Source organism: Maritimibacter sp., assembly GCF_016774595.1.
Lineage (GTDB): Bacteria > Pseudomonadota > Alphaproteobacteria > Rhodobacterales > Rhodobacteraceae > Maritimibacter > Maritimibacter alkaliphilus.
The window spans coordinates 1-113,414 of the sequence record NZ_JACBWT010000003.1 but is presented as its reverse complement, the minus strand read 5'-3'; the positions used below and the strand labels follow the sequence as shown (position 1 = coordinate 113,414).

107 protein-coding genes, 2 pseudogenes and 2 riboswitches (1 of these 111 running past the window's edge) are annotated in these 113,414 nt (G+C 61.6%); of the genes and pseudogenes, 57 read left to right on the top strand and 52 right to left on the bottom strand.

Annotated elements, in window-relative coordinates; translation table 11 throughout:
* Both HOY44_RS20545 and HOY44_RS20540 read right to left on the bottom strand, forming a co-directional pair.
* Window positions 1-83, bottom strand: partial view of an enoyl-CoA hydratase/isomerase family protein gene (locus tag HOY44_RS20545; RefSeq protein WP_100160964.1) — the beginning only. It extends 697 nt beyond the left edge of the window; the window shows 83 of its 780 coding nt (coding positions 1-83); it begins with the start codon at window positions 81-83; the stop codon falls past the left edge of the window.
* The gene (locus HOY44_RS20540; RefSeq protein ID WP_100160963.1) at window positions 80-1,261 is read right to left on the bottom strand and encodes an acyl-CoA dehydrogenase family protein; all 1,182 of its coding nucleotides are present in this window, start codon (window positions 1,259-1,261) and stop codon (window positions 80-82) included. Before HOY44_RS20540 ends, HOY44_RS20545 begins: the two co-directional genes overlap by 4 nt.
* Before the next feature lie 127 nt (window positions 1,262-1,388).
* On the opposite strand from HOY44_RS20540, the gene HOY44_RS20535 reads away from it, so the two are divergent.
* Together HOY44_RS20535 and HOY44_RS20530 are read left to right on the top strand one after the other, a co-directional pair.
* Window positions 1,389-3,389: an NADPH-dependent 2,4-dienoyl-CoA reductase gene (locus HOY44_RS20535; protein WP_138424334.1), complete on the top strand. Its 2,001-nt coding sequence runs from the start codon at window positions 1,389-1,391 to the stop codon at window positions 3,387-3,389.
* 25 nt (window positions 3,390-3,414) lie between these two features.
* Complete coding sequence (locus HOY44_RS20530) at window positions 3,415-4,935, top strand: class I adenylate-forming enzyme family protein (RefSeq protein WP_138424269.1); 1,521 nt, start codon at window positions 3,415-3,417, stop codon at window positions 4,933-4,935.
* A 462-nt stretch (window positions 4,936-5,397) separates the two neighbouring features.
* Here the strand turns inward: HOY44_RS20530 and HOY44_RS20525 are convergent, their stop codons facing one another.
* Together HOY44_RS20525 and HOY44_RS20520 are read right to left on the bottom strand one after the other, a co-directional pair.
* Window positions 5,398-6,102: a glutathione S-transferase family protein gene (locus HOY44_RS20525; protein WP_287437453.1), complete on the bottom strand. Its 705-nt coding sequence runs from the start codon at window positions 6,100-6,102 to the stop codon at window positions 5,398-5,400.
* Window positions 6,099-6,473 (bottom strand): DoxX family protein, encoded by a 375-nt coding sequence (locus HOY44_RS20520; RefSeq protein WP_229669254.1) that lies wholly within the window; start codon window positions 6,471-6,473, stop codon window positions 6,099-6,101. The genes HOY44_RS20525 and HOY44_RS20520 overlap by 4 nt, the downstream gene beginning before the upstream one ends.
* Window positions 6,474-6,630: 157 nt before the next feature.
* Between HOY44_RS20520 and HOY44_RS20515 the strand changes: the two genes are divergently transcribed.
* Window positions 6,631-7,059: a MarR family winged helix-turn-helix transcriptional regulator gene (locus HOY44_RS20515; RefSeq protein ID WP_043753647.1), complete on the top strand. Its 429-nt coding sequence runs from the start codon at window positions 6,631-6,633 to the stop codon at window positions 7,057-7,059.
* Between the two features lie 89 nt (window positions 7,060-7,148).
* On the opposite strand, the gene HOY44_RS20510 is transcribed toward HOY44_RS20515, so the two are convergent.
* From HOY44_RS20510 to HOY44_RS20485, 6 genes are all read right to left on the bottom strand, one after another.
* A complete protein-coding gene (locus HOY44_RS20510; protein WP_287437792.1) occupies window positions 7,149-7,649 on the bottom strand; it encodes a DNA-3-methyladenine glycosylase I in 501 nt (166 codons plus the stop codon).
* 305 nt (window positions 7,650-7,954) lie between these two features.
* The gene (locus HOY44_RS20505; protein ID WP_287437448.1) at window positions 7,955-8,368 is read right to left on the bottom strand and encodes a PaaI family thioesterase; all 414 of its coding nucleotides are present in this window, start codon (window positions 8,366-8,368) and stop codon (window positions 7,955-7,957) included.
* A 63-nt stretch (window positions 8,369-8,431) separates the two neighbouring features.
* Entirely contained in the window at window positions 8,432-9,157 is a 726-nt protein-coding gene (locus HOY44_RS20500; protein ID WP_287437446.1) for an AraC family transcriptional regulator, read from the bottom strand.
* Window positions 9,141-9,995, bottom strand: a complete 855-nt coding sequence (locus HOY44_RS20495; RefSeq protein ID WP_138424264.1) for an SDR family oxidoreductase — start codon at window positions 9,993-9,995, stop codon at window positions 9,141-9,143. Before HOY44_RS20495 ends, HOY44_RS20500 begins: the two co-directional genes overlap by 17 nt.
* Entirely contained in the window at window positions 9,992-11,929 is a 1,938-nt protein-coding gene (locus HOY44_RS20490) for an AMP-binding protein (RefSeq protein ID WP_138424263.1), read from the bottom strand. Before HOY44_RS20490 ends, HOY44_RS20495 begins: the two co-directional genes overlap by 4 nt.
* A gap of 113 nt (window positions 11,930-12,042) precedes the next feature.
* Window positions 12,043-12,804 carry a glucose 1-dehydrogenase gene (locus HOY44_RS20485; protein ID WP_027264415.1) on the bottom strand — a complete coding sequence of 254 codons (762 nt, stop codon included), beginning with the start codon at window positions 12,802-12,804 and terminating at the stop codon, window positions 12,043-12,045.
* A gap of 253 nt (window positions 12,805-13,057) precedes the next feature.
* On the opposite strand from HOY44_RS20485, the gene HOY44_RS20480 reads away from it, so the two are divergent.
* Window positions 13,058-14,296 (top strand): TetR-type transcription factor C-terminal domain-containing protein, encoded by a 1,239-nt coding sequence (locus HOY44_RS20480; RefSeq protein WP_502710713.1) that lies wholly within the window; start codon window positions 13,058-13,060, stop codon window positions 14,294-14,296.
* Here HOY44_RS20480 and HOY44_RS20475 read toward each other — a convergent pair.
* Genes HOY44_RS20475 through HOY44_RS20450 form a run of 6 tightly spaced genes read right to left on the bottom strand, consistent with a single transcriptional unit; the run spans window position 14,278 to window position 19,261 of the window.
* The gene (locus HOY44_RS20475) at window positions 14,278-14,679 is read right to left on the bottom strand and encodes a PaaI family thioesterase (RefSeq protein WP_028093915.1); all 402 of its coding nucleotides are present in this window, start codon (window positions 14,677-14,679) and stop codon (window positions 14,278-14,280) included. The genes HOY44_RS20480 and HOY44_RS20475 overlap by 19 nt on opposite strands.
* The gene (locus tag HOY44_RS20470; protein WP_027264417.1) at window positions 14,679-15,161 is read right to left on the bottom strand and encodes a PaaI family thioesterase; all 483 of its coding nucleotides are present in this window, start codon (window positions 15,159-15,161) and stop codon (window positions 14,679-14,681) included. The genes HOY44_RS20475 and HOY44_RS20470 overlap by 1 nt, the downstream gene beginning before the upstream one ends.
* A 12-nt stretch (window positions 15,162-15,173) precedes the next feature.
* The gene (locus HOY44_RS20465; protein ID WP_100160959.1) at window positions 15,174-15,977 is read right to left on the bottom strand and encodes an enoyl-CoA hydratase-related protein; all 804 of its coding nucleotides are present in this window, start codon (window positions 15,975-15,977) and stop codon (window positions 15,174-15,176) included.
* Entirely contained in the window at window positions 15,970-16,785 is an 816-nt protein-coding gene (locus HOY44_RS20460) for an SDR family NAD(P)-dependent oxidoreductase (RefSeq protein WP_268920936.1), read from the bottom strand. The genes HOY44_RS20465 and HOY44_RS20460 overlap by 8 nt, the downstream gene beginning before the upstream one ends.
* 48 nt (window positions 16,786-16,833) lie before the next feature.
* The gene (locus HOY44_RS20455) at window positions 16,834-18,033 is read right to left on the bottom strand and encodes an acyl-CoA dehydrogenase family protein (RefSeq protein ID WP_100160957.1); all 1,200 of its coding nucleotides are present in this window, start codon (window positions 18,031-18,033) and stop codon (window positions 16,834-16,836) included.
* 13 nt (window positions 18,034-18,046) lie between these two features.
* A complete protein-coding gene (locus tag HOY44_RS20450) occupies window positions 18,047-19,261 on the bottom strand; it encodes an acyl-CoA dehydrogenase family protein (RefSeq protein WP_138424332.1) in 1,215 nt (404 codons plus the stop codon).
* A gap of 133 nt (window positions 19,262-19,394) precedes the next feature.
* Between HOY44_RS20450 and HOY44_RS20445 the strand changes: the two genes are divergently transcribed.
* The 5 genes from HOY44_RS20445 to HOY44_RS20425 are packed head-to-tail and all read left to right on the top strand — an operon-like array spanning window position 19,395 to window position 25,596.
* Window positions 19,395-20,180 carry an enoyl-CoA hydratase-related protein gene (locus tag HOY44_RS20445; protein ID WP_100160956.1) on the top strand — a complete coding sequence of 262 codons (786 nt, stop codon included), beginning with the start codon at window positions 19,395-19,397 and terminating at the stop codon, window positions 20,178-20,180.
* A gap of 21 nt (window positions 20,181-20,201) precedes the next feature.
* Entirely contained in the window at window positions 20,202-22,001 is a 1,800-nt protein-coding gene (locus HOY44_RS20440) for an acyclic terpene utilization AtuA family protein (RefSeq protein ID WP_138424262.1), read from the top strand.
* Between the two features lie 12 nt (window positions 22,002-22,013).
* Complete coding sequence (locus HOY44_RS20435; protein WP_138424261.1) at window positions 22,014-23,483, top strand: acetyl-CoA carboxylase biotin carboxylase subunit; 1,470 nt, start codon at window positions 22,014-22,016, stop codon at window positions 23,481-23,483.
* Window positions 23,471-23,986 carry an acyl-CoA carboxylase biotin carboxyl carrier protein subunit gene (locus tag HOY44_RS20430; protein WP_028288558.1) on the top strand — a complete coding sequence of 172 codons (516 nt, stop codon included), beginning with the start codon at window positions 23,471-23,473 and terminating at the stop codon, window positions 23,984-23,986. The genes HOY44_RS20435 and HOY44_RS20430 overlap by 13 nt, the downstream gene beginning before the upstream one ends.
* Window positions 23,987-23,988: 2 nt before the next feature.
* Window positions 23,989-25,596, top strand: coding sequence for an acyl-CoA carboxylase subunit beta (locus tag HOY44_RS20425; RefSeq protein WP_138424259.1), 1,608 nt, complete (start codon window positions 23,989-23,991; stop codon window positions 25,594-25,596).
* 111 nt (window positions 25,597-25,707) lie between these two features.
* Here HOY44_RS20425 and HOY44_RS20420 read toward each other — a convergent pair whose 3' ends face one another.
* Entirely contained in the window at window positions 25,708-26,319 is a 612-nt protein-coding gene (locus tag HOY44_RS20420) for an acyltransferase (RefSeq protein WP_287437787.1), read from the bottom strand.
* Between the two features lie 253 nt (window positions 26,320-26,572).
* Between HOY44_RS20420 and HOY44_RS20415 the strand changes: the two genes are divergently transcribed.
* The 11 genes from HOY44_RS20415 to HOY44_RS20365 all read left to right on the top strand — a co-directional run bounded on the left by HOY44_RS20415 (window position 26,573) and on the right by HOY44_RS20365 (window position 37,953).
* Window positions 26,573-27,757 (top strand): lipid-transfer protein, encoded by a 1,185-nt coding sequence (locus HOY44_RS20415; RefSeq protein ID WP_138424257.1) that lies wholly within the window; start codon window positions 26,573-26,575, stop codon window positions 27,755-27,757.
* Between the two features lie 24 nt (window positions 27,758-27,781).
* Entirely contained in the window at window positions 27,782-28,612 is an 831-nt protein-coding gene (locus tag HOY44_RS20410; RefSeq protein WP_027264429.1) for an SDR family NAD(P)-dependent oxidoreductase, read from the top strand.
* Between the two features lie 179 nt (window positions 28,613-28,791).
* Complete coding sequence (locus tag HOY44_RS20405; protein ID WP_057817049.1) at window positions 28,792-29,421, top strand: TetR/AcrR family transcriptional regulator; 630 nt, start codon at window positions 28,792-28,794, stop codon at window positions 29,419-29,421.
* Between the two features lie 4 nt (window positions 29,422-29,425).
* Window positions 29,426-31,024 (top strand): acyl-CoA carboxylase subunit beta, encoded by a 1,599-nt coding sequence (locus HOY44_RS20400; protein ID WP_138424256.1) that lies wholly within the window; start codon window positions 29,426-29,428, stop codon window positions 31,022-31,024.
* A 9-nt stretch (window positions 31,025-31,033) separates the two neighbouring features.
* On the top strand, window positions 31,034-31,828 hold the full coding sequence (locus tag HOY44_RS20395) for a crotonase/enoyl-CoA hydratase family protein (protein ID WP_138424255.1): 795 nt from the start codon (window positions 31,034-31,036) through the stop codon (window positions 31,826-31,828).
* Window positions 31,813-33,828: an acetyl/propionyl/methylcrotonyl-CoA carboxylase subunit alpha gene (locus HOY44_RS20390; protein ID WP_287437425.1), complete on the top strand. Its 2,016-nt coding sequence runs from the start codon at window positions 31,813-31,815 to the stop codon at window positions 33,826-33,828. The genes HOY44_RS20395 and HOY44_RS20390 overlap by 16 nt, the downstream gene beginning before the upstream one ends.
* On the top strand, window positions 33,825-34,991 hold the full coding sequence (locus tag HOY44_RS20385; protein ID WP_287437423.1) for an acyl-CoA dehydrogenase family protein: 1,167 nt from the start codon (window positions 33,825-33,827) through the stop codon (window positions 34,989-34,991). Before HOY44_RS20390 ends, HOY44_RS20385 begins: the two co-directional genes overlap by 4 nt.
* A 48-nt stretch (window positions 34,992-35,039) precedes the next feature.
* A complete protein-coding gene (locus HOY44_RS20380; protein ID WP_287437421.1) occupies window positions 35,040-35,606 on the top strand; it encodes a biotin transporter BioY in 567 nt (188 codons plus the stop codon).
* A gap of 201 nt (window positions 35,607-35,807) precedes the next feature.
* The gene (locus HOY44_RS20375) at window positions 35,808-36,626 is read left to right on the top strand and encodes an MBL fold metallo-hydrolase (protein ID WP_138424331.1); all 819 of its coding nucleotides are present in this window, start codon (window positions 35,808-35,810) and stop codon (window positions 36,624-36,626) included.
* A 217-nt stretch (window positions 36,627-36,843) separates the two neighbouring features.
* Window positions 36,844-37,080, top strand: coding sequence for a hypothetical protein (locus tag HOY44_RS20370; protein WP_138424252.1), 237 nt, complete (start codon window positions 36,844-36,846; stop codon window positions 37,078-37,080).
* Between the two features lie 126 nt (window positions 37,081-37,206).
* Entirely contained in the window at window positions 37,207-37,953 is a 747-nt protein-coding gene (locus HOY44_RS20365; RefSeq protein ID WP_171043048.1) for a hypothetical protein, read from the top strand.
* Window positions 37,954-38,094: 141 nt separating this feature from the next.
* Here HOY44_RS20365 and HOY44_RS20360 read toward each other — a convergent pair whose 3' ends face one another.
* Window positions 38,095-38,352 (bottom strand): helix-turn-helix domain-containing protein, encoded by a 258-nt coding sequence (locus tag HOY44_RS20360; protein WP_017467344.1) that lies wholly within the window; start codon window positions 38,350-38,352, stop codon window positions 38,095-38,097.
* Window positions 38,353-38,508: 156 nt separating this feature from the next.
* Window positions 38,509-38,829, bottom strand: coding sequence for a hypothetical protein (locus HOY44_RS20355; protein WP_017467345.1), 321 nt, complete (start codon window positions 38,827-38,829; stop codon window positions 38,509-38,511).
* A 144-nt stretch (window positions 38,830-38,973) separates the two neighbouring features.
* Here HOY44_RS20355 and HOY44_RS20350 point away from each other — a divergent pair, with 144 nt between their 5' ends.
* The 16 genes from HOY44_RS20350 (at window position 38,974) to HOY44_RS20275 (ending at window position 51,728) form a co-directional block, all read left to right on the top strand.
* Window positions 38,974-39,330, top strand: a complete 357-nt coding sequence (locus HOY44_RS20350; protein WP_028093938.1) for a hypothetical protein — start codon at window positions 38,974-38,976, stop codon at window positions 39,328-39,330.
* Window positions 39,331-39,373: 43 nt separating this feature from the next.
* Window positions 39,374-39,994 (top strand): lytic transglycosylase domain-containing protein, encoded by a 621-nt coding sequence (locus tag HOY44_RS20345; RefSeq protein ID WP_071974361.1) that lies wholly within the window; start codon window positions 39,374-39,376, stop codon window positions 39,992-39,994.
* A complete protein-coding gene (locus tag HOY44_RS20340) occupies window positions 39,991-40,281 on the top strand; it encodes a TrbC/VirB2 family type IV secretion system protein (RefSeq protein WP_071974362.1) in 291 nt (96 codons plus the stop codon). Before HOY44_RS20345 ends, HOY44_RS20340 begins: the two co-directional genes overlap by 4 nt.
* Before the next feature lie 12 nt (window positions 40,282-40,293).
* Window positions 40,294-40,572: a VirB3 family type IV secretion system protein gene (locus tag HOY44_RS20335; RefSeq protein ID WP_121066923.1), complete on the top strand. Its 279-nt coding sequence runs from the start codon at window positions 40,294-40,296 to the stop codon at window positions 40,570-40,572.
* Window positions 40,562-42,937: a VirB4 family type IV secretion/conjugal transfer ATPase gene (locus tag HOY44_RS20330; protein ID WP_287437411.1), complete on the top strand. Its 2,376-nt coding sequence runs from the start codon at window positions 40,562-40,564 to the stop codon at window positions 42,935-42,937. Before HOY44_RS20335 ends, HOY44_RS20330 begins: the two co-directional genes overlap by 11 nt.
* Entirely contained in the window at window positions 42,934-43,101 is a 168-nt protein-coding gene (locus tag HOY44_RS20325) for a hypothetical protein (RefSeq protein WP_171043047.1), read from the top strand. The genes HOY44_RS20330 and HOY44_RS20325 overlap by 4 nt, the downstream gene beginning before the upstream one ends.
* A gap of 10 nt (window positions 43,102-43,111) precedes the next feature.
* A complete protein-coding gene (locus HOY44_RS20320; RefSeq protein ID WP_407943664.1) occupies window positions 43,112-44,245 on the top strand; it encodes a lytic transglycosylase domain-containing protein in 1,134 nt (377 codons plus the stop codon).
* Complete coding sequence (locus HOY44_RS20315; RefSeq protein WP_223228094.1) at window positions 44,245-45,072, top strand: type IV secretion system protein; 828 nt, start codon at window positions 44,245-44,247, stop codon at window positions 45,070-45,072. Before HOY44_RS20320 ends, HOY44_RS20315 begins: the two co-directional genes overlap by 1 nt.
* A 10-nt stretch (window positions 45,073-45,082) precedes the next feature.
* Window positions 45,083-45,739 (top strand): VirB8 family type IV secretion system protein, encoded by a 657-nt coding sequence (locus HOY44_RS20310; RefSeq protein ID WP_088626511.1) that lies wholly within the window; start codon window positions 45,083-45,085, stop codon window positions 45,737-45,739.
* A gap of 123 nt (window positions 45,740-45,862) precedes the next feature.
* A complete protein-coding gene (locus HOY44_RS20305) occupies window positions 45,863-46,531 on the top strand; it encodes a TrbG/VirB9 family P-type conjugative transfer protein (RefSeq protein ID WP_036051669.1) in 669 nt (222 codons plus the stop codon).
* Window positions 46,528-47,904 carry a TraB/TrbI/VirB10 family type IV secretion system protein gene (locus tag HOY44_RS20300; RefSeq protein ID WP_088626510.1) on the top strand — a complete coding sequence of 459 codons (1,377 nt, stop codon included), beginning with the start codon at window positions 46,528-46,530 and terminating at the stop codon, window positions 47,902-47,904. The genes HOY44_RS20305 and HOY44_RS20300 overlap by 4 nt, the downstream gene beginning before the upstream one ends.
* A gap of 1 nt (window position 47,905) precedes the next feature.
* Window positions 47,906-48,895 (top strand): ATPase, T2SS/T4P/T4SS family, encoded by a 990-nt coding sequence (locus HOY44_RS20295; protein WP_088626509.1) that lies wholly within the window; start codon window positions 47,906-47,908, stop codon window positions 48,893-48,895.
* Window positions 48,892-49,083 carry a hypothetical protein gene (locus HOY44_RS20290; RefSeq protein WP_017468583.1) on the top strand — a complete coding sequence of 64 codons (192 nt, stop codon included), beginning with the start codon at window positions 48,892-48,894 and terminating at the stop codon, window positions 49,081-49,083. The genes HOY44_RS20295 and HOY44_RS20290 overlap by 4 nt, the downstream gene beginning before the upstream one ends.
* Window positions 49,080-49,484 carry a hypothetical protein gene (locus HOY44_RS20285; protein WP_088626508.1) on the top strand — a complete coding sequence of 135 codons (405 nt, stop codon included), beginning with the start codon at window positions 49,080-49,082 and terminating at the stop codon, window positions 49,482-49,484. Before HOY44_RS20290 ends, HOY44_RS20285 begins: the two co-directional genes overlap by 4 nt.
* 6 nt (window positions 49,485-49,490) lie before the next feature.
* Entirely contained in the window at window positions 49,491-50,570 is a 1,080-nt protein-coding gene (locus tag HOY44_RS20280) for a TrbL/VirB6 family protein (RefSeq protein WP_088626507.1), read from the top strand.
* A 594-nt stretch (window positions 50,571-51,164) separates the two neighbouring features.
* Window positions 51,165-51,728: a hypothetical protein gene (locus HOY44_RS20275; RefSeq protein WP_017467933.1), complete on the top strand. Its 564-nt coding sequence runs from the start codon at window positions 51,165-51,167 to the stop codon at window positions 51,726-51,728.
* A 70-nt stretch (window positions 51,729-51,798) separates the two neighbouring features.
* Here HOY44_RS20275 and HOY44_RS20270 read toward each other — a convergent pair whose 3' ends face one another.
* From HOY44_RS20270 to HOY44_RS20235, 8 genes are all read right to left on the bottom strand, one after another.
* Window positions 51,799-53,823, bottom strand: a complete 2,025-nt coding sequence (locus tag HOY44_RS20270) for a type IV secretory system conjugative DNA transfer family protein (protein WP_287437401.1) — start codon at window positions 53,821-53,823, stop codon at window positions 51,799-51,801.
* Window positions 53,823-56,150, bottom strand: a complete 2,328-nt coding sequence (locus HOY44_RS20265; protein WP_088626504.1) for a relaxase/mobilization nuclease domain-containing protein — start codon at window positions 56,148-56,150, stop codon at window positions 53,823-53,825. The genes HOY44_RS20270 and HOY44_RS20265 overlap by 1 nt, the downstream gene beginning before the upstream one ends.
* On the bottom strand, window positions 56,137-56,730 hold the full coding sequence (locus HOY44_RS20260) for a helix-turn-helix domain-containing protein (RefSeq protein ID WP_027264455.1): 594 nt from the start codon (window positions 56,728-56,730) through the stop codon (window positions 56,137-56,139). Before HOY44_RS20260 ends, HOY44_RS20265 begins: the two co-directional genes overlap by 14 nt.
* A 565-nt stretch (window positions 56,731-57,295) precedes the next feature.
* Entirely contained in the window at window positions 57,296-57,502 is a 207-nt protein-coding gene (locus HOY44_RS20255; protein ID WP_027264456.1) for a hypothetical protein, read from the bottom strand.
* A gap of 851 nt (window positions 57,503-58,353) precedes the next feature.
* On the bottom strand, window positions 58,354-58,599 hold the full coding sequence (locus HOY44_RS20250; protein ID WP_027264457.1) for a hypothetical protein: 246 nt from the start codon (window positions 58,597-58,599) through the stop codon (window positions 58,354-58,356).
* 592 nt (window positions 58,600-59,191) lie between these two features.
* Window positions 59,192-60,121, bottom strand: coding sequence for a DUF2493 domain-containing protein (locus HOY44_RS20245; protein WP_287437391.1), 930 nt, complete (start codon window positions 60,119-60,121; stop codon window positions 59,192-59,194).
* A gap of 579 nt (window positions 60,122-60,700) precedes the next feature.
* Window positions 60,701-61,498, bottom strand: coding sequence for a hypothetical protein (locus tag HOY44_RS20240; protein WP_287437389.1), 798 nt, complete (start codon window positions 61,496-61,498; stop codon window positions 60,701-60,703).
* A gap of 4 nt (window positions 61,499-61,502) precedes the next feature.
* The gene (locus tag HOY44_RS20235; protein ID WP_088626558.1) at window positions 61,503-62,555 is read right to left on the bottom strand and encodes an endonuclease/exonuclease/phosphatase family protein; all 1,053 of its coding nucleotides are present in this window, start codon (window positions 62,553-62,555) and stop codon (window positions 61,503-61,505) included.
* Window positions 62,556-63,144: 589 nt separating this feature from the next.
* Here HOY44_RS20235 and HOY44_RS20230 point away from each other — a divergent pair.
* The 4 genes from HOY44_RS20230 to HOY44_RS20215 are packed head-to-tail and all read left to right on the top strand — an operon-like array spanning window position 63,145 to window position 66,558.
* Complete coding sequence (locus tag HOY44_RS20230) at window positions 63,145-64,182, top strand: hypothetical protein (protein ID WP_133119766.1); 1,038 nt, start codon at window positions 63,145-63,147, stop codon at window positions 64,180-64,182.
* Window positions 64,183-64,186: 4 nt separating this feature from the next.
* Window positions 64,187-65,269 (top strand): hypothetical protein, encoded by a 1,083-nt coding sequence (locus tag HOY44_RS20225; RefSeq protein WP_100160936.1) that lies wholly within the window; start codon window positions 64,187-64,189, stop codon window positions 65,267-65,269.
* On the top strand, window positions 65,262-66,248 hold the full coding sequence (locus HOY44_RS20220; protein ID WP_287437382.1) for a hypothetical protein: 987 nt from the start codon (window positions 65,262-65,264) through the stop codon (window positions 66,246-66,248). Before HOY44_RS20225 ends, HOY44_RS20220 begins: the two co-directional genes overlap by 8 nt.
* Window positions 66,241-66,558 carry a hypothetical protein gene (locus tag HOY44_RS20215; RefSeq protein WP_028288521.1) on the top strand — a complete coding sequence of 106 codons (318 nt, stop codon included), beginning with the start codon at window positions 66,241-66,243 and terminating at the stop codon, window positions 66,556-66,558. The genes HOY44_RS20220 and HOY44_RS20215 overlap by 8 nt, the downstream gene beginning before the upstream one ends.
* Before the next feature lie 186 nt (window positions 66,559-66,744).
* On the opposite strand, the gene HOY44_RS20210 is transcribed toward HOY44_RS20215, so the two are convergent.
* The 11 genes from HOY44_RS20210 to HOY44_RS20160 all read right to left on the bottom strand — a co-directional run bounded on the left by HOY44_RS20210 (window position 66,745) and on the right by HOY44_RS20160 (window position 78,376).
* Complete coding sequence (locus tag HOY44_RS20210) at window positions 66,745-67,473, bottom strand: DUF736 family protein (RefSeq protein WP_100160934.1); 729 nt, start codon at window positions 67,471-67,473, stop codon at window positions 66,745-66,747.
* Window positions 67,474-67,590: 117 nt separating this feature from the next.
* Window positions 67,591-67,869, bottom strand: a complete 279-nt coding sequence (locus tag HOY44_RS20205) for a hypothetical protein (RefSeq protein ID WP_100160985.1) — start codon at window positions 67,867-67,869, stop codon at window positions 67,591-67,593.
* 81 nt (window positions 67,870-67,950) lie between these two features.
* Window positions 67,951-68,232 (bottom strand): DUF5983 family protein, encoded by a 282-nt coding sequence (locus HOY44_RS20200; RefSeq protein WP_138424239.1) that lies wholly within the window; start codon window positions 68,230-68,232, stop codon window positions 67,951-67,953.
* Window positions 68,229-68,669: a DUF6915 family protein gene (locus tag HOY44_RS20195; protein ID WP_121066864.1), complete on the bottom strand. Its 441-nt coding sequence runs from the start codon at window positions 68,667-68,669 to the stop codon at window positions 68,229-68,231. Before HOY44_RS20195 ends, HOY44_RS20200 begins: the two co-directional genes overlap by 4 nt.
* Before the next feature lies 1 nt (window position 68,670).
* Window positions 68,671-69,057 (bottom strand): DUF6878 family protein, encoded by a 387-nt coding sequence (locus HOY44_RS20190; RefSeq protein WP_138424238.1) that lies wholly within the window; start codon window positions 69,055-69,057, stop codon window positions 68,671-68,673.
* Window positions 69,058-69,183: 126 nt separating this feature from the next.
* Window positions 69,184-73,431 (bottom strand): strawberry notch-like NTP hydrolase domain-containing protein, encoded by a 4,248-nt coding sequence (locus tag HOY44_RS20185; protein ID WP_287437374.1) that lies wholly within the window; start codon window positions 73,429-73,431, stop codon window positions 69,184-69,186.
* A gap of 112 nt (window positions 73,432-73,543) precedes the next feature.
* Window positions 73,544-74,200, bottom strand: a complete 657-nt coding sequence (locus tag HOY44_RS20180; protein ID WP_048534129.1) for a DUF6927 domain-containing protein — start codon at window positions 74,198-74,200, stop codon at window positions 73,544-73,546.
* Window positions 74,200-74,793, bottom strand: coding sequence for a hypothetical protein (locus tag HOY44_RS20175; protein WP_048534128.1), 594 nt, complete (start codon window positions 74,791-74,793; stop codon window positions 74,200-74,202). Before HOY44_RS20175 ends, HOY44_RS20180 begins: the two co-directional genes overlap by 1 nt.
* 70 nt (window positions 74,794-74,863) lie before the next feature.
* Window positions 74,864-76,822 carry a ParB/RepB/Spo0J family partition protein gene (locus HOY44_RS20170; protein WP_048534126.1) on the bottom strand — a complete coding sequence of 653 codons (1,959 nt, stop codon included), beginning with the start codon at window positions 76,820-76,822 and terminating at the stop codon, window positions 74,864-74,866.
* A 150-nt stretch (window positions 76,823-76,972) separates the two neighbouring features.
* On the bottom strand, window positions 76,973-77,362 hold the full coding sequence (locus HOY44_RS20165; RefSeq protein WP_088626561.1) for a DUF3768 domain-containing protein: 390 nt from the start codon (window positions 77,360-77,362) through the stop codon (window positions 76,973-76,975).
* Between the two features lie 90 nt (window positions 77,363-77,452).
* A complete protein-coding gene (locus HOY44_RS20160) occupies window positions 77,453-78,376 on the bottom strand; it encodes an ArdC family protein (protein WP_048534124.1) in 924 nt (307 codons plus the stop codon).
* 427 nt (window positions 78,377-78,803) lie between these two features.
* Here HOY44_RS20160 and HOY44_RS20155 point away from each other — a divergent pair, with 427 nt between their 5' ends.
* The 6 genes from HOY44_RS20155 to panC all read left to right on the top strand — a co-directional run bounded on the left by HOY44_RS20155 (window position 78,804) and on the right by panC (window position 85,106).
* Window positions 78,804-79,121, top strand: coding sequence for a Dabb family protein (locus HOY44_RS20155; protein WP_028288509.1), 318 nt, complete (start codon window positions 78,804-78,806; stop codon window positions 79,119-79,121).
* A 663-nt stretch (window positions 79,122-79,784) separates the two neighbouring features.
* Window positions 79,785-80,837: a quinolinate synthase NadA gene (gene nadA, locus HOY44_RS20150; protein ID WP_028288508.1), complete on the top strand. Its 1,053-nt coding sequence runs from the start codon at window positions 79,785-79,787 to the stop codon at window positions 80,835-80,837.
* 4 nt (window positions 80,838-80,841) lie between these two features.
* The gene (locus HOY44_RS20145; protein WP_287437362.1) at window positions 80,842-82,413 is read left to right on the top strand and encodes an L-aspartate oxidase; all 1,572 of its coding nucleotides are present in this window, start codon (window positions 80,842-80,844) and stop codon (window positions 82,411-82,413) included.
* A complete protein-coding gene (nadC, locus tag HOY44_RS20140; RefSeq protein ID WP_287437360.1) occupies window positions 82,410-83,270 on the top strand; it encodes a carboxylating nicotinate-nucleotide diphosphorylase in 861 nt (286 codons plus the stop codon). Before HOY44_RS20145 ends, nadC begins: the two co-directional genes overlap by 4 nt.
* A 124-nt stretch (window positions 83,271-83,394) precedes the next feature.
* A complete protein-coding gene (panB, locus tag HOY44_RS20135; RefSeq protein ID WP_138424234.1) occupies window positions 83,395-84,222 on the top strand; it encodes a 3-methyl-2-oxobutanoate hydroxymethyltransferase in 828 nt (275 codons plus the stop codon).
* Complete coding sequence (gene panC / locus HOY44_RS20130; protein ID WP_036562975.1) at window positions 84,219-85,106, top strand: pantoate--beta-alanine ligase; 888 nt, start codon at window positions 84,219-84,221, stop codon at window positions 85,104-85,106. Before panB ends, panC begins: the two co-directional genes overlap by 4 nt.
* A gap of 16 nt (window positions 85,107-85,122) precedes the next feature.
* On the opposite strand, the gene HOY44_RS20125 is transcribed toward panC, so the two are convergent.
* A complete protein-coding gene (locus HOY44_RS20125; protein WP_287437784.1) occupies window positions 85,123-86,274 on the bottom strand; it encodes an HPP family protein in 1,152 nt (383 codons plus the stop codon).
* 99 nt (window positions 86,275-86,373) lie between these two features.
* Window positions 86,374-86,490, top strand: a riboswitch (TPP riboswitch).
* Between the two features lie 34 nt (window positions 86,491-86,524).
* Here HOY44_RS20125 and HOY44_RS20120 point away from each other — a divergent pair.
* Window positions 86,525-86,974: an NUDIX hydrolase gene (locus HOY44_RS20120; protein WP_036562981.1), complete on the top strand. Its 450-nt coding sequence runs from the start codon at window positions 86,525-86,527 to the stop codon at window positions 86,972-86,974.
* Window positions 86,971-87,777 carry a bifunctional hydroxymethylpyrimidine kinase/phosphomethylpyrimidine kinase gene (gene thiD / locus HOY44_RS20115; RefSeq protein WP_138424232.1) on the top strand — a complete coding sequence of 269 codons (807 nt, stop codon included), beginning with the start codon at window positions 86,971-86,973 and terminating at the stop codon, window positions 87,775-87,777. Before HOY44_RS20120 ends, thiD begins: the two co-directional genes overlap by 4 nt.
* Here thiD and thiE read toward each other — a convergent pair.
* Genes thiE through thiC form a run of 3 tightly spaced genes read right to left on the bottom strand, consistent with a single transcriptional unit; the run spans window position 87,766 to window position 91,003 of the window.
* Window positions 87,766-88,404, bottom strand: coding sequence for a thiamine phosphate synthase (gene thiE, locus HOY44_RS20110; protein ID WP_287437354.1), 639 nt, complete (start codon window positions 88,402-88,404; stop codon window positions 87,766-87,768). The two genes, thiD and thiE, sit on opposite strands and share 12 nt — an antisense overlap.
* Window positions 88,401-89,204 carry a hydroxyethylthiazole kinase gene (thiM, locus tag HOY44_RS20105; RefSeq protein ID WP_287437352.1) on the bottom strand — a complete coding sequence of 268 codons (804 nt, stop codon included), beginning with the start codon at window positions 89,202-89,204 and terminating at the stop codon, window positions 88,401-88,403. The genes thiE and thiM overlap by 4 nt, the downstream gene beginning before the upstream one ends.
* Entirely contained in the window at window positions 89,201-91,003 is a 1,803-nt protein-coding gene (gene thiC, locus HOY44_RS20100; RefSeq protein WP_287437350.1) for a phosphomethylpyrimidine synthase ThiC, read from the bottom strand. Before thiC ends, thiM begins: the two co-directional genes overlap by 4 nt.
* Window positions 91,004-91,105: 102 nt before the next feature.
* Window positions 91,106-91,224: riboswitch (TPP riboswitch) on the bottom strand.
* Window positions 91,225-91,358: 134 nt separating this feature from the next.
* On the opposite strand from thiC, the gene HOY44_RS20095 reads away from it, so the two are divergent.
* The 4 genes from HOY44_RS20095 to HOY44_RS20080 all read left to right on the top strand — a co-directional run bounded on the left by HOY44_RS20095 (window position 91,359) and on the right by HOY44_RS20080 (window position 94,712).
* Window positions 91,359-92,297 carry a tyrosine-type recombinase/integrase gene (locus HOY44_RS20095; protein ID WP_287437348.1) on the top strand — a complete coding sequence of 313 codons (939 nt, stop codon included), beginning with the start codon at window positions 91,359-91,361 and terminating at the stop codon, window positions 92,295-92,297.
* Between the two features lie 230 nt (window positions 92,298-92,527).
* Window positions 92,528-93,823: a hypothetical protein gene (locus HOY44_RS20090; protein ID WP_287437346.1), complete on the top strand. Its 1,296-nt coding sequence runs from the start codon at window positions 92,528-92,530 to the stop codon at window positions 93,821-93,823.
* Window positions 93,820-94,161 (top strand): antitoxin Xre/MbcA/ParS toxin-binding domain-containing protein, encoded by a 342-nt coding sequence (locus HOY44_RS20085; RefSeq protein WP_287437344.1) that lies wholly within the window; start codon window positions 93,820-93,822, stop codon window positions 94,159-94,161. The genes HOY44_RS20090 and HOY44_RS20085 overlap by 4 nt, the downstream gene beginning before the upstream one ends.
* A gap of 8 nt (window positions 94,162-94,169) precedes the next feature.
* Entirely contained in the window at window positions 94,170-94,712 is a 543-nt protein-coding gene (locus HOY44_RS20080) for an RES family NAD+ phosphorylase (RefSeq protein WP_287437342.1), read from the top strand.
* Window positions 94,713-94,749: 37 nt separating this feature from the next.
* Here the strand turns inward: HOY44_RS20080 and HOY44_RS20075 are convergent, their stop codons facing one another.
* The 4 genes from HOY44_RS20075 to HOY44_RS20060 all read right to left on the bottom strand — a co-directional run bounded on the left by HOY44_RS20075 (window position 94,750) and on the right by HOY44_RS20060 (window position 101,250).
* On the bottom strand, window positions 94,750-96,168 hold the full coding sequence (locus HOY44_RS20075) for a UvrD-helicase domain-containing protein (RefSeq protein WP_287437340.1): 1,419 nt from the start codon (window positions 96,166-96,168) through the stop codon (window positions 94,750-94,752).
* Complete coding sequence (locus tag HOY44_RS20070) at window positions 96,161-97,894, bottom strand: ATP-dependent nuclease (protein WP_287437338.1); 1,734 nt, start codon at window positions 97,892-97,894, stop codon at window positions 96,161-96,163. Before HOY44_RS20070 ends, HOY44_RS20075 begins: the two co-directional genes overlap by 8 nt.
* Window positions 97,895-97,933: 39 nt before the next feature.
* Window positions 97,934-99,319, bottom strand: coding sequence for a hypothetical protein (locus HOY44_RS20065; RefSeq protein ID WP_287437336.1), 1,386 nt, complete (start codon window positions 99,317-99,319; stop codon window positions 97,934-97,936).
* A gap of 65 nt (window positions 99,320-99,384) precedes the next feature.
* Window positions 99,385-101,250 (bottom strand): hypothetical protein, encoded by a 1,866-nt coding sequence (locus HOY44_RS20060; RefSeq protein WP_287437334.1) that lies wholly within the window; start codon window positions 101,248-101,250, stop codon window positions 99,385-99,387.
* 601 nt (window positions 101,251-101,851) lie between these two features.
* On the opposite strand from HOY44_RS20060, the gene HOY44_RS20055 reads away from it, so the two are divergent.
* Together HOY44_RS20055 and HOY44_RS20050 are read left to right on the top strand one after the other, a co-directional pair.
* Complete coding sequence (locus HOY44_RS20055) at window positions 101,852-102,448, top strand: DUF6088 family protein (RefSeq protein ID WP_287437332.1); 597 nt, start codon at window positions 101,852-101,854, stop codon at window positions 102,446-102,448.
* 2 nt (window positions 102,449-102,450) lie between these two features.
* Window positions 102,451-103,461 carry a nucleotidyl transferase AbiEii/AbiGii toxin family protein gene (locus tag HOY44_RS20050; RefSeq protein ID WP_287437329.1) on the top strand — a complete coding sequence of 337 codons (1,011 nt, stop codon included), beginning with the start codon at window positions 102,451-102,453 and terminating at the stop codon, window positions 103,459-103,461.
* A gap of 154 nt (window positions 103,462-103,615) precedes the next feature.
* On the opposite strand, the gene scpB is transcribed toward HOY44_RS20050, so the two are convergent.
* Window positions 103,616-104,209, bottom strand: a complete 594-nt coding sequence (scpB, locus tag HOY44_RS20045; RefSeq protein WP_287437327.1) for an SMC-Scp complex subunit ScpB — start codon at window positions 104,207-104,209, stop codon at window positions 103,616-103,618.
* A gap of 3 nt (window positions 104,210-104,212) precedes the next feature.
* The gene (locus HOY44_RS20040) at window positions 104,213-105,103 is read right to left on the bottom strand and encodes a DUF1403 family protein (protein WP_287437325.1); all 891 of its coding nucleotides are present in this window, start codon (window positions 105,101-105,103) and stop codon (window positions 104,213-104,215) included.
* Between the two features lie 157 nt (window positions 105,104-105,260).
* Here HOY44_RS20040 and HOY44_RS20035 point away from each other — a divergent pair, with 157 nt between their 5' ends.
* Window positions 105,261-106,358 (top strand): tyrosine-type recombinase/integrase, encoded by a 1,098-nt coding sequence (locus HOY44_RS20035; protein ID WP_287437323.1) that lies wholly within the window; start codon window positions 105,261-105,263, stop codon window positions 106,356-106,358.
* A 13-nt stretch (window positions 106,359-106,371) separates the two neighbouring features.
* Here HOY44_RS20035 and HOY44_RS20030 read toward each other — a convergent pair.
* The 4 genes and pseudogenes from HOY44_RS20030 to repA all read right to left on the bottom strand — a co-directional run.
* Window positions 106,372-108,494 (bottom strand): annotated as a pseudogene (locus HOY44_RS20030) (ParB/RepB/Spo0J family partition protein); the annotation flags it as partial.
* Between the two features lie 106 nt (window positions 108,495-108,600).
* A complete protein-coding gene (gene repC, locus HOY44_RS20025; RefSeq protein WP_287437321.1) occupies window positions 108,601-109,686 on the bottom strand; it encodes a plasmid replication protein RepC in 1,086 nt (361 codons plus the stop codon).
* Between the two features lie 210 nt (window positions 109,687-109,896).
* Window positions 109,897-110,865 carry a plasmid partitioning protein RepB gene (repB, locus tag HOY44_RS20020; protein WP_235889232.1) on the bottom strand — a complete coding sequence of 323 codons (969 nt, stop codon included), beginning with the start codon at window positions 110,863-110,865 and terminating at the stop codon, window positions 109,897-109,899.
* Window positions 110,865-112,064 carry a plasmid partitioning protein RepA gene (gene repA, locus HOY44_RS20015; protein ID WP_028288490.1) on the bottom strand — a complete coding sequence of 400 codons (1,200 nt, stop codon included), beginning with the start codon at window positions 112,062-112,064 and terminating at the stop codon, window positions 110,865-110,867. The genes repB and repA overlap by 1 nt, the downstream gene beginning before the upstream one ends.
* A 524-nt stretch (window positions 112,065-112,588) precedes the next feature.
* Here repA and HOY44_RS20010 point away from each other — a divergent pair.
* Together HOY44_RS20010 and HOY44_RS20005 are read left to right on the top strand one after the other, a co-directional pair.
* Window positions 112,589-113,005 (top strand): annotated as a pseudogene (locus tag HOY44_RS20010) (IS5 family transposase); the annotation flags it as partial.
* 30 nt (window positions 113,006-113,035) lie between these two features.
* The coding region (locus tag HOY44_RS20005) for an MBL fold metallo-hydrolase (protein ID WP_287437318.1) at window positions 113,036-113,414 on the top strand (379 nt) is incomplete at its 3' end.

Below are 113,414 nucleotides of genomic sequence, written 5' to 3'. Positions count from 1 at the left end.
GACAGGCAATTGAATTTCTCGGGGCGGGCCAGTTCGATGATGCCGGTGTTGCCCTCGGAAGTGACGAGGATGGCGTCGCTCATTTCGAGGCTCCCTTCGCCTTCTTGTCATACTGCAGCGCCATGCGACCGACCTTCTCGCGGGCGATCACCAGCTTCTGGATCTGCGCGGTGCCGTCACCGATCTGCAGGCCGAGCACATCGTTGTAGCGCTGGTGGTGGGGCAGGTCGGTGGTGTAGCCGTAATGTCCGTGCAGGATCAGGCACTGGTGCAGGATCTCGCAGGCGGTTTTGGGCAGGTACCATTTGCACATGGCGGCCTGAGAGGTGTGGGGCAGGCCACGGTCGCGCAGGTCCAGCGTGTAATAGCAAAGCTGGCGCATCATGGTCAGTTGGGTCTCGGCCTCGGCCAGGGGAAAGCTGACACCCTGATACTGCACGATCGGAGCTCCGAATGCCTCGCGCTCCTGAACGTAGGCCCAGGTTTCATCCACCGACGCTTGCGCGGCCCCCAGGCACTCCAGCCCGATCAGTGCGCGGGAATAGTCGAAGCCTGCCATGATCGTGCCAAAGGCACGGTCCTGTTCCGCCATCATATTTTCGGCCGGCACGAAAACATCGTCAAAGAACACCGACCCGCGCCCGACAGGCTTGGTGCCGATGTCGTCAAAATGGGTGCGCTTGATGCCGCCCTGGTTCAGATCGACGAAAAAGGCGCTGACCCCGCGTGAGCCGCCGTCAGGATCGCCGGTACGGGCAAAGACGACCGCCGCATCCGCCTGACTGGCAAAACTCATGGATGTCTTTTCACCGTTCAGCCGCCAACCGTTGCCGGATTTCTCGGCTCTCAGAATCAGGTTCGCCGCATCCGAACCGCCGCGCGGCTCTGTCAGGCCCAAGCCAATGACCGCATCACCCGAAACAACCTTGGGCACCCATTCCGACGCGATGTCCTTGGAGGCATGTTTGGCAACCATTCCGCCCATGAGAGAGCCCAGAAGCTGCACGTAACTTGCGTTGAAATCGGCATAGGCGATCTCTTCGACGATCAGCCCTGACGTGACAGAGCTTTCGCCGAGTCCCCCGAATTCCTCGGGCAGATCGGCCCCGATCAGCCCCAGTGCGCCCATCTCCTTGATCAGCGCACGGTCGAATGTATGGCCGCTGGCGCGTTCTTGATATGTGGGCGCAAGCCTTTCAGTTGCGAAGCGCTTTGCGGTCTCGCGAAACGCCTTCTGATCGTCTGTAGGCTGGAATTGCATCGGTGCTCCTCCCCATGAGCGAAAATCTTCTTTCCAAAAAATCTAACAAATGTTAGAATGTAGATCAAGTGCAGTTTTGAGGAGGAGAACCAAAGTGAAAAATAGACCAGATGGAAGCTTTGAAACCATGCTCTCGCCCATCCGCGCAGGCCAGCATACGTTGCGAAATCGTGTCATCATGGGGTCGATGCACACGCGGTTGGAAACCGAGCCCGACGGCATAGCCAAACAGATCGCATTTTACGCCGAGCGTGCGCGGGGGGAGGCGGCGATTCTGGTCACCGGCGGGTTTTCGCCCAATGCCGAGGGCATATTCGATCCAGAAGGTCCGAGAATCGATGACCCGGAAGAAGCGCTTTACCTGCGCCCGATCTGCGAGGCGGTGCAGGCCGAAGGCAGCCTGATCTGCGCACAACTCCTCCACGCCGGGCGCTATGCCAAGATCGAAGGGTGTGTGGCCCCGTCGCCGATCCGCGCTCCGATCAACCGTTTCATCCCGCGTGAAATGACCGAAGCCGACATTCTCCGTACCATCGAGGATTTTGCCGTGGCGGCCGCCAATGCGCAGGCCGCAGGCTTTGATGGCGTCGAGATCATGGGGTCCGAAGGATACCTGATCAACGAATTCACCGTCACCCACACCAACAAGCGCCAAGACGACTGGGGCGGCAGCGCCGCGAACCGCCACCGATTCCCGGTCGAGATCGTGCGCGCGGTGCGCGAACGTTGCGGCCCCGACTTTCTGGTCATCTACCGGATTTCGGCGGCCGATCTGGTCGAGGGCGGCGCGCCCGCCGATGAAATTGCCGCACTGGCCCGCAAGATCGAGGCTGCGGGTGCGGATATCCTGAACACCGGCATCGGCTGGCATGAGGCCCGCGTGCCGACGATCGCCTACCCGGTGCCGCGCGGTGCCTGGCGCAAGGCGGCAGCCAACGTCAAAGCGGCGGTGTCGATCCCGGTAGTCGCCTCGAACCGGATCAACACACCCCAGCTTGCAGAAGACATACTTGACTCTGGCGATGCGGACATGATCTCGATGGCGCGCCCGTTTCTGGCCGATCCGCATTTCGTGAAAAAGACGCGCGAAGGCCGCGCAGACGAGATCAACACCTGCATTGCCTGCAACCAGGCCTGCCTGGATTTCATTTTTTCGGACCGGCCGGTCGGATGTCTGGTCAATCCAAGGGCCGGGCGTGAATCGGAATTCCGGGATACGCCAACCGACACGCCAAAGAAAGTGGCCGTCGTTGGCGGCGGTGCCGCGGGCGTGGCCACAGCCGCCGAGGCGGCGCGGCTGGGCCACGATGTCACCCTGTTCGAAGCGCAGGACAAACTGGGCGGTCAGCTGAATCTGGCCCGCGCCGCACCAGGCAAGGACGAATTCGACGAAACCCTGCGGTATTATGCCGGTCAGATGCAGAAACACGGGGTCACGCAGCGTCTGGGACAGCGGGCAGAGGCGAGCGATCTTGAGGGATTTGACCATGTGGTCATCGCCACCGGGGTCACGCCGCGCATTCCCGACCTGCCGGGTATCGACCATCCCAGCGTCGCGACCTACGCCGAAATTCTGTCCGGTGACCGCGAGGCGGGCGACCGTGTCGTGGTGATGGGGGCGGGGGGCATCGGTCATGATGTGGCCGAGTTCCTAGTGACCAAACCCGCCGAGACCGCGAATTCCGACGTCTTTTGCGAAACCTGGGGTGTGGACCCCGAATTTGTCTCCTCGGGTGCCCTGGCGGGCGACCCTCTGGCACCGAAGCCGTCGCGCCGCAAGGTCGTCATGCTGCAGCGCAAGACCGCTAAACCGGGCGCGGGGCTTGGTGTTTCGACAGGGTGGATCCTGCGCAACGCGCTGCGCAAACATGGGGTCGAGGCAATGGGCGGGGTGACCTATGAACATATCGACGATGCGGGGCTGCACATCGTCGCGGACGGAAACCCGACGGTCATCGCAGCCGATACAATTGTGCTGTGCACCGGTCAGGAACCGGAACGGGCCCTGGCCAAAGAGGTTGTAGCGCGCGGCGTCCCGGTTACGATGATCGGCGGGGCAAAGGAGGCCGCCGAACTGGATGCGCTGCGCGCCATTGATGAGGGCGTGCGTCTGGCGCAGGATCTCTGAACCGAGGCTCGGGCAAGGGGAAACTATGCTGACCGACGTCATCCGCGCGGGGCGCGCTGATCTGTATTCGATCTTTCGAACCCGCGCACATGACTGCGCCCGCGCCCTCGCCATCGAGGACGGCAGCAGGAAACTGACCTATGCAGAACTGCTGGAGCGGGTCGATCGTCTGGCGGCTGTCTTTCTGGCACGAGGCGTGGCGCCCGGAGACAGGATCGCGATCCTGTCGCATAACCGCTCAGAATACCTGGAGGTCGAACTTGCAGCAGCGGGAATCGGCGCGATCGTCGCCTGTCTGAACTGGCGGCTTGCCCCCGATGAACTGCGGCACTGCATCGATCTGGTCGAGCCGGTTCTCGCGGTTGTCGAACCGGAACTTTCAGAAGCTTACCGCGCCGTCGCGTCGACACCCTGTCTAACCGTCGGGCCAGACCTGGAAACGGCCATTGCCGGGGTCGAGCCGGACCCGCGCACCGGAACCATGGTTGACGACCCCGAGGCCGGTCTGACGATCCTCTATACCTCGGGGACCACGGGCCTGCCCAAGGGGGCGCTTATCAGCCACCGCGCGCATATCGCCCGATCCATGGTTTTTGCGGCCCAGCTGGCGCTGGATCCCGGCGACGGGTTCATCGCCTGGGCGCCGATGTTCCACATGGCCTCCACCGATCATGCGCTGGCAACGATCCTGCGGGGCGGGACCGTGGTGATGGTGGACGGGCTGCTGCCCGCCGTCATCAACGAGGCGCTGTCACGCCACAGGATCGGCTGGTTCGTGATGATGCCCGGGGCACTGGAGGCTTTTATTAACGAACGGCACGCCAACCCTTTGCCGCTGAAGGGGATCAAGGTTTGCGGCGCAATGGCTGATCTGGTGCCGCCGCATCAGATCGCGGAACTGACCGGTCTTCTGGACACGCCCTATCTGAATTCCTTCGGGGCGACCGAAACCGGCCTGCCGCCGGGAACCGCCGATCTGATCGCGCCGGGTGTGACCCCGGACCGGCTGTCCAAGCGCATCAGCGCCTTTTGCGAGGTGCGGCTGGTCGATCCCGACGACCGCGAAGTCCCCGATGGAACGCCGGGCGAAATGGCGCTTCGGGGTCCGACGCTGTTTTCCGGGTACTGGAACGCCGACGACACCAATGCCCGTGACTTTCGCAACGGCCTTTTCCACATGGGCGATCTGCTCCGGCGCAATGCGGACGGCACCGTCGACTTTGTGGATCGAGCGAAATACCTGATCAAGACCGGAGGTGAAAACGTCTATCCGGCGGAAATCGAACGTGTGCTTCTTTCTCATCCCGATGTGATCGATGCCGCCGTGGTAAGGGCCTGCGACGCGAAATGGGGGGAAAGCCCGGTGGCCTTTGTTGCCTGTGGCGATGACGGGCCGGATGCCGAGGCGCTGCTGAACTTGTGCCGCGAAAGCCTGGCTGGCTATAAGCGACCACGCGAAATTCACTTCATCGCGTTCGAGGATTTTCCCAGATCGACCAGCGGCAAGATCCAGCGGCATATCCTCGAAGCCCGGCTCGCAGATTAATTTTCGTTCTGACCCGATCGTCAGCCAGCCACGCCGGTTCGCCCCAATAGCGAAAAAAGCGTTCTTATCCTCGTTGCCACGAGCTTCTTATCCCCGCCCTTTGGAGTAACCCCCTGAAAGTGGTCCACTATCTGGGATAGATTGACCCGCGATTGAAGCGCAGCCCTCTGTCGGACTACACGGCTGCGGGTATTCCGGGGGATTGAGCTCAGGAGGATTCGTAGATCCCTGAGCCATTCATCAATGCGATCGGTGGTTTGTTCCCGGTTTCGCTGTGGGGGCAGCAGTAACCCTGCGCATCGCAAGGACGGGCATGGACTGCCGGCAATTGCCGGTTGGGGCTGCTGCGGGCCTTCAAGGGAAAGTCGGCGACTATCCGATGTGCGGGACAAAGCGGACATTCGCCAAGCGACCTCAAACGTCCGGTTCTGTACTGCGGCCCGACAAAACGATATCAAGTGATCAGCGGTCAGCCGATCGCACCTGTGTAACTGTCTTCTTCGGCCCTCCTGTCTGCATGATCTGGGACAGGTAAGAATTGCGCCGTCTGATGAAGTCACGCAGAAGGGTCGGGTAATCTTCACTGACGGCATTCTTCACAGAAACCCGACGCTCCAGTTCATGTCGCCAGGCCCTTACACGGGCAAGCCCTGTGAAGACGCCAAACTCTCCGATGGTGTCAAAAACGTCGAAATAGCGGAAGACCGGGCCGAATACGACATCGACGAGGCTGAACCGGTGGCCATCGAACCATGGTCCCTCCCCAAGCTCCGCGTCCAGCCGAAGGAACTTTGCGCGGAGCGCCGCCACTTTTTCTTCCAACGCTTTCTCGTTCGGCGCCGAGTAGAACCCCGCAATGTCGTTCAAGACACCAGATCCAAATTCAATCCAGGCACGGTGGCGGGCGCGATCAAGAGCGTCGTGCGGATGAAGCGCGTGGGGTTGTGTATCCTCAAGATATTCGAGGATAACCGCAGATTCGAAAATCGGCGTCCCGTCCACAACCAGGACAGGCGTCTTGCCCAGCGGAGATATGGCAAGAAACCAGTCGGGCTTGTTCGAAAGATCGATGTCAGTTCTCTCGAACGTGACACCTTTCTCAGTGAGCGAGATCGCCGCGCGCTGCACATATGGGCAGAGCGCATGGCTAATGAGGTGAAGGCTCATGTTGTCTCTCCCTCCATCTGCACGTTACCGGGCGCGAAGGAAGGGCTGAGGGCGAAACGGCCGTCGCCCAGAAGCCCTTGCACGATGGCAAGCAGCGTCAGATAGGCCGGGTATTCCCACCCGCCGTTCTCGTATCCGAACATCCAGCCGTTTCCGGAGTGAGCCCAGGTCGCTCCGGCCAGGATGGGCACGGTCGCCGACGCGACCCACCGCGCCTGTATGCCGAGGACCAAAAAGGCACCGGCAATCGCCTCGACTGCAAAGACCATATAAGCAAACCAGCCGGGCAGCCCGATCGAAATGAAGAACTGCGCCGTTCCGGGAAGTGTGAAAATGAAGAGCTTGAGAAACAGGCTGTGCGCCAGGAACATGATACCGAGTCTATACGGAGCAGGAATATCCCAAATTCTGTGAGGTGCGATTTTGACATGATATGATCCCATATGTCGATGCATTTGCATCTATATATAGCGCGTTACATGCGGCGTCAAGGTTGATGCACTTGCATGCACATGATAGGTGCTGGATATGAACGAGATTGACCATGCTACTGAGGCCGCCTGGACAGCCCTCATGACTAAAAGCCGCGTTTTGCTTGAGGCTGTCGAATCGTCTCTGAAATCGGCAGGATACCCGCCACTTGCATGGTATGACGCGCTTCTCGAACTCGAGAAGGCAGGCCCGGACGGACTCCGTCCATTCGAACTCAAAGACCGGATATTGTTACCCCAATACGGTACATCGCGGTTGCTGGACCGCATGGTGAAAGCAGGGCTGGTGGACCGACGGGACTGCTCGGAAGATGGGCGAGGTCAAAACATTTCTATCTCTGAAAAGGGTAAATCTGTCAGGAGGGCGATGTGGCCGATCTATGAACGGGTTCTGTCGGAAAGGATCGGCGCAAAGCTGAAACCCAAAGACGCCGCTCAATTGGCCACGCTACTCTCAAGGCTCTGAAGTCTCGGTCGACTGACGCGAAACCTGTCTGTGACTTTCCACGCTAAGTGGCCCTGAATTTTTTTTCACGTTAATTGGCCGACAGTTGCCTATGTCGGTGTGCGAAGGGTGTTTCGGGCTGTTTCGACGTCCTTTCGCATCCAACAGACTTCTGCGTGATCGTTGATAAATCCCATGGCCTGCATGAATGCATATACGGTGGTCGGTCCCACGAATTTGAAGCCAAGCTTTCGTAGGTCTTTGGAAAGGGTCTCGGACGCTGGTGATTTGGACCGCATTTGTGGCAGTGCGTCGTCCTTGGCAGGTTCATATAGCCAGATGAATGCGGCGAAGGAGCCTTCCTCTTGGACGACCTCGAAAGTACGGCGAGCGTTGTTGATCACGGCTTCGATCTTGCCTCGATAGCGAACAATTCCTTCATCGGCAAGTAGGCGCTCAATGTCGTTGTCGTCAAAGTTCGCAACTCCCCGAAAGTCGAACCCGGCGAAGGCAGCACGAAAGTCCTCGCGCTTGGCCAGAATGGTGCGCCAGCTCAGCCCTGACTGGAAACTCCGGCGTGACGGCAGCCCATCGGCACCGTGGGCGTCCATCCGTTCCAATTACGGTTGCAGCATCAGGCCGCTGCCGCATAAACTTGAACAGAAACCGAACCAGATCCTCCGTTACGATACAGTCTCAGCTCTCCGAAAAACCCTGACGACGGACAATCGGCGACCGCACTGCTAAAAGCTAACATTACCGCTTGACAGGTCTGAACCTGCTGGCGGCGATCTGGATACCGCGCGCGCCTACGGGAAACGGTTGGCCGAGGTCGCGAGCCGCTGGAACAGCTGATCCAGCTGTCTGAATAATCGGCCCGGCCGCCCGGATCGGATGTGCTGCGGCCGGGTTGCGCTCAGTCCGCGACCCCCGCCCGCCCGATCAGCGCCATGAGCGTTCCGGTCATCGTTGCGACGAGCTTTTCATCCTGGCCCTTCACGGCATAGGCACGCGCCTCGCATATGGTCAGCGTCCTGCCTGGTTTCACCACGTCAGCGACGAAGCGAAACCGTTCGCCGTCCGCCGGGTTGAGTAGGTTGATCTTGAATTCGGCCGTCAACACTGCCGCGTCCGCTGGCATCAGCGAAAAGGCCGCGTATCCGCAGGCGCTGTCCAGCGCTGTCGACACGATTCCGGCATGCAAAAACCCATGCTGCTGGGTCAGTGCAACCTGATGTGCCATTTCCAGAACGATGCGGCCGGGTAACAACTCGGCAATGCTGATCCCCAACGTGTTCATCACCTTCTGGCGATCGAAACTGTTGCGCACGCGTGCGTCATAGTCGGGGTTTTTCGGTTTGAATTGTGTCATGGCGGGTCTTCCTCTTCGATTTCATTCGTCAATGACCAATCTTAGGCGGTCTTTGAGGCGCGTATCTTGTAGCGAAAGGTCAAAACGACGCGGAATAGACAGAGCGCGCAACGCGCCGGGCGGTTTGCCGGCGAAGATCCGGCAAGCGGCGGACAAGTGAGATTGATCGTAATATCCGGCGTCCAGCGCCAGATCTCTCAGCGGCAGGGTCTTTGACGCAAGCTGCCCGAGAGCCCGGCGAAAGCGTCGCAAGGTCGCAAGCCGCCGCCGCGACACGCCGGTTTCCGCCCGCACCTTTCGACGTTTGGTCCGGTCGCTGTAAGCTCCGGGTGGTGCGGCAAAGCGCAGGTCTCTCGCAAGGCCGTCAAGCACCGCGATGAGCGCAGGCAGGTCATCGTCCCCGGTCTGAACCCGGGCCAGTTCTGAGGCCAGCATGTCCAGCCCTTTGGAGTCGGGAAATCGCTGCGGTCGTGACGACAGTCGCAGCCCGGCCACGACACCCTGGAATGGCCTTGGGCGGGGCGAAAAATAGGGGCGCGGTTCTGCCAGCGATACGCGCCCGCCGCCGCTGTCGTCGCGCGTTACCGAAAGGGTAAAGAGGTCGGTTGCGAACCGCCCGCGTCCACCACCGCTCAGCACACCGGTATCGCGGAACACGAACAAATGGTCGATCTGTTTGGCCGCTTCCTCAGGCGGCGCCAGTTCGAGATAAAGCGGCGCCGCCATCAGGTTACTTGACGAAAGCATCCCGGTTCTCGGCGACGAAATCGGCAAATCGGCGCGCCGGGCGTCCCATCACATCGCTGACCGTGGTCTCGATGCCGGCAAGGTAGCCCTTGGGCGCGATGGAAGCCAATTCGACCATGGCTCTGGCGACCTCGTCCTGCATTCCGCCAGCCACCATGCCCGCCTTGGCATTTTCGGCCGACAGGGGTGCGCAGGTGACAGTGCGCCCGGTCACCCTGGACAGGAGGGCGGCGATATCTTCTCCGGTAAGAGCTTCGGGCCCGGTCAGACCAAGAGCCTTGCCTTCGTAACCCGGAGCGGTCAGCGCCTCGGCGGCGACATCCGCGATGTCGCGGGCGTCGATCCAGGCCACGGGGCCGCCCAGATCGTCATAGTACACAGCGCCCTTTGCAATGTTACCGGCCTGCCACAGCAGGTTCTGCATGAAATAGGTCGGCTGGACAAAGGTCCAGTCAAGGCCGCTTTGCTTCAGCAGCTCCTGGGTTTCGGAATGCCACTTTCCAAAGGTCAGCCCCGCCTTGGGCGACGCGCCAAGCCCCGTGGCCACAACGATATGGCGCACGCCCGCGGCCTTGGCCGCCTCGATCACGTTCGCCTTCCACTGGCGCATGTTCAGATGGGCAGGCGTGACCAGGTATATCTTTTCTGCCCCGTCACAGGCCCGCGCCAGCGCGGCAGGGTCCGTGAAATCCGCGACGACCGCCTCGCATCCTTTGGCCTTTAGCGCGTCTAACTTTGAGAGGTCGCTGGTGACAGCGCGCACGGTCGCGCCTTTTGCCAGAAGCGTGTCGACGAGGGGCGCACCAGTCGTGCCCGTGGCTCCGAAAACAGTGATCATGACTTTTCCTTTTGCAGGTCTGCGATGGGCTGAATGGTTTCCGGGTTGCTGATCGACGACAGATCGCCTGGATCTTCACCGAGAAAGGCGGCGCGCACGACACGGCGCATGGTTTTCATGCTGCGGGTCTTGGGCAGCGCTTCGACAAAGTGGATCTCGCGCGGGCGGAAGGGTTTCGAGACGATCTCCCCGACACGATCCTTGAGCCGGTTCACGAGCTCCGCGTCCGGCGACACATTTGGTGCCGCCACGCAGACGCAGACGACAGCCACGCCCTTGATGTCATCAGGTGCCGCGATGGCCGCGGCGTCCACCACCTCTCCGGTTTCGGTCAGGGCCGCCTCGATCTCGGGCGGGCCGATGCGTTTGCCGGCGATGTTCAGCGTGTCGTCCGACCGGCCCAGGATATACCATGTCCCGTCCGGATCGCAGCGCACCCAGTCGCCGTGCCGCCAGAGGCCGGGGAAGGTGGACCAGTAGGTGTCAAGGTAGCGATCGCGGTCCCCCCTGATGGCCGGGGTCAGACCCAGAGGCGGCTGGGTCACGACCAGTTCGCCGACCTCGCCCGGTGCGGCTTCGCTGCCGTCCTGACGCAGAACCTTGGCCCCGACACCCAGGGCCTGGGCCGAAAATCCGCCGGGCTTGAGCTCGTGCAGCACGGTCGAGGTCAGGATCGCGCCAAAAAGCTCGGTCCCGCCCGAGATGTTCAGCGGCACGGCGCGGCGGCGACAGATATGATCGAGCTGCCAGAGCCAGGCATCCTCGGTCCAGGGCTCGCCGGTCGAGGCGACGATGCGCAGGGACGACAAGTCGTAGCCCGACAAAGATTCAGTATCCTGCGTCATGAACTGCCGTACCAGGGTCGGGGCCACGCCGAGATGCGTGACCTCCATCTCGGACGCAAGACGCAGCAGCCTGAAGGGATCGCCGGGCATTGATGGTGCGCCCTCGGCCAGCACCAGAGTCGAACCGGACAAGAGCACCGATAAAAGGGTGAGCGGTCCCATGACCCACCCCATGTCGGTCATCCAGAGGTGCCGGTCATCCCGTTTCATGTCGAGGCAAAGCAGGAAATCGGCCGTGGCCTTGGCCTGCACGCCCAAATGGGTATGCACGACACCCTTGGGCCGCCCGGTGGTGCCCGATGTATAGGCGATGAGAAAGGTGTCATCGGCACTGACGGGAACGGCGGCAAACTCCGGACTGGCGCGGCCCACTGATTCGGTCCAGTCCAGATCGCGGGCCGGATCGGCCACCGCATCGCCGAACCGTCGCAGGCTGATCACGGTATGAACCGATGGTACGTCGGTCAAAGCCTGGGCAAGGGTCGCTTCCATCCAGACCGGCTTGCCTCGCCGGGGTGTGGCATCCGCCGTCAACACCGCCACGGCATCCGCGTCGTTCAGGCGCGATACGATGGCATGGGGCGCAAAACCGGAAAACAGCGGCACCGCAACCGCGCCCAGCCGGGCAATACCCAGAAGCGCGGCCTCGATTTCGGGGATCATCGGCATATAGATGCCCACCGCCTGACCGGGCCTTACACCGCGCGTGGCAAGGGCCGAGGCGACGCGGGAGGCTTCGGCGGTAAGGTCGGAATAGGTCCAGCGGCGGCGGCTTCCGTCTTCGCCGACCCAGTCGATTGCGACCTTGTCGCCCAAGCCATCGGCAATTCGGGCGTCAAGACAGGTTTCCGTCAGATTCAAAGTACTCCCGACGGCCCACCGGATCGATTCGGGCCCTTCGGAGATATCTCGCAACCGGCTGTAGGGCCGCGCGAACCGTATCCCGGCATGGTCAATGATCTGGCCCCAGAACCAGTCTGGGTCTTCATTCGAACGGCGGACGAGTTCCTCGTAACTGTCAATGCCGCAGCCCTTCAGAAATGAGGTCAGCGTGCTTGTCCGCTGGATGTCAGAGCCTGGCTGAAACATTCGCAACCTTTCTAGAATGAAAAAGGGCCGCACATAAGGCGCGGCCAGTCGGGGAGGTAACTCTTGGCACGGTATGGCAGCAGCGCCTTGAGTCCGGCGCTGCTGCCAGCGTTTTAACCGTGCATGGACAGGCCGCCCGAAACCGAAATCACCTGGCCGGTAATGAACCCTGCGTCGTCCGACGACAGGAAGCAGATGATGCCAGGGTAATCCGTCGGCTGCGCAAGACGCTTCATCGGAATCGCCCGCTTGAGACCTTCGGCGATCTTTTGACCGGCCTCGCCCTCGGCAACCTGAGCGAACAGCGGCGTATCGGTCGGGCCGGGGGCGACCGCATTCAATTGAATACCTTTACGCGCCAGTTCGCGCGCTACGGTTTTGGTGAACGAGATGATGCCACCCTTGCAGGCCGAATACACGGCTTCGCCGGATGATCCGACGCGTCCGGCGTCGGACGCGATGTTGACCACACGGCCGCCGCCGTTCTTGACCATGCCCGGAAGCACCGCGTGATGCATATTCAGCGGACCGTAAAGATTTATGTCGATGACCTTTTTCCAAAGGTCGGGATCGGTGTCGAGGAACGGTTTGATCACGTCCCAGCCGGCATTGTTCACCAGCACATCGACCGGACCCCCGGCCTCGAACTCGGCTACAGCCTTGTCGACCTGGGCACGGTCGGTGATGTCCACCTTGAAGGCCTGCGCCTTACCGCCGGCCTCGGTGATCAGGCGAACCGTTTCCTTCGCCCCGTCTTCGCTCATGTCAAAGATCGCAATCTCGGCACCTTCTTCGCCGAACCGTTCGCACACCGCGCGCCCGATGCCGCTGCCGCCGCCGGTCACGATCACGCGTTTTCCACTCAACCCTCGCATATGGAGGTCCTCCTCTTCCGCTATCATCTTGGCAAAGAACTTGATTCGGAACGTTCCTTGCGTTATTCTAACATTTGTTAGATTTAATGCAATGGACAGTCTCGTGTCCCGCAAGTATCGAAATGGAATGGTACACAAGACTGACCCACCCAGGACACTGAGCGAAGACTTGAGCAAGTCTGAGAGGACACGTGAGGGTATCCTTTCGGCGGCTGCGCGACTTTTTCGGTATGAAGGCTATCACGCAACGACTATGCGCGACATCGCGCAGGAAGCTGGCATTGAGGCCGGCAGCATTTATTATCATTTTCAATCCAAGGACCAGATTCTGAGCGATGTTCTCGATCTTGGCGTCCGTCAACTATATCAGGCGGTCAGTGAAATCGTTCGGTCGGCACCGACAAGTTCGGAGGATTTTCGCAAGACTTTCAGACTGCTGATTGAAACACACCTTACCTACCTATTGACCGACAGCGACTTCACGTCAGCCAATATTCGGAACTATCCGATGTTGTCGGACGAAACACGCGCCCCGCATCGCGAATTGCGTGCATCATATGCAGGGGCCTGGGGCAAATTCCTGAATGACGCCAAACGCGCCGGCCACCTTCGAAGCGACATATCCACTGCTGTGATCCGCCAGTTCATCCTAAGTGCCATGAACTGGACCGTAGAATGGTACGATGTCGACAAGTATCCGGTGCGCATCCTCGCGGAACGAATGAGTAAGCTGATACTTGACGGAATGTGTCCACATCGCAAGGCGGGTACCGGAGGCTTGAAGCTGTGCCCCGCCAGTCCCGCCAAAACCCCGGATCCCGACGGCAAGGCGGCTAAGACCCGTGCAGAAATTCTAAAGGCCGCAGCGCGCGTTCTGAGGGACAATGGCTACAAGGCGACCACGCTGAGAAAGATCGCGGAAGAAGCGGACATGAAAGCGGGAAGCGTCTATTACCATTTCAACTCCAAGGAAGCGATCGTTGACGAAGTTCTAAACGCCGGACTGAGGGACTTGCTAGCAGGTGTCGAAGCCGCCGTACGGAAATTCGATGCCCCGTACGATCATCACGCCAGGATAGCGACTGCAATCTGGGCGCACCTGGATTTCCTCTTCAAGGCAAGCGAATTCACCTCGGCGAATATCAGAAGCTATGGAATGCTCCCCAATCATTTCAGGGAGAGGCACAGGGGTATTCGCCATGAGTATGGAAAACTCTGGGATCGGATACTCCGTGAAGCTCAGGACGACGGTGCCATACGGTCGGATATCAAGATCGTCCCCTTGCGCCAAGTGATGTTGGGTGCCTTAAACTGGACGGTGGAATGGTTCGACTCGAACAAGGCAGGAGTGGAAGGATATCTATCACTGCCTGAATTCTCCAGCATGCTCATCAATCTGCTATTGGAAGGCATTTGTAACCGGGAAGCGACCCCGTCCACAGGACAAGGTAGGCCTGAAAGCGGTTGCCCCGGTCAGACCAGAAGGAAGTGATACAGCCCTTCGGCAACCGCCTTTTCCCGATCCGTCTGCCAGCTGAGCACGCTGACGCTTGCCATCCGCTTGCCTTTGCGCGTGACGTTAGCGCGCGCAAAAAGCGGTCCCTTCACACCGGGTCTGAGGTAATCGACGGTCAGGTTGATCGGCTTGGCCGGAACGTCGGCGAAATCGGGCTGTACCGCGATGGCGGCAGTGGCCTCCATAAAACTCGCGATTATGCCGCCATGGTAGTACTCCATGATCGGGTTACCGATATGGCGGTCATCAAAGGTCATTTCCGCCTCAGCATGGAGACTGTCTAGACTTCTGACCTCAAAGTTGAGAAATCGGAAGAACGGCACCCGGGATACATTGGCATTGACAGTTTGCACGTCCATCACGAGGTTTTTCCTTTTGTCATTGCGTCAAACAGGCTGGTTTCGCCGCGCGTCAATGCAAACGAGGCGGTTCCCCTAGCTATTTCAGCATCCTCATGGCCCGCGAACCAGACGCTACCGGAATTGAAGGCGATGTGGCGGGTCTTGCGAAAACAATGCGCTTGAACGATGACATCCGCGCGCGAACGGGCCGGGCGCAGGTAATCAACTCTGAGGTCAAGAGTGGCCATGGTACTGACGCCTTCGATGGCAACAAAGTTCGCCAGTCCAAAGACACTGTCCAGAAGTGCCGTCAGGATACCACCGTGGAGCAGCGATTGTTCCGCATCGACGCAAAAGTCCGGATTGAACGGCATCCGAACCCGAACACCTTCGGTCGAGACCTCTTCGATCTCAAGCGCCATATGCGTTATCAGACCCTTGCCGCGCGCATTCCACATCTGCGCGATTTGCTCCATCTTCTTTTGGGTGATGTCTGACATGCGATCTTTCCTTTAACGCCCCGTGAAATTGGGTTTTCGTTTTTCGACGAACGCAGCAACCGCCTCGTGGTGGTCTTCGGTCTGATGCATGAGCGCCTGATAGGCCGCCGCGGAATTCAGGAAATCCGGCAGGTCCATCCGTTCGGCATTGCGCATCAGACGCTTGGCGACCCGCACCGCGCGCGGCGGTTTCGCGGCAATGACAGCGGCCCGTTCGCGGGCCCGTTCCATCAATTTTTCATGAGGCACAAGTTCAAGCACCATACCAAGCTCCAGCGCTTCCTTGGCCTCGACCATGCGCCCTGAGAAGGTCAGATCGGCGGCCTTCTGGTGGCCCAGACGACGCAACAGGAACCAGCTGCCCGCATCGCCCGGAATGATTCCGAGATTCAGAAACACCTCGCCGAACCTTGCTTTTGCCGACGCGATGCGCATGTCGCACATCATGGTCAGGTCGCACCCCGCGCCCACCGCCGGGCCGTTGACTGCGGCGATGGTCGGAATATCCATGTTGTAGAGCGCAAGCGGCAGCCGCTGCACCCCATCAACATAGCTCTGCGCCGCCGCCAGCGGCTCCTTGCGGAACACGCTGTCGGGATCGTTCATTTCCTTGATGTCGCCGCCGGCACAAAAGGCCGGGTCGGCGCCGGTCAGGATCATCACGCTGACCTGAGGATCGGCCTGCACCTTGGCGAAGGTCTCCAGAAGAGCAGCGATCATGTCGTTTCCGGTGACCGGGTTGCGCCGCTGGGGATCGTTCAGCGTAACCGTGGCGATCCTGTCGGAAATCTCCAGAAGGACTGGGTGTTTACTCATTCTTGCCATCTCCCCGTTCGCGTTTCTCGAACATCGCGGGGTTGATCATGTCCCGCGCGTCATGACCCATATGCAAGGTCTCACCGCCGTCTACATAAATGTCTTCTCCGGTGATGAAACCGCCAAGTTTCGAGGCCAGGAAAATGATCGTGCCTGCGATGTCCTCGGCCGCCCCCATCCGGTTTAGCACCGAGCGGTTCAGCTTTTTCCACTGTTCCGGCGGAATCGGATAGCGGCCAAGCGCATCGGTCTTGATCGTGCCCGGCGCGACACAGTTCAGCCGGATGCCGTACTCGCCCCATTCGGCGGCCAGCGTTTTCATCATGCCCGTCACACCGGCGCGGGCGGCGACAGTGTGGGTGAAACCGGTCAGCGCGGTGCGCGCCGAGATGGCGGTGACAAACACGACCGATCCGCCATTGTCGTACATGAAGTGATCCGCCGCTGCCCGGGTCATCTGCCAAGACCCGATCAGGTTGTTGCGGATCACGGCTTCGAAGCCCTTGTTGGTGATATCGCGGGCGGCCGCGATATACTGGCCGCCGGCATTGTTCACCAAAACATCCAACTGCCCATAGTGGTCCTTGATCCGCCCCATCGCAGCTTCGATACTGTCTTCGTCGCGGGTGTCTCCGGGCACGACAAAGGCCTCGCCCCCCGCCGCCCGGATCATTTCGGCGGTCTCTTCCAGCGGCTCTTCGCGGCGCGCGAACAGCGCAAGCCTGGCCCCGCAAGCGGCCATTTCGATCGCCGTCGCCCGGCCCATTCCAGATCCGGACCCCGTGACCAGGGCAACCTGGCCCGCCATGAGATCCGACGCGTAACACATTGATTTCGCTTCGCTCATGTTCCGCCCCTAGTTCTTCAGCAATTCGCCAGAGATGATGAGTTTGCGAACCTCCTGGGTGCCTGCGCCGACCTCAAGCACGCGACCGGTCCGGTACAGCCGGTTCACTTCTGTATCACGCATGTAACCCGAGCCGCCATGAATCTGGACAGCTTTGTCCAGCACGAAGGATGTCGCCTCAGCGGCCTTGTAGATCGCCGCAGCGGTGAGCTTGTGGATTTCGCCGCGCCCGCCTTCGCCCTCTTCGAGGCCTTCACACATGGCAGCGGTGCGCAAGGACAGGCTGCGCGCGGCCTCGATCTGCGTATACATGTCGGCCAGCATCGCCTGAACCATCTGGAAACTGGCGATCGGTTTGCCGAATTGCTGGCGTGTCTTGGCGTAGTCGATGGAAATATCCAGCGCCCGCTGCGCAATGCCCAGAGCGTTGAAACAGACGATGGCACGTTCCAGATCAAGTCCGGACATGGTCACGGCAACCCCGCCATCCAGCTTGCCGACCATGTTTCTGGCCGGAACGCGGCAGTCCTCGAATACCAGTTCGCCCGTCGGCGAGCCCCGGAATCCCATCTTGTTCAGCTTCTGCGCCACCTTGAAACCGGGCGTGTCGGTTTCCACGATGAAAGCGGAAATGCCCTTGGCCCCTTTTTCGGGCGATGTCTTGGCATAGACCAGCACCAGATCGGCAATCGGCCCATTGGTGATGTAGATCTTGGCGCCGTTCAGGATGTAGTCGTCGCCATCCTTTTTGGCCGTGGTCCGCATCGAGCCAAGCGCATCAGACCCCGCGCCGGGTTCGGTCAGACCCAGGGCACCCACCAGCGTGCCGTCGCACAGACCTGGCAGGTATTTTCGGCGCAACTCGTCATTGGCGTTGCGATAGATATTATTGACGCAGAGGTTGTCGTGCGCCACATGGGTCAGTCCGATGGCCGCCGAGGCGCGCGACATTTCCTCGGTGATGATACAGGCCGAGGTAAAATCGAGCCCGGCACCGCCGAATTCCGTCGGCACGTTCAGTCCCAGGTAGCCCATTTCGCCCAGCTTGGGGAAAACCGAAGACGGCAGGTCATCAGTATCGTCCATTTCCGCGTTCAGATGGTGGAACTCGGACATGAAGAACTTGCCGGCCTGATCGGCCAGCGCCTGCTGTTCGTCCGTCATGAAATGGGTCGGCAGAGCGGTGTCGTTGCGAAGTTGCGTGTTCATGGTTTCGTCCCCCTCAGGCGCGCAGCAGTTCTTCGGCGATGATGATCTTGCGCACCTCGCTGGTGCCCGCGCCGATTTCCAACAACTTGTTGGCGCGGAACAGCCGGTTGATTTCGGTGTCCTGCATGTAACCCGAACCGCCATGGATATGGCAGGCTTCGGTTACCGCCTTGTTGAATGCCTCGCCTGCGTACAGGCAGGCCGCCGCTGTCAGTTTGTGGATTTCGCCGCGGCCACCGGCCCCTTTCGGCAACCCGGTACAGGCGGCCAGCGCCCGATAACTGAAGGCACGCGCGGTTTCGACCTCGGTGTAGATCTCGGCCAGTTTCGACTGCATCATCTGGAAACTTGCAATCGGCTTGCCGAACTGTTCGCGAATCTTGGCGTATTCCAGCCCTAGTTCCAGCGCGCGTTCGGCCATGCCAACGCAGACTGAGGCAACCATAGCACGCTCCAGGTCCAGCCCGCTCATTACCACCGAAACGCCGGTGTTTTCCGGTCCAACCATGGCGGATGCGGGTACGCGGCAATCCTCAAACACCAGTTCTCCGGTTGGCGAGCCGCGAAAGCCCATCTTGTCAAGCTTTTGCGCCACCTTGAAACCGGGATTGTCCGTCTCGATTATGAAAGCGGAAATGCCCTTGGCGCCCTTCGATTTGTCGGTTTTGGCATAAAGCAGGATCACATCGGCAATCGGCCCGTTGGTGATGTAGATCTTCGAGCCGTTGATGACGTAGTCATCGCCGTCGCGGCGGGCGGTGGTTGCCATGGACCCAAGCGCATCGGACCCCGCGCCCGGTTCGGTCAGGCCCAAAGCACCAACCAGCTCGCCCGAGCAAAGACCCGGCACGTATTTCTTCACATGCTCTTCGGATCCATTGCGCAGCAGGTTATTCAGGCACAGGTTGTCATGCGCCCCGTGTGAGAGGCCCACAGCCGGATTCCACTTCGAAATCACCTCGGACACCAGCGCCTGGGTGAACTCGTTCTGTCCCGATCCGCCCAGCTCTTCGGGTGCGGTAATCCCCAGCAGGCCCAGCTCGCCCATCTGCTTGAACAGATCATCGGGCCACCATTCCTCGTCATTCATACGCGCTTGCAGCGGGTGTAGCACCTCGCGCGACACCCGATCCACGTGATCGACAATCTGGCGTTGCTCATCAGTCAAAGAATAGTTCGCCCTGATGGCTTCCAGATCAGCCGAGATGGCCTCACTTTGAGTGGTCATATCGTCCTCCCGAAAAATGTTGTTTGCGTTGTTGACCAAAATCAAACACATGTTAGAAAATAGATCAAGCCAAGCTTTTAACGACCTGACGTAAGAAAGCATGGTGTTCTGAATACAGGGGGGGACTTCGGAAATGACTGAGAGCATTGTTCAATCGCAGGCGCTCGGCAAAGAAGTGCGTATCACGATTCGACGACCTGAGAATCGAAATGCCCTAAACCGTGAAGTCGCAGACGGGATCATGGCCGCCATATATGCTGCCGAGAAGAACAGCGATTGCCGCGTGATCGTTCTGACCGGCGAGGGCGATCGCGCCTTCTGCGCCGGAGGCGACATCAAGGCGGGTGCGGATGGCGGCCCGTTTGTTCAGGATCCCTCGGACCCGGATCATTTTGCCGGAAAGTTATTCGAAACGATACAGGCGTGTCGAAAGCCAACGATCGCGCGCATCAACGGCGTCGCGATGGGTGCGGGGGCGGGCATCATCTGTGCATGCGACCTTGCGGTGATGGCCGATCATGCCCGCATCGGAACGCCGGAAGTAAAAGTGGGCCTGTTTCCCATGACGATCGTGCCACCGATGATGCGTGTTTTGCCTCGGCGGAGGCTGATGGAGATGTTCATCACTGGCGTTCCTCTGACGGCCGAAGAAGCCCTGCAATTCAATCTGGTCAACTACGTGACCGATGCCGCGGGGTTGGACGACAAGGTTGGAGAACTGGTTGCCCAGATTGCCGCGCAGTCGCCGAGCGCGATCCGGCTGGGAAAATACGCCTGTCACGCGATGGAGGATATGACCTATCCGCAGCAAATGCGGTTTGCAGAAACACTTTTACCGCGTGTGGCGCAGACCGAAGACGCGCGCGAAGGCTTTGATGCCTTCATTGCGAAGCGCAAACCTGAATGGACGGGCCGCTGATCAAGCGGGGAGGAGAGGAATATGTCGGAACGAAAGCTGCGCATCGGATGCGCGTCGGGCTTCTGGGGCGATACGCCGGAAGCGATCGGTCAACTGGTTTCAAAGGGCGAGATCGACTATCTGGTGTTTGACTATCTGGCAGAGGTGACAATGTCGCTGATGGCGCGGGCCCGCGCCAAAGCGCCCGAGTCGGGCTATGCGCCGGACTTCGTCAAGGCGCTGGCACCCTGGTTGCCGGATATCAAGGCAAAAGGGACCAAGGTCGTTGCCAATGCAGGGGGCGTGAACCCGCGTGGCTGCAGCGATGCGCTTGCCAAAGCCGCCGCCCAGGCCGGGATCGATCTGTCCATCGGAGTCGTGCTAGGCGATGACCTGTTGCCCAGGGCCGATGAAATTCGCAAAAACGGTCAGACGGAAATGTTCTCGGCTGTCGAATTTCCAGACGATATCTGGAGCATGAATGCCTATCTGGGTGCCCGGCCCATCGCGACCGCGCTGGATGCCGGGGCCGACATCGTGATCACGGGGCGCTGCGCCGACAGCGCGGTGGCGCTTGGCCCCTTGATGCACGAATTCGGCTGGGGCGATGACGACTGGGACAAGCTCAGTCAGGGATCGCTGGCTGGCCATCTGATCGAGTGCGGTCCCCAGGGAACGGGTGGTAATTTCACCGATTGGCGGGACGTGCCGGGCTGGGATGATATGGGAATGCCTATTGTCGAAGTGTCGGAAGACGGCAGTTTCGTCATGACCAAGACACCGGACACAGGCGGGCTGGTCGTACCCGGGTCAGTCGGAGAGCAGATGCTCTATGAAATCGGGGATCCGCGCGCCTACCTGTTGCCCGACGTGATCTGCGACTGGTCCGGGGTCACCCTGGAGCAGGTCGGACCCGATCAGGTGCTGGTCAAGGGCGGCAGGGGGCTTGGGCGCACCGACAGCTACAAGGTGTCGGCGACCCATGCCGATGGCTGGCGCGCGGTCTCTACCCTGACACTGGCCGCGATTGATGCACCCGCCAAGGCCGAACGTGTGGCCGAGGCGATCCTGACCCGCTGTTGCCGGATTTTCCGCGACCGCAACATGGGCGATTTTCGGCAGGTCAGCGTCGAGGTGCTGGGTGCCGAGGCGGCCTATGGCGCAAATGCGCGCGCCCGGACCCGCGAGGTGGTGCTCAAGATCGGCGCGGTCCATGACGATCGCGCTGCGCTGAACATCTTTGCCGGCGAAATCGCACCGATGGCGATTTCGACCGCGCAGGGTCTGACCGGGTTCTTCGCCGGACGGCCCAAGGTGCAGCCGGTGGTCCGTCTATTTTCCTTCCTTCAGAGCAAGGCCGAGACCCCCGTCGCGGTCGAGGTCGACGGCAAGGATGTGCCCGTGAGCGTGGCCGCCACGCCAGTCCACCTTGATCCGCCTGCCGCACCGCCCGCAGATAGCCGCGAGCCCGGTCCGGACGTTGTCAAGGTCCGCCTCGTCGATCTGGCCTGGGGCCGCTCGGGCGACAAGGGGGACATCGCCAATATCGGCATCCTCGCGCGCAAGCCGGACTACCTGCCATATATCCGCTCGGCTCTCAGCGAAGAGGTGGTGAAGGACTATTTCGCCCATGTCTGCGAAGGCAAGGTCGAACGGTTCGACCTGCCCGGAAGCCATTCGCTGAATTTCCTGCTGCATGAATCGCTGGGCGGGGGGGGCATCGCTTCGGTCCGCATAGACCCGCAGGGCAAAGGGTTCGCGCAGATGCTTCTTGATATCGAAATTCCCGTTCCCGCCGATCTGGCCGCACGTGACGGACTGAATGCCGCGAACCCGAACTAAGAGGACGACTCCATGACCATTTCGAAACTTCTGGTCGCAAATAGGGGCGAGATCGCGGCGCGCGTGTTGCGCACCGCCAAGGCCCGCGGGCTTGCGACGGCCGTGTTGCGCCACGCCACGGAACAAGAGGGGCCTGCCCATCTGATCGCGGATGAGGTTGTTACCATCGACGGCCCGACACCGGTGGCAGCCTATCTCGATATTTCGCAGATCGTCGAAGCCGCCAAAAGGATCAGCGCGGACGCGGTGCATCCCGGCTATGGCTTTCTGTCAGAGAATGCCGGTTTTGTCGCGGCCCTGGAAAAAGCCGGTGTGACCTTCGTCGGCCCGACGCCCGAGGTCATCGACCTGATGGGGGACAAGGTCCGAGCCCGCGCCTTTGTGGAGGAACGCGGGTTTCCCGTCGCCCCCTCGGCGATCGAGGATGACGATCCGGCGAGCTTTGTAGAACGCGCCCGCGCTGTTGGCTATCCGCTGCTGATCAAACCGTCAGCCGGCGGTGGCGGTAAGGGCATGCGCGTTGTGCGCGAGGACAGCACGCTGGAAACCGAAATCGAAACCGCGCGCCGCGAAGGCGAACGGTATTTCGGTGACGGTCGTCTGTTTGTCGAACGCTATATCGAACGCCCGCGCCATATCGAGGTGCAGGTGATGGGCGACGGGCAGGGCAACGTGGTCCATTTCTGGGAACGCGAATGTTCGATCCAGCGCCGGTTCCAGAAGATTATCGAGGAAACGCCCTCACCAGCGCTGACCCCCGAGCAACGAGATGAGATCTGCGAGACCGCTGCCGGAATTGCCCGCGCCGTCAAATACCGCGGGGCGGGGACGGTCGAATTCATCTATGCGCAGGATGGGGCCTTTTATTTCCTGGAAATGAACACCCGCCTTCAGGTCGAACATCCGGTGACCGAACTGGTGACCGGCTTCGATCTGGTTGCCGAGCAGCTGCGTGTCGCGGCGGGCGACGGGCTGAGCGCCGTGCAGGCGGATATTCCCCAAACCGGACACTCGATCGAACTGCGCATCTGTGCCGAGGATGCGACGGCCGATTTTCGCCCCGCGATCGGCAATATCCTGCTGCTGGACGAACCCCAGGGCGAGGGGGTCCGCGTAGACAGCGGCATTCTGGATGGCGGCAAGGTAACGACCGACTTCGACCCAATGTTGTCCAAGCTGATCGTGCATGGCCCGAATCGCGCGCAGGCCATCGCCCGTGCCCGGAGCGCGGTGCAAAACTATGTGATTCTCGGGCTAACGACCAACACCGGTTACCTGGATGCAATCCTTGCACATCCGGATTTCGCCTCTGGTGACGTTTCAACTGGCTTCCTGGCTGAACAATCCGAAACGCTGACCGCGCCGGGCGAAGATGTCTCTGACTTGCTGATGGCGGCGGCGGCCCTATCGGACGAGCGCCTGGTGAGTGACGTAATGCAGATACCGGAAATGTACCGCAAGATGGGTGGGTGGAGAAACTGATGCAACGGATTTTTCAGATGGACGGAGAAGAGACTGATTGCTGGCTGGGTCATGATGGCAGCCGGTTCGTGCTCAATACCCCCACTGGCGCTGTTGCCTGCCAATTGGACCCGACGGGTCTGCCGGGCGGTTACAAGCTGAGGGCCAAGGGTGTTGTGCGCGAATTGCGACTGGCCGTGGGGCCGGAAGCAACTTTTGTGCACATGGACGGGCGAACCTACGAAGTCGGGCGGGTTGATCCCGCCGAACGCCTGGCCGGAAGCGACGGTGGCGCGAGCGACGACCGATTGGTGGCGCCCATGCCGGGTGTCGTGGTGTCGGTTGCGGTTAAACCCGGCGATGCGGTTGAAGAAGGCCAGCCGCTTCTGGTGATCGAAAGCATGAAGTTGGAAACCACACTGACGGCCCCGCGCGACGGGGTCGTTGCCGAAATGCCATTCGCCGAAGGCGACAGTTTTGGTCTGAAAGACATCCTGGCCCAATTGGCCCCGGAGGAGGAGTGACAATGCGCAGGATTGAAAGTCTGATCGACACCAATGCCGCCGACTACAAGGCAAACTATGCCGCCATGTCTGAACGGCTGAAGGAATTCCACGCCCGCCAGCACGCGGCGCGTTTCGAACGCCCGCAACGCGATATCGACCGCCTTGCCCGCCAGAACAAACTGGGCGTGCGCGAGCGGTTGAAACTGCTGCTGGACCCCGGCACTCCGTTTTTGGAGTTTTCCACACTTGCCGCCTGTCGCGAATACGATGGCACCGTGCCTGGCGCCGCTGTGGTGACGGGCATCGGTATTGTGCAGGGTCGGGAGGTCGCCATCCACGCCAACGACGCTAGCGTCAAGGGCGGGGCTTGGTATCCACATACGGTCAAAAAGGTCGTGCGTCTTCTGGATGTCGCGCTGGAAAACCGCCTGCCGGTCATCCATATCTGTGACAGCGCGGGCGGTTTCCTGCCGCTGCAGCACGGGGTGTTTCCCGACCGGTATCTGGGCGGGCGGGTGTTCCGCAACCAGGTCAAGCTGAGCCAGGCCAATATCCCGCAGATTGCCGTGGTCGGCGGTCACTGCACGGCTGGCGGCGCCTATGTGCCGACGCTGAGCGACTACAACATCATCATCGAAGGCACAGGGGCGATTTTCCTTGGCGGTCCCCCGCTGGTCAAGGCGGCTACCGGCGAAGAGGTCGGTGTTCAGGAGCTTGGCGGCGCGGTCATGCACACCTCGGTATCGGGCACCGGCGACTATCGCGCCGCGACCGAAAAACACGCCTTTTCACTGGCCCGCGAGATTGTCGGCCAGTGGAAGCGCACGCCGAAAACGATCATCGAAACCGCGGCCTATGAAGAGCCTTACTATGACCCCAAAGAACTCTACGGGATCATTCCAAAAGACCGGAAAACCCAGTTCGACATGCGCGAGGTTCTGGCCCGGATCGTGGACGGCTCACGCTTTCACGAATACCAGCCAGACTATGGCACCACGATGGTGTGCGGCTTTGCCCATATCTGGGGTTACAAGGTCGGCATCCTTGCCAACAACGGGGTGCTGTTCAACGACAGTTCGCTCAAGGCAGCGCATTTCATGCAGTTGTGCAACCAGAACCGCACGCCTCTGGTCTTTTTCCAGAACATCACCGGCTATATGGTGGGCCGCGAATACGAAGAACGAGGCATCGCCAAGGATGGCGCCAAGATGCTGATGGCGCAGGGCGGCTCGGTCGTGCCGAAGTTCACAGTAATCGCCAATGCGTCTTACGGGGCCGGCAACTACGGGATGTGCGGACGGGCCTGGGACGCGCGCACGCTGTTCATGTGGCCCCAGGCCGAGATCGGCGTGATGGGGGCGGATCAGGCCGCAAATACCATGGCGGACGTCAAGATTCGGCAGCTTCAGCGCGAAGGCAAAGAGCTGACCGAAGAAGAAATCGCCGCGATCCGCGAACCGGTGCTGGAAAAATACAAGCGCGATGTCGAGGCTTATACCTCGACCTCGGAATTGTGGGACGACGGCATCCTCGACCCGGCGGACACACGCAACGCGCTTGGCATGTCGATTTCTGCCTCGCTCAATGCACCGATCGACGATCCGCACTACGGGATCTTCCGTCTGTAAAGGCTTGAGGGACGGCACACCGGGTCGGGGGGTGCCGTTCCGCGTCAAGGCGCTTGCATCTGGCGCTTTCGGAATCTGAAGTAGTCCTGACCGGTCCGGTTCCCGGACAGGTCAGGACGATGTCCGCCGCGCCTCCTGAATGGAGACGACGTCAGAGGCCGCCATGCCAGGCCGGTCTGCCTCGACCGCCTTCAGCGGCTCGACCGGCCTCAATCCGGCCAGACAATCGCGCGCAAGTTGCTGGTATTCCGCGGTGCCGCGCGTTTTCCACGCGATTTCTTTCTCGCTGACCTCGCGGATCACCTTTGCCGGCGATCCCACCACCATCGAACGCGGCGGAATCACGGTTTCGCCACGCACAAACGCCTGCGCGCCGACAATCGATTCCGCCCCAAGCTCTACACCATCCATAATGACGGAATTCATTCCGACCAGAGCGTTCCGGCCCACTGTGCAACCGTGCAGGATCGCGCCATGGCCGATGTGGCCGTCGCTGTCCACCACGGCGTCGCGGCCGGGAAAGGAATGGATGATGCAATTGTCCTGAACATTGGCTCCATCCCCGATCACGATCCTGCCGAAATCGCCCCGCAAGCTTGCTCCGGGGCCGATGTAGCATCCATGACCCAAGATGACATTTCCGATCAGAACGGCCTGGGGGTGGACATATGTACCCTCGGGCACGACGGGTATAAAACCCTTGAACTCATAACAGTATGCCATTCCGACCACCTTTCGTAAGCTGAGTGCTAAACGCTTGTCAGCGGTTGCGCCGGGACCAGAATCCCTCAATTGTGCCGCCGATCAGGGCGTGTGGCCCGAAAACAAACACAAGTTAGAAAATAGCGCAAGCTCCCTACGTCACAGCTTGGCGATATTGACACTTCCCAAGGTTGGGATTTAAAATCTAACAAATGGTAGAAAATAAGCTGGCGGACCGATTAGGGTGGCCTGACCGAACTAGGGAGAGAGAGAAATGACAGACAAAGCCTATGTTGCAGGCGTTGGGATGGTCCCGTTCCAGAAGCCGGGAAAATCCGAAAGCTACGATGTGATGGCGACCGCTGCGACCCGGTCCGCTCTGGCAGACGCGGGGTTGGATTATGATAAAGTCCAACAGGCCTATGTGGGCTATGTCTATGGCGACAGCACCTGCGGTCAGCGCGCCTTGTACCATGTCGGAATGACAGGCATCCCGGTTCTGAATGTGAACAACAACTGCTCGACCGGATCGTCCGCCCTGTTCCTGGCCAGGCAGGCAGTTGAAAGCGGCGCGGTCGAATGTGCTCTGGCACTTGGGTTCGAACAGATGCAGCCTGGCGCAATCGGTGCGATGTTCCATGACCGGGTCAGCCCGTTTGCGGCATTCGACAATGAAACCGACGAACTGGTTGGCAGTGCCGAGATCCCGCTGGCGCTGCGGTACTTCGGCGGTGCGGGCAAGGCGCATATGGACGAGTTCGGCACCCCCCTAGAAACCTTCGCAAAAATCCGCGCCAAGGCCAGCCGACATGCTGCGAAGAATCCGGTTGCCCTGTTCCGGCAGGAGGTGACGGCGGAAGACGTCATGGCCGCCCAGGTCGTCTGGCCCGGCGTCATGACCAAGCTCATGGCCTGTCCGCCAACCTGTGGCGCGGCCGCCGCGATCATTTGTTCCAAGGAATTCGCCGACAAGCACGGACTGGACAGTTCGGTTCGGATCGCGGCGCAGGCCATGACGACGGACGGCCCGGAAACTTTCGAAGCCCATGACATGCGCGAAGTGGTCGGCTTTTCGATGGCCAAGCGCGCCGCCGATCAGGTTTACGAGGACGCGGGCATCGGGCCCGAGGACGTGGATGTGGTCGAACTGCACGACTGTTTCGCCCACAACGAGCTTATCACCTATGAGGCGCTTGGCCTTTGCGGTCGCGGCGAAGCGGCGAAATTCGTTGATGATGGCGACAACACCTACGGCGGAAAATACGTGACCAACCCGTCGGGCGGTCTTTTGTCCAAAGGCCATCCGCTTGGGGCGACCGGCCTAGCGCAATGTACCGAGCTCGTTCAGCAGCTTCGCGGCCAGGCAGATGCGCGCCAGGTTGATGGCGCACGTCTGGCGCTTCAGCACAATCTGGGCCTCGGCGGGGCCTGCGTCACCACGCTTTATGAAAAAGCCTGATAGCGCCTTTCGGGAGGAATCAATATGACTGGAAAACTCGACGGGCGCGTGGCGCTGGTCTCGGGCTCGGGCCGGGGCATTGGCCGCGAAATCGCTCTCAAACTGGCCTCGGAAGGGGCCCGGCTGGTGATCAACGATCTGGATGCGGATCCGGCCAATGAAACCGCCGAGGCGGTGCGCGCAATGGGAGCTGAGGCCGTGGTCTGTGCCGGCAGCGTTACCGAAGACGGTTTTGCCGAACGGTTCATCAAGACCGGCGTGGACAGCTTTGGCGGGTTAGACATCATCGTGAACAACGCAGGCTACACTTGGGATAGCGTCGTTCAGAAGATGTCCGACGAACAGTGGCAGGCGATCATCGACGTCCACCTGACGGCACCTTTCAAGATCCTGCGCGCTGCCCAGCCGGTGATCAGCGCCAAGGCCAAGGAAGAGGCCGCCGCCGGGCAAGAGGTGTTCCGCAAGGTAGTCAACATCTCGTCCATCGCAGGGACCGGCGGCAATGCTGGCCAGATCAACTATTCCGCCGCTAAGGCCGGTATCCTAGGGGTCACCCGGACGATGGCCAAGGAATGGGGCCGCTATAAGGTCAACGTCAACGCCGTCGCCTTCGGCCCGATTCGCACCCGCTTGACCGAAGGCAGCGCGGATGGCGACAGCACGATCAAGGTCGAAGAAAAAGAGATCAAGGTCGGCGTGAATCCCGATCTCCTGTCCCAGATGGAGCGCATGATCCCGCTGGGCCGGGTCGGCACTCCGGAAGAAGCTGCCGGTGCCGTCTATCTGTTCTGTGCGCCGGAATCGAACTTCATTTCAGGCCAGCACGTCATCTGCGGTGGCGGTTTCGTGATCTAAGGCAGTTGCTCGGACCCGATGACGTGGTCCGGGCAAGCACATTAATGTCTGGGCGGCCTCTTGGCGGTCGCCAATGCGGAATTTTCCGCAAACTCTAGTCTGGCACGATCACGACGATTGACTCACTTGAGTTATTAACCTAACAGGCGTTAGTTAGGCGTTGGGGGATACGAAAGTCTATGGCACAAAACACGGCAATCAAAGTCAACGAGACATCGCGCAGCGCGGTTGGACGGGACGGGGTGCTGGACATTGCCGCGCGGCTTTTCCGCGAACAAGGCTACGGGTCCGTTTCGCTCCGAAAAATTGCCGAGGCCGCCGGGATCAAGGCGGGTAGCATATACTATCATTTCGGTTCCAAGGACGAGATCGTCGCGGCCGTTCTTGATGCAGGGATTCGAGTCGTTCACGCGAGCATGAGAGACGCCATCACCGACCTGCGGGCCGATACCGACGGCGAAACGGTACTGCGCGCCGCGATCCGGGCGCATCTGCGCGCACTTCTTGATGTGAGCGATTATACATCGGCGAATGTGCGTATTTTCGGGCAGGTGCCGCAATCCGTCCGGGATGCCAACTTGCCTACGCGAAGGGCCTATGAGGCAGAGTGGGACAGTCTTCTGTCCCAGCTTAAGAAAGACGGCACGCTGAAGCAAGACGTCGATATCCGTCGCCTGCGCCTGATGCTGATCGGTACATTGAACGCCACGCTCGATTGGTTCGACCCGGACCGCGGTAGCGCCGATGCGTTGTCACGCACCTATGCCGATGTGTTCCTCAACGGGATACTCCAAAGACAGGATACCTGACTTCATGGCACGTCTTGAAACAGCGGTGCCGACCGCATCAGAGACCTACACCCGCAACCACGCCGCACTAAGCGAGCGCGTCGAAACGCTGCGCGCGCGGATCGCCGAAGCAACGGCTGGCGGCCGCCCCGATATGGTCGCGCGGCATCGCAAGCGCAGCAAGCTGTTGGTCCGCGAACGGATCGACCTGCTGGTGGATCCGGGCACTGCGTTTCTTGAGCTGTCGTCGCTTGCCGCCTACGGTCAATACGGGGGCGAGGTGCCCGGTGCGGGGATCGTGACCGGTATCGGGATCGTCCACGGGCTGCCCTGCGTTGTGATCGCCAACGATGCGACAGTGAAGGGTGGGTCTTTCTATCACGAAACCGTGCAGAAACACATCCGCGCCCAGGAAATCGCAGCCGAGAACCGGCTGCCCTGCCTCTATCTGGTGGATTGCGGCGGTGCCTATCTGCCAGAGCAGGACCGGGTTTTCCCCGATGCCCGCCATTTCGGCAATTCCTTTTATCGTCAAACCAACATGTCCGCGAGCGGCCTGCCGCAGATCTCGGCGGTCTTTGGAGGCTGCACGGCCGGTGGGGCCTATATCCCGGCCCTGTCGGACGAAGTCATCATGGTACGCGGCAACGCACGCATCCATCTGGGCGGCCCCTCGATCGTCAAGGTGGCGATCAACGAAGAGGTTGATGGAGAAACATTGGGGGGGGCCGAGATGCATTCGCGCGTCTCCGGTGTGTCTGACCATCTGGCCGAGGACGAGTATCATGCGCTTGCTCTGATGCGCGACATCGTATCCGAACTGGGCCTGTCGCGCCCGATGGGTCCCGATGCAACCTGCGCGCCGCCGGCGCGCAACCCAGAGGAACTGCTTGGCGTCATCAGCGCCGATCGCAAACAGCCCTATGACATGCGCGAGGTTCTGCTGCGCATGATCGACGCCGGCGAATTCCGCGAATTCAAGCCCGGATGGGGTGAGACGCTGGTCTGCGGCACCGCGCGGATTCACGGCTATCGAGTGGGCATTCTCGCAAATAATGGGGCGCTTGTGTCCGACAGTTCGCTCAAGGGCGCGCAATTCGTGTCGATGTGCGATCAACGCAACATCCCGCTTTTGTTCCTCCACAACATCTCGGGCTTCATGGTCGGCACCGAAGCCGAGCGCGGCGGCATTGCCAAAGACAGCGCCAAGCTGGTCTATGCCATGTCGGTTGCCAAGGTGCCGCGCCTGTCGGTCCTCTTGGGCGGCTCATACGGGGCAGGCAACTACGGCATGTGCGGACGTGGTTTCGCCCCGAATTTTCTCTTCGCCTGGCCCACGGCGGAACTGGCCACCATGTCTGCCGACATCGCCACAAATGTGATGCTGGAACTGCGCCGCCAGAAAGGGGGCGACCCGGGCAAGATGGAGGCCGACATGAAGCTAATCGAGGAGCAGGTTCGGGCCCAGTACGGTGAACAGTCCGATCCCTATTATGCCACCTCGCGGCTTTGGGATGACGGGCTGATCGAACCCGCGCAAACCCGCGATATCCTTGGCCTGTGTCTGGCCATCGTGACATCGGTGCCCGAAGCCGGTCGCCATACGCCTGTATTCAGAATGTGAGGCTTCAAGTTGACCAATACCTACAACACGATCCTTATCGAAACCGATGCGCGTGGCGTCGCCAGGCTGACGCTCAACCGCCCCGACAAACACAATGCGCTGAATGGCGAATTGATCGCAGAGCTATACGATGCCGCCGAAAAGCTGGCTGCAGATGACGATGTGCGTATTGTGGTCCTGACCGGCGCGGGCAAGAGCTTCTGCGCGGGCGGCGATTTCAACTGGTTCGCCTCTAATGTCGAGAAAACCCGTAGTGAAAGGGTCGCACAAAGCGCCACGCTGGCGCGGCTGTTGCGCCGCCTTGACACGCTGCCCAAGCCCTTGATCGGGCGGATCAACGGCCCGGCCTACGGTGGCGGTGTCGGCATGATCTCCGTCTGCGACTACACCATCGGCGCCGAAGGCGCGCGCTTCGGTCTGACCGAGGTCAAACTGGGCCTTCTGCCCGCGAATATATCGCCTTATGTGGTGGCCCGCATCGGCAAGGTGCATTCGCGTGAAACCATGCTGTCGGGGGCGTTGTTCGACACGGCCCGCGCCGAGCGGATCGGTCTGTTGACCGAGGTTGTCGCGCCGGGCGACTTGGACGCCACGGTGAACCGGGTGGTGCATGATCACCTTCAGGCCGCGCCGGGTGCCGTGGCCGATACCAAGGCGCTGATCGCCTATGTCGCGTCCCACGATCTGGAGACCAACATGATCTACACCGCCGACCGGCTGGCCGATGCGTGGGAGACGGAGGAAGGTATCGAAGGCATCAACAGCTTCATCAACAAGGGCGTTCCGTCATGGCGGGTGAAATGAGCTTCACCCGCGTTCTGATCGCCAACCGGGGCGAGATTGCCCGGCGCATCCAGCGCGGGTGCCGCAAACTGGGGCTGGAAAGCGTAGCGGTGTTTTCGGACGCGGACCGCGACGCGCCCTTCGTGGCCGAGGCCGATCATGCCGTCTGCATCGGTGGGGCCGCCCCGTCAGACAGTTATTTGAACGTCGAGGCCATCCTTGAGGCCGCGCGGGCGACGGGCGCGGGTGCGGTGCACCCGGGATATGGTTTTCTGTCTGAGAATGCCGGTTTCGCGGCGGCGGTCGAGGCGGCGGGCCTTGTGTTCATCGGGCCGGAACCCGACGCTATCGCGCGGATGGGCTCCAAGATCGAGGCCAAGGCTGCCGCCGAAGCCGCAGGCGTGCCCGTCCTGCCCGGCTATCGCGGCGAGGATCAGTCCGACGCGCGCCTGCTACAAGAGGCCGAGGCGCTTGGCACCCCCTTTCTGGTCAAGGCCAGCGCCGGCGGCGGCGGACGCGGGATGCGGCTTGTCTCCGATCTGGGCGACGCATCCGAAGCGATTGCATCTGCCCGGGCCGAAGCGCAGAGCGCCTTCGGCGATCCGGCGGTGTTCCTCGAACGCTATGCGCCCCGTGCCCGCCACGTCGAAGTGCAGGTTCTGGGCGACACTCACGGCACCGTGCTGCATCTGGGCGACCGCGATTGTTCGCTGCAACGCAACCACCAAAAGCTGATCGAAGAAGCCCCCGCCGCCGATCTTCCCGAGGCTGTGCGCGACCGCATGCGTGCGGCAGCGGTGCGGTTGGCGCAGGCGATCGGCTATCGCTCCGCCGGAACGGTGGAATACCTCTATGACCCCGGGCGCGGTGAATACTACTTTCTGGAAATGAATACCCGGTTGCAGGTGGAACACCCCGTGACCGAGGCGATCACCGGCATCGATCTGGTCGAATGGCAGTTGCGCATCGCGCGGGGCGAGCCGCTGGCGCTGACGCAAGGCGATGTGCAGTTTGACGGGCACGCCATTGAAATCCGCATCGCCGCCGAAAACCCGGCCGAGAATTTTCACCCCGAAACGGGCGAGATCACCCTTTGGGCGCCGCCTGCGGATGTGCGGCTGGACACTGGGGTAGAGTGCGGTTCGGTCGTCGGCCACCACTACGATTCCATGATTGCCAAGCTGATCGTCCACGCGCCGGATCGGACCGGGGCGATCCGCCGGGCGATCACCGCGATCGATGCTTTTGCCGTCGGCGGCGTCGGCCTGAACCTGGCCTATCAACGCGCGTTACTGGCACACCCGGATTTTGCGGCGTTCCGTCACCATACCTCGGGCCTGCCCGAGATGTTTCCAGGCGGCTGGACTGAACCGTCCGCTGATCCCCGGGACATGGCCTTTGCCGCGATGGCGCTGCATCTGCGTCTCGTGCCGGCGGGCGCGTCGCCCTGGGAAAGCCTAGGGTCATGGCGACTCACAGCCCCTGCGGGACAGTCCGGCGCGGCCTTCTATTGGGACACAACCAAAGACGAACCGATCCGCATGTACGGCTCCGGGTCGGGGTTGACTGCCATTCAACCGGACGGCCAGACCATCACGGTCGAGAGTGCCGCTTTAACAGGATGCCGTCTGAGCGGACGCATCGACGGGGTTCCGTTTTCGCGCATCGCTTACGTCGTGCGCGCGCCGAGTCACTGGCGAGTGCACCTGCAAACCCCTGCTGGAATGACCGCGACAGACCTGCGTACGCTGGAAGACCAGCATCTGCAACGTGCCACCGGCGGGTCTGGCGTCGCTGACCTGTTGTCCGCACCCATGCCCGGCGCCGTGGCCGAGGTGCGCGTCGCACTCGGCGACCGCGTCAAAGCCGGTGACACGCTGGTGGTGCTTGAGGCCATGAAGCTGTTGCAAAGCCTGCCCGCGCCGGTCGCGGGCGTGGTGACTGAAATCTATTGTGCACCCGGCGATACGGTCGCCGGGCACGCCCCACTTATCAAACTCGATCCAGAGGAAAACACATGACCAGACAAGACAGCATTACTCAGGTCACCGGCCCGTTCAACGAAGACCTCGAGATGATCCGCAACCAGTTGCGCCGGTTCATTGAAGCCGAGGTGACCGCCAAGGCCGAGCCTTGGGAGGAGGAGGGCAAGGTACCCCGCGACGTGCTGCGCCGAATGGGTGATCTCGGCGTGCTGGGGATGCGCTATGACGAACAGTATGGCGGCGCGGGGCTGGACGTGATGTCCAGCGTGGTTTTGGCCGAAGAGGTCGGGCGATCCACTTTCGGCGGGTTCTCGGCCACCGTTCTGGTCCACACCGACATGGCCTCGCCGCATCTGGAAAACGCCGGCACGCCCGAACAGAAGGCGCGCTGGATGCCGTCGATCGTCTCGGGCGAAATGATCACCGCCGTTGCTGTGACCGAACCGGGCGCGGGCTCGGACGTGGCGGGCATGCGCGCCCGCGCGGTGCGGGACGGGTCGGATTGGGTGCTGAACGGCACCAAGATGTTCATCACCAACGGCGTGCATGGCGATCTCTACTTTGTCGGTGCCAAGACCGATCCCGATGCCAAGGGGTCGCGCGGGACCACCATATTTGCGGTCGAAAAAGGCACGCCGGGCTTTTCGGTCGGACGGGCGTTGAACAAGACCGGCTGGCTGTGCTCGGACACTGCCGAACTGATCTTCGAAGATGTCCGTATCCCGGCCGAAAACGTCTTGGGCGAGGTCAACCGCGGTTTCTATTCGGTAATGAAGAACTTCCAGAACGAACGCATTGTGCTGGGTGCGATGGCCTGTGCCGAAGCGCAAACCGCGCTGGACATGACCGTGGATTATGTCAAGCAGCGCAGGGCCTTTGGCGGCGTTCTGTGGGACAAGCAGGCCGTGCGCCAACGGCTGGCCGACTGTCAGACGCGGATCGCTGCAGGACGTCAGCTGGTCTATCACGCCGCCGGTCTGGATGCCGCGGGCGGTGACTGCGTGAAAGAGGTCTCGATGGTCAAAGCCTATTGCGGCGAACTGGTGAACAGCGTGCTTTATGACTGCGTCCAGTTTCACGGCGGTATGGGTTATATGCGCGAAACACCGGTGGAACGCATGTCACGCGATGCCCGTGTGCAGGCCATCGGCGGCGGGGCGAGCGAAGTCATGTTGGAAGAAGTCGCCAAGCGCATGTGAGCTTACTATCCAAAAAATTAACAATCTACAGAAACAAGGACGAAAAAGATGAATCTGGAAACCACTCAAAGCCAAACACTCGCAAAACTTACCCAAGAGATCTCGATAATTCTCGTCGGCACAATTCTTCTGACACTATCCGCCAAAATCGTGGTGCCGTTCTACCCGGTTCCCATGTCTACACAAACCCTGGTTGTCTTGGGTCTGGGCCTTTTCCTGGGGCCGGTGCGCAGTAGTCTTGTTGTTGTGACATACTTTTTTGAAGGTCTGCTTGGCCTGCCGGTCTTCGCAGGCACGCCTCCGGCTCTGGCCGGACCGGCGTATATTGCGGGTCCCACAGGCGGATACTTGGTAGGCTTCGCACTTGCGGCGGCCGCCGCCGGGTGGATTGTTCAAGCACTGCAAGGACTTCGGCCTGCGTTCAGAGCATCTGTCGCGGTCTTTTTGGGTTCGATAGTCATGTATTGCGCAGGGCTGCTCTGGTTGGGTGGCTTTGTCGGATATGGCGAAAAGTTGCTGAACGCCGGTCTTTACCCGTTCCTTCTCGGGGATCTGACGAAGGCGACAATTGCTGTAGTTCTGTATACTGCTTACCATAATCGCCGCGCTGTGTGACTGCCAGCCCAAGACTGTATCAGACTGTTTCAGTCTCATACGGGCCTGGTCCAATGTAAGTTGAAATAGTCCGATGCCGGATTTGACAGGCATCGGACGCCAGCCTGAGGTTTCCGGCGCCATGCGAGAGCAATGCGCAAAACTGTGCGAACCAAATTGTTCGCAATCAATACCTGGTCGCACACAATGAAAAGAAGCAGCATGTTTTTCTCAGAGCCGGAGCCTTGCCGCGCGAAGGGAGTTGAATTGGGCCCTGGAATTCTGAGGATCGTCGCGAACAATCCCGGAAAGATGACCTACCACGGGACAAATAGCTACATCATTGATACGCCTGATGGTCGGTTCATAATCGACCCCGGCCCAGCAGAAGACAGTACACATTTCGAGGCAATCATCGAGAATTTGGGGGCCAAACCATCCGGGATTCTGCTCACACACCACCATTCTGATCATTTTGGAGTCGTCCCAGCCCTGCGAGCACGGACAGACGCACCTGTTTATGCCTCACGGGCATTCCCTGACGATGCATTTCGACCTGACCGGTTTCTGGAGGACGGACAGGTCATTGCCGGTCTTACCGTCCTGCACACACCTGGTCACGCGAGCGACCACCTTTGTTTCGCGAGACCTGACGGAGTGCTCTTCACGGGCGACCACGTTATGAGTTGGAACAGTTCGATCGTCAGCCCCCCTGACGGAAACATGCACGACTACTGCGCACAGCTACAGCGGCTGATTGAGCGCGATGATAGGATCTACTTTCCGGGGCACGGACCTATACTCCGGGATCCGCAACCTTACGTCAAACGGTTGCTTTCCAACCGCATGCGTCGCGAGGCGGAGATCCTCGCCCACCTCTTAAACACCCCGGATTCGGTCCAGAATATCGCCGCTTCCGTCTACCAGAAAACCGACCCACATATCGCAATGGCCGCAGGACGAAACGTTGCGGCGCATCTGGAGAAGCTGTTGTCTGAGTCGCGGGTGGTACAAGATGGCGGGGTCTGGAAATTAACATAAGAGTTATTATGCGCCAAATAGTTGAAATGAAATCCACATATTTTCAATAGGTTTCGCCCTCTACCACCTCCCTGTGGGCGAACCTCTGGCGGCACCGACGCGGTCGGTGTCGCCCCTTTTTAACGAGCCAGGAATAAGTTCGACCGAGATCAGATCACGGGAACGTCCCAGCCGAATAGGACTGAAGAACCGAAGCAGAAAAGGCGAACAAGAACCAGTGAGTATCGACAAGGAAGAAGCGGCTCCGGTCGCTCGACTCATCCGCAGTCCCGAAGGCCGAACTGTTGGCTGGGTCTATCAATGGAACACATCAGAGCTGTCCATACTTTGGCTCGGCGCCGAGCGCGCAGCCGACCAAATCGATCCACCTCTTAGCAAGGAAATGCTCGCTGCCGCGAAGGCAGTAACCCACGATGCGGTCACAGATCTCCTTGAAAGGTTGTCACGCAGGTGATCGATCTCACCAGATCTGCCCTAAACCGGAAACGGCGAGAAACAAATTCCGCAACATTGACATTCCTACAATAGTATACTATTGTTTCACACAACATACGCATATCAGCCGACTGAGAACCTCGTCATGCGCAGTTTCCTTCGACATTTTACTTTTGGAACGATTGTGAGCGCGGCTTCCCTCTTCGGCGCCTCGACCAAGGCGTCGGCACAGACCTACCCGATCGATTGCGCCATCCTGCTCTGCCTCTCCGGCGGCTGGCCGGCATCAGAGCCCTGCTCAAGGGCGCGTGCAGAGTTCATCCGTCGGATCACGCCGTGGCCTGTCGAGCCTCCGCTGCAGATCTGGCGTTGCCCCATGGGGGCCTCCTTCGAACCTATAGACGGCACCGGCCGTACTCCGCATGTCTTCGACGTCCTCTTCTCCAACGCTTCTCCCCTGCCCCAGACTCTTGCGGAATCTGACCCCGAGAAATCTGGCGCCCTCTTGCCTGCCGCCGTGCGGTCGAAAGGCGTCGACCCTCTACCGCATCCTGACGGGTTCGCATTTCATCTGATCCAGGACCGAGCAGACATCGACATCAGCGGACCAGAGTTCAATTTCGTCCGGTCGATCCGTGTCTATGATGTGCGCTACGCGCGCCAACACGAATCCCGTGACAGTGACTGCAGCCGCAGCGAAACCGTCCTTCTCGGTTCCTATGGAACCCAGGGCGATTTTTCCTGGTCTCGCTCGTCCGTCGCGACGTTGCCCGAGGCCCATGTCGGCTTGGAACGTTGGGGCGATCATTGTCCCTCCATCTATCACCGCTCGGTCTTCGTCGACTGGCGAGACTACGAGGGCAATTACGGGTTCGAGCAGGTGAACTACTAAGACGTTTTTCTCTCCACCAAACCTGTATTAGAGACAGTGCAGCGCAGCGCCCCATAACAATCCATTGTTATCATTTCTCTTCCGCCCCACCGGGACTCGATCTCCTCATACCATCCGAGAAGACGAGCCCATCACCTCGCCCTAAATACGGTGATCGAGTTCTGTCGCCGCCTCGGCCGCTGCCAGTAGCATAACCGCATCGATCTGCAGAGCACGCGCGAGCACGATCAACTCAACTACGTCGACCCTGCGCTCTCCGCTCTCGAGACGGGCGACGAAGGACTGGTGGCATCTGAGACGCAAAGCGAGCTCGGCCTGCGTTAACCCAGCCGCCTTCCGCGCCGCAATCAAAGCGTCGCGGAGTGCCTCATGTCCCGAACTCCTGATCGTTTTCGCCACGTGTCACAAACCTCTTGTGACAGGGCTAATCTACTTTATAGATTATCTAAAAAGTGGATAATGGGCGTTTAGGTGATGATAGAGACTCCGAATTGCACGCCGCCGATACGGCCGGATGTCACTAGGCGGCGACCCTTTGGAAAGGTCGCGGTCACATCACTCGTCCACCAGCTCCAGGAAGCGACCGTAGTCCTGGCTCACCTCGCGCGCCTCTTCGAACGCACGGGCGCGCTCCTCCTCCAAGCACCGAAAGTAGCTCTGGATGTCCCGGATGTAGAGTTCAAAGTCGCTGCGGATGAGATCTGCATAGTCCCGCGCGGCCTCGGAATCGCTCGGCACGAAGGGCCTGGGCGGCGGCAAACAGGACGCGGCGAAGGCGTGGCCCGGCAGGCACGTGACCAGAAGTATAGCTTGTGCCACGGTCGATGCGCACAACCTGAGGGCGTCCAACCCCCTTATTTTCTTGATCAAATGCATGGGAACCGTCTATTCGTTAGTTGAGCAAGAATCCGCTTGTCGCATCAAAAGTTTATCTTGTGCGTCAATACTATATGATCGTATGGCTTGGTTTCAACACCTGAAACCTGGTCATTCGCCCTATTGGAGAACGTGATCCGGGTGATGGACCTAGAAAAAGAAGCCCCGAATGTGGTCACCGAACCCAGATTCCGCGATCTGGTCGCCAGCGGCTATCGCGTCGAAGTTGTCTGCAAAGAGGACGCCTTCAAGAAAGGCCCCAACTGGCATGGGGTCTGGATCATGCGCGCTGTCAGCGACGATGGGATCGAGAAACTTCTGGTCACGGCCCGGACCCGAACCTCGCGCAACGACATCAAGATCCGCGAGATCAAGACCGTCACCGGGGTCATCTCCTTCCTGCAAGGGATCGGTTTCTCGCACGCCGACGTGCCTCTGGAAGAGGGCAAGCGGACGGTTCACAAACTCTCCAGCGAAGAGATGGCTGCCAGCCGGGCTTAGCGCCCTTTTCCTTTCCTACCTGGGCCTCCCGGCATCGGCAGACATGGTCCTGGTGATGGCGGGGGACGGTTCTCTTTCGCCGTCGCGCGCCCAGGAGCGGTTCGCGCGCAACTACAATGACGGGGTTGGCGTTGGCTCGACCTCAGAAGGGTTGCGCATCTTGGGCGAGGAGCGCCGCACTGAGCGACGTGAAGGGGTGCGCGTCGCGGCGATGATCCCTCGCGCGCTCACACCACGCCCGGATATCCTCGCCGCGATCGAGGAGACCGGACTGCGCTATGCGAGCCACCCTGGGCTCCGTGCAGCCGATATCACCGTCACGGACTGGCTCCACCTCTATCGCGCCAATATCGAGATCGAGAGTGCGTACAATCCGCACGCCGTCTCCCATGTCGGGGCGGTCGGGCTCGGGCAGTTGATGCCCGATACAGCCCGCGCTCTTGCCGTCGACCCCCATGATTGGAAACAGAACCTCGACGGCTCCGCGCGTTACCTCGCCCTGATGTTGGCCGAGTTTGGCGACGCGCGCCTCGCGCTCGCCGCCTACAATGCCGGACCCGACGCCGTGCGCGAGCATTCCGGCATTCCACCGTTTCGAGAAACCCAAAACCACGTCCAGCGGGTGCTGGCCGTCTTCAACCGGCTGGAAGGAGCGTCCCCATGAAGCCATTGACGAACCCCCTGATCACCCTTGCCGCTCTCCTCATCGTTGCGGCAGAACCGGCCCTGGCCCAGAGCATCGACCTCTCACCGATTCAGAGCTTATTACAGGGCATCGTGGACGCGCTGACCGGACCGCTTGGCGTCGTCATCGCCACCCTCGCGGTCCTCGGAGTGTTCCTCAGCTGGTTCTTCAACATCATCGATCTGCGCCAAGCCCTCTGGGTGCTGGTGGGCATCGCGGGTGTTGCGGCCGCGCCGACCATCGTTGCCGCCGTCTTCGGGTCGTGAGAGGAGGCGAACGTGGCCGAACGATCGCCGCTCTTTCTGGGCCTCGTACGCCCGCCCAAGCTCCTCGGCCTGCCGATCATGTATGCCATGATCTGGCTCTTCGGGTCGGTGCTGCTCTTCGTGTGGGTGCAGCACCTGGTTGTCCTGGGCATCGCGGCGGTTCTCTATCCGGTTCTCTGGAAAGCGGCGGATTGGGACCCGCGGTTCATCGACGTGATGATGACGTCTCTGCAGGAGACCCCACCGACGCGGAACCGGTCCATCCACGGGGGCGACAGCTATGCGCCATAGTGAAGCCCTGGGCGAGACCGTCGATGAACGCACCCTCATGCCGGATTGGTATGCGCGCGAGAAGCGCCTCGCGCATATGCTGCCCTATGTCAGTCTCGTGGACGACCACACGGTCCGCACGCGTGCCAACGAGCTCTTCCAATGCATCCGCCTGAGCGGGGTGAACAGCTACACCACGGACGATACCTATCTCGACAAGGTGACGGCGCTCTTCGCCCGGATCATCGCGCAGCTCGGGCCGGAGTTCAGCTACTACTTGCACAAGGTCTCGAAGTCGATCACCCCGGACCTGCTCCCGGTCCGGGGCGACGGCTTCGCGGCGGCGGTGGATGATGCCTGGCGCGCAAAGCTCGCCTCGGCCGGTCTCCGGGACAAGACCCTCACACTCACCATCATCCACCGCCCGCCGCCCAGAAGCTTCCTCGGCTTCGTGAACCGATCTGCGCCGGAGCGGTTTAGGGAAGAGACTGCGAAACGGATCCGTCGTCTCAAGGAGGCGGTCGGCGTCTTCACCTCCGGCCTCGCCGAACTCAAGCCCCGCATCCTTTCAGCAGCCTCTGGCGAGCTTGTCGGTTTTCTCGGCGCGCTCAACACGGGCCGCGAACTGCCGCTCTATCCCGCAAACCGCTACGGGTTCCTCGCCTATAACGTCGCCAACACCCGGGTCACGTTTCTCGAGGATCATTTCGAGCTATCGGACGGCGTTGTCGGCCACCGCTTCGGCAAGAGCTTCACCATCGGCGAATATGCCGAAGGCACGACCTGCACCATGTTCGACATGCTGAACCTGCCGGTCGACATGATCGTCACCCATTCCTTCACGCCGATCAATTCGAACCTGATGGCAGGCCGGATAAAGCGCCAGAAGCGCCAGATGCAAGCCTCCCAGGATGCCGCGCTTTCACTCCTCGAAGCGCTCGACATCGCCCATGATGATCTCGAAGCCAAGCGCCAGAGCTTCGGCGCGCACCACATGGTCGTGACCGTTTTCTGTGACAGTCTCGACGAGCTGCAGACCCTCGGAGCCGAGATCGTGAACGCCGCCGCCGCCGAGGGCGTGAAGATGATCGGCGAGCGGATGGCGGCCAAGTCGCATTATTTCAGCCAGCATCCGGGCAACCAGCCGAAACGGGTCCGCGCCAGCGCTGTCACCAACCGCAACTTTGCGGATTTCGCGGCACTTCATCGCACGCAGCTCGGCAAGGAGAAACACCAACTGCCCTGGGGCCAGGAGATCACGCTCTTTCCGACGCCGGAACAGAGCGCCTACCGGTTTTCCTATCACGAGCAAGGCTCGCCGGAGAAGGAGCCCACTGGCGGACATACTCTCATTCTCGGCCGACCCGGTTCCGGCAAATCCGTCCTCTCGGCCTTCCTCATGACGCAAGCCCGCCGGGTCGGCGCGCGCATCTTCGTCTTTGATTATCGGCTCGGGATGGAGATGGCCGTCCGCGCCAATGGCGGGCGCTACGCCTCGATCAAGGCGGGACAGGCGACAGGCCTCAACCCGCTCTGGACCGAGATTGATGAGCGCGGCACGGCATGGCTCTCGGATTGGCTCGCCTCGCTTCTTTATCGCTCGGATAAACCCCTGACCCCGGCCCAGACCAACCGCATCCAGGAGGTCGTTCGCCAGAACGCCACTGCCGGTAACCCCGCTCTTCGGAACTGGAAGGATTTCGCCTCGCTCTTTGTCTCGACCGACGACAGTGGCGACCTGCACCAACGCCTTCTCGAATGGACTGAGGACGGCCGCTACGGCTGGATCTTCGGCCAGAGCTTTGAGGACACCTTCTCCCTCGATGGCGATGTCGTGGGGTTTGACCTGACCGGCATTCTCGACAGCGAGAGCGAGAAGGAGCGCATGGCGGTGCTCTCCTATCTTTTCCGCCGCATCGAGCGGGAGATCGAGGACCGTCGCCCCACCATCATCGTGATCGACGAGGCCTGGAAGGCGCTCGACAACCCGTACTTTGCCGAACGGCTCTCGAACTGGCTGGTGACCGCCCGGAAGCAGAACACGGTCGCGGTGATGATGACGCAATATGCGAGCCAGTTAGAGCGCACGCGCACCGGCAAGACCATCGTCGAGGCGGTGCCGACCCAGATCCTGCTCCCCAACATCCGCGCTCATGCCTCGGATTACGCGATGCTGAACCTCTTCGAGAAGGAACTCGACGTGCTCCTGAACACCGGCAGCGACAGCCGTCTCGCCCTCATCCGCGACGACAGCGGCTCCGTGGTGGTCGATGCCGACCTCTCCGCCCTCGGCCCCCTCCTCACCATCCTCGGCGGCATGGAGAAGGGCGAGGCTCTCGTCGGCCCCGGCTACCGCGACAGACCTGATTTCTGGAGGCTCTCATGATCCGACCCCTCATCCTCCTCGCCGCGCTCGGCGTTCTCTCGTCCTGCGCCGAATATCGCGAACCCCAGGCCAACTGCTTCGCCTTCCGCGCCTCGCTCGACCGCGCCGAGCCGGATTGCATCTTCACACCCATCGGAAACCCGGAGGACAGCGTTGAGGTCTAGGGTCGCACATATCCTCCTGGCGGCTCTCCTGCCGGCGGCCGCGCTCGCCCAGGGCGTTCCCACCAACGATTCCGGGCTGACGGCCCGCGATATCGTCGAGACGGGCGACCGGGACGCCGACCTCGCCGTCCAGCGTGAGAAACTCATCGTCGAAGAGTTGCTGACCGAGATCGAACGGGAACAGCTCGCCACGCTGCGCGCCATCCTCGACGCGCAGACGAGCTTCGGTGGCCAGGGGCTGCCGGGCATGGTCGCAGACCTCGAGGGTGGCGGCAGCGATCCGGACCGGTCCGCGGAGGCGGTCTATGGCTCCGGCGATGTCGATCCCAATCCGGGCGGCGCGGGTATGTTCGGGGATGCGGCCGAAAACATCGAGCAGCTGATCATCCGGGTCGCCCAGGAGACCCACGGGCAACCCGGGGTCGGGCGGGCCGGTCTTTCCGTCGTGCAATGGCGCGCCCTCCTGCAGGCGCTCATCTGGCAGGAAAGCCGGTTCTCCATCGGCGCACGCTCGCCTGTGGGCGCCTTCGGCCTCACCCAGATCATGCCGGGCACCGCGAGCGATCTCGGTATCAACCCGGAATACTATGAAAGCCCCTACCTGCAGGTGACAGGCGGCGCGCGCTACCTCGCGGCGCAGCTCGCCACCTTTGACGGCAACATCGTCAACGCGCTCGCGGCCTATAACGCCGGTCCGGGCCGGGTGTTCGAATATGGCGGCGTACCGCCCTTCAAGGAGACCCGGCACTACGTCAGGGTCATCCCCGAACGCTACAATCTCTACCTCGCGCGGATCGGTGGCATCGAGGCGCTCGGCACGATCGACCCTGCGCTTCTCGCCAATGCCCATCTCTCGCTCAGCGGATTCGGGGCCGCCTTTTACGGCAGCAATTCCCCCACCGCCATCCGGCAAGCCGCCTTGCGCGTCCAGGACATCGTCACCCGGATCGGCGGCACCGAGGACCTCCAGGAGAGCATGGCGCTCAATACCTATGCCCGCGCCGAACTAGTCCGGCTGATGGCCGCACGCATTCGCCTGAAAGCCGCACGGACCCGGCCGCTCAGTGCCGCGCAACTGGCCCAGGCCGCGGCCCGCATGGTCGAGAACGAATTCATGGAGTTCACATTGGAGGATCTGGATTGATGCCCCGCAGAATGTTCATTTCAGCACCACTTCGCACGTTGACCCTGGCCAGCGTCTTGGCGCTTTGCTCGCCTTTCGTGACCAATCCCCCCGTCCTGGCCCAGGGCGTGCCGGTCGTGGACACCCAGAACATCGCCCAAAACATCCAGCAGCTCCGGCAGATGATCGAGGACGAGATCCTGCAAAACGAGCAACTCGTGCAGCTCCGCGAACAGCTTGCCACGCTTACGGAGCAGCTCGCCGAGCTACAACGAACGTATGAGGCGCTGACCCGTCTGGCAGAGCTGCCCGAGATCATCCGGACACAGATGGAGGACGAATTGAACGGTCTCCTGGACCAGGAGTTCGGCGATATCATCGCCACCATTGAGGCGATCAAGACGGGGGATTTCTCCGGGCTCACCGGATCCGGTGCCAGCGAGATCGAAACCCAGATGGACCGGGTGCTGGCCGATCTCGGCTTCGACGAGGACACGCTCTCGGAAATGGCGCGCAGCGGCAATCCCGGGGCCGAGCGCGTGGCGACACAGGCCACGACCGGCGCGCTGGTCTCGGCCGCCGCCCAGAACAGCTACGAGGATGCCGGGCAATCGCTCGAACGTGTCGACCGGCTCGTCGGGCTTATCGATGACATGGATGAGCTCAAGGAGAGCGTCGATCTCAACACGCGGGTGACGGCAGAGCTCGCCATCGCGCTCGTCGCCATGTGGCAGCTCGAAGCGATCCAGACCGTAGGAGATGGCACCGGCGGCGTGATCGATGCCGCCACCATCGCCGAAGAACAACGCTTCATGGAGTTCACACTCCCGGAACTGAATGCGGATTGAGGACTGATTGTTGGACGAAGAAACCGCCATCATCGAGGAGGAACTGGTCTACGGCGCGCTGAGACGGGAACGGCTCTGGCAGCGCCTGGGACTTTTCGGCCTCGGCTTTGGCATCCTGGGCTGCCTCAGCGCGGCCGCCGTGTCCATCCTCGATGTCGATCCGCCCCCTGTAGTGGTACCTTACGATCCCGCCACCGGCTTCGCCCTCCCCGAAGCCACCGTCGGGGCCACCACCGTCACCGAGAACCGCGCCATTATCGAGGCGGAGGTCTTCCGCTACGTGACCGACCGCGAGGTTTACAACCAGCTCGACAATGACGTGCGTATCCGCAGCGTGTTGCGCCGTTCGGACCGTGCCGCAGGGGCCTCACTGCGCCAGATCTGGAATTCGGCCAATGCCGACTATCCCCCGACCGTCTATGGACCCAACGCCCGCCTCGACGTGGAGATTCTCAGCATCAACCTGATCGGCAACAACCGGGCCACGGTGCGACTTCGCAAGCGCCTGACCTCGATCCAGGGGGTTCAGGCGGGCCTCTTCACCGCGACGCTCCTCTTCGAGTTCCGCCCCGAGGAGAGCCGCTCCATCGACCAGGTTTGGACCAACCCGTTTGGCTTCACCGTCGTCGAATATGCGATCCGCTCGGACAGATTGGAGAACCAGTAAGTGCGTTTCACCAAAAAGAATTCAGAGAACGCCTTGCCAACGTCCCACATACGTCAGAAGCGGCAGGGCAATAACAATGCGAAACACACCGCACACGCCCGGGCGTTCGTCGCGGCCTTTTTGATGGTCTCGCTGTTTACGCCCCACGCGTCAGCCGAGGCGATCCCGCGCGGGGGACCCAACGACCACCGCGTGCGGGTCGCGTCCTACCAGGAAGGCCAGGTCTACAGGCTGAACGTTTCCCTGACCCATGTCACGACCATCGAGTTCGGGACAGGCGAGAGCATCCGCTCAATCATCGCCGGCGACACGGAAGGATTTGAGATCGACGGCGTCCCAGGTGGTCGCGCCTTTGCGATCAAACCTGTCGCCCGCGGCGTCCATACCAACGTGACCGTCTACACCAACAGACGGAGTTACTATTTCAACGTGAACGAGGTCTCGAGCCCAACCTTCTATGTCGTGCAATTCCGCTACCCGCAAGACAATCGCCGCTCGGCCGACGCCATCGCACGCGCCGCGCCAAACACCAATTACGGGGCCAGCGCACGGACGGAGTTCACGCCGACCCGGGTCTGGGACGACGGCACCTTCACCTATTTCGCCTTCCCACGGAACGCACCCGTCCCGGCGATCTTCCGTTACACGAACGGGCGCGAGCGCACGGTGAACACAGGCGCGGTCGAAGACGGTGTGATCCGTGTCTCGGGCGTGGGGCGCCAATGGGTGCTGCGTCTGGGCGAGGACGTGGTGTGTATCGAGGCGACGCCGCCCGCGGAGGCCGCCTCATGAGTGACAACAACCCGGATCTCGAACAGCGTCTTGCTGCGCTCGAACGGGGCAACCCGCGCCACGGACCCGCCCCGAAACACCGCTCACCGCTCCTCGCCCTCCTCCTCGCAGGGCTCATCCTGGCGGGCGGCTTGGTCCTCTTGCTGTTTTCGGGCCCGGGGGAAGAGGTCGCCCTGCCGACGGCCACCCCGGACGAGTTCCAAACCGAGGGTGACGGGTTCGGAGAGATCGAACCCTTCGTGCCGCCGCCCGCCCCGGAACCCGAGATCGTTCTCGTCGAACCAGAACCCAACGCCGAACTTTTGGCGCAGATCGCCGCACTCCAGGCCCAGATCGAGGAACTGCGCGACGCGCCGGACGCCGGGGCGGACAGCGCGGCAGCGGAGGCGATCGATGCCCTGACCGCACGGATCGCAGCCCTACAGGACGCCTCCGAGAATGCTCAGGAACAATTCCAGACCGAACTCGCCGCACGAGATCGGGAGCTGCAACAGCTGCGTATGGACCTGGACCTCGCGCGGCTGGAGGCCAACAAGCCGGCACCCGCCCCGCTCGGACCCACCGACGAAGAGTTGCGCGCCCGCGAAGATGAGCGGATGCGACGTGAGGAAGAGGCGCGGCGGCTGGCCGAGCTGCAACGCCGGGCCGAGGAGGAGCGTGCCTTCCAGGAACGGCGGATTTCCTCCCCCGTTATCGCCTTCGGCGGAACGGGCGGCGCCAATGCGGGCGAGACAGAACTCACCGAACGCACCTTCGGCGAGGTGACAGACTTCGTGCTGAACGGCGCGTTGCCGAGCGCCATCACACAAGCCGAAGTCATCGCAAATCCCTCGAACACGGTCATTCAGGGCACGATGATCCAGGCCGTGATGGAGACCGCACTCGACAGCTCGCTCCCCGGACAGACCCGTGCCATCATCTCCGAAGACGTCTTCAGCTATGACGGCTCACGGCTCCTGATCCCGCGCGGCTCGCGCCTTATTGGACGCTACCGCTCCGGCATCGAGATAGCCCAGAAGCGCGTCACCATCGCCTGGGACCGGATTGTCCTGCCAAACAACCAGACCGTCCAGATAAGCTCCTTCGGGGGAGACGAGTTGGGCCGTTCGGGTGTCACTGGCTTCGTCGATACCCGCTTTGACGAGCGGTTCGGCTCAGCCGCGCTGATTTCGATCATTTCGGCCGCCCCGAGTGTGGCCGCCGCCCAGGTCGAGGATGAGACCACCGCGGACGTACTTGAAGATGTGGGCGATGACTTGGCCGATGCCACCGACAGCGTGATCGGTGAATATCTCTCCATTGGCCCGGTCATCTATGTCGATCAGGGTGCCCGCGTCACCGTCATGGTCGACCGGGATCTGGAGATTTTCTGAGATGACGCTCTCCTACCTCCAGACCTCGCTCGATAAGCTGAAGGACGCCGCCCGCGATGACGTCATCGAGATATGCATCAACCCGGATGGCTCTTGCTGGGGTGAGTTCCAGGGGGACCACTTCATGCGAGCACTGGATCAGCGACTGTCGGTTACGGAGGTGCGCGATCTTGGCAACCAGATCGCCTCCTCAGCCAACACGACAATGAGCAAAGACAAGCCCATCGTCTCGGTCTCGATCACCTATCGTGATCGCCCGATCCGTGCCCAGGTCGTGACCCCACCTGCTGTGCTCGCGGGCATGTCGATCTCGCTCCGCTTTTTCTCGAGCCTGCCGCTCGATAAGATCGAACTCCGCTTCCTTTATGGCGAGGAACGCAAGCTCGACGAACTGCGCCAGGAGAAAAACCGCGCGCTGCGCGAGGTCGTCACCTCCGGTGACATCTACGCCGCCATCCGCTTCTGCGTCGAGAACAAGCTCAACATGATCGTCTCCGGCGGCACCTCGACCGGTAAGACCGTCGCGGCTCGGAAAATCCTCTCCTATGTTCCCGACGAGGAACGGATCGTCACTATCGAGGAAGCCGCAGAGTTGCTCCCGGCCCAGCCGAACGCGGTGACCCTGATCGCCAACCGGGACGCTGAGTTCCAATCCGCCGATGTGCTTCTGACCGCAACGCTGCGCATGAGGCCCGACCGGATCATCCTCGGTGAGGTCCGCGGCAAGGAGGCGATGACCTTCCTAGAGGCGATCAACACCGGCCATGGCGGTTCGATGACAACCCTCCATGCCGAAACTCCGCAGCTCGCCGTCCAGCGTCTCGCCATCGCGGCGCTCAAGACCGAGATCCCGATGACCTACCAGGACATGGTCCAATACATCGAAAGCTCGATCGACGTGATCATCCAGGCGGGCCGCGAGGACGGCCAACGCGGCATCACCGAATTCTATCTCCCCGGGACCGAATTACAGGAAAGGTGCAAGGCATGAAGCGGTTTGAGTACGACATCCTCTTCTGCAAGGTGAAGAAGCAGAAGGACTATGAAGACATGCGGCGCGCCCTGAACGAACGGGGCGCCGAAGGCTGGGAGGTGATCTCCGCCGAGGCGGGCGATTATGGCTATACCGCGTTCCTCAAGCGTGAGGTCGCGGACCGGCCGACGGAGACGGCGACATGACACGTGCTCTCGCTCTCGCCTGTTCTTTCCTTCTTATGTCGGGCACCATCGCGTCTGCCGAGCGCAACCTGGTCCCGACGCTCGACAATCAACCCGATGTCTGCCCCGATCAGCCGCCCGAGCCGGATTGGATGCGAGACACCGAGGCTCGCGACGCCTACAAGCGGCTCCTGGTCCAGCAAATCTACCGGTTTCAGAGCATGGGACGCATCGTCGACGCGCAAAGCTGCACCTGCGCCACCCGGTATCCGTCCTGGGAGGCCGCCGAAGCCGTCTATTTTGATCGCTATTCCGCGGCTGACTATTGGAGCGTGGTCGAGGCGACGTCAGACTATCGCCGACGGGCGAACGATCTCCGAAAGCAGGCCATGCCGATCTGCGAAGCGGCCGGCAACTGGTAGCGGGTCATGAGCGTCGTCGCGTATTTCGTGGAAACGGCCGAAGGCTATCTGGACTCGGCGGCGGAAACCCAGTTCGGGGCCGTGGCCGCCACGGTCGGAACGATGCTGGTCCTCGGAACGACGCTCGTGGTCATCCTCGTCTGTCTCAACATGATCTACCAATACCGGTCCATGGACGGCCGGACCGCCTTCTGGCTCGCCGTGAAGATCGGCCTGATTGGTATATTTTCGACCAACTGGGTCCAGTTCAACGCACTCGCATCCGCCATACTGAACGGGATAGACAGCATCGCCGGATCGCTGGTCGCGTCGGTCGGCGGCGGGACGCCAGGTCCGTCTGGGACTTTCGCCGAGGAATTCGATCAGCTCATCGCGGCGCTCGGGGATTACCTGAACGCAGCTGGCTCCGAGCTGAACTGGATGGCTGGCGCGCTTCTCGACACGCTCGGCGTTCTCCTGCTCTCGATCCTCGGAGGGCTGGCAGCCTTCATTGTCGTCGCCTCCAGGCTCATGATCACGCTTTTGATCGGGATAGCTCCAGTGATGATCTTCCTGACCCTCTTCGAGGTGACCAAGGATTATTTCGCGCGCTGGCTCTCGGCGCTGATCTCCTTCGCGATCTACCCCATCGTCATCGCCGGCGTTTTCGCGACGATCACCGGGGTTTCGCGCGCATTGCTCGCCGAACTTGGTGATCCGGAGGGGGCTTCGAACATTGGCGCCCTCCTGCCCTTCTTCATGATGGTCCTCATGGCCAAGGGGTTCATCATCGCCACGCCCTTCATCGTCCGGTCGGTCTCCGGAAACATCATGATGCCGGCGCTTTCGGCGGGCTTTGGCGGAAGCTTCGCCTTCGCCCGAGGCTTGGCAGGAAGTCAGCAAGTCTATAACCGATACGCCATCGGAGGCGCGACAGGCGCCGAATATGCCGCGCTTCGGGCTAGGCAGTTTCTCGGCGTACAGGCGCTCCCGACCCGCCCTAATGCCGCGGGTGGTGCGCCGGCTGCACCTTCAGGCGACTCATCTGGCACCGGTGCACACATGCTTGCGCAACTGGCACGGCTAAGCAGGCTGGGTCGACGGTAGCGCAAACCGGACGAAGCAATTCTACCGGGAACAGGCTGTCCGCGGGCAAAATCTTTGCTGCCTGCTGGGATCATGACAAACAGCATGAATGGTTTTGCGTTGGTGGCATCGTGCTGCGTCTGGGGACGCCACACTGCTATAGGATCAGGCGCTAAGGCATCAGCGCCGGTGTTGCTGTCTGGGACGTCCGTCCTGTATCCCCTTCTCAGATCAAAGCGCGTGATTGCAAGCTTCCTATGAGAAATTGCCGGTAGCGGGCAGCAAATTGCAGCGATGTTTTAGTCGAAGCATTAACTTGTCACTTGACAATTTAAGAGGGTGGAGTATCTAAGGTGCCAAGGAAGAAGCACACATCAAAGGAAATCGAGGCCGTCATCCAGGAGCTCGAAGAGCTGGGATGGAACCTTATTGAGGGCAAGGGGCACGCGTGGGGGGTCCTCCGATGCCCGGCCAACGATAAGGATTGCCGCTGTGGCGAGTTTTGTCAGATGTCTGTCTGGTCGACCCCGAAGAATCCACAGCAGTTCGCGAAAAAGATCCGACAGTAGGCCCTGGCCTGCGTGAAGCTTCAGAAGAACGACGAAGGTAATGCCAATGGCTGAAGAATTCGAATTCGAACTGGTCTTTGCACTCCCCGACGGAGAGCACGATGCGTTTTCGCTCTCTGACGCGATCTTCGAGGCGGGTTTTGAAGATGCGCTCGTGGGCACCGGTCACGCCGGTCTTCTGGGTGTAGAACTGGAACTTGAAGGGGATGAGGCCGAGAGCGCGATCCTTGAAGCGGCGCGGGCTCTGATCAAGGCGCTGCCGCAAGGCACAGTCCTGCGCGAGGTCCGTCCCGACCTGGTGTCTCTCGCGGATGTCGCCGAGAAGCTCGAGATAAAGCGACAGGCGCTCCAGCAACGCAAGATGCCCCTCCCCGTTGCGGGTGGCCTCTACCGCATCGATGAAATGATCGAGGTTCTGATGGAGGCCGCAAACCCGGCAAAGGGGCAGCGTCGTCCGCGCTTTAACCTGGCTTCCGCCGCGAAGTGGTTTCGTGCGGGCCCCGCGGCCCGCAGGGTGAACGCCCAGTTGACGATGCGTGAGATCGACCCTGCGACGATTGAGCGAGCCCCTCGACCAGAGCGCGACGACCCTGGCTTTCTTCACCCGTGACAATGGTCGGCTCAAGGCCGTGGCCACAAGACACCATCGCGACATTCTTTCGTGTCGCCCGCATGGCGGCTCAGCCAAGCCCGAATTTCTCGCCCGTCTCGCTGACGTTTGCTTCCGAACCGGACATCTCCGCCTCCAACCGCTCGAGATCACTCACGGCGTCCTGAACTCGGGCGACGTCGTTTTCGGACGCAGCCTCCACCTCCAGATCTGCCTGCCGCCCGAACTCCATCGCCATCTGCCGCTGATCATCCGCAAGAACAGCGGCGCGGCCGCGCCGAGGCGCTTGAGCCGGACCGGACTCAAGGGGTGCAATCCCTCCGCCTTCTGTTAGCCCCATCCTGGCCTCGAAATCACGTTCCGTGAGACCTGACCCCCGCGGCGCCGTGGGCATCGCCCTGACGCTCAGGGGCAATTCCCCCATTGGAGGGACCGGCCCCGTCGGGAAGGGTAGCTCCCCCTCCTGGGCGGCATGGATGCCCTTGAAGAATGGGTCCTCGAAATACACCACGCGCTTGGCCCGGACCGGCATCTGGGCGTCCACGACGACGACGATCTCGTCGAGCGGCAGGCGCCGCGCCTCATCCTCGGGCAGGAGCGACACCTCCTCCGTCCGCTCCGATTGGCTGCGGCCCTCGAACGGGTTCTTCCCGACCGCGCGGGACCGCGTGACGACGGTTTTCGTGGTCTTGCCGACCGCCTTGCTCAGCTCCTCGACGGTCTTCTCGTCGGAGGGCGTCAGGTAGAGCTTGATCCCGGCGTTGCCCTGCAAGGCGCGCCGCGTGTTCTCGCCGTAGATCTCGTCGATGGCCGGGATGGTCTGGGTCACCACCGCGAGATGCCCGCGATAGGCGCGCAGCACCTCGATGCTCTCGGCCACGATCGGCATCTTTCCGAGCCGGTTGAACTCGTCGAGCATGATCATAACCGGCCAGGGCTCGTCCGGACCCGGTTCCTTGTCCTGAAGCGCCGACAGCAGGTCCGAGAAGAAGAGCCGGATCAGAGGTGCGAGGGGTTTCACCATGAGGGGCTGGACGACGAGGTAGACGCTGAAGGGTTTCTTGCGGATCGTCCGGAAGTCGAAGTCCGAGGTCGCCGTCGCATCGTCGATCGCCGGGTTCTGCCATTGATCGAGGCCCGAGGTCATCAGGAGCGAGACATAGGATGTCAGCGTATCGTTGTTGGTGGACGCCAGCCGTGTGAAGATCAGCCGCGCCGCGGCGTTTTGGACCTCATGGGCGCGCGCGAGATATTCCTTCTGCTTCTGCCCGCCCGAGGCGGCGATGCGGTATATCTCGCCGAGCGTCGGCCTGCGGCGTTGGAACGCGAGTAGCCCGGCCGCGACGAAGAGATCGATCCCCCCTTTGAGAAGCCCCTGAACACGGTCGTTGTCGTTCTGCAGGAAGAGTGTGGCCAGGAGCTGCAACTCCATCTGCTGGCGGGCCGGGTCTTTGAGCTCATAGATGCGCAGAAGTGGGTTGTAGCGATGCGTCCGCCTGTCCTCCCAATCCGTGGGCGCGAAGCGGAACACTTCGTCACCCTGCGCCGCCCGGTGGCGGGCCGAGGCCTCGAAGCATTCTCCCTTTACGTCGAGCACCACCGCTGAGCCCTGCCAGGTCAGGAGGTTCGGAATGACGAAGCCGGTGGTCTTGCCGCGCCCGGTCGGCGCTACGATCAACGCATGGGGAAAGGTCTTGGAACACAGGAACGGCGCACGCGAGCTTGGCTTTCCAAGCTTGCCGATCACAAAGCCCGTGCCCGGCGCGCCGAAGAAGCCGTTCCGCTTCATCTCGCGGCGGGTCTGCCAATGGGTATAGCCGAACCGGGTGAGCGCCGAGCCCGACATCGCAAGGCTCATCATGAGGCCCGCCACCCCGGCCCCGCCCATGATCAGGTTGATCAGGCGGAAGTCGTCGGGACGGGCGGCCCCGATGGCGCGGTAGTTCTGCACGATATAGAAGAAGTCGATCTCGGCCCGGAAACCCAGGTCCCGGAAACTGATCACGGCCGAGGCGATGACATAGCCGATCGCGATAGCGACCAGTGTGACCAGCGCGACGCCGAGGGCGAGGCGGCCCTTCCCTACCCCTCCCATCAGTGCGTCTCCCCGCGCTCGGTCTCGCCATCGACAAGATCGGCGCGGTGGAGCTCGAACTCGCGGTCGGCGATCTCCTCGACCACGGCGCGGGTCGCCTCGCTGTTGGCGGTGGCCGCGTCCGACTGCAGGTAGGTCTTCGCGGCGTAAAGCCGATCGAGACGGTCTTCGATCTGGGTCTTCAGCACGTCGACATCCCCGTCCCGCAGCCGGTCGATCTGCGCCGCGTCGAGCTCGCGCTCGACGGCGTCGCGGTAGGTCAGTCGCTGACCGTCGTCCTGGAACGGCGACTGCAGATTGCCGGCCCGTTCATGGTCGACGACCCGCCGGATGTCCGGATCGGCGATCGGTGCCCCCTCGACAGCGTCCCCCTCGCGCGCGTCCGAAAGCCGCCCGTCGCGCAGGTCGAGCGCCACCTCCCGCAACTCGTTGTCGCGGCGGACCTGGTTGAGGGCCTCGGTGTCGCGCAGATCGGTGACGGAAGCATAGGTCGCGCCAAGCCCGCGGGCGATATGCGACGGCATATCGGGATAGCGCGCGCGGAACTCGTCCGTGACGGCATCCGCAACGGGGGTCCGCGCGTCGCGACCTTCCATGATCCGGTCGACTTCGCGGGTGATCTCGCGGGCCCGGGCCTCGTCGGTGATGCGCTCCCGGTAGGGCTCGGACCGGTCGATCACGTCGCCCGGGCGCGCGAGCAGTTCGGGATGCGCATCGAGGTAGCTGCGTTGCTCTTCTTCGATACGCCGCTCCGCGCGGGAGACGATCTCCCACTCCCGCGCCTCGATCTGGTCTTCGGTCAGACCTTCCGAACGCATGTCCTGGCGGATGGCGCGCTCCATGTCCTCAGTGGCGTCCCGATGATAATGGACCCTCTCCGTCACGGTGCGATCTTCCACGACACCGTCCTCACGCAAGACCCCTGCCCGCTCCAGCGCGACGCCGAGCTGGACATGGGCCCGGTTGAGGGTCTCGCGCGCCGTCTCCAGATCCGCGCGGCGCTCGAGGTTGAGACCGTCCCTCTCGGCCACCCGCGCCAGATCGTCAGCGATCCATTGCCGCTCGAGCGCGGCGTTCTGCGCGCCGGTTTCCATCCGGGCGACCACCACGGACGAACTGATCCCGGTCCCGCGCAGCGCGGTGTCGACCTGCGCCCGCACCTCGGGGTCTCGCAACCGGTCGAGCCGGGCCGCATCGATATTGGTCTCGGAATAGACCCCGCCCTCCGAGGGCTTTTCGGTCAATGTCACGGATCTGAGCCCTAGCGGCTGCATATGCGCGAGCCGCGACTGGATCTCGTTGAGGCTGCGCTCGAGCCGCGGCCGTTCGGCCTCCGGCTTCGCATCGATCATGCCCTGGACGCGCGCGACCTGATCGGCATAACGGGTCCTCAGATCCTCGAACGATTGCTCCTCTGCCATGTAGACGCCTCCTTCCAAAGTCAGCTTGCCGCCCTTGGCCAGAAGCTCTCCCGAGCGGAACAGGGCATCGGCGATGTCCTCGCGGTTGTCCGCAGAGGCCTCAGCGGCAAGCGAGTGATAGATGATCCGGGTGTTTGCGATCTCTTCGAGGGCGCGATCAAGATCGGCCCCGACCCGTGGCCGTGGCTCCGCGGCCCGCCCCTCAACCTTGGCCGCATAGACCTCGCGGGTGCGCGGCGGGTAGTGCACGACACCCCGATCGAGCCGCCGCGTGGCCTCCAGACGCACGCCGAACCGCTCGGCCTCTTCCACCATGGCGAGGCGGAAATCGTCGTAGTTGAACCGGTGATCGCGACCCAGGAAGAAGAACTCACCCTCCTGCGACCGGCGATTCAAAACTATATGTGCGTGGGGGTGATCGCGATCCTCATGCACCGCGATGATGTAGTCGAAATGTCCCTCTTCGGACTGAAAGAACCGCTCGGCGACATTGGCGGTGATGTCGCGCACGTCCTCGCCCCGGGTGCCGATCGGATAGGACATCAGCATATGCGTCGTCTGTCCGAGCTTGGGCTTGAACCCCGCACTCCAGCGCTTGGCGAACCGCTCCGTCAGGTCCTTGATCTCCGATCCCTCAAGCCTCGTCTTCCCGTCCAGGAACCCGCTGCTGTCCACGATATGCGAGGACTTGGTGGTGAGGTAATCAAGCTGGTTCATGAGCTGGGATTTGGTATGCGTGCCCCCGCCCCGGATCGCCTTGAAGACCGCCGCACGATGCCCCGCAGCGGCGCGCACGAGCTGCCTCTGCCGGGACGCCTGCAGCCCTTGCATCGAGCCCCGTATCCGGCTCCAGCCATCCCGGAAGATCTCTCCGGTGACGTCATGGACGGCATCATTCAGCCGCATGGGCGAACTCCCTCAGAGCGGCAGTGGCGGAGAGCCGCATCCCATCCCGACGACGGCGCAAAAGCAGGTCGATCTCGTCAGCGGAATCGAGGATGAACCGCGCCAGCGCACGCATCTGCACGAGGCGCAGTTCGGACAACTCTGCGTTCGGCGCGGAGCCTTCCCCCTGCCCCTCCCGGCTGGCTTTCATCATCTGCTTGGCGACCTGCACGACGCCGTTGCCGACCTCGTGCAAGGAGGCCCGGTAGCGCGCCATCTCAGCCGCCAGATTCGCGTCCGGAACGAACGTTCCCCCCGCCGCCTGGATCAGCCGCCGGACCCCCTCCGTGCGGGTCTCGATCCCCGCCGCGGACAGCACCTCATCCAGCGCAGCAAGCTCTTCTGGTGTCAGCTTCACCGTCACCGCGGCCGTCGCCACGGCCGCATCCTTCTGGCGTTCTTCGTCCGCCTTCAACGTGTACTGGATGGCCCGCGGCGTGACCCCGAACCGCTCCGCGAGCGCGGAAGTCCCCACACCTGCTGCGGCCTCACGGATAATCTCCGCCCGCTCCGTCTGTGTCAGTCTCTTGGTCCGGCTCATACGAAGAAAGCCCCCCTATTTCCTGCCACCTTCATTCAAGGTCGCCTTCATCATACGAAACTATATTTAACGGTCAATACAATATTATTGCAGATTGCCCCCAGGCGACCTTGAATTCCGCTTCGAGCCGAGCACCGCAGGTGCGAGGCCCGGCCCGAAGGGCCCAGAAAACCCGACCATCTCCAACCGCACCTCGGCCGCCCGTTGTCATGCCCGCGCCCGAGGGTCTGGCCGAACACGGACCCGTGTTCGGACGGAAGCGAGGGGCGGCGCATCCCTCCACCGACGGGGCTGACGGACAGGGTCAAGGGCGGCCAGATTTGGCTCGGCCCAAATCTCTGCCGGAAAAACCGGCGGGCGTAGCCCGACTGTTATTCCGGATGGCCCCCTTGAGGCTGGCCGGCAGACCTGTTCCAGGCGATCTCTGATATCCCCCGTCAGGACCGCTTGCGGTCCTGACGCCTTCCCGGGGACGCCGGCCGAAGGCAGGGGTTCCCGGGTACAGCGCAGCCTTCCCTGAAACAGGGAAAGGGCCGCCCCTAGGGCGGCCCATCTTTGAGGCGGACTATTCCTGCGGTTCCTTCGCGCTCGGCGGGAACATCACCAGCTCCTGGACCGCGACGGGGAAGTCGAGTTTGAGGCTGAAGAACTCCGAGCCGTCCCCGTTGCGAGTGTTGCGGAACATCGCGCCGACGCGCTGGAAGCGGGTGCGCTCCTGACCTTCGTTGTCGGTGAACTTGACGGGAACGGTGGCGACGTAGTGGTTGGTCATTTGGGTCTCTCCTTTTTGCGATGGGGATCACCCGGCACGGGGGGCAAGGGAGGTCCGCAAACACAAATGCGGAGGGTCCGCGCGCCCCGCGCGTGGAAACCGTATTTGTGTTTGCCGGAGCGTGAGCGGAGGGCACGGACCGCCCGACCCCGTGCGATCCACATCTATGAGCAAAGAGGGGAGACCCAAATGTGCACCCCGCTCCTCAGCCGCCATCGGTCCTGTCGAGTTATGTCAGACGTGACCAGGTCCGCCCCCGCTTCCAACGCGTCGGCGCGATGGTTCGCGTGCGCCCGATCGGCACGACCGCGATCGTCTGCCTCAAGCTCGGCTTCCCCGTCGCCTGTGTGGCGATCCGGGGCGGTGATACAGCCGCAGGTCTGGCAGCAGAGTTGTCGGCCCGGACGGGTCGCCGTCATCGGGCGGCGCGGTCGATGCGCTGCGCCCGCCCCAGCGATCTGCACCCGGACGGGCGGATCGCGGGGTTTCTGGCGCGCATGAGGGCAACCCCGCCGGCTGGCTCCGTCAGGAGGCCGCCGCCGGGGTATGCCACTCAGCACGTCCAGGGGCCTCGTGTTCCGGGTGGAGGCCGGCACGGCCGGAACCTGCGAGCGCGGTGACGGCGGTGCAACCGCCGGCAGGGGCCCGGCATGACCGACGATCGATCACCACCGACCTTCATGTTATTTGCGTCTGACTGAGGGGCCACAGACAGTTGAGGAGCGCAGCAGCCCCGCCCGGCCTTAGCCGGGCGGGGCTGCACTTATGGATGGTGTCGCAGTCGTCGAGAGCGTGGAAGGGTTAGAGAGAGGGATCACCGGGCGACGGGGCCGCCCGATGAAAGGTACTGTTCAGGCGAAGAGAGACTCGCTGAGGTGCGAACAATGCGCACAGGCCTCCCGCCAGTGGAAATTGACGCTCCCGCCATCGATAGTCTCCCAATCGGTCCGCAACGCGTCTTTCCCGCAGGCGACGCAGGGGACGACATGGCCGCCAATATCGTGATGGTCTTTCCCGGTGGAAGTTCCGCGCTGCGACGTGCCTGTGCGGTCGCAGTGTCGGCAAAGGTCGTCCTCGGTCTTGTTCTCGTCGGTCATGATCTCATCTCCAGATGTTTGTGGACCACCACGTGAGTGTGGTGGCATGGCCGAATGCCTGGTTGCCGAAACTGTCCGGGTCAGGGACGGCGCAGCCGCCGGCGTGCCGGGCGCAAAAGTTTTCCGGGCGCATCGCCCACCACGGGGGCGTCATCGAACACTGGACCGCCCTCTCCTCCCCGGCCCCCCTAGCCGAAAAGTTTTGCGATCCTTGACGCGGACGGGTTCGGGGGCCATCCGGAGGATATGCTTCCGCACTCATGTGTGTGTGATTAACGACAGGTTTGCCCGACGCGAGCAGGCAAAGGGTGCTGCCCGGACGCGGGACACGAATGGAGCGGCGGGATCGTTTTGCCCCGCAAAACAGACCGGAGCGTAATCCGGTGGAGCGGCCGGGGCGCGACGTGCTCGCGAGACGGGCAAACCGGGACGCCGGGTGCTGCGCCGTGGTGAGGCCGCATGGCCGAATGCGCGATCGGCCTCAGGCCGATACCTCCACCGCGACTTGGCTTACTGTGCGGAGGAGACCGCCAGTTTACGGGCAGGCAGATGAAAACGACGAAAGGGCCGCCCAAAGGCGACCCTCTCTCATTCACGCGTCTGCCGTCTTCTTCGCCGGATCGGCGACCCGCATCACCGTCAGGCCTTTGGCTTCCGCCTTCTGCCCGAGGTTCAGTGCGACCCCGTTGCCGCCGAAGAGCACGACCCCGGTCGCGGCGAACTTGTCGTCCAGCATCCCGTCGTTGCATTTGAAGGGTGCCGCCCGCCCATGCGCGGACCAGCGCGGATCGAAGCGCGCCTGCGCGACGCCACGCGCCCGAGCCCACCGGGCGGCGATCATCTCGGCCCCGTGCTTGCCACCCTTGTGGCAGAGGAAGATCTCCTGGTTGCGGTTCTGCCGGATGCGCTCGCGAACCTTGTCGAGTGTCGTGAAGATGACGTCGATATCGGTCCAGTCGGTCGCCCCCGAGACGATCAGGGGAACCCCCTCGACCTTCGACTTCGCGGCTGTCTCGCGATCGTGCTGTTCCAGCAGCTGCCGGGCCTCGAAGACCGCTCCGGTCTCCTGAGCGCGAGCACTGGCGCGCGATCCCGCGGCCGTGATGAAGGCGTGGCCGGTCTCGACCTCGTAGCATTCCGCCGCCGCCTCGCTCATCACCTCGATGGCCCCGACGATCTCGCGGACCTGCAGGAAGCGGGCCTGCGCCTCTTCGAGCGCGGTCTCGGCGATCTCCGACCCGTCATGGGATTTTGCCAGGGCGCCGATCTTGTCAGCGGTGCGGTCAAGCTCCTTGCCCAGAGCGATCTTGCGGCGCTGCAGAATCGTGGCGAGCCCGTGCGCGAGCGGTTCGATCTCGGTCTCGAGACCGGTGCCGCGCAGCTGGCCAAGCAGGGCCTCGAAAGTCTCGCGGACGATGCTATCGGTCAGGACGTGATCCTCGGGGATGGGCAGCTCCGCGTCTTTCTCCGTCAGGCCGAAAAGTTCGATGGTCTCGTAGGCATTCGCGTTCTCGTATGTCATGTTGGTGTCTCCAGATGTTCGGGGAACCACCACGTGAGTGTGGTGGCATGGCCGTACGTCTGGTTCACCGAATCTGTCCGGGTCAGGGACGGCGAAGCCGCCGGCGCGCCGGGCGCAAAAGTTTTCCGGGCGCATCGCTCACCACAGGCGCGTCATCGAGCACTGGACTGCCTTCTCCACACCCGCCGGCCTCGCCGAAAAGTTTTGCGATCCTTGACGCGGGCTGATTTGGGGGCCATCCGGAGGATATGCTTCCGCACTCATGTGTGTGTTGACGGTAGGTTTGCCCGACGCGAGCAGGCAAAGGGCGCGACCGGACGCGGGAGACGGATGGAGCGCCGGGATCGTTTTGCCCCGCAAAACAGACCGGAGCGTAATCCGGCGCAGCGGCCGGGGAACGGCCTGCTCGCGAGACGGGCAAACCGGGATGCCAGGTGCTGCGCCGCGGTGAGGCCGCATGGCCGAATGCGCGACGGACCGAAGGGCCGTTCTGCCCTGCGACACGCGCAGCCGAGCAGGGGAGGCCGTAAGGCTTAGGAAGACATGTGGCGGACATCAGGGATCAAGCCACTTGGTATGCTACTCAGCCTGCATGTCCTCGAGGTCCGCGTCGAGCAGATCGATCGTAGGATCGCCAAGGGTCACGAAGCCGCCGTCGATCGCGCCCCGTTCGATCGACAGGATCGCCTCGGCATAGGGAATCTCGGTGACGGTGACCCCGAGAGCCTCCAGTGGGCCGACGACGAGGCCTCGCGCCGGTTCCGTGAGCTTCGGAATCCGCAGCTTGAGGCCCTGCAACACGTCCACGCCCTCAAACTCCGGCTCAAAGACCGTGTCGGCTGCGAACACATTCCGGCCCTTGTCCGGGTCGTAGAGCAGGATCAAGGGGGTGATGGATTGCTGAACCCTGGCCCAATCGATCCGACGCAACAACACCCTGTAGGCATCGCTGCGCACCTGTCGATCCGGGTTCTGGATGAAGACTGTGTAGTACCTGTCCGGGAACACCACCGAGACGGAACTGTGCCTCGTGACCTCCAAATCGTTTGCGGCGGTGGCCGTGGCAGATACCGAATACGTCCCGGGGACCAGGAACCTGCACATGAGTTGCGCGGCCACGGCATCACATTGCGCAACATGCGAGCGGCCCACCGGTTGCCCCGCGACACGCCATGTCAGTGTCCTCACATCCGGACCCCCAATCGCGTTGAATTCGGTGTCGAGCCCAACCTGTGCCGTGACGCTTTCGGGGGTGATCTCGAGGGAGGGCGGCTCCGCAGGCGCGGTCGCACGTCCCAGAACCCACCCGCCGATCCCCACGATCGCGGCCACCGTCACACCGACCAGAATCTGCCCGCCAAGACTCTCTGAGGACATCGATCTACTCCGAGACGGTCATCACGATCGGACAATGATCGCTCGGATAGGCTTCCGCAAAGGTCAGGACCTTTCCGTCGGCGAAGGGCTGAAGGCTCCCATCACATCGGGTCAGCGCGGCGCCAGGATCGCGGAACACGTAGTCACCCGTAAGCTCGATCTGATCCGCCGTCAGCGTCACACCTTCCGCGAGGTTCTCCACGACGAAGAAGTCGATCTCGGCGCTGCTGCGGGGCGTGTAGAGCCATGGGCGCAGCCCCTCGGCCTCGAACTGCGGGTTGTTCGCCATGGCCTCCTCGCCCAATCGAGCGAAATCGAACGCGAACGAGGACCAGCACGCGCGTGTCTCGGCACCCGGCAGGATGTGCCCCTGCGGCACGTTCGGGAAGAATTCCGCCCGGATGTTGTCGGCCCCCTCCAGGAGTTGCCGGTTGAAATCCCCCGCCAAGATGATCGTCGCCTCGTCGTCCTGGGCGTCCATCCAGGCACGCAGGCGTCGCACCTGCTCGCGCTGCGTCGCACAGTCGTCCTCCGTTCCGGGCTCGACAGAATTGTTCTTGCAGGTCGCCTTCAGGTGGATCGACGGCACCAGATAGCGTCGCCCGTCGACCGACAGATAGACGCCCACGCCGCCGCGTACCGGGCGCGCGGGCGCGCCGCATTCGTTCTGATGCGGCACGGCGAGCTCATCGATCTGGAAGAAACGGTGCGCGAACGTGTCCCTGATCGCGATCGCGTTGTATATGTCGTCAGCATCCGCCGCGCACTTCTGTGCGTTCTCATAGCAGCGGGTCTCGAACCGGAAGCTGTACCCGTCGGGGAGGACCGCTTCCAGCGCCGCGACGCTGCCAATCTCCTGGAATGCGATCACGTCCGCATCGATGGATGAGATGATCTCCCGGATACGGGTGTAGTCATTCGCGTCGCGGTCGAACCCGCGCAATTCCGAGCCCGGCGCGCCCAGGTTCGCAATGTTCCAACTGGCCACCGTGAAAGGTTCCGCGAAACAGACGGTCGGCACGAGCAAACATGGAAGGACGAAATGAAAGCCCCGCATCTAAAACCCTCTTCTCGGAATTGAAATCATCGGAAAATCGTTGGTCTTGAGACCACGATACGACAGTATCGATGGTTTCGCGACCCGAGATCCTGTGAGGATTTCAATAGGGAAAAAGAAAGACGCCATCCCGGGAGGTGGGATGGCGTCTGATCTCTTCTGCCCGCGCCACGGGAGGAGGTGTGGCGCAAACCTGAGGCCGATCTCCAGGGAGGAGGAGAGGAGAGCAACCTCAAAAGTAGGCTAGCCTGAAATGCTGCGGTGCAACAACGCCAAATGCTGCAATGCAGCTATGCGCTTCATGCAAAGCTACATTCGGAGACCTTTCGTATACTATTGTCGAGCGGCAAATATGGGTGACCCGTCAATATTCGATATGTGCCCATAGGCGTTTGTCTAAGTACTTGCGAACGCGGAACCACTGGTTACGCGACGCCTGTTCATCCGGCATTTGCCCGGAAAGGCCGACGGAGATAGGCTTTTGCAAGTTCAAAGGAGAGAGTCTCAGGTGTTGCGAAGGGTTCAATACATAGACCGCCCCAGCTTCCCTGACGAGCTGTTCGCAGACGTTGACTCGGCACAGTTGCGGATGGCGTTGAGAAACCTCCAGTCCGCGGTGCGTGCCGTCACCGGTGCCATGCGAGACATGTACGCCTTCCCTGACGGCAGCGATCTCAAGGTTGGCGTCACTCCGGAGACCCACCTGAACGCAAGGGCCCGCCAGTCGCGCGTCGGCGGTCCGTTCTCGATCGAGTTCACGTCCGGCTACGTCCTTTGGGCGGCCGTCGTAAGCTCGGTACTCGCCCGCATGGTGGCCTCAGGGTTTCGCCTCGAAAGGACCGTGTCCCTGTCGTTCCGTGACTTCGCAGAGGACGTGGCGACGTCCGGGGTGCAAACCTGCGTCGACCTGACGATCAACGAGATCGGTCCGGACATCGAGGGCAGCTGGCTCTTCTTCTTCGAGTCGCTCTATCTGCCGGTCTTGTTTCACGAGCTGGCCCATGTAGTGCGAGGGCATCTCGGCCTGCTCCGACAGCGACACGGCGGGGCGGGCCTGTGCATGGTGGACGAGTTGATGAGCCAGGATGCGGGCAACACGCCTCCCGGCTTTCCGCTACGCGATGTCGAGATCGATGCCGACGTCTACTGCTCGGGTATGTCCGGCGAGTTCGCCTTCGCGCGATCCGCGACCCTGCCGCGCTGGCAGTATATGACGGGCAAAGAGAACCTTTATGCCGAATTCGTAGGATACGCACTCTTCGTGGTCGGCCAGGAACGCATGGCGCGCGACAGGATCGGAACCCGCGACACCTACCCGTCGCCAAATCTGCGGTTGCTCCTACACTCTGTCGCCCACAGGGCGCGTTGGAATGTGGAACATCCCGAAAGTGACTATTTCGCCGAGATATTTGAGCCCGCCATGGAATTATTGGCACCGCTCGAACCGGCCTTCCCCGAGCTCGATCTCCTCCGGGACACGATTACCAGGGAGGGGGAGGCCGACCTCAGGAAAGAGATCGCCGCCTATTTCGATCAGGACCCCGAAACGGAGGACGGGCTTTTTGCACCCTTCGCGTTCGACGCGCGATGGAGCGACCCCATCCCGAAATTCTTCGGGATATCGTGATCGAATGGAAGAGGTCTCGCGTGCGTTTTGGAAGGTCGATCCCATCGTCAGGTCTATGGGCGGATATCTCGACGTCATAGGGCTTACACCAGTCGAGACGACATTGGTGCACTGGACCGAACATGTCTTCGACATCAACATAGGCCTCCTGGACGCGCGCGATCCGGACCTCAACATCAAAGGGATCGACCTCGTCATCTCAGCCGGCGATGCTCCGAACGCGGCCGCGCGCCAATCGGGCGATCGCCGTGCAGTCATCATAAGCCTCGGCCTGCTGCGAAAACTTTGGCGGTTCCTTACGGCCGCAGCCCATCATCCGGACGTGCTTTCGCGCGCGCACCCCCTGAGGGATCCGGGCAAATCGTGGAAAGAGGCGCTCGACGGCCCGCTCATTGCCTTCGATGACTGGTCGATGGAGGCGGAGCGTGCGGAGTATTTCGTCGACATCCTGATGCAGATGTTCGACTACGTGATTTCGCACGAACTCGCGCACCTCCTGCGGCGGCATATCGATCTCCTCTTTCCGGACGCGACACCCGGCTTCGTCGACGAAGCGGCAACATATCTGGACCAAGCCCCCGGCCGATCGCCAGAATTGCTGCCGGAAACGCTACAGGATATCGAGTTTGACGCGGATGCGAACGGGCTGAACCAAATGCTCCTGAGCATGGATGAGAAACATCCGTTTCTGAGGGGCTGGACCGCGGAGGATGGGCTCGAATACGGCTTCCAGCTGGCGTTCGCCCATATCCTTGTCATGCGGGCGCTCGACACGAGGGAGGGTCCGGTGGATCGACCGGGGACGGAATATCCCTCCCCGCTCTTTCGGGCGATGAACTTCACCAACCTGGTGTTCAGATCCCTTCACGACCTGGTGCCGTGTGACTTTGAAGAGTCGGTGCGCGTCCACGACACCGCCTGGTTCGAGGCGAGTGAGATCTCCAAAGACATCGGTTTCGGCGACGGCAGATGGTTCGGGGAAGGCCCCTCGGACGCGGATCACGAGAAGTTCCTCGTCAGAGAAGCACGATATTTCGAGGCCACACGCCGGATCGATCGCATCCTCGACGGTGCTGACAATGGGTGAGGAAGACCTCGAAACCCTGACCCTGATCCGCGTCGCCGGAGAGTTCGTCACCTACGTGCTCTTCCCCGGGATCGACGAGACAGCCTTCGCCGAACGGATAGACTGGAGGCACCGCGAAAGTGCGGGCCTTGACGCGATCATTTCGCCTTGGCGCAAGGATCGCTATCGCATCGCGATCGGAACCGCCGTACCCGATCTCATCCTGTCTCGCCTCCAAGCCGTCAACGTCGAAGGAGAGACCGCAGCTCGGGCCGAGCGGTTGGGCGGGATCGAGCCCGCAATGACGCTGGCATGGTTTGCCGGTGTCGCCTTTTTCGCCACCCACGAAGCCTGCCACGCCGCCGCAGGCCATGTCGCCTATCAGAAGGCGCTGAATCCGGAAACAAGCACGGGTGACTTGCCGCGACCTCTGGATCTGGCGACATTCCGGCTCCTGTCAGAGCTTGAAGCCGACGGGGCCGCCGCAGCCAGCCTCCTGTCGGCGGATCATGAGCTGATGCGCACGATCGAGGGGCTCTCATCCGACGGTGATGACAGAGCCGACAGCGCCATGATGTTCATCGTCATCGGCGTCTTCGCGACCCTGGAACTTCTCGCCTCGGAAGGGCCCGTCGAGGATGGGTATCCAACGCCCGAGACGCGCTACCTGAACGTGGTCGCGGCCGTGTTCCGCCACGTGGCACCGCACCTTCTCCTGCTGAAGTCGGGCGACTATGTTCGCCGCGAGGCGAGCGGCGAAGAGGTGCAAAACGTCGCGAACAGGTTTCGCCACTCGGTCCTTCCGGCGCTCGCCGCCCTGAACCACTTCGATGTGACCGCGCCCTTTGGGGAAGACATTGCGGCGCTTCTCGGCGGGGCGATCCCGAACAAAAGTGAAGCGGGGCGAGACCTTGCGCGCTATAGTCGCAACCGGGCCCGATTCATGCGGGCATTGAGTGGATTTCGAGAGACACGGATGTGGGACGATTTCAATGACTGACGTTGTGGTGGTGATGCGCCTTGCCGGCGATGACGCGGACGCGTCCAAACAGGATATCCTCGCGCTGTTGGAAGGCGTCGCCGGTGCGGACGTTACCGACAGCTCGGTCGACGCGGCCCTGGGCATGACCGCAAAAGAGCTTGTGCTGACCGTGACGATCAGTTTCGCGACGTCCGTCTCGGCGAATTTCGCAACCAAGGCGATCGAGGACGCGTTGCAAGGACCACTACCCGACCAGGTGACGGTCGAAGAGATCTTTTGTGAGACGCCCTCCGAGAACGATGGCACGGTGGAAGAGACCTCGGAGTGATGCTTTGCCAGCGGGGCTATCGCACCGGCGAGTTTCGCCATCACCTTGCGACGGGCAGGCCGTTGACCTCGAACTGACCGGCCACAAAGAAAAACGGGAGCCGCGTTTCCGCAGCTCCCGTAAGTTAGGCAGACCGGGCCGGTCTAGGCCGACCTCGTTTATCGATCGGGACCAGGTTCCGTCACATCAGGACACCAGAGACAGTCCCGCACCAGCGTCCCGCTCGCGCGCACCGCTCTCGACGAAGGGAATGATCGAGAAGGTCTGGCCGCCGCGCTGCTCCTCGTTCTGCACGGCGTTTACCCGCAGATCGCCATCGGGCGTGTTGATGAGGAGCGAGACGTAGTCGTTGCCGGTGCGGTTGCTCTTCGCCATCCAGGCCGAACCCACGCGGATCGGGTGGCCCTTGGGCGAGGAGACCTCGATCCGGTAGTCGGGATGGGTTTCTTCGGTCTTGAACGTGTTCTCGATCAGCATGAAGTCGAGGTCGAACATCATGTTGGCGATGTAACCGGCGAAGGCGTTGTCTCCATCCATCGCGGTCAACTCGCCCGAGATCGAACCGGACTTCATGCCACCGTTCGAGACCAGCGGGATGATCTCGAATTCACCGGTCATTGCTTCGCGTGCTTCCTTCGTCTGCACGGCGTTGACCCGGAACGGCCCGAGGCCGACATCGATCTGCATCGAGATGTAATGGTTACCGGTGGTGTTGCCGGTCTCGTTCCAGGCCGTGCCGATACGCACCTTCCGGCCCGACTTGTTCACCGCGGTCACATCAAAATCCGGGCTGCGCTCGGACATCTTCGTGCGGGTCTCGAGCTGGATCGCGATGTCGAACCGGCTCGAGTGGATCATTCCGGAATAGGCGGTGGCTGCGGTCTCGGCATTCTTGGTCAGGGTTCCTGCGAACATGGGTCTTCTCCTTGGGTTTGCCGCTGCCCGGCACTTGGCCAGAGCACGCGGGATTGCTTTTCGACCCCTCATGGGATCGCAAAACCACAAAGCCCTCTTTCCTTTCTCTCCTGACCGTCAGCCCGGCCCGGCGCTGGACGAGGTGTCCGACGTCGCCCCGCGCACCACCCTCCCCTGCTCTGCCGCGGCATCATTGTTCGGTTCCAATATGAAGAAGTCGGCCTCGGCCCCGTTCAACTGGCGGCCGCTCCGGTCTGTCAAACCGATCGTGCTGCCGTTCCGCACAAAGGTGATGAGGTATTGGCCGAGGCCATCCCGATGCACCCGGTAGCCCTCGCTCGCCCAGTGGACGGATTGGCCGGCATCCACGGCGGCCTTGATCTCGGCGATGTTCATCTGGATCTCCATTTCAGTATTGGTGTTGGAAACAAGAGAGGCCTGATCCGCAGATCGGGCCTCTGCACACCCGCATTCGATCTACCAATCGAAGACCTCGAGATAGGGCACCGGCGGGACGTCCCGATCGAACAGGACGTAGCCGCAGCCTGCATCCATCGCCAACGCCATGACCGCCTTGAAGGCGTCACAGTCGACGCCTTCCGGCAGATCGGCGAGCGTCTCCGGCACGGAGAACAGCCAGCCATACTCATTCTGCAAGCTCGGCGATCTGGCGAAGAGCCCGTTCTCGATGGCCTGGACGGTTTGTTCAGGCAGATGTGCGGTGCTGCAATCGTAGAATCTGCGGACGTTGCGCATCATGATCCCCTCGCCTCCATCCAGTCCTTGAGGCCGAGGATCGTCTTGCCCTCAGCCACCTCGGCCAGCCATTTCGTGCGCGGATCGCCGACGGGCTCATGCGCTGGCCCGTCGATATGCCCGTTGGCCATCCAGGGCTCGGGCTGGATCCGTCCGAGCCAGTCGGCGAGGCTCGGGATGCGGCCCTGACAGTCTTCGCGGACATGCTGCTCGCCGATCCAGCGGATGGGAATCTCACGCCCCGCCTCATTGGTGAGCGAAAGCCCGAAAACCCGTTCGGCTTCGAAGATGCCTTGCGTGTGATGGCGCAGCGCACGGTGGGTGAAGATGGCGAGATGCTCCTTTGAGGCATCGAACCAGTCGTGGACCGCCTGATAGTCGGATGGCGACCCGCCATACTTCCGGGCCGAGCTTTCGGCATGATGGAGGGGATGGGCCATGTCAGAGCCCCTCGTCACGGCTGTGGGAGCACTCGACATGTCGGTCGGCATGATCCAGTGCGATGCTGTCGGCGGTGACATCCCAGGTCAGCGTGCCATAGCCGCCCTCGTTGTTCTCGAAGCCGGGATGCTGGTGATAGGCGACAGACCAGGCGAAGTCGCCGAGCTTCGTGGCGAGATCGTCGGGGAGCGCAATGCCGACCGGCTGCACCGTCACGTCTTCGATATTCCCCGAATCGCCGTAGCCCTCGTATTCGGCGGTGACCTCGGTGATGCCGAGGCCTCGCAATTGCGGGAGCAGCTCGTTTCGGGCGGCCTTGTTGGCGGCTTCGCGCTCGGCCTGCCATTTTGCCATCGCCTCGGCAAAGGTGGTCTCGGAGTTGGTCATGGGTCTCGTCCTCTTGTCTGGGATTGGGGAAGGTGCCGAGGGGTCCAGAGACCCGCCACGGCGGCGGAACGCGAGGGGGCAAAGCACCCTTCCGCGTTCCCCCCGACCCAAGGCCCACTTTCCCTTTCAGGCGGCGCGATCTGCCGCCGTTGGAGACCCTTCCCCCACGATCCGGGCCAGGATCGCGGCGGTATCAACACCCTCCCCGTGGGGCACGAAGACCGGGAGCTGGAAGGCGATGATCTCCGTGAAACACCCCATGGCCTTCAGCCCGTCGATCGTGCCCCGGTCGGCCCCGTCGATCTCGAGGCGGGCCGCGCCCGCGACCCGGCGGCGGGTGAGCGTGAGGCCCCGGCCCAGATCGACCGGCGCGGTGGACCCGAGCGCCGCCGTTAGCATCTCCTGCGGGGTTTTCGGGGTGCCGACCATAAAACGGGCTCTGAGCGCGGCCGCACCGTCCTCGCTGACTGTGCGGCCGATCATGCTCCCCTGCCCCTCGGGCGTGACCCGGTAGATGCGTTCGTTGCCCGAGGGGATGTCCTTCCAGATCGGCAGTAGCAGCCCGGTCAGCAGATAGAGCTTCGTCGTGGTCACCTTCGGCAGGCTATCGGCCTCCTCGTCCCAGAGGCGGCGGAACTCGGACGGCTCGATCTCTTCCCAGGCGGAAGCCTGGAACTTCCCTTCCTCGACATAGGTGGACCCGCTCGGCCGGGTCACCTTGCGCATGAGCGTGACAATCTCCTCGTCGTACATCTGCATCGGACGGGCTGAGATGAACGCCGCGCGGTTGATCATCGGCAACCTGTCGGGGTTCCGATCCAGCACCTCTTCTGCGGAGAGGATATGGACGGGGTCCGTCACCTCAAGTCCGATTATGCGCGTCACTGCTCTGGAGCGCGGACAGGTCCAGAGGTCTTCGGTCGAGACCTGCTCTATCCGCTCGCCACGCAGTGTCTCGACGCCGAGATCGAGCGTGCCAGCCGCCCGCGCCCGCTCGGTCTGATCGGCGATCCGGCTCATGAACTCGGCGAAGAGCGCGTTCTGCATGTGGATGGGCAGCGCCAGCACCCGGTTCAGGAAGCGTTGGATTGGTGGAAGCTCTTCGAGCAGCACGCCGTCCTGGTCGATCAGCCGCAAGGCGGTCCAATCGCAGAACTTCTCATAGCTCATGGCCCCGGCACGCCCGGCGGCCAGGTCGGCGGAATAGCCGCGCAGCGCACCCCTTGCGATCGGGCTCTCGAGATTGTCCTCCTCGCGGAACATGCCCTGCGAGCCGGTCTCGCGCTGGCCCTTGGTGAGCGCCCCCAGCTGATCGAGCCGCCGGGCGATGGTGGAGGTGAAGCGCTTCTCGCCGTGCACGTCCGAGGTGCAGACCCGGAAGAAGGGTGCTGACACTTGAGCCGAACGATGCGTGCGTCCTAGCCCCTGGATTGCCGCATCGGCCCGCCAGCCGGGCTCCAGCAGATAGTGGCGCCGCCGCTTCTGGTTCTTCGCCGTCTTTGCGGCATGATAGGACCGGCCCGTCCCGCCCGCATCGGAGAAGATGAGGATGTCCTTCTCGCCATCCATGAAGGCGCGGGTTTCCGAGGAATTGCTGTTGGCGCTGCGCTTTTCGATAAACAGGGCCCCGTCGCTGGATTTCAGGGATCGAATGGAGCGCCCGGTTACTTCGGCCACGGCCTCATCGCCGAAGGCCCAAAGGATCTGGTCGAGCGCGGCGGGAATAGGCGCAAGCGCCATCAGCTCCATCATCGCCGCATCGCGCAAGGCCTCGGCCTCGCGGGAGACGACCAGGGCACCGTTCGCATCCCGCAGCGGCTCGGCCACCATGTTTCCGTCGATCTCCACGAGCTTCTGGGCGTGGATCGGGAAAGCCTGTTCAAGATAGGACAGCACATAGTCGCGGGGCGTGAGCGCACCTTCCACCAGCTCGTCTTCGGGATCCATCGCCTCGAGGCGTCGTTTCAACAGGCTCTCGCCAGTCGAGACCACCTGGATGACGCAAGCATAGCCGTCCGCAACATCCTCTTCGATGGCGCGGATGACTGTCGGGGCTTTCATGCCCATCAGGAGGTGATTGAAGAAGCGCTGCTTGGTGCTCTCGAAGCGCGACTTCGCCGAGGCTTTCGCGGCAGAGGCGTTCGTCTGACCGGAGGCATCATTGACGCCTGTCGCGGTCAGCGCCGCTTCGAGGTTGTGGTGGATGGTCCGGAAAGCCCCGGCATAGGCATCGTAGATCTCGATCTGGGCGGGTGTGAGCGCATGTTCGAGCACGTCGTACTCAACACCGTCGAAGCTGAGCACCCGCGCGGTGTAGAACCCGAGCGTCTTCAGGTCGCGCGCCACGACTTCCATCGCAGCAACGCCCCCGGCTTCCATCGCCGAGACGAAGCTTTCGCGGCTCGGGAAGGGATATTCGGGCCCCTGGCCCCAGAGCCCGAGGCGGGAGGCATAGGCTAGGTTCTGCACGCTGGTGGCTCCCGTCGCCGAGACATAGAAGACCCGGGCCCGGGGAGCCGCGAGCTGCAGACGCAGCCCGGCGAGGCCCTGCTGGGAGGGTTTGACCCCCCTGCCCTCGTCGGACCCGGCGGCGTTCTGCATGGCATGGGCCTCGTCGAAGGCCAGCACGCCGTCGAACCCGTCGCCCATCCAGTCGAGAACCTGGCTGAGCCGGGTCCTCCCGCATTTGCCCGCCGACCGCAGCGTCGCATAGGTCACGAAAAGGATGCCGTCGCCCATCGGAATGGGTTGATCTGGCTTCCATTTGGAGAGCGGCTGGATGTCGGCGGGCGAGCCGCCGAGATCGGTCCAGTCGCGGATCGCGTCCTCGATGAGCGTGGTGGACTTCGAAATCCAAACCGCCTTGCGACGACCTGCGAGCCAGTTCACCAGGATGAGACCGGCGCATTCCCGGCCCTTGCCGCAGCCGGTACCGTCGCCAAGGAAATAGCCGAGGCGGTAGGCACACGCTTCCGGATCATCGTCGGCGCGGGTCATCCGGGTCTGGTCCTGGTCAATGGTAAACCGCCCCGGCAGGTCGCGCGCGTGGGCATCGTTCGCCATGAGGATGGTCTCGAGCTGGGCCTCGGAGAGATGGCCCTCCTCGATCAGACGGCCGGGCAGGCGCAGATCAGCGGCGGCTTCGCCGTTGGGTGCCGGAGGGGCAACCGAGGCCATGGCTATACTCTCGACCAGGGGGGTCGGATGTTCCCGGGCACCCTCAATCTCGATCCGCTGCGGACGATAGCGGGCATAGATGTCGGAGACGGGCGTGTTCTCGCGGGGGGTGTCGAGGCAGGTGAAGGCCAGCGGGATGGCGGCATGCGATTTGGGTTTGGCAGACGCCGCTTGGGCGATTGGGCGCTGACGTGCAACAGGGACACCGACCCGGCGCGACCCAGTCCGAAACTGCGCACCGGTTTGGATCGAGGGAGTGGCAGTGCGGGTTGCGGCGATATCATCGATGATTTGGCGCGCCGCGTCCAGATCGTCGACCATGGCACGGACGATCTCGATCTCCTCCTGCACCTTGTCGAAGACCATGAGCTGGGTTTCGACGGTGGTGCCGAGTTTGCGGTAAACGTGGCCCGGAATAGTGAGCGCGAGACGGGGCTTTGCGATGGCCGAGGCCCGTGCCCAATGGGCCGCGTCTCGTTTTGGCGAAAATCCCACCGGCATGATCGCCGCGAGACGTCCGCCGGGTGCCAGCCGTTTGGCAGCGCCGATCAGATGTTTCGCCGCAATGTGCTTGTCGCGCGACCGATCGACCGATGAGGCGAAGGGCGGATTCATCACGATGACACCGGGAAGCTCGGGCACCGTCAGGAGATCATCAATATGTTCGGCGTCAAAGCCGGACACCTCGCCCCCGAACACCGCCTCGAGAAGCGCCCGACGGAAGGGATCGATCTCGTTCAGCATCGGTTTGCCACCCGCGCAAACTGCAAAACCAGCCAGCGCGCCGGTCCCGGCGGAAGGTTCGAGGACGGTTTCGCCGGGGCGGATGGCGGCAGCACGGATAGCCAGCGCCGCATAGGGCAGCGGCGTCGAGAATTGCTGGAGCCGGATTTGCTCTTCGGAGCGCCGGGTCTCCGTCAGGAGCCGTGAGGCGAGCAATCTGGCCGTCGCGAGCGCGTCCGAACCGCTGTCCCGCATGATCGCCGTCACCGTGGCGGCCTGCATCAGGTCATAGGCCATGCGCCACGAACACGCGCCGCCGGCATCGCTACCGCCGAAACTCTCGCGCATGATCCGAGCGAGCGATGAGCTCTTGAGCGGTTGCTTCTCAATCTCGCTGCCGATCAGGCGAATGGCCTGCAGAAGCTGTGGTTTCGATGGGAAATCGCGTGCGAGTGCCGGGCTTCGGTTGTCCATATCGTCTGTCCTTTGAGTCAGGTTGTGGGTCCGACAGGACAGAAAGCCGCCTCAGCGCTTTCAAACGCGCGGAGGCGGCTCAAGGCTGAACAGATAGCGATGTTGCCGGCGGTCAGGAATCGTTCCCGGCGAAAAACTCGGCCAGAACCGGACTCGCCTCACTCTTCGCCGAGCCGAGGAGCTCGGACCCGGCGAGCGAGGCTTTCGACAGGCGCACGAGGCCGCCTGTCTCCTCGATGCGGTAGCAGCGACGCTTTTGCCCTCCGCGCCGGTAATGGGTGGCGGTCACGATCTGGCAGGTGCTGCCATCGGTCAGCGTTACCGGTGCGGCCAGTTTGATCTTGTCACCCTCGTCGTAGTCCGGGATCGCCGCCCAGTCGCGGCAGCGCTGACGCCAGGCATGGGCATAGCTGTCGGGATCCTTCAACTCGGAGAGCAATGCCAGAAGGCTGAGCGGCGCGCGCGACTCCACGGGCCCGGCGCTCTCCTCCATGTCCTTGTAGCCCCAGCAGCCCTCGTCATAGCGGGTGAGGAACACGGCGCCGAAGGTGATCGACCCGTCGGCATCGGTCACGTAGGTTCTGTCTTCAACCGGCGCGCCATCGATGTTGGTGAGCCTCAAAGCTGCATACCAGGTCGACCCGAGTTTGGAGGCCTTGAGCAGCACTGTCTTGCGCGTATCCGTCTCGAACGTGCAAAGCCGGGCGATTTCTGCCTTCTCGTCCGCGTAGGTTTTGACGCGGCGGTCGGTGTAGAAGAGCCAACCCACTATGCCGCCCTCCGGTCATCGATTTCGATGAGCGCATCGAGCGGCACGCGGTAAGGCAGCATCTCGTCGAAATCCTCGCAATTGCCGCTATTCTGCACGAGGGCGTGGGTGTCGGTGGCGTCCTTCAGGATCACCCGGAACGTCCCGCCGAGACCGGAGGGCACGTCGTAGGTCCCGCCGATCAGATAGTCGGCGGCGCGACGCAGGAAGACGCGGATCGTGTGGCCATCGGTCGCCAGCCGAATCGTGTCATGACCACGGTCGATGAGCATTTGCACATCATCGAGAATGTCGGTGTAGAACTGGCCGGTCAGATCGCGGAACGCCGCCTGCCGCGCCGCCATCCAGCCCGGATCGCGGAACGGGTTGATGCCCTCGGCGAAGGCATGGGTGGGATCGGCGCGTTCGGTGGTGACGATCCGCGTCGTCGTGCCATCGATGCCGTTCGAGCGCAGATGGACGCCATTGCCGACGATCAGGATCAGGGCGGGTTTGCCCACCGGCCCGTTCCAGTTGGGAAGGAAGGTGGAGCAGCCGCGCGCATGCGCGATCTGCGCCGCGACGCTCGCCGCGGTGAAGCTAAGAAGTGCCATGGGTTTTACCTGTAAGATGGAGGGAGGGGTGCGACCCGCGCCTACGTTTCGGAGCGGGCCGCCTGTAGGGTCAGGCCGCTTCTGCGACTTCGGTTTCGTCTTCGGGTTTCTCGGCTGGCTCGACACCTGCCGTCTGCATCATCGGCGGGCACCAGGCCGCGACCGCCGCCCGCTGTGCATCCGTCAGCGTGGCGAAGGGCTCGGCGAAGAGCTTGTCGCAGAATTCGACGACTTGCTTCTTGGTCGAGGAGGCCAATGTCACCGCCTCCTGCGCGAGCCCCAGTTCCTCACCGAGGATCTTCAGAAGCCAGGCCTTCTTGAAGCGATTGAAGAGCGCCGCATTCGGTGTCCAATGCGCTCGGATGTCCGGCATGATCTCGACTTCGAAGTCATGCATCAAGCTATCCCGCTGCCGGTCCCGTGAGAAGCAGGATTGTGTGGTTGCCGCCGTGGCATAGGCCACGAGTTTGGCCTTCTCGCCCGCATCGAGCGCCCGGAAGAGCGCGAACTGGTCTGCAGGGGATTTCGCGTCATCGGCCCAGGAGAGGTCGAGTGCGTCATGGGCCTCGGCCACCTGTTCAAGCGAGGTGCCGTCGATCTCGTCCATCTTGGCGTGGGTACGATACTCCTGGCGCGCATCGACCTTGATCGCTTGGGTGACGCCCAAACCGCTGGTCAGCACATCCGTGACCAATTTGAAGAGCGTGAGGTCGAGCGTCGCCTCTGGATGCATCGCCATGGCCGCGCCGAGCGCCATCGCCCGCTCGGTCTTCAGGTCCTCGGTGAGCGAGGCGGGATAGGTGATCTGATCGCCGTCTACGGCGCCCCTGTCGCTCGGTGCGCCGGTGCCTTTGCCAGACCGCTCCGCCTTGTCTTCAGGGCGCACCATCCCGACATGCAGGGAGATCTTGCCATGCGACCAGGAGGCGATCACGCCGGAGCGCGAAAGATCCTCGGTGCCATAGGCCTCCTGTAGGTCCCGCGCCTCAGCTTCCAGCGCGTCCACGCGTTCGTAGAGTTCATTGTACGCCTCTTCCTCGAGCTCTTCGTTCTCCATCTCGTGTTCGAGTTTCTCGAGTTCGGCGGCAATCTCATCGACACGCTTCTGGCCCTTCTCATCGGGCTCGACTGGACCCGGATAGACACGGCCATAGTCCGCCATGGCGGCATAGTCGTACTGGATGACCGCATCGGCCCAGGCAAAGCCGATCTCTGCCCGCGCCTCTTCGGCGGCGGCGGCGAGTTTTTCGAGCAGGATCGTTTCGACCAGCGCGGAATCCTCCAGCACGGAATGCTCGTCCAGGAGATCGGCCGCGATGGCGCCGCCACGCGCCTCGTAGTCCTTCCGCACGAAGGCGCCGATATCGTCGCTGACCTGCACACCGCGGGACTTCAGCGCGTTGCGGACGGTATGGGCCTGGACATAGTTGTCCTCCCTGGTGAGCGCCTCGAAGACCTCGCGTTGCACCTCCTGGCTCGGGTGATCGGCGAAGGCTTTCATCGTGTCGAGGGTGATCGATTTGGCGCGGGCCGCGGCACGGATGTCGGGATGGATGAGCCCGTAGCGCAGCCTGCCTTTGACGGCGGCGACGGTTGTGCCGAAGGTCTTGGCAATCGTCTCGGGAGTCTGGCCGTCGACCTCCATCATCCGCGCGAAGGCCTCGAACTCGTCGATGGCGTTCATCGGCGCCTGGGTGATGTTCTCGGCGAGCGACAGCGCGGTGGTCACATCGCAATCGTCAGGGACCAAACGGCAGTCGATCTTGGTGCGGTTCGTGAACCCTTTGGCGGTTTTGTCGGCGACCAGCTCCAGAAGCGCCGCATGGCGCCGGCCACCGGCGAGCACCCCGAACTTGCCACCGATCTTCTGAACGAGCAGCGGCTGAAGAAGGCCCAGAACGGCGATGCTGGCCTTGAGATGCGCGATATTCTCCGAGGCATAGGTCTCGGGGGAATTGGTCCGTACGTTCGCGGGATGCGGGCAGAGGTCGCCGATGGCGACGGTGGTAGTTTTGAATGTGTGAGTCATGACATGTCCTTCTCGACGTGTTTGAGAGGGCCGCGCGGGTCTTCGCGCAACCAATCCCCGGATCCGGGAACCAACAGGACAAGAGGCCCACTTTCCCTTTCGGAGGGTCAGCGGGCCTGTCGGTGATGGAAGGTTGGGGTGCGGCCCGCCCTACCAGTCGCGCGCCATCATGACGGTCAGCACGCGCATGGTCGTCTCGGGATTGTCGGGTGCCTCGGCGCCATAGCGGAAGTCAGAGCTGGCCTCGTAGAGATCCAGCTTCCAGAATACGGTTTCGCCCCGGATCGTCACGGCCCCGAAGTCGTACCAGCCTTCCGGATCATTGTCCGGCTCGAATGTATCGAACGCACCGGTGGCCTGGACGGCCTCTGTGACGAAGCCATCGCCTGCCTCGATCAGGGACTGGGTCACGACGAGGCGGCCCTGGATCTGCTGATCCGGGGTGATGCCAAGGCAGGCAAACCTGCGGAAAGCGTCGTTCTGGGATGCGATGACAGCCGCGTTCGGACGCGAATAGTCTGCGGGTTCAGGATGGCTCATGGGTCTGTCCTTTCGGGATGGGTTGAAACCACCAAACCCAAAGCCAGTTTTTCCTTTCACCACGCCCTACCAGCCCGGACAGCCCCGGCCTCAAGCGGCCTGTTCCCCCTGCCCCGCCTCCGACGCGGCGACGAGATAGTCACAGGCACGCTGCGCGTCCGCCGCATGTTTGAAGATCGCCCGCTTGTCAGACCGGAGCACGCGGACCCAGTTGTCGAGATAGGCCGCGTTCAGCTCCAGCGTATGCGCGGAGAACCCCAGCTTCTGACCCAAGAACACCGTGCAGAGCTCGGCCACAATCTCTTCCCGTGCGTAGGCGGTGTTGCCGAACCGCGCATCGCCATAGCTGCGGTTTAACCGATGCCGGGGTTTCGTCCAGTGGCCCAGCTCATGACCCCAGACGGCGTAGAAATTCCGCGGGTTCTCGAAGAGCTCGATCGGGGGCATGTAAATCTTGTCGAGATTCGGGACGTAACATGCTTCCCGACCAGAGAAGCTGACATTGGCACCGATTGCCTCGAAGAAGCTCTGCATATGCGGGATCGGTGCGCGTTCGGGATGAACTTCCGGTTCGGCCGCAGCGGGATGGAAGCGAGGGTCCAACCCCTCGATCTGATCGGCGTTGAAGACGCGGTAGGATTTCATGAAGGGGATGGTTTTGGGATCTTCGGTTTCCGCCTGGTCGCCGTGGGCGCTTTCGGCCTGCTCGCGCTCGGCCGTCCCGTAGTAGACGACCACCGACGATTTCGAGCCCTTGATGACTTTCGCATCGAGCTCGTTCGCCTGCCTCAACGTCATCCAGTAAGGCGAGGCGTATCCGGCCATCATGGTGCGCATAGTCAACAGGAAGTTATTGACGCCCTGGTAGGGTTCGCCGTTCAGGCGGAGCGGCACGGAACTGCCGCCGACCGTCCATGGCTTGCGCCAGGGCAGCACGCCCCGGTCAATGATGTCGATGAGTTCGTTGGTGATCGACGCTGCAGCGTCGAACTTGCGTTTGCTAGACTTGGACATGAAATATCTCCGATGTTTGGGGAGCGTGCGGCAGCCGCGCGCGGATCGGACAAGGGTGGTGAGCGACGCCGCGCGGGGGTACGGGTGCTGTCCGCATTCCCGCCAGACCCATCACTCCACCTCCGGATCCGACTTTCTCAAGGCCTGCTTTGACTTTCCGGAACCCGGTCATCCCGTGGTTGGATCGACCGTCAGAACGCGGACCGCCCGCCAGGAACCCGTCCTGATGCACCAACAGGAAGCCTTTCAGTGCGACGTAAGCGCTTCCCGCACACTTCGGCGGTGTCTCAGGGCAAAACCTGCTGATGGCGGGCAGATCGGGTTGCGGTGTCGGGCCGAAACCTTAGAAGGGCAGACGCGCGGGGCGCGTGCTATCTCGCGTGCGGCCCGGAACCGCTTCCCACCCTTAAACTCCCGGAGTATTTCAATGATCCGCCATGTAGTATTCTTCACTGTCCCAATCGACGGCAACCTCGACGCGGTTCGGAAGGGATTGCAGATCCTGACGCGGATTCCCCATGCGAAGCACCTCGAGATCGCTCTGAACCGAAAGACGGATCCGGCCAGCAAGGAAGTCGATGTTGTCGTCTACGGAGAGTTCGTGGATGACGCGGCGCTGGCCGCCTACAAGGCGCACGAGATCTACGCCGAATCCATCCGGCGCGTGAAACCCCTCCGCGAGATGCGCTTCGCGGTGGACTACGACACCTCTCAGGCCTTCGTAACGGCCGATGAAGAGGCCTGACCCCTCGAGGGTACCAGTAGAGGCCAAATCGGACGCTCACCGCCTCCTGCTGCGCGACGATTGGGCAGGCACCGAGATGCGGTTCACCGCACCTCGCGAGTTTATCTACGCCGACCATGTTGACGAGATGCCACGGGCCTTGGACCGCATGGAACGCGTGCGGACCGCGGGCCAATGGTGCGCGGGCTACGTGAGCTACGAGACAGGCTGTGGCCTTGATCCGCGCAATACAGTCCCTGCGCGCTGGAGGGACGTCCGCGTGACATCGACTGCGGGGCCATCGAATTCATAGATCCTTCTGGCCTGGTGCGCGGCAATGTCTCCATCCGTCCGCAACCTCGCCTTCCAAAAGGGCGATGAGGCCATTTTCAAAGTGTGAGGCGGCATCCTGTTCGATTCCGAGGTTCGCTCGGAATACGACGAATGCCTGCTGAAAGCCCGCTTCGCCTCTGGACCGGATCCAAAGTCTTGCCTGCGCACCGACGTCTGAGCCCATAATCGTATGACGGTGGCTTTCGGCACATGTTAGCGTGCGTCATTCAAATAAGACACCCCGCACACTTGCCCTTAGGTAAGTCGACCCGTAAACACCTCCCAGCCGACACCACCCGCGTGCGGTCGCGCCCTCCGCGGCGGCCCGAAATAACCTCAGGAACTCCGCTCTTGCTCGACCAGATCGCGCTGCGCGCCGAACTCGCCGATCACTACGATCTCGCCCCTTCAACCGACATCGCGCTGGCAAATGCTGACATTTTTGCCCGGATGGACCGTGTCGTGACGCCCCCCGACTGGGCGATCTATGCGCCCTATGTCGCGGCGATCAACAAGCTCAAGAAAGAGCGGAACGCTGTCATTCTGGCGCATAACTACATGACGCCGGAGATTTACCACGGCATCGCAGATGTGGTTGGTGACAGCCTGCAACTGGCGATCGAGGCGACCAAGGTCGAAGTCGATGTGATCGTCCAGTGCGGTGTGCATTTCATGGCCGAGACGTCCAAGATCCTGAACCCCTCCAAGACGGTGCTGATCCCCGACATGGAAGCGGGATGTTCGCTGGCCGAAAGCATCACCGCCGAGGGCATCGCCCAGATGCGCGCGCAGTACCCCGGTGCGCCCGTTGTCACCTATGTGAACACAACGGCCGAAGTGAAGGCCGCGTCCGACATCTGCTGTACCTCTTCCAACGCGGTGCAGATCGTGCGCGGGCTGGACAGCGACACGGTCATCATGACGCCCGACAAATATCTGGCACAGAACATCGCCAATCTTGTGCCGGAAAAGAACATTGTCTGGTGGGACGGGGCCTGCATCGTGCACGAACAATACACCGCACAGGACCTGAAGGATTTCCGCGAATGGAACCCCGGCACGCGCATCATCGCGCATCCCGAATGCCCGCCTGACGTGGTGGCCGAGGCGGATTTTTCCGGCTCGACCAGCGGGATCATCGACTATGTGACGCAGCAACGGCCGGAAAAGGCGATGCTGGTGACCGAATGCTCCATGGCCTCCAACATCTCGGACGCGCTGCCGGATGTCGATTTCGTCGGCCCGTGCAACATGTGCCCCTACATGAAGAAGATCACGCTGGAAAAGGTGCTGTGGTCGCTCCACACGATGGAAGGCGCGGTCGAGATTGACCCACAGGTCGCCGACAAGGCCCGTGTTGCCGTGCAGCGCATGATCGACCTCTCTGCCAAGATGGCCGGCTAGGGCGATGTCCCCGATCGAAACGGGTCGCGTCATTATCGTGGGCGCAGGGCTAGCGGCGCAATATGCCGCGCTGAAACTGGCCCCGCGTCCCGTGCTGATGATCTCTCCCGAGGCATTGGGAACCGGCGCCTCCTCGGCCTGGGCGCAGGGCGGCGTGGCGGCGGCGATGGACCCGGCGGACAGCGCCGATGCCCATGCCCGCGATACCGTCACTGCCGGTGCGGGCACCGTCGATCCGGGTGTGGCGGCGTCGGTCACAGCCGAGGCGCGCGATCACATCCTTGACCTGATCGGTCTGGGCACCCCCTTTGATCGCACCGCAAACGGCGGCTATGTGCTGTCGCGCGAGGCGGCGCATAGTTTCGCCCGTGTAGTGCGTGTGCAGGGCGATCAGGCCGGGGCCGAGATCATGCGCGCCCTGACGGCACAGGTGCGCGAATCCGACCATATCCAAGTGCTCGAAGGCGTGATGGCCACGGGGCTTGAGGTCTCGGGCGGCCGTGTCACCGGCCTGGCCGTCGCCCACTGTGATCAGGGGCAAAGCGCCAGCGTCACCCTGCGCGGCACCGCCGTGTTGCTGGCCGGGGGCGGATCGGGCGGGCTTTATGCCCTCACGACCAACCCGCCGCGCATTCGGGGTCAGGTGATCGGCATGGCCGCCCGCGCGGGCGCGCAGATCGCCGACGCGGAATTCGTGCAGTTCCACCCGACGGCCATGGCCTGCGGGCTGGACCCTGCCCCGCTGGCGACCGAGGCATTGCGCGGCGAAGGGGCCACGCTGGTCAACCGACGGGGCGAGCGCTTCATGCTGGACGCTCACCCCAACGCCGAACTGGCCCCGCGCGACATCGTCGCCCGCGCAGTCTATGCCCAGACGCAGGCAGGGCTGGCCCCGGCACTGGACACCCGCACCGCCCTTGGCGCAAAGATCCTCAGCGTTTTCCCAGCCGTCGCCGCCGCCTGCCAGCAGGCCGGGCTGGACCCGGTGACCCAAGTGATCCCCGTGGCCGCCGCCGCGCATTACCACATGGGCGGCGTGGCGACGGATGCAGACGGGGCCAGCACCCTGCCCGGCCTTTGGGCCTGTGGAGAGGTCGCCTCGACCGGGTTGCATGGCGCGAACCGTCTGGCCTCGAACGGGCTGCTCGAGGCGCTGGTCTATGGCCGCCGCTGTGCGCTGGCGATCGACGCGGCCCTGCCCGCGCCCACGGTTGCCGCACCCGTCACCCTGCCCGACCTTCCCGCCGCCGAAACGCCCGACCCCGCGCTGGTCGCCCGGCTGCGACAGGCGATGACCGATGGCGCGGGCGTGATCCGTACCGCAGATGGCCTGAACCGGACGCTGACCGAGATCGCCGCGATCGAAGCCGCGCAACCCGCTTGCGACGCGCTTCTCAACATGACGGCCACCGCCACGCTGATCGCCGCCGCCGCGCTGTTGCGCCGCGAAAGCCGGGGCGCGCATTTCCGGTCGGACTTTCCCCACCCCGATGGCGCAACCGGCATACGGTCGCTGATGACCCTGACCGACGCGTTGGCGATCCGCGCGACCATGACCCGAAAGGAACCGGCATGAACCAGAGCGCAACAATGCCCCCCCTGCCCGACCTGATCCTTGAACCGCTGGTCCGCGCCGCGCTGATCGAGGATCTGGGCACCTACGGCGACATCACCACCCGCACCGTCATTCCTGCCGGCACCACCTATGCCGCGCGGCTGAATGCCCGCGAACCGGGCGTGGTTTCGGGTCTGCAAATGGCCGCGCTTGCGTTCCGGCTGGTCGATCCCGCGCTGCAGATCACCACGCACAAGGTCGATGGCGACGTGATCGCGCCGGGCGACCTGCTGATGGAGATCACGGGCGACGCGGCCTCGATCCTGTCGGGCGAACGGGTCGCGCTGAACTTTGCCGGGCGCATGTCCGGCATCGCCACGCTGACCGACGCCTTCGTGGCCGAAACGCGCGGCACCGACGCCCGCGTGACCTGCACCCGAAAGACGACCCCCGGCCTGCGTATCGTGGAAAAACAGGCCGTTCTGCATGGCGGCGGGTTCAACCATCGCTTCGGCCTGTCCGACGCGATCCTGATCAAGGACAACCACATCGCGGCCGCCGGTGGCATCCGCCCCGTGCTGCAATCGGTCAAGGCGCGGGCATCCCACATGATCCGCTGCGAGATCGAGGTCGACCGCCTGGACCAGCTGGCCGAGGTCCTGGACGAGGGTGGCGCAGACGTTGTTCTGCTGGACAACATGGACACGTCAATGCTGGCGAAGGCGGTGGACATGACCGCCCGTCAGGTGGTGCTGGAGGCCTCGGGCAACATGAAGCTGGACCGCATCGCCGAGGTCGCGGCGACGGGCGTGGACTATATTTCCTCTGGCGCACTGACCCATTCGGCGCAGGTCCTGGACCTTGGGCTGGACTTCTGAATCGGCAATCTACCGCGCACAGATATGACTTTTTCGTATATACAAACGCAATATTATTGCGCTGCACTTGCGAAAAGAGCCCCAAGCAGGTATCCCCTCGGAAGCCTGTCTGAGGAGGACCGACATGAGCCAATCCGCCCCGCAACGCAGCCTGACCGCGTCCGACATTCGTGCGCGCAAGGGGGCCGATCCGCTGGTCTGCCTGACGGCCTATACGACCCCCGTGGCCCAGCTGGCAGATGCGGACTGTGATCTGGTTCTGGTCGGTGACAGCGTCGGCATGGTGCTGCACGGGCTGCCCTCGACCCTTGATGTCACGATGGAGATGATGGTCATGCACGGCCGCGCCGTCGCCCGCGGGCTGAACCGCGCGCTGATGGTCGTCGACATGCCCTTTGGCAGTTACGAGGAAAGCCCGGCCCAGGCCTTCCGCAACGCCGCGCGGCTGATGGCCGAAACCGGGGCCGGTGCGGTCAAGCTGGAAGGTGGCGCGCATATGGAAGACACGATCCGTTTCATCGTCGAACGCGGCATCCCGGTCATGGCGCATATCGGTCTGACACCTCAGGCGGTGAACGCGCTTGGCGGCTACAAGGTGCAGGGGCGCGGCGCGGATGCGGACCGGATCCTGGAAGACGTCCGTGCGGTGACCCGCGCCGGGGCGTTCTCGGTCGTGCTGGAAAAGGTGCCCGCCGCTCTGGCGGATCAGATCACCGCGGGTATCGACATTCCCACGGTCGGCATCGGGGCCTCTTCAGGCTGTGACGGACAGATCCTGGTGATCGACGACATGCTGGGCCTTTTCGATGCCTTCAAGCCGAAGTTCGTCAAGCGCTATGGCGATCTTGCCAGCGACGCCCGCACCGCCATCCGCACCTACGCCCAGGAGGTTCGCGCACGCAGCTTCCCGGCCCCCGAACATGTCTTTTCGCAGGAGGAACCAGGCACATGAAGATCATCCGCACCAAGGCCGAGCTGCGCGCCCTCACGCAAAGCTGGCGTCGCGCCGGGGACAGCATCGGCGTGGTGCCGACCATGGGCGCGCTGCATGCCGGTCATCTGAGCCTGGTCGACCGCGCCTGCGACGAGAATGACCGCGTGATCGTGACGCTTTTCGTGAACCCCAGGCAGTTCAACAGCCCCGAGGATCTTGCGAAATACCCCCGGACCGAAGACAGCGATGCCGAAAAGCTGACGCCCTATGGCGCGGATGTCCTTTATGTGCCCGACGGCCCGCAGATGTATCCCGACGGCTTTGCCACGACGATTTCGGTGACCGGTGTCAGCGCGGGCCTGTGCGGCGGGGCGCGGCCCGGGCATTTCGACGGCGTGGCCACGGTGGTGACCAAGCTTTTCCTGCAATGCGATGCCGACCGCGCGTATTTCGGTGAAAAGGATTACCAGCAACTTCAGGTGGTGATCCGGCTGGCCGAGGATCTGGATCTGAAGACCGAGATCGTCGGCTGTCCGACCGTGCGCGAGGACGACGGCCTCGCCATGTCGTCGCGCAACCTCCGGCTCGGGCCCGGGCCACGCGAAATTGCGCCGGTGATCGCCCAGGTCCTGGACGACGCCGCGCGTGTCATCTCCCGCGGCGGACAAGTCGCGCAGGCCCTCGATAACGCCAGGGCGGCGCTGCTCACTGCCGGGTTCGACACGATCGACTACCTGGAGTTGCGCAGCGATCCCGACCTCAAGCTGATGAACAGGGCAGACCGCCCCGGTCGCCTCTTCCTGGCCGCCTGGCTCGATGGCGTGCGCCTGATCGACAATGTCCCTGTCGCGGGTCTCGCAAGCGTCCCGGCTCCCGAAGATCACCCGCTCGAGCCGGCCTGACCCGGGCCGCCGCCTCTCAGTCCTGGGCTCGCAAACCGGACCGCGCGAGGGCGGCGATGAGATCCGTCCTGGTGACGATGCCGACGATCCGGCCCTTTTCAAGGACCGGCACCGCATCGACATCACCATCGGCCATCATCGGCAGGAGCACTCCGACCGGAGTCGCCGGTACCGCCCGAGGCCCGGCGACGCTCATGATGTCCTTGGCTCGGACCGGCTGCGTACGATCCTGGTCGATCAGGCGCCGAAACGCCGCGAGATAGCCACGGTCGAGCCGAAGCGCATCCTCGCGCGCTCGGTCGATCAGGTGAATCTGGAAGATCACGCCAAGATAATGCCCCTCGACCCCGGTCACCGGAAGCGATGTGAAGCGATGATGTCTGAACAGGTCCGCAATCTTTGACAGCGGAGTGTCTGGGCCAATGGTCACCAGATTACGCGACATGACGTCGGTCGCGAGAAGCGGACCTGTCCGGTGCGCGGCGGCCTGCAACTCGGCCGCGCCGATCAACCGCGCCAGGTCTTCGACACCCAGATTGAACGACTGGCGATACCGGTCCAGCAGCTCTTTCAGTTCTTCTCGGGACAGCCCGATGCGCTTGGCGGGATCGGGATCTTCGGTGCGGTGGCGACTTGGCTCATCGAACTGGCGGAATGGATATCTGCGCCCCGTGAGCCGGGCGTAGATCGCAGCACAGACGACCAGCGCGAGGGTGCCTGTGGCGACGGGCGCGGTCGCGAACCAGAGTCCAAGTCGCTCGACCGCCTCCGGGCTCATCGCCGCTGTCATGGCGACCGCACCCGCCGGGGGATGGATCGCGCGACACAGGATGCCGACCGTAATCGTCAGCCCGACCGCAAGGGCGATCCGCAGGACAGGGTCAGCGACCGCGGAACAGACCACCACACCGACCAGTGCCGCGAGAGTGTTGCCCACCACCGCCGACCACGGCTGCGCCAACGGGCTGTTGGGCATTGCGAACAGCAGAACCGACGTCGCACCGAACGGGGCAATCAGGTAAAGGCCGAGCGTCAGGTCGACCACGGGCGACAACAGGAATGCGCCCGTCACCCCAAGCCCGATCAGGGCGCCGATCCCGGCGCGAAGGGCCTCGGCTGGCGAGGGGCGGCCAATAACCGGGCCAAGCGAACGGAACAGGGACTCCATGACTGCTGCCTTGTCTGTTTTGCCTAAAGTTTCAGCAAGCGACGGCAGGCGCAAGCACATCCGCCCGGCATTGAACCGGGCGCTCAGCCTGATAAGCTGCCGCTCACCTAGGGGTGTCCCGACAAGGGGCTGAGATATCGCTGGCGATTGCAGCGCGGTGACCCTTTGAACCTGATCCGGATCATGCCGGCGAAGGGACAGGATCGCAGCGCTCTCTTGCCCTTGCCGGCCTCAGCATGACGAGGCCGCCTTGCCATATCAACCGACAGACCCACGCCCGATCCCGGCGGCCATCGCCGTAGTCGTGCGCGACACCCAGGTGCTTCTCGTGCGTCGCGCCAATCCGCCCGATGCGGGCCTTTGGGGATTTCCCGGCGGCAGGATTGACCCGGGCGAACCCCTGTTCGACGCAGCCATCCGCGAACTGGCCGAGGAGACCGGCGTTTCCGCAGACCCGCTGCGGGTGATCACGGCGCTCGACGCCTTTGATCACGACGGCACCGGCACCTTGCGCCGCCATTTCATCCTGGTCGCCGTCCTGTGCCGCTGGACCGCCGGAGACCCGATTGCCGCAGATGACGCGCTCGAGGCCCGCTGGATCGAGATCACGGCGCTGAAGGAAGGCCACCTCGCGCTCAGCCGCGATGTGGCCGAGCTTGCGGATCACGCGGCCGCCCTGATGGCAGAGGTGCCGGCATGATCCCCAATGTTCTGAGCATTGCAGGCACCGATCCCTCGGGCGGCGCGGGTATTCAGGCCGATATCAAGACCTTCTCCGCGCTTGGCACCTATGCCTGTTCGGTCGTCATCGCCGTGGTTGCGCAGAACACCTGCGGCGTGCGGTCGTTTCAGGCGCTCGATCCCGCTTTCGTGGCCGACCAGATCGACGCGGTCTTCGACGACGTGCGCATCGACGCGGTGAAGATCGGCATGATCGCCAACGCCGGGATCGCCCGCGCGGTGTCCGACCGGCTGCGCCATCACGCGGCGCGCAACATCGTGCTGGACCCGGTGATGGTGGCGAAAAGCGGTCATGCCCTTCTGGACCCGCCGGCGGTTTCGGCACTGCGCGAGGCGCTGGTGCCTCTGGCAGCAGTCATCACACCGAACCTGCCCGAGGCCGCCGTCCTGCTGAACCGTCCCGACGACTGGACCGCCGTGACCATGACCGCCGCCCTGCCTGAACTCCTGTCTCTCGGGTCCGACTACGTTCTGCTCAAGGGCGGGCACCTGTCGGGCGCGGACAGTACCGACCTGCTGGCCGGCCCCGAAGGTACGCAGACGCTGCGCGCGCCCCGTATCACCACGACCAACGATCACGGCACGGGCTGTACCTTGTCCTCGGCCATTGCCGCGCTGTTGCCCTATCACGACATGCCCGGGGCCGTGACCCGCGCCAAGGCTTATCTGCATGCCGCGCTGGCCCAAAGCGATGCACTGGACGTGGGTCACGGACACGGGCCGGTGCATCATTTCCACGCACTCTGGGCGTCAGACGGTTAGCGCGTCGATCCTGTCCCTCAGGGCGCGGGCGGCGGCCTTGGGGTCGGGCTGGCCGCAGATGGCAGAAACCACGGCGACGCCCTGCGCCCCGGCCTTTAAAGCCTGTGCCACGTGGTGGGCTTTCAACCCGCCGATCGCCACGGCGGGCACGGGGCTTGCTGCGACCTGCGCTGCCAGCCCTTCAAAGCCTACGGGGGCCTTGTGATCCAGCTTGGACGGCGTGGCAAAGACCGGCCCCGCCCCGATGTAATCGACCAGCGCCGGATCTACGGCGGCGGCCAGCGCGGGGGTCTCGACCGACAGACCCAGCACCATCGCCGCGCCGATCCGCGCCCGCGCCTCCTCGACCGCCATATCGCCCTGCCCGATGTGCAGCCCGTCGGCACCGATGGCAATCGCGGCCTCCACGTCGTCGTTCATGATCAGCGCCGTACCGGTCGCGGCCAGCGCGGCTTTCAGCGCGCGCCCCGTCTCGATCATCCGCGTGGTGTCTGCCGCCTTGTCGCGCAGTTGCACCACCGTCGCCCCACCCGCCACGGCAGCGCGGGCGGTTTCCACCATGCCGACCCCGGCGCAGAGGCCGGGATCGAGCACGAGGTAGAGCGACAGGTCCGGGCAGCGCCTCACGCGGCCACCGCCGCGTCATGGATCACCGCCCGCGACAGCGCTTCGGGCGTCACAGCGGCCAGCGCGTCCAGAAACCGCGGCGCAAAGCTGCCCGGCCCCGAGGCCCCCTCCTGCGCCCGTTCGCCCGCCACGGCGAAATGCGCCAGCGCGCCCACGGCGGCGTCGAAGGCGTCATCGGCCACCGCCGCATAGGCCCCGCAGAGACAGGTCAGCGAACAGCCAAGCGCGGTGTTCATGGGCATGTAGGGCGAGCCACCCTCGATCCTCACCGCGCGAATGCCGTCGGTCACGTAGTCGACCGCGCCGGTCACGGCGACCACCGCGCCGCTGGAGCGCGCCACCCGCCGCGCGCCCTTCTCCGCCATCTCGACGGCATCGCGCCCGTCGACTCCCTGCCCGTGGCTGGCCTCGCCCGCCAGCGACAGAATCTCCGAGGCATTCCCCCGGATAATCGTCGGGCGTTCGGCCACCAGCGCCTGCACCACCTCGCGGCGATAGCGTGTCGCCTGGCAGGCCACCGGGTCCAACACCCAGGGTCGCCCGGCCTGCTGTGCCCCCCGGATTGCAGCCCGCATCCCCGCCACGAAGGGCGGCGACAGGGTGCCGATATTCACCGTCACCGCACCTGCGATGCCGGCAAACTCCTCGGCCTCTTCGGCGGCGGACACCATCGCAGGGCTGGCCCCTGCGGCGACCATTACGTTGGCCGCGATGTTCATCGCGACGTAGTTGGTGATGCATTGCACCAGCGGCGGCGCGGCGCGCAGGGTGGTCAGAAGGTTTGCGGCTGTCTGGCTCATTTCACGTCCCCCAGCGGGATATACAGGTCTCCGCCCTCGCGGAACTTCTCTGCCATGCGCGCCATTCCGTTCTTCTGTGCCTCCGCGCGGATGTCGTGGCTGATCCGCATCGAGCAGAACTTCGGCCCGCACATAGAACAGAAATGCGCGACCTTGTGGGCCTCCTTTGGCAGCGTTTCGTCATGCATCGAACGGGCGGTTTCGGGATCGAGCGAGAGGTTGAACTGGTCTTCCCAGCGGAACTCGAACCGCGCCCGCGACAAGGCATCGTCGCGGATCTGCGCCGCTGGGTGGCCCTTGGCCAGGTCCGCCGCATGGGCCGCGATCTTGTAGGTGATGACGCCGACCTTCACGTCGTCGCGGTCGGGCAGCCCAAGGTGCTCCTTGGGCGTCACGTAGCAGAGCATCGCCGTGCCGAACCACCCGATCATGGCCGCGCCGATGCCGGAGGTGATGTGGTCGTAGCCCGGCGCGATGTCGGTCGTGAGCGGCCCGAGCGTGTAGAACGGTGCCTCGCCGCAGACCTCGAGCTGCTTGTCCATGTTGGGCTTGATCTTGTGCATGGGCACGTGGCCCGGCCCTTCGATCATGACCTGACAGTCGCGCGCCCAGGCGATCTGCGTCAGCTCGCCCAGCGTCTCGAGTTCCGCGAACTGGGCCTCGTCATTGGCATCCGCGATTGAGCCGGGCCGCAGCCCGTCGCCAAGCGAGAAAGACACGTCATAGGCGCGCGCGATCTCGCAGATATCGTCGAAATGCTCGTAGAGGAAGCTTTCGCGGTGATGATGCAGGCACCACTTTGCCATGATCGAGCCCCCGCGCGAGACGATCCCGGTCACCCGGTTCACCGTCATCGGGATCATGTGCAGCCTGACGCCCGCGTGGATCGTGAAATAGTCCACCCCCTGCTCGGCCTGCTCGATCAGCGTGTCGCGGAAGACTTCCCAGGTCAGATCTTCGGCAATGCCGCCGACCTTTTCCAGCGCCTGGTACAGCGGCACCGTCCCGATCGGCACCGGAGAGTTGCGCAGGATCCAGTCGCGGATGTTGTGAATGTTGCGCCCAGTCGACAGGTCCATGACCGTGTCGGCGCCCCATCTCGTCGCCCAGACCATCTTCTCGACTTCCTCGGCCATCGACGAGGTCACGGCCGAATTGCCGATATTGGCGTTGATCTTCACGAGGAAGTTGCGCCCGATCGCCATGGGTTCGGCCTCGGGGTGGTTGATGTTGGCGGGGATGATCGCCCGGCCCATGGCGATTTCATCGCGGACGAATTCCGGTGTGATGAAATCCGGGATCGCCGCGCCAAAGCTTTCGCCGTCGCGGGTCAGTTTCTCGGACTGAGCCTTGCGGCCGAGGTTTTCCCGGATTGCCACGAATTCCATTTCCGGCGTGACGATCCCGGCGCGGGCATAGGCCATCTGGGTCACGGCCCGCCCCCCGGTTGCCCGGCGCGGCGCATTGCGCACGGGGAATTCCGGCACCAGCCGCGCGCCTTCGGCGAACCCGTTGTCGGCGGGGGTAGTGTCGCGGCCCTCGTAAGTCTCAGTATCGCCTCGGGCGGCGATCCAGCCCTCGCGCAGGCGCGGAAGTCCGCGGTCGATGGCGATCTCGGCATCCGGGTCCGTATAGGGGCCGGAGCTGTCATATACGGTGACGGGTGGCTCGCCTGCCGTTGGGTGCAGGTCGATCTCGCGCATGGGCACGCGGATATCGGGGTGACGCTCGCCCGCGTGCCAGACGCGGCGCGAGGCGGGCAGCGGGCCCGTGGTGACGGTTGGGGTCAGGTCTTTCATCGGTCGGAGCCTCCATAGCTCAAAGCGTTGGAGACCCAGTTCCGCGTCGAATGGGATTGCCGGTATGGTTTTTGCCCCCACATGCCTGACATGATCGGGGCCCACGCGGCCAGTGCACCATCCCTACGCCAGTTTGAACTGGATCAGGTTCATCGGGTCACTGCGCTGCACGGGTGCCAGCAGTATCTCAGCCTCTTGTCGAGACCCCCCGGGTGAGTGCCCGCAGGCTGTTCTGGGCGCGCGCAAATGTCAACGCACGATAAGAGGGGCCATTATCGTTACCGCTCCGGTAGGCGATTTCGGAGCGCTGAACCGCCTGTGTTGAACTGGCTGAACCCCACCAAAGGAGTTCAGCATGCCCCACCTCGATCACACCGCTTTCGTCAATGCCTGCCGCGATGAGCGCGGCGTCGGACATCACACGCTTCGGGCCTATGCCCAGGATCTGCGCACCTTCGTCCTCTTCACCGAGGCCCACCGTCTCAGCGACCCGCTGTCGAAAGACGACATCCTCGCCTACCACCGCCATCTGCGCGACGCGTTGGGTGCCAAGCCCGCGACTATCGAGCGGCGGCTCGTGACGCTCAAGTCGTACTTCGCCTGGCGCGAAGATCGGAACAGCGCCCTGCCCTCCCCATTTGCCGATGTCCGCATCTCCGTAAGGATCCCGCGACGCCTGCCGCGTCCGATCGATCGCGACACCCTCAGAGCGGTTCTCCAAGCCGGTGACGGCCCAATCGCCCCGCGGTCGGAGCCGGGCGAGCATGGCGCAACACGGGCCTCTGAGATTGCCGTCACGCTCCTGATCATCAAGCTGCTGATCGTGACCGGGCTACGGATCAGCGAGCTGACCAATGTAAGAGTCCGCGACGTCTCGCCGGGCGGAAGCCAGATCCTCGTAAATGGCAAAGGCGGCAAGGAACGGATCGTCTTCGTGCCGAACCGCCACTTACAGGAAGAGCTCAGGCACTTCCTCGAGGCTCGCTACGCGCAAGGTGGCTCTTCCGCGCCGCTGTTCTTGAACACCGAAGGCCGTCGGCTCCGCTCGGCCACGTTCCGCAAGCGGCTGCGGGCGTTGTCCAGGCGCCTCGGGATCGAGCCGCACTTGACCCCGCACCGGTTCCGGCACTCAGCCGCGACGCTGCTGATCGAGGAAGGTATCGATATCCGGATGGTCCAGGCCTTGCTCGGGCACGCCAGCCTCAGGACCACCGAGATCTATGTGAGGGTTTCGAACCATGCCCTAAGGCGCGCGCTTGAGCGGGTCGATGTGCTGAGCGAACTTTGGCAGTGACGGCCCTTACCGCACCTTCAATCGCCAAGGCTGATGCTGCGGTGCAGCCCGCCAAAGCGGACGTTGAACCTCTGTCTGCTATGATGAGATCAACTATGAACTTGTGTCTGTTCATAAAAACCCCAGACGGTTACATATCAGTTTCAAGATAGACAAATCTGAAACTGATATGTATAGACTGTAGTATGAACGTAGTTAGACTCGACGATTTTCGATCTCATACGACCCCCTTGGCGACCATCGTGAGGGTGGGCGATTTTCATCAACAGTTCGCTCATTACCAATCTCAGAACTTGCTACTGGGAAAGAGAGCTGTAGTTGACGCATACAACGTCAAAAGACAGGCAGACTTGTTGAACGAACTCAGGGCTGTTGGCTTTGAACTCATATTGGACACCAAGGCAGCCGAGTTAGCATGTCCGTTCAAATGGACCGGACAGTCGCGGAAAGCTGAATGGCTCGAAGGTGAACCTGAGCGACCGCTGACGCCAAGGGACTTTAACTTAGATATGGCTACGCGGATCGCTGAACTCGCTGTGGCTCACAAATTCCATATCGTCCTTGCTCCAAGTCGCTACGTATCCGACGCATCGGCGTTGACGACACTCGAGCAAAATCATGAATTCATGGCTTTGCTCCGCTCCGCGCTGGATCGAGCTGGCGGCCAAAAGATACGCATTGCATCCAGTTTCATCGGGCGGCTGACTTTGCTGGGAAAAGAAGAGGTCACCAACCGCATCGTCAGCTTGCACCGCGATGCACCAGCTAGCTCCATTTGGCTGCGACTTTCGGGGATAAGACGTGACCCGCTGGCGGGTCGTGTGCGAACGACGGCTCGACGACTGCAACTACTAAATGAATGCGAATTGCCCATAGTGCTGGACTACGCGGCTGGTTTAGAGCCGCTCACATACGCTGCGTTGGGTGTAGTGAGTGGCCAATCATTTGGCATATTGAAGAACGATCAATTCTCAGACGAAACATGGCTCAAACCCTCAAAATCACTTGATAATTCAATTGGTGATGGTGGCATTCAGCAGTTCGCGAGAGCTCCCGGGTTGGGACGGAGTCTGAGTCATGCCGAACTCCAATTGATATCTGAAGCTCCGAAGGGCAAGCGCCTATTGTTTGACCCAGCAAACACAGGGATCGGTACGTTTGAGGATTTCAAGGCCAAAGCCAAAGAGACGGCTTTACGAGAGGCCGTCGAAGCGGCGGCGGGTGTTAGCGAAGTTCCCAACTCGAGGCGCCCCGATCACTTCAAGACTACCCATCTGGATCAGGCCGCAAGGAAGGCACTTCAGCTTTCGAGACTGGAACTTGATGCGGATCGAGCGGCTGAGCTGAAGGTGAAGTCTACAGAAAGCTTGCAGAAACGCCTCGCAGACTACGCATCATCGTTAGACAAAACAGGACAGGCTTTAGAGAAGATTGTGGAAGACCCAAACATGCGACTTACTGGATCTATAGCGCTACCTCATCTCGGAAAATCTGAGAAGAGTGACGAAGCAGGCGAACGTCGATGAGCGGAGCAGCTGTATCAAGGGTTCTAAATACTCTCCAAGAAGAAGGCGGTCTGTTGGGTGCAGATATCGCGGCTCTGACTGATGTCTCGAAAGCAACGGTACATCGTTGGATCAACGGGAAGGCTGCGCCACAACCCAAAAATGAGCTGATGATAGCTGATCTGAACTATGTCGTTCAGAAGCTCAGGGACTATTACAAGCCGGAAAACATCCGTGTTTGGCTCCATTCCCGGCACCCACAATTAGGTGGCGAGAGAGCAATCGACCTTATCCATCAGAATAGAACTGATGAAGTCCTCACCATCATAGCACGTCTCGACGCCGACGCCTTCATCTGAGTTAGTCAATGCGCCGCACCCTTCGAGACATCAAACTCATTGACCAAATCGAAGCATTGCCGACTGAGTCATTCACTGGTGACGTCTTCAGATTGGTACGAGATGGTCGAGATCCCACTACTTGCTGGCATCCCGAGGGTCGGTGGGACGATGGTGCTTTCGACGTTTTATATACAGCGACCACCTCAGAAGGCGCATTGGCAGAAGTTAGGTATCACCTAACCCAGCAACAGCCCTTTGCGCCGGACTTTCTGAATTACCGCATGTTTCGACTTCCAGTAGCGAGCATTGAAGTAGTCAATCTACTCGACACCGGCCTGCTGCAGAACCTCGGCGTAGACCTGAATCAATGGGGCAAGTCTGATTACGTGTCTCGTAGTGAGGAGTATTTACGGACACAAGAGATTGCAGCGGTAGCTACGTTTCATGAACGCCAAGGTTTACTTGTCCCATCTGCGCGATCGCCAGATTCAAACCTTGTGATACTCACGCAGGAGTGCGTTGACGCTCATTGCGGTGACCCAGAAGATCTTGGTTTGACCGCGATATGAAGTCGACCTAGCCACACGAGATTGGGGCGCTAGGAGCTCATTGTATCTCCCGAACGAGAACCGGGCTGCTGGTGCAAATTACGAGTTTTCGCGACCCTCGCGTCATCGCGACATAGAGATCGCGAGCATTCAGCAGATCGGTGTCAATGATCACCGCAACATCAGCTTCCAGTCCTTTCAGGAGCAAGGTGCTACCCACAGCTCGGCGAGGCAAAGCGCGCCCCTTAACGCGTGATTGCTCACGCGCGCGAACCGCCATCTCATGGAAGTCTTCCACATCCACACAGCCATTGAAGGCCTGGATGGCAGAACGCACCAGTGCAGGCCGCAAAGGGAAGACTCCGGCCTGCCGATTGATCTCGACTAACAAAGCTACGGCCGCCGTCGGACTTGGAGCGCGTGCAAAAGCCAGCGCTGCCGCTTCCGCATCGGTTGGCGGAGATCGTTCCCGACCTGCAAGGAGCACGCGTAGCCGTTGCTTCATCTGAGCGGCGCCGACCCCGGTCATTGTCGAACCGGCAAAATCGATCAGCTCATCCGTAGCCGTTGGCGCACGCATATCGAATGATGCTGCGAAGCGAATGAAGTCTGTCAGATCAGCGTTCTCGACGACAACGGCGCCTCGTGCCCTTGCTGCGATCTCACGATGTCGCGGAGGTCGCTTGGCGTCGCAGACGATCAGCACGCTCCCGCCCTCGATCGGAGGGCGCGTATTAGCGGCCTTAGTCTGGTTGGGAACGTCATCGTCGCCCGTGATGGTTATCACCTCGACCTCAGCGGGTGCGTGCGTCAGATCGATAGGCTGACCGGATTGAAGCGCTGATCTAACCTGCAGAAGCCAACGACCAAAGGCCTCTGTCCCGACATTGCGCCATCGCCATGGCGTGTCGAGTTCACCTGATGGCGGGAAGCGCACATGGACGTCAGCTTCCCAGTCGACGAGCACATTAGTGCCCCAGCCGAATATGGCCTGCATCGGATCACCAAGCACACAGGTCGGCAGAACTTCCGCGATCTTCGAAACCATCGCATGCTGCTCGACAAGGCAATCTTGATACTCGTCGACAAACAACCGCGCGTAAGTCGCTTGCAGAACGTCTCTTAAATGGTCGCCTGCAAGAATATTGATCGTGCCCTGCCTGATTGCAGGATAATCGTTCCGTGGATCGGCCAGATCCAGGACCCCTTCAGCATGGCCGCTGCGATGCGGAAAGGTACCGATGAGACGCATTGCCCATCCATCAATCGTGGTGATCCGGTACGCGCGCTGCGGCACCCCCATGTGCGTCAATCGCGCGCGCAGAGCGGCAACACCGGCATTGGTATGCGTCATGATTAGGATCGGCTTCGATTCGTCATGCCGTTGAAGCGCTGAGGCAATCAAGTGGGTCTTCCCGCACCCGGCCGGCGCGGAGACACTGCCGCAATCGATCGTCAGCAAGTCAATATCAGCCATGAGGCGCCTGGGCCCAGCCGAGCAGCACATTGACCCGGTTCCTGAAGCTTTCGCTCACATCTGCGAAATTCAGCGCCAGTATCTTCTTGGACACATGTTCCATGCGACCAACCGACTTGAACCACGAATTTTTCTTCGTCGTACACGCCGCCACCAAAACGTCTCGCTGAGCGGGTGTGATTGTATGCTGAGGTGAATGAAGAAGCGCTCGAAAGTTCTCGACCGTCTCGTGATTCCCAGATGCAGATTGAATATGGGCCGCGACCGAATCTTGCCCATGTTCAGCAATTGCGTAGTCAAGAAGAGCGAGAAGCGTCGCGTCTCCGACATTGCCGATGATCGCCGCCTCCAGCGACTGACCCGCTTCCCACGTGAATGTTCCACCACCCAATTGATGGAAGGCCGCTTCAGTTTGCGGGGTGGGCAGAATGTCGGCATCTCGAAACACGGCGGTCCGATACCCGAGCTTCGCAAACTCGTGCCCGCGCTCATACAAGCGGTCCGGATGGCCGCCACCGCCGTCGACAAGCGCGACACCCCGAGCGAAGATCGAGGGTTGACCTTGCCCAACGCAATAATGCTCGAGACCGCGTACAAAGCCCACCTCCGACGCCCCCTCGCAGATCAAGACCGATGGGGCGAGAAAAGCTTCAGGAGCACTGCGCAGCGTCCCTTGTGCAGATTCAGGGACGGGTTGTGCCATATGTTTCTCACCTGATCGCCGCAAAACACGAAGCTGGTCCGCTGAAAGCTCGCGCAAGACGATGGGTGAATGCGTGGTCGCGAAGACCTGTTGGGGCGGTGCTTCCTCTTTGGCCCCCAGCGATCCAAGAAGCCGAATGATACGGTGCGGCTCAAGACCGTTCTCGATCTCGTCGACAAGGAGAATGGAAGAACGCGCCGCCACTTCTCGTTGGAGCCCGGCGATAAGCAACCGCGTGGAACCGAGGCCCAAGCCTCGGAGTGGAACCCCACGTTCATCGTGCAAGGCGATAGACCCACCTGTGATCGAGACAGAATGGGTGTCGAGAAGCGCCTGCGCCTTCGCACCGATGGGTATACCGAGTTCATCGGCCGCTTTTTTCACCGAAGCAAGGGCGTCTCCAAGCTGTGCATCGGCGTCGTTGCCGAAAGCCTTCCGCGCTTCTCGGGCCGCCTGCGATAGGGCCAGAGACGCATCCGGCTTCTCTTCGCTCAACCGGCTCAAGAGGGACCCGCGCCGCCAAGCAAGATTGTAGTCCGAGACCGCGCCGAGACGGGTCGGCGCAAGCGCATTTCGATCTTTCCAGTTGAGATTTCGGTCGTTGTCCTTTGCATCCGCGCGATCCGACCTCAGCCGCCAACGTGGCTCCAGATCGCCAGAAATTTCCAGGTGCAACGACAGGACTGTATCCAAGCCGTGCCCGGGTTCGTCTTCAATCGTGCCGAGGAGGTCGTCGTAACCTCGCAGATATTCCCCATAAGCCTCATAATTCTTGAGAGCGTCTGACAGCGCCCCCAAAGTCAGCGTGATCGAAATTGGCGTCTCAACATCAAGCTCAAAAAAATCTGCATCGGTGACCTGCACGGATCGCCGCGCCCCAAGGCATAAATCGATGGCGTCAATGATCGTGCTCTTGCCAGCGTCGCCAGATCCAATCAGGCAATTGAGACCAGGCGATGGATACCATTCAAACGATTTAATCGATCGGAAGTGCGAAATATCAACCTTGCGAATGACCGCCATGTTCTCCTCCCAGGCGGACCCCGCCAATTCATTGTCTAGTCACTCACGTGAGATTTTTACGCGAACCGGCTCTTCATCTTGTTGAAGAGCCAAGCCATCAAGATCCACGTTTGGATCGACGACGAAGACATCCTCACCGTCAGGATCCGGATCATCGGGCTTCACCGCGAAAGTGATCGAGCGACCAGAAGCCACGACATCCCTCATCCATCTTTCGAGAAGTTCCGACTGCGGAATACTGGTCCCGACCCATGCACCCTTGACCATCATGGAGAATGACGTGTTGTCGAAGTACCGACCGACGTTTGAATAGGCTAAACGACGTCCGCCCCGAGGGCCTTTCAATCGGTCGTCTTTTTCAAGCAGTCTCCAATAAGCATGAGGAATATACATACCCTTCGTCAGACCCGTGCTATCAGGCTCAAATTGGACACGCGGGCAAAACTTCAAGAAAAACGGATCGTCGCTGAAGCGGAAATCATCTGTCTTTGTGACGGTCTTGATCCTGGACAACTCCTTGAGGAACCGGTCCATACGACTGAGTTCGTCAGTGAGTTTTGCTTCGGGGAATCGGAATATCGCGCCCAGCTCGTCATCCGGTTCCATGGCCTTGTATTGGACCATGATGAACGCCTGAAAGCGCTCATTGAAGTAGATCAAATCGGTTCCAGTCTGCTCCTCAAGCGGCTGGCGATTGGCCATGATCACAGTGAGGCGATCTTCGCCATCTACGAAGACTGCGGCGGCGGCGTTGGGCACGTCTCGTAGATACGCGTAGCCAGGCACTTGTCGCATGTCCTGAATAACCATCGGATCCTCTCGCATTCGAACTTCGGCGAGCCCATCCAGAAAAGACTCCGGAGCTTCCTCCTCGAGAGACCATTCAGCCAAAGGAGCACGGTCAATCCCGGCTAGACTCAAAGCGACTGCAACAGCCTCTTTTTGATATGCAAGATTGCTCCGGGCTCGTTCGCTCAAACGCTCAACACGTTGACGTGTCGACGTCGTGAAGCGCTCGATAAGGCCACCAGAGCCGGGCGCAAGCTGCACAAAGAGATCGACAGTCTCTTGAAAGGCCTTTGGCGAAAGCAAGCCGCCATTCTGAAACCGATCTTCGACGGCTTTTCTATTGCGGTTTGGCACGCCAACGATGATGTCGCGGATCGACACAGCGCTGTCGAGCGAGTGAATTTCATCAATATTGAGGCGGCTTTGCTCCGTCCCAGCGTTCACACCTCGTCGTCCACGACCAATATGCGAAACGTGGCCGGATGGATCGACGATGAAACAGACCAATGGTGCGTTTCGGCTGTGATTGAACGACGGCACCGCTTCTGCGAAGTGGCCATACATGTCCATGGCATGGTCAAATACACCCAGCCGTTCTTGGCTCAGCCGCAATATATATCCGCCAGCCTTAGCCATTCGAGACCAAGACTTCCGGACATAGGCGTGCATCACTAAATTTGACTAACAAGTATTCTATTGAACTAAGCAACGTTTTCTTCTGGGACATCTGCAGTCCTAATCAACTCTTTCGCATATCGCTTCGCCTGAGAGATGCTCTGTTTGTAATCATCGGCGGCCAAGGACAAAGACTCAGGTGATGTCGCGCGATCAAGATCGTCGCTAGACCAATCATCCGAGAGACGCTTGCTGATCGCGTAGCAAGTCGCCTTGCCAACTCGAAAAGCCATGAACTTTCGTGATGCTCTCAATATCGCCGACCGGACGACTTCAGCCTCGCCCGCTGTTCGCAGCTCAGCATCAAGTTCGACGGCCATGCGCTCAGCAGCCGAATAGAGACCATTCACAAACAGTGTCTGTGCATCCTTATAGTAGCGGCCAGCACGACCTTTGAGATTCTTGTCTGCTATTTCCTCTGGGTCCGTAAGAATTTTGATTTCTGGCACGCGTTCCAATGATTGAGCTGAACGTGAGAGCTTTGAACCATCTGGTGCCTTGCGGACTTTCTTTTGCTTAGCCCGCTGGCTTTTGTCGTGGTCGGCTTCGGATGCATCCTTTTCGCCAGCCTCGCTTAGTTCGGGAAACTCGGTTTCGAGACTAGTTGGATTAGATGTATCGGTGCCTTCCTCTGCCGCTTCAGTTAGTATTGCAGACTGACGGCGAGATGGGCTCAAAGTCACCGTGGGTACACGGAACTCGTCGAGCAATTTTTGAAGGTCGGATTGAAGGTCATCCAAGTTGTCGTCGGATAAGGGGGACTCCGCTCGAATGACGTCTTTGACCCAATTTGGCATCAGCTCCCGCACATAGTCGTCAAAGTCTTCAGCAAGCATTGGAGAACGGTCATCTGGCCAGGTCAGTCCATCCCTATACTGATTTGGCAGTGCGAGATTATCCGTAAGCTCAATCTCAACCGTGAGAACCTTCGAACCAAATGGAATTCCGAAGTTTGGAGCTGCGGCAGACCAGGCTTTTCTGGACTTTATGTCGTAACGCTCTCCCTTGTGAACTAGCGCACAAAAGGTCGTCGAGCTAGTTGCTGGATTGGCTAGCGCGCTGAGAGAATGGCTGTAGCGTTCGTGCTTCGGGTCATGGATATAGTGTACCCTTATTTCTCCACCCGGCGCGTCAACCCACTCGTGGTTTGGAAGCTCCTCCGCCACCTCTTCGAGCGTCTTCAAGCGTCGCGTGCGACCGGTTTCGTCTTTGCCTCCACCTTTGGTCATAGCGACATCGATGCGCACTTCGACGCCATCAGCGAAACGCGCGAAGCGCCGGAAGATAGCCGAAGGTATGAAACTGCGATCTTGGCTCTTTCCCTTCCCAAGTGGTTCAGCAACAGTGTCATGCTCTTCGCACTCGCCCATCAGTACAACTTCCGTCCAATCAAACGATGTGTCCTGACCTTCGTAAATAGCAGCCTGAGTCACGTCATATACCGTATCAAAACTGCCATCAGGCAGTTCCACTGGGAAACGAACATAGGTCTGTTCGTCAGCATCGAAGCCGATCACCACTTCGTTGACAGTACCGTCCTTGCAAGAACGATAACGGATGCCCTCCCTCGACATTGTCAGACCAGAAACCTTTGCTCCGATGCCAAAATTTCCATCGAGTGCCATCTCTTTGTTGATCGAGGAGGACAACTCTGTCGCTTGTTTTAGCTCGCGGTCATCCATGCCCGTCCCAGTGTTCCAGAACGTAAGCTTCCTGACACCGTCGATCATGGTCGGATAGATCTCGATGCGACGGTTTCCGTAGGCAGCGCCAGCTGCACTTTCATCAGCATTCTTGAAAAACTCGCGAACCAAAGTGCTCACAGGAGCTTGCTCAATCAGTCGATTGATAAGAAATCGCTTGTCGCGAATATTGAGTGGTTCTGCCTTCATGCGATGTCCCTTAGAGCTTAAACTTGTCGACGCCATCGCTGGCCGTTGAGCCAAATTTTCGTTCGATGTCGCTTGTAGCGTCTCGTAGAGCTTTCACAATTTTCTTCACATCGCTGTCAGAGTACTCATACGCTCGCCGGTTCGAAAGGTTGCCGAGTTTGCGAATCGCATCCAATGCGGACTGCGTCCTCCCCTCTGCGAGTCGAACAAATTTCTCTCTTTTATCAATGACTTCGGGCAATGATGAACGATCCTTCGCAGAATTTGATACTCATCACCTAAGAACATTCACAAAAAAGAGTCAAATATGCGCTGAATTTCATAACATATTTCGGATATACGTACACATTACCACACGAAATTCATCATACATGATAACGCTTGAACATTGGAGATTATTTGTCGCTAGGCGACCCATCAGAGCTTGAAAATACACAGACTGAAACGGGCTACATTGAAGGTCTGCATTGGGTTCGACAAACTGACTTCCTTGCAATCGCAACGAAAGTCCGGTTCCCGCCCGTTGTGCCAAACTTTCACCGAAACCGCTCCACTTGACGTTCAGAAAAACATGCCCTATTTTCTGACATGGAGTTGACCAATGATCACGTCGAAAATCAAACAACGCATCCTCGAAAAGGGCCGGGGCGCCATCTTCGCGCCGTCGGACTTCCTCGATATCGGGTCGCGCGCAAGCGTGGATCAGGCGTTATCGCGCCTGGCCGATCAAGGTGTGATCCGGCGGCTGACGCGTGGGCTCTACGACTTTCCGAAGCAAAGCCCTCGTTTCGGGCTTCTGGCACCCTCCGCCGATGACATTGCACGCGCTGTTGCCCGGAAGGACAACCAGGTTCTGCAACCCTCCCCTGCCATGGCGGCGAACCAGTTGGGTCTGTCCACCCAGGTGCCCTCCAACCCGACCTATATGACCGACGGGCCCACCCGAACGAAGAAGATCGGGCGGCAGGTGATCCAGTTCCGCAATGCCTCTCCGAAGACACTGGTCGGGGCTGGGTCAAAGACAGGCACTGTTTTCCAGGCGTTGCGCTATGTCGGAAAGGATCATGTCGACGATCAGGTGATCGGCAAGATTGCCCGCTCGCTGGATGCCAGGGATCGGGCGCAGCTCGCAAAGCAAAGCCGACATGCCCCAGCCTGGATGCATCCGGTCGTCCAGCAGATCGTGGCACACGCCTGAGCATGGATCGGTTCGCAAACGATACACCTGAGCATCGTGACGAAGCCTTTGGACAAGCCGCGGCAGAACTTGGCTTTGCCAAGGCCATCGTCGAGAAGGACTTCTGGGTCTGCTGGTCGCTCCAGCATCTCTTCGCCCTGCCTTCCTTTGGCGATCACCTGATCTTCAAAGGAGGCACGTCGCTTTCGAAGGCTTACGACGTGATCCACCGGTTTTCCGAGGACGTGGATTTGTCGCTCGACCGCGCTCAGCTTGGCTTTAGCGGCGACCGTGATCCAGAGCTACCGGACCTCTCGAGCGGCAAACGAAAATCCCTCCTGCAAGGCCTTCAGGAAGTCGCCGAGGCCACCGTCGCCGGACCCCTGCTTGAAGAGATCAACGCGGTTTTCTCCGCTAGCCTTGAACAGCCCTTCTCCCTCACGATTGATGAGGGCGACCCACAAACCGTGCTGTTCGCCTATCCTTCGCTACGTGCCGACAGTGACAGCTACATCCAACCCATCATTCGGTTCGAGTTCGGTGCACGTGGGGCACAGCTCCCGGCTGAACAACGGCCAATTGTGACTTACGTCCAACAAGCCTTTCCCGATCTGCCTGGGTTGAATGCTGTCGATGTTCGAACTCTCGGGATCGAACGAACCTTCTGGGAGAAAGCGACGATCCTCCACATGCTCTTCCATCAGGATACAAAGAAACCACTCGCCGACCGAATGTCCCGTCACTACTACGACATGGCCCAGCTGATCGGGCATGATGCCAAGGCGCGTGCGCTGGCCGACCTCGGCCTCCTCGACGAGGTCGGTCACCACAAGTCGGTGTTCTTCAAAGCGGCCTGGGCAAGATACGAGGACGCCAAGCCAGGATCACTGCGCCTGCTTCCAAACGAGACGCTCGAGGCAGCCCTCCGTCGGGACTACGCCGGGATGCGCGAGATGATCATGGGCGACGCGCCGAGCTTTGATGACGTGATGAGCGCGATCGCGGCGCTGGAAGCCGAAATCAACACGCCCTGATTGCGACGGTCTTGTCGATTGGAAGACCACTCGGCTTTGACCACCGGTCCACCAATCCTCTCCCTCGAGTCCGTCGTGAGTTATAGGATGCCATTCTATAACTCACAGAAGGGGCAGATTTGAGCGATAGGACGAATGGCACGACGCACAAGCATCATCCTTCCGCCAATCCCGCGTCTTCCAATTGCTCCCGATCCGGCAAGTCCCGGAGCGACTCCAGATCGAACGCCGTGAGGAACTGATCCGTCGTCACGTAGGTGTAGGGCGCCCCGCGTCGCGGGGATCGTGGTCCCGTGCCGATGAGACCGCGTGCATGCAGCCGCCCGATCAAGTCCCGGCTGATCTCCTTGCCGAAGATGTCCTTGAGTCCGTCGCGGGTGATCGGCTGGTGATAGGCGATGGCCGCGAGCACGGCGACGTCGTACTCGCGCAGATCGAGATCCTGCTCGCCCACGTCGGCGGCCGCCCGGATCGCTGGCGTATAGGCCGACCGCGTCCGCAACAGCCACCCGCCGGCGACCTTCGCGAGCTCGAACGACCGTCCATCAAGATCGGCGGCCAGATCGTCGATGATGAGATCGACCGAGGCCCCCTGCCCGACCACCCGGGCCAGATCATCACGCGGCACCGGCGAAGCGGACGCAAAGAGCACCGCCTCGATCCGGCGCATCCATTCCCGCCAGCGCAGATCGGGCGGAAGGTCCTCCAGCTCGCGGTCCAGATCGGCTTCGGAGTGATCCTTGGCCATCGGTCAGACCCCATAAAGCCGGAAGGTGTCGCGCCCGGTCAGCTCGCGCACGGCGCCCAACTCAACCAGCCTGTCGCAGAACCGGCGTGCCGCGCGATCGGAACGCAGCAAGATGAGCGACGCCGGCGCGACCGCGTCTCGGCTCAGGAACAGTACCAAAGCCTCATCGGATCCCTTCGCCCGGAGCTTCGGCGCGACCTCCTTCAAGCGCGCAACACGGCGGGCAAGATCAGTGGCCTCTCGGGTCGCTTCGGTCGCCGCCGCCGCGATCGCCCGATGGCAGGCCAGTTGCAGGTCTGCGCCGCTCTTCCGCAAATCGGCCCGTTTTATGCCGAGCGCCAGAAGCGGCAGAACATAAGACCATCCGAGCCCTTGCGCCAAAGCCGCGTCAGCCAGGATCAACGCCGTAGCGGCATCCCGCGGCATATCCTCGATCACGGCTTGGAATACGGCTGCGGCACGCGGCACCGGCGCTCCCTGCCCCGCATCCAGCCACGTTGCGATCTGCTCCACTTCAACATCAGGCAACGCCCGATGCAGCGCCTTGGTCGAAATCGGTCGTTCGACCGCGCGCTGCCAGGACAGGCAGACCTCTCCCGCCGGTCCGGGGCTGTCGCCGGGCTGCAAGAATGCCACCGCATCACGCAGCTCCGACGCCCGTTCCGGGCGTCCCTGGTGCGTCACACACGCCTCCGCCGTTCGCAGCGCCAACCGCGCCCGGAGCAAGGTCTGGGGGACATCATCGTGTCTCAGCACAAGATGGAGATGGCCAAGTGCCGCCCCCGACAAAAACGCAACATCTTCAAGGGTCTCTGGCCGTGCGGAGGTGACCCAGGCAGGTAGCTGCGGTAGATTGGTTAGGTTGTTCGCGATGGTGGCCGGCTGGTATGTCATGCCACAACACTAGTCTCTCGCGGCGCTTTCGTCCACAATATGATGTGCAAACCGCCCCGCCTTGCAGTTTCTCGTTATGTCCAATAAGTTTGCCTTATCGGACGTAAAAGAGTAGACTGGAAAGCAGTTCAATTTCATCGCCGGATTCAATGAAAAAATGCCCTCAGAGACCGAGAAATCGACGTCAGCACCCTCTGATAAGCTGGATGATGCTCGCGTCGACGAGAGAGAGGAAGAGGACAGCGATGGCATCGCCCTGCCCTCCCATGTCGCGGGATCCGGAACGCTCGATCGACTGGTGGACACCGCGCGCGACTATGCACGCGCGGCAATTTCGGACAACACGCTGAAGGCCTACGCGAAGGATTGGGCGCACTTTTCACGCTGGTGCCGGATGAAGGGTGCCGAGCCGCTGCCACCATCACCCGAGATGATCGGGCTTTATCTCGCCGACCTTGCGTCCGGGTCGGGCCCCTCCCCAGCTCTCTCGGTCAGCACAATAGACCGGCGCCTCTCGGGCCTCGCCTGGAACTACGCGCAGCGGGGGTTCACCCTCGATCGCAGGAACCGGCACATCGCCACGGTGCTGGCCGGGATCAAGCGAAAGCACGCACGCCCGCCGGTGCAGAAGGAAGCGATCTTGGCCGAGGACATCCTAGCGATGGTCGCCACCCTTCCTTTCGACCTGCGCGGGCTGCGAGATCGCGCGATCCTGCTCGTGGGCTATGCAGGAGGTCTGCGCCGGTCAGAAATCGTCAGCCTCGACGTGCACAAAGACGACACACCCGACTCCGGCGGTTGGATCGAGGTTTTCGACAAGGGCGCCCTTCTGACAATTCGCTCAAAGACCGGCTGGCGCGAGGTCGAGATCGGCCGAGGGTCCAGGGATCAGACCTGCCCCGTGCACGCGCTCAAACAATGGTTGGACTTCGCGAAGATCGACTTCGGGCCGGTCTTCGTCGGCACCTCACGCGATGGCAAGCGCGCCCTCGATGCCCGGCTCAACGACAAGCATGTTGCGCGGCTGATCAAGCGCACGGTTCGGGACGCCGGCATCCGATCTGAGCTGCCCGAGCGGGAGCGCCTGTCGCTGTTCTCCGGCCACTCTCTGCGCGCTGGCCTCGCCAGTTCAGCCGAAGTTGACGAGCGCTACGTCCAGAAGCACCTCGGACATGCCTCGGCTGAGATGACCCGCCGCTACCAGCGCCGCCGCGATCGGTTCCGGGTGAATTTGACCAAAGCTGCTGGGTTGTAGTCATCCGAATCGGCATCGATGCCTCATCGCTTGGCACATCGGTGGCAAGGTCGACATCTTCAGTCTGCTCCACGTCGGAAACGGGTTCAGGCGCCCCCTGCCCTTCCGCACCGTCGAGTGCTGCAAGATCGTGACGGCGAAGAACCTCCGGCAACCGGCCTGTGCCTGTCAGCAAACGCTCGGCTTCGGTCACCATCTCGCCCATCTTGAGATGATCAAGGAGTTGCGCCGTCCCCTCCCCTTTCGCCTCGCGCACGGCGTCGAGGATCCGGGCCTTGGGCACACGGTTCAGGTAGGTATCTGCCGTCGGCTCCCAACCCGCCTCGACCATGTCCAGATCGACCGCCTGTGCGACCAAGTCGGACGGGGTCATCCGCTTGGTCAAACCGCTGGCGGAGATACCAGCACCATAGGGGTTCACCTTCTCGTGGAGCGCGTTGATCCCGAAGCTGAGGCAATGCGCGAGCAGCGACAGCCGGCTCCCTTGATCAAGGGAGGTCAAGTAGTCCCAGAGCGCGGCATCGTCGCCGAGCGGCAAGTCGGCCTCCCATTCCGCGTGGCGATCGTCCACCAGCTTGGCCAACACGCTGTCCTTCAGATCGCTCGCCTGCGCCGACATGTAGACGTGACGGACAGAGGCCTCGAGACAGCTGCCGGCCGAACTGGACGTCCGGAAAGTGTCGTTGACGAGCTTCAGAAGCAGTAGCGTCAGGGCGACATCAGCAGAACGCCCGACAGCTTCGCGCAAGGCAAGGGTGCGTTGCGCCGTCAACTCCATAATCAGCCGCTCGGGCAAGGGCTTCAACGCACCATCTTCCTCGTCGTCGCGCATGTTCGCGCCAAGCACTTGACCGGCAGAGGTGATCACCGTGCCATGGCCGATACCATCCACTTTGCTCCCCGTTGAAAGCTCAACGCCCTGCCCGTCTGCCGCCTGTTCACCGCTGTGGACGTCGGCATCGTGCCGAGGTTCATCCTCGGGCCGGACAAAGCCCCGATAAACTGCAAGCTCGTCATAGCGATCAAGCGTCACGAAGGCCCCTGCCGGTGCGATTTCTTCCGCGTCGAAGATCAGCGGCCGGGTCTCGAGCTTCTCCATCTCGCCAAGACGCTCGTCGATCTCGTCGGGGAATTCATCCTGTCCCTCGTATTCCTCCTCGAGCGCCCGGTACCTGGCAAGCAGCTTTGCATGGGCCGCGCCTTTGTCATCCGTCATTGGCGCCGGGTCTCCACTCAGCCTCCGCAGGCCGTGGCTGTAGCCATAGGGCAGATCGAGCGAGACCTCGATCCATTTCCAACCTTCAGTCGCGATGGCTTCGGCTTTAGCCTGAATCTTCTCGCTGACCAGACGATCGAGCAGGGCAGGGTCTTCCAGCCAGCCGCCATCGTCGCCCTGGAAGAGGTCATGCAACTTGGTGCCGCCAGCAAACTCATAGGACTCAATACCCACAAAGGCGGCACGACGGTTTGAGGCGCGGACCGAGGATTTCGACAGCATGTGCCGGACCTTATAGGGTTCCATGTTCCAGGACGACCGGATCGCCTCCCAGACCTGCACATGGTGCTCGTGATCCAGGTTGATCGTGAAGGCCGTCAGCTGGTCCAGCGTCATCTCGTCCTCGGTGTAAAATTCGAGCAGGGCAGGGGTCACGGCGGCGAGTTTCAGGCGCTGTTTCACCACCTGCGGCATGACGAAGAAGGCGGCTGCGATCCCTTCATCGCCTTGACCCTTCTCCCGCAGCGCGACGAAGACGCGGAAATGATCGAGCGGATGCAGAGCCGCGCGCAGCATGTCCTCAGTGAGAGAGTCATCCTCGCGAGGATCGCGGACGTGGCATCTTGCAGGATACTGGGAAGGGGCGACGTCGTGGCCAAGCGCTTCTGCTTCACGAGGAGTGACAGCGCCTGGAAGCGCCGACCGCCAGCGGGGATTTCGAACTTACCGGTTTCAGAACCATCACCCGTCAGAACGGGCAGGAAATTCAGGCTCTGCAGCAGTCTGCGGCGAGCGATGTCGTCGGTCGATTCCTCGACCGAGATGCCGGCCTTGATGCGCCGAACGTTAGACTGGCTCAGCACGAGCTTGTTGAAAGGAATGTCCCGGGACGGGGTGACGTTCTGGGCAGATTTCGCCATCAGATCTTCTCCACAATGGGCGCCGGAAGCCACTCTCCCGAACTCACTTCCCGTCACCCCTTTCACAGCCCCTCTCTACCTCTCAGCACGTCCACCGCGGTGGACGTCACGCAGTAGCTGCCCTAGAACGAGAAAGCCTCTCCAGCAACAGTGATGGATTGAAGTCAGTTTCTCTGTGACCGAGCGTGATGCTATGGAAATACGCTCCAAAGTCTCGGATGCGGTTGCTCATCTGGAGAATTATGAAGATGGCGCATGATGCTTTTTGAGAGCCTATCTTCCTAGCAGCCTTTTCGAAGGTGCTTTCGTGGATTCCCATCATTGGAGCGAGTGTTCTGGCGTGGCTTTCGACATCGTGCCAGTTTCTAAGCGAGTTCGTCGCGAACGATGTAGCTTGGTCACAAACGGTTGTGAGCGTTTGCAAGGGAAGTGTTTCGCTGTCGGTCCCGCTTTCTAAATCTTTTTGTTCTTTTTTAGACTTAGAATGGTGCCGGACAGTTCGCCCGTCATTGGCGGGCAGTTTCATTGTTTCTGGTGCGTCCACCGCGGTGGACATCTGTTTGCATTGGGCTTCCAGTTCGTCGAGCAAAGCATGATACTCCGCGATCGAGAGCTTCCTCCGAAGAACTCGGCGTACCTGATGAGTGAGCTCGTTCTCGGGGTTAGCTTCGTCGATCTGCGCAAGTTTGGTTAGGATTTGCTTTCGCAAAAACACGCGATCCCGACGAGCGTTTTCCATCGCTTGGGCTGCCGCAAGTAGTTCGCCGGCCCGCGCGAGCAACGGAGCCAGTGACAAGCCATAGCTAATGGATAGACCTTCGGACGACTTCACTCGGTATCTTTTGCGATTTGGGCTGTCGTGGCGCTTCATGAAGCCGAGTTCAACAAAGCGATCGATGTGCCTACGGAGGGTTCGTTCATCGATCCCGCCAACTCGACGGCAGATCTCGTCGTTGGAAGCGAATACCGTGTCTCCGTGCCCAGGCTTGAGAAAACTCAGCATCGCCTGGAGCGTTTGAACATGTCCTGGACGGAGACCGAACAGGCTGCGAGTGTCTCTGAGCGCGCGGAAGACTGCCCAGATGTCGGTTTCAGGTGTGGACGTGGCGGGGGTGCCCTTGTCGACGCCAAAGGTCTGAACGGAAAGCTTTGTGAATGTCATGTTTGTTGAACGACGACCGTTGCGGCCCACAACTTCCCCGGCTCTTCTCGCTGTTTTTGGCGAGAAAAGGCAACAAAAAAATGTCCACCGAATCGGTGACTCTTGACCGGTATGTTGGAGATTGCTACATCATAGGTGCTAATCAGATGATGAGGGCTCTCCGGGGGAAACCTTGGGGGGCTCTTTTCTTTTTGGTCTTCGCCTTTCTCCTCTGCTCGTGTTTTTGGTTATGACCGGGGATCAGCTCCCCGAGCCTCTCTCATTCTGCCATTGTTCAAAAAGCTGTCGCAGCGTGGTTTCCGCGCGCTCTTCGAGCCATTGGCCGAACTCCGGGTTGTCCTTGCGGGTGATCTTGATAGCGATCGACTTGCCATCGACTGAAAGTGTGCCGACAGGGCTACCACTATTGTCCTTTACCACTGTCGTTTGGCCACGTGGGCTTTGGTTGGCTGCACCACGCGCCTTGCTGGAGCAAGCGACATAGATGGCTTGAAACTTGTCCGAGCTTGGAGTGCTGTCAGGCAGAGAGGCAAGTGTCTCACGCGCAATGTCGACAAGCGGAACCTTCTCCGAAAGTGCAGCAAGATCACCCCATTGGCGTCGACCTACGCCATGAGCCGGGCCGATAAGCCGGACAAGTTCGTCAGGTAGCTGCTCGATGACTACACGATGGTTCGACACACCTTGCCGGGTGAGGCCTAGGGCGTCCTGAATGACGCCAGGCTTATAACCGGCCTCTTGCATCTCTTTGATAAAAAGAGATTTTTCAATGAAGGACGGATCCAGCCGCAGGTTGTTTTCCTGACCTTGCGCGATCAGAGAAGCATCATCATCGAGCGTTCGAACAATCGTTTTGACAGTTCCACCAACTCTTCGAACGGCTGCAAGTCTGCGACGCCCGTAGATGATGCGGTATCGATCCGGTTGGTCCGAGGGGCGAACCATGATCGGCACTTGCTGACCATGCTTGCGAATGCTTTCGGCGAGATCTTCAATGCTACTATCTTCCAGGATCAGGCGATCCCGGAGACCATCCATATCGATCCGGTCGGGCTCGATATCTCGGATTGAGTTGGCAGTGATTTCCCGGAGAGAATCCCGCAATCCGCCAACCGAGCCAGGTAGCTTCGAGGATTTGACCGGGGCAGGGGAGGGGGCTGACGAGTCTTTCTCGTCCTTCGGAGGTTGGTTGAAGATATTTCGGGCCATCAGCGACGTCCCCATGCCATTTGGATTGTCTGCTCCAGCTCATCGGCAACGCTGTTCACGCTGGTCAAAGCCCGATCAATGGTCTTTCGAATGAGCTGGCTCGGGTCTACCTCGTAGATGGTTTGCTGAGTCATGCCGGCGTCAGAAATCGCCGTCGACTTCAGCATCGGCTCAGTCATGACTTGGCCCGCGAGGATTGAACGCAGGTAGCCGGCCATTTGCGTTTGTGGTCCGTCCGACGGCTCGTAGCGTGTGATCAGGAACTTTACGAAGTCCCAAGTGACATGCCGTCCAATCGCCTCTTCGACGGCTTTGACGGTTTCCGAAGCAAGCTTGAGAAACTGGCTCATAGAAGCGATGTCGAGCATGCCGGGGACCACCGTCACGAGCAGGCCCGTGGATGCTGCCAATGCTGTCAATGTCAGGAAGCCTAATTGCGGAGGGCAATCGATCAGCACGATGTCGTAATCGGAATCGACTTCCTCTAACGCCAGAGCAAGACGCTCCGCGAAAATCGGCTGAACCCTGCGCGCAAGGGCGTTCGCTGTCTCGGTTTCATACTCGGACAACATCAAGCCAGCCGGGACCATGTCGAGCTTGTGAAAGTATGTTTTCTGGATGACCTCCGAGAGCGGAACCTGATCATCGTATCTCAATGCGTCGTAGATCGTGCCGCCTTCGGCAAATTCGAGCTCAGGCCGGAAGCCGAAAAATGTCGTCAAACTGGCTTGTGGGTCGAGGTCAAGCACAAGCACGCGGTAGCCACGCAGGGCATACCTGTGTGCCAAATGGATCGTCGCTGTTGTCTTCGAGCTGCCGCCTTTGAAATTCACGACCGAAATGACCTGAAGACGGTCGCCGTCTCGGCGGCCAGGTCTGTACGCGTCAGCATTTTTGCCTGTCCGCGCCAAAATGTTGCGGAGGTCGTCAACTTCTTCGGCCGTGTAGAACCTATGACCGCGACCGTCAGTGTGAACTTCTGGGAAGCTGCCATCTTTGTGGCGATTGCGCAGGTTCGACGTACTGACGCGCAGCAACTCGGCGACCTCGGTCGAGCTGAAGCGGCGCAAGGACTTGCGTTCTTCTGGCTCGAACGCAACTTTCATCTGCCGGTCAAGCGACTCAGCAAGACTGTCTGCGAATGCTCCGATGTCGGAAGAGCCTATGCCTTGCGCGTAGCCCGTATTTCGATCATCCATGTTCTGCCGCCTCTCGTGGCCTTTGCTAAGGCTCTTTGTCGTTCTGACGGTCGAAGCCACGTCTGACGCGTTTTGCCGTCAGAATGGAAATGCCACGAACATCTGAGTCCGGCAAGAAGAATCTAGATGTAGTGGAAAAGTTATCCACAGCACCAATTTGGCCCCGCGGGGCTTGCGCTAGATAACGCATTGATTAAAATGATAAAAGTCGTATCTAGCGAAGCCGATACCCTTCGAGATATTTTCTGCTCGCGCGAACTAACCCAAAGGCTTTGTTGGATATTTACGTGGCTTTCGTCCAATTGAAGCGATGATTCTGGAAGATTTTGGCCGAGCGAACAGAGTGGTTTGCCGACCATTAGCGCCTACAAGAGGCCGAGGCGCTCTGCCCGCTCCAGCAGCATTCTGACTGAGGAAGGCTGCCAACTGAACGACACCCGAAAGGTCGCATGAAACCCGGACCAGAAACGGGGTGAGCTCCGATCCTCCGTTTTCCTAAACATAACGGCGGACCACTCCAGTGGGGGAGGATCAGCCTGATCGGCCGAACCAAAGGCGGCATGAACACCAAATTGCATGCCATCTGCGACAGCCAGGGGCGACCGCTCAACCTGTTCGTCAGCGCCGGTCAGGTCAGCGATTACATCGGTGCGCGGGCATTGCTCAGCAGCCTGCCAAAGGTCGACTGGCTGCTTGGGGATCGTGGCTATGACGCCGACTGGTTCAGGGAAGCACTGAAAGACAAAGGGATACGCGCGTGCATACCCGGTCGAAAGCAGCGCAAAAAAGCCGTGAAGTACGACAAGCGCCGATACAAACGGCGCAACCGTATCGAGATCATGTTCGGCAGACTGAAAGACTGGCGACGCGTGGCGACACGATACGACAGATGCCCAAAGGTCTTCCTCTCGGCAATCGCACTCGCCGCCACCGTCATCTAATGGCTATGAGTCCTGACCCTAAGACTGATCGTGCTTGGTGGCGCGGCGGGTGGAGGGGTTCCGCAGTGGAACTGCAACTGCGCGTCGTGTCAGGCCGCACGGCACGATTCATCGCTGGCGGACGGGCAGGCCTCGCTTGCCTTCAGCGCGGACGGCGAGAACTGGTTTCTCGTGAATGCGTCGCCTGACCTGCGCCAGCAGATCAATGACATACCCGAACTGCATCCGCGCAATGGAAAGCTTCGCGACAGCCCGATTGCGGGTGTCCTGCTCGCCAATGGCGAGGTCGATGCCCTCGTGGGGCTTTTGTCGTTGCGGGAAGGGTCGCACTTCGGGATCTGGGCGCATGACCGGGTCTTGAGCGTTCTGGAGCAGAACAGCATTTTCAACGTGCTGGACCGCGAGACCG

What these genes read in the sequence shown, in the direction of transcription:
- HOY44_RS20275 (WP_017467933.1), top strand. Translation starts at nt 51,165, where the DNA reads ATGGCTGAAGAATTCGAATTCGAACTGGTCTTTGCACTCCCCGACGGA.
- HOY44_RS20040 (WP_287437325.1), bottom strand. Translation starts at nt 105,103, where the DNA reads ATGACATACCAGCCGGCCACCATCGCGAACAACCTAACCAATCTACCG.
- thiD (WP_138424232.1), top strand. Translation starts at nt 86,971, where the DNA reads ATGATCCCCAATGTTCTGAGCATTGCAGGCACCGATCCCTCGGGCGGC.
- HOY44_RS20155 (WP_028288509.1), top strand. Translation starts at nt 78,804, where the DNA reads ATGATCCGCCATGTAGTATTCTTCACTGTCCCAATCGACGGCAACCTC.
- repB (WP_235889232.1), bottom strand. Translation starts at nt 110,865, where the DNA reads ATGGCCCGAAATATCTTCAACCAACCTCCGAAGGACGAGAAAGACTCG.
- HOY44_RS20165 (WP_088626561.1), bottom strand. Translation starts at nt 77,362, where the DNA reads ATGAGCCATCCTGAACCCGCAGACTATTCGCGTCCGAACGCGGCTGTC.
- scpB (WP_287437327.1), bottom strand. Translation starts at nt 104,209, where the DNA reads ATGGCCAAGGATCACTCCGAAGCCGATCTGGACCGCGAGCTGGAGGAC.
- HOY44_RS20285 (WP_088626508.1), top strand. Translation starts at nt 49,080, where the DNA reads ATGACACGTGCTCTCGCTCTCGCCTGTTCTTTCCTTCTTATGTCGGGC.
- HOY44_RS20355 (WP_017467345.1), bottom strand. Translation starts at nt 38,829, where the DNA reads ATGCATTTGATCAAGAAAATAAGGGGGTTGGACGCCCTCAGGTTGTGC.
- HOY44_RS20295 (WP_088626509.1), top strand. Translation starts at nt 47,906, where the DNA reads ATGACGCTCTCCTACCTCCAGACCTCGCTCGATAAGCTGAAGGACGCC.
- HOY44_RS20425 (WP_138424259.1), top strand. Translation starts at nt 23,989, where the DNA reads ATGCGCAGGATTGAAAGTCTGATCGACACCAATGCCGCCGACTACAAG.
- HOY44_RS20235 (WP_088626558.1), bottom strand. Translation starts at nt 62,555, where the DNA reads ATGCGGGGCTTTCATTTCGTCCTTCCATGTTTGCTCGTGCCGACCGTC.
- HOY44_RS20350 (WP_028093938.1), top strand. Translation starts at nt 38,974, where the DNA reads ATGGACCTAGAAAAAGAAGCCCCGAATGTGGTCACCGAACCCAGATTC.
- HOY44_RS20530 (WP_138424269.1), top strand. Translation starts at nt 3,415, where the DNA reads ATGCTGACCGACGTCATCCGCGCGGGGCGCGCTGATCTGTATTCGATC.
- HOY44_RS20445 (WP_100160956.1), top strand. Translation starts at nt 19,395, where the DNA reads ATGACTGAGAGCATTGTTCAATCGCAGGCGCTCGGCAAAGAAGTGCGT.
- HOY44_RS20420 (WP_287437787.1), bottom strand. Translation starts at nt 26,319, where the DNA reads ATGGCATACTGTTATGAGTTCAAGGGTTTTATACCCGTCGTGCCCGAG.
- HOY44_RS20475 (WP_028093915.1), bottom strand. Translation starts at nt 14,679, where the DNA reads ATGGACGTGCAAACTGTCAATGCCAATGTATCCCGGGTGCCGTTCTTC.
- HOY44_RS20290 (WP_017468583.1), top strand. Translation starts at nt 48,892, where the DNA reads ATGAAGCGGTTTGAGTACGACATCCTCTTCTGCAAGGTGAAGAAGCAG.
- HOY44_RS20380 (WP_287437421.1), top strand. Translation starts at nt 35,040, where the DNA reads ATGAATCTGGAAACCACTCAAAGCCAAACACTCGCAAAACTTACCCAA.
- HOY44_RS20460 (WP_268920936.1), bottom strand. Translation starts at nt 16,785, where the DNA reads ATGGCGGGCCAGGTTGCCCTGGTCACGGGGTCCGGATCTGGAATGGGC.
- HOY44_RS20540 (WP_100160963.1), bottom strand. Translation starts at nt 1,261, where the DNA reads ATGCAATTCCAGCCTACAGACGATCAGAAGGCGTTTCGCGAGACCGCA.
- HOY44_RS20520 (WP_229669254.1), bottom strand. Translation starts at nt 6,473, where the DNA reads ATGTTCCTGGCGCACAGCCTGTTTCTCAAGCTCTTCATTTTCACACTT.
- HOY44_RS20265 (WP_088626504.1), bottom strand. Translation starts at nt 56,150, where the DNA reads ATGCGGCTGAATGATGCCGTCCATGACGTCACCGGAGAGATCTTCCGG.
- HOY44_RS20305 (WP_036051669.1), top strand. Translation starts at nt 45,863, where the DNA reads ATGGTCTCGCTGTTTACGCCCCACGCGTCAGCCGAGGCGATCCCGCGC.
- HOY44_RS20315 (WP_223228094.1), top strand. Translation starts at nt 44,245, where the DNA reads ATGCCCCGCAGAATGTTCATTTCAGCACCACTTCGCACGTTGACCCTG.
- HOY44_RS20085 (WP_287437344.1), top strand. Translation starts at nt 93,820, where the DNA reads ATGAGCGGAGCAGCTGTATCAAGGGTTCTAAATACTCTCCAAGAAGAA.
- HOY44_RS20255 (WP_027264456.1), bottom strand. Translation starts at nt 57,502, where the DNA reads ATGACCAACCACTACGTCGCCACCGTTCCCGTCAAGTTCACCGACAAC.
- HOY44_RS20495 (WP_138424264.1), bottom strand. Translation starts at nt 9,995, where the DNA reads ATGATCACTGTTTTCGGAGCCACGGGCACGACTGGTGCGCCCCTCGTC.
- HOY44_RS20050 (WP_287437329.1), top strand. Translation starts at nt 102,451, where the DNA reads ATGGATCGGTTCGCAAACGATACACCTGAGCATCGTGACGAAGCCTTT.
- thiM (WP_287437352.1), bottom strand. Translation starts at nt 89,204, where the DNA reads ATGAGCCAGACAGCCGCAAACCTTCTGACCACCCTGCGCGCCGCGCCG.
- HOY44_RS20225 (WP_100160936.1), top strand. Translation starts at nt 64,187, where the DNA reads ATGGAAGAGGTCTCGCGTGCGTTTTGGAAGGTCGATCCCATCGTCAGG.
- panC (WP_036562975.1), top strand. Translation starts at nt 84,219, where the DNA reads ATGAAGATCATCCGCACCAAGGCCGAGCTGCGCGCCCTCACGCAAAGC.
- HOY44_RS20240 (WP_287437389.1), bottom strand. Translation starts at nt 61,498, where the DNA reads ATGTCCTCAGAGAGTCTTGGCGGGCAGATTCTGGTCGGTGTGACGGTG.
- HOY44_RS20270 (WP_287437401.1), bottom strand. Translation starts at nt 53,823, where the DNA reads ATGGGAGGGGTAGGGAAGGGCCGCCTCGCCCTCGGCGTCGCGCTGGTC.
- HOY44_RS20515 (WP_043753647.1), top strand. Translation starts at nt 6,631, where the DNA reads ATGAACGAGATTGACCATGCTACTGAGGCCGCCTGGACAGCCCTCATG.
- HOY44_RS20170 (WP_048534126.1), bottom strand. Translation starts at nt 76,822, where the DNA reads ATGACTCACACATTCAAAACTACCACCGTCGCCATCGGCGACCTCTGC.
- HOY44_RS20490 (WP_138424263.1), bottom strand. Translation starts at nt 11,929, where the DNA reads ATGTTTCAGCCAGGCTCTGACATCCAGCGGACAAGCACGCTGACCTCA.
- HOY44_RS20095 (WP_287437348.1), top strand. Translation starts at nt 91,359, where the DNA reads ATGCCCCACCTCGATCACACCGCTTTCGTCAATGCCTGCCGCGATGAG.
- HOY44_RS20260 (WP_027264455.1), bottom strand. Translation starts at nt 56,730, where the DNA reads ATGAGCCGGACCAAGAGACTGACACAGACGGAGCGGGCGGAGATTATC.
- HOY44_RS20415 (WP_138424257.1), top strand. Translation starts at nt 26,573, where the DNA reads ATGACAGACAAAGCCTATGTTGCAGGCGTTGGGATGGTCCCGTTCCAG.
- HOY44_RS20060 (WP_287437334.1), bottom strand. Translation starts at nt 101,250, where the DNA reads ATGAAGGCAGAACCACTCAATATTCGCGACAAGCGATTTCTTATCAAT.
- HOY44_RS20440 (WP_138424262.1), top strand. Translation starts at nt 20,202, where the DNA reads ATGTCGGAACGAAAGCTGCGCATCGGATGCGCGTCGGGCTTCTGGGGC.
- HOY44_RS20205 (WP_100160985.1), bottom strand. Translation starts at nt 67,869, where the DNA reads ATGAACATCGCCGAGATCAAGGCCGCCGTGGATGCCGGCCAATCCGTC.
- HOY44_RS20055 (WP_287437332.1), top strand. Translation starts at nt 101,852, where the DNA reads ATGATCACGTCGAAAATCAAACAACGCATCCTCGAAAAGGGCCGGGGC.
- HOY44_RS20455 (WP_100160957.1), bottom strand. Translation starts at nt 18,033, where the DNA reads ATGAACACGCAACTTCGCAACGACACCGCTCTGCCGACCCATTTCATG.
- HOY44_RS20185 (WP_287437374.1), bottom strand. Translation starts at nt 73,431, where the DNA reads ATGGACAACCGAAGCCCGGCACTCGCACGCGATTTCCCATCGAAACCA.
- HOY44_RS20340 (WP_071974362.1), top strand. Translation starts at nt 39,991, where the DNA reads ATGAAGCCATTGACGAACCCCCTGATCACCCTTGCCGCTCTCCTCATC.
- HOY44_RS20160 (WP_048534124.1), bottom strand. Translation starts at nt 78,376, where the DNA reads ATGTCCAAGTCTAGCAAACGCAAGTTCGACGCTGCAGCGTCGATCACC.
- HOY44_RS20450 (WP_138424332.1), bottom strand. Translation starts at nt 19,261, where the DNA reads ATGACCACTCAAAGTGAGGCCATCTCGGCTGATCTGGAAGCCATCAGG.
- HOY44_RS20405 (WP_057817049.1), top strand. Translation starts at nt 28,792, where the DNA reads ATGGCACAAAACACGGCAATCAAAGTCAACGAGACATCGCGCAGCGCG.
- HOY44_RS20400 (WP_138424256.1), top strand. Translation starts at nt 29,426, where the DNA reads ATGGCACGTCTTGAAACAGCGGTGCCGACCGCATCAGAGACCTACACC.
- repA (WP_028288490.1), bottom strand. Translation starts at nt 112,064, where the DNA reads ATGGATGATCGAAATACGGGCTACGCGCAAGGCATAGGCTCTTCCGAC.
- HOY44_RS20175 (WP_048534128.1), bottom strand. Translation starts at nt 74,793, where the DNA reads ATGGCACTTCTTAGCTTCACCGCGGCGAGCGTCGCGGCGCAGATCGCG.
- HOY44_RS20200 (WP_138424239.1), bottom strand. Translation starts at nt 68,232, where the DNA reads ATGATGCGCAACGTCCGCAGATTCTACGATTGCAGCACCGCACATCTG.
- HOY44_RS20525 (WP_287437453.1), bottom strand. Translation starts at nt 6,102, where the DNA reads ATGAGCCTTCACCTCATTAGCCATGCGCTCTGCCCATATGTGCAGCGC.
- HOY44_RS20195 (WP_121066864.1), bottom strand. Translation starts at nt 68,669, where the DNA reads ATGGCCCATCCCCTCCATCATGCCGAAAGCTCGGCCCGGAAGTATGGC.
- HOY44_RS20145 (WP_287437362.1), top strand. Translation starts at nt 80,842, where the DNA reads ATGTCCCCGATCGAAACGGGTCGCGTCATTATCGTGGGCGCAGGGCTA.
- HOY44_RS20480 (WP_502710713.1), top strand. Translation starts at nt 13,058, where the DNA reads ATGCGCGACATCGCGCAGGAAGCTGGCATTGAGGCCGGCAGCATTTAT.
- HOY44_RS20230 (WP_133119766.1), top strand. Translation starts at nt 63,145, where the DNA reads ATGGCGTTGAGAAACCTCCAGTCCGCGGTGCGTGCCGTCACCGGTGCC.
- HOY44_RS20300 (WP_088626510.1), top strand. Translation starts at nt 46,528, where the DNA reads ATGAGTGACAACAACCCGGATCTCGAACAGCGTCTTGCTGCGCTCGAA.
- HOY44_RS20510 (WP_287437792.1), bottom strand. Translation starts at nt 7,649, where the DNA reads ATGGACGCCCACGGTGCCGATGGGCTGCCGTCACGCCGGAGTTTCCAG.
- HOY44_RS20220 (WP_287437382.1), top strand. Translation starts at nt 65,262, where the DNA reads ATGGGTGAGGAAGACCTCGAAACCCTGACCCTGATCCGCGTCGCCGGA.
- nadC (WP_287437360.1), top strand. Translation starts at nt 82,410, where the DNA reads ATGAACCAGAGCGCAACAATGCCCCCCCTGCCCGACCTGATCCTTGAA.
- HOY44_RS20465 (WP_100160959.1), bottom strand. Translation starts at nt 15,977, where the DNA reads ATGAGTAAACACCCAGTCCTTCTGGAGATTTCCGACAGGATCGCCACG.
- HOY44_RS20280 (WP_088626507.1), top strand. Translation starts at nt 49,491, where the DNA reads ATGAGCGTCGTCGCGTATTTCGTGGAAACGGCCGAAGGCTATCTGGAC.
- panB (WP_138424234.1), top strand. Translation starts at nt 83,395, where the DNA reads ATGAGCCAATCCGCCCCGCAACGCAGCCTGACCGCGTCCGACATTCGT.
- HOY44_RS20245 (WP_287437391.1), bottom strand. Translation starts at nt 60,121, where the DNA reads ATGACATACGAGAACGCGAATGCCTACGAGACCATCGAACTTTTCGGC.
- HOY44_RS20065 (WP_287437336.1), bottom strand. Translation starts at nt 99,319, where the DNA reads ATGGCTAAGGCTGGCGGATATATATTGCGGCTGAGCCAAGAACGGCTG.
- HOY44_RS20250 (WP_027264457.1), bottom strand. Translation starts at nt 58,599, where the DNA reads ATGACCGACGAGAACAAGACCGAGGACGACCTTTGCCGACACTGCGAC.
- HOY44_RS20075 (WP_287437340.1), bottom strand. Translation starts at nt 96,168, where the DNA reads ATGGCTGATATTGACTTGCTGACGATCGATTGCGGCAGTGTCTCCGCG.
- HOY44_RS20375 (WP_138424331.1), top strand. Translation starts at nt 35,808, where the DNA reads ATGTTTTTCTCAGAGCCGGAGCCTTGCCGCGCGAAGGGAGTTGAATTG.
- HOY44_RS20035 (WP_287437323.1), top strand. Translation starts at nt 105,261, where the DNA reads ATGCCCTCAGAGACCGAGAAATCGACGTCAGCACCCTCTGATAAGCTG.
- HOY44_RS20190 (WP_138424238.1), bottom strand. Translation starts at nt 69,057, where the DNA reads ATGACCAACTCCGAGACCACCTTTGCCGAGGCGATGGCAAAATGGCAG.
- HOY44_RS20210 (WP_100160934.1), bottom strand. Translation starts at nt 67,473, where the DNA reads ATGTTCGCAGGAACCCTGACCAAGAATGCCGAGACCGCAGCCACCGCC.
- HOY44_RS20500 (WP_287437446.1), bottom strand. Translation starts at nt 9,157, where the DNA reads ATGCTTTCGTCAAGTAACCTGATGGCGGCGCCGCTTTATCTCGAACTG.
- HOY44_RS20535 (WP_138424334.1), top strand. Translation starts at nt 1,389, where the DNA reads ATGCTCTCGCCCATCCGCGCAGGCCAGCATACGTTGCGAAATCGTGTC.
- HOY44_RS20410 (WP_027264429.1), top strand. Translation starts at nt 27,782, where the DNA reads ATGACTGGAAAACTCGACGGGCGCGTGGCGCTGGTCTCGGGCTCGGGC.
- HOY44_RS20485 (WP_027264415.1), bottom strand. Translation starts at nt 12,804, where the DNA reads ATGCGAGGGTTGAGTGGAAAACGCGTGATCGTGACCGGCGGCGGCAGC.
- HOY44_RS20345 (WP_071974361.1), top strand. Translation starts at nt 39,374, where the DNA reads ATGGTCCTGGTGATGGCGGGGGACGGTTCTCTTTCGCCGTCGCGCGCC.
- HOY44_RS20070 (WP_287437338.1), bottom strand. Translation starts at nt 97,894, where the DNA reads ATGGCGGTCATTCGCAAGGTTGATATTTCGCACTTCCGATCGATTAAA.
- HOY44_RS20470 (WP_027264417.1), bottom strand. Translation starts at nt 15,161, where the DNA reads ATGTCAGACATCACCCAAAAGAAGATGGAGCAAATCGCGCAGATGTGG.
- HOY44_RS20365 (WP_171043048.1), top strand. Translation starts at nt 37,207, where the DNA reads ATGCGCAGTTTCCTTCGACATTTTACTTTTGGAACGATTGTGAGCGCG.
- HOY44_RS20390 (WP_287437425.1), top strand. Translation starts at nt 31,813, where the DNA reads ATGGCGGGTGAAATGAGCTTCACCCGCGTTCTGATCGCCAACCGGGGC.
- thiC (WP_287437350.1), bottom strand. Translation starts at nt 91,003, where the DNA reads ATGAAAGACCTGACCCCAACCGTCACCACGGGCCCGCTGCCCGCCTCG.
- HOY44_RS20125 (WP_287437784.1), bottom strand. Translation starts at nt 86,274, where the DNA reads ATGGAGTCCCTGTTCCGTTCGCTTGGCCCGGTTATTGGCCGCCCCTCG.
- HOY44_RS20385 (WP_287437423.1), top strand. Translation starts at nt 33,825, where the DNA reads ATGACCAGACAAGACAGCATTACTCAGGTCACCGGCCCGTTCAACGAA.
- HOY44_RS20215 (WP_028288521.1), top strand. Translation starts at nt 66,241, where the DNA reads ATGACTGACGTTGTGGTGGTGATGCGCCTTGCCGGCGATGACGCGGAC.
- HOY44_RS20435 (WP_138424261.1), top strand. Translation starts at nt 22,014, where the DNA reads ATGACCATTTCGAAACTTCTGGTCGCAAATAGGGGCGAGATCGCGGCG.
- HOY44_RS20330 (WP_287437411.1), top strand. Translation starts at nt 40,562, where the DNA reads ATGCGCCATAGTGAAGCCCTGGGCGAGACCGTCGATGAACGCACCCTC.
- HOY44_RS20325 (WP_171043047.1), top strand. Translation starts at nt 42,934, where the DNA reads ATGATCCGACCCCTCATCCTCCTCGCCGCGCTCGGCGTTCTCTCGTCC.
- HOY44_RS20080 (WP_287437342.1), top strand. Translation starts at nt 94,170, where the DNA reads ATGCGCCGCACCCTTCGAGACATCAAACTCATTGACCAAATCGAAGCA.